Here is a 115,343-nt window from a genome sequence, read left to right on the forward strand (position 1 = left end):
AACCACACCCGTTCTAACGACGGTACTGGTAACCAGAAGATCAAAGGCGACAACTTCGGCCTGAACGCTCAGTACCACTTTGGTTCTGTGGGTGACGCTCTGCGTCCATACGTTTCCGGCGGTGTTGCTCACAAGAGCATGACCAACGTGATCGCTGACGGTCACAGCGGCCGCGACCAGTCGACTTTCCTGACTGCAGGCGCTGGTGTTAAGTACTACTTCACCGACAACCTGTTCGCCCGTGCCGGCGTTGAAGCTGACTACAAGCTGGACAACGGCAAGTGGGACTACGCTCCTACTATCGGCCTGGGTGTGAACTTCGGTGGCAGCGGCGGCAAAGTTGCTCCAGCACCGGCTCCAGTACCGGCTCCAGCTCCAGAACCAGCTCCAGAAGCTCCAGTTGCTGAAGTTGTTCGTGTTGAGCTGGACGTGAAGTTCGACTTCGACAAGTCGGTCGTTAAGCCTAACAGCTACGCTGACATCAAGAACCTCGCTGACTTCATGAAGCAGTACCCACAGACCACCACCGTTGTTGAAGGTCACACTGACTCCGTCGGTCCTGACGCTTACAACCAGAAGCTGTCTGAGCGTCGTGCAAACGCCGTTAAACAAGTTCTGGTCAACCAGTACGGCGTTGGCGCTAACCGCGTTCAATCCGTTGGTTACGGTGAGTCCCGCCCAGTTGCCGACAACGCAACTGAAGCTGGTCGCGCTATCAACCGTCGCGTAGAAGCCTCGGTTGAAGCTCAAGCTAAGTAATTAGCCTTGTAGCTTGGAAAAACCCGGCCTAGGCCGGGTTTTTCTTTGCCTGCGATTTGTCCGGCCAGAGCCTCGACTCAGGCTTGTCCGACGCAGGCTTCAAGGGCGGACGCCGTGGCCGCCACGGCACCAATCACCAGGATCGCCGGGCTCTTGAGCGCAAAGCGCTGGGCATCCCGTTCCATCCCTGCCAGATCGCTGCGACATTCCCGCTGTTCAGGCAGCGAAGCGTTTTCAATCATCGCCACCGGCGTATCGGCCGCCAGGCCGCCTTCACGCAATTGCCCGGCAATCTCCGCCAGCTTCGCCACGCCCATGTAGATCACCAAGGTCGTGCCGCTTTGCGCCAAGGCCTGCCAGTTCAGGCGGCTGTCATCCTGAGTGTGCGCGGTGACCAGGGTCACCCCCCGGGCGACGCCGCGCAGGGTCAGGGGAATCTCGCAGCGCGTGGCGCCGGCCAGCCCAGCCGTGATGCCGTTGACCAGTTCCACCTCGATGCCCCGTTCCTTCAGCCACTGGGCTTCTTCGCCGCCGCGACCAAAGATGCACGGATCGCCGCCCTTGAGGCGCACCACGCAGCGGCCCTGACGGGCATAGCGCAGCATCAGGCGATGAATGAAGGCTTGGGGCGTAGAACGGCATCCTCCTCGTTTGCCGACTGCAATGACCCGTGCCCCAGGGCAGTGCGCCAGCACGGCGTGGTTCACCAGATCATCGATCAGCACCACCTCGGCCTCGCCAAGGGCACGCACCGCCTTGAGGGTCAACAGCTCCGGATCCCCCGGCCCCGCGCCAACCAGCCAGACTTTTGCACTCATATTCATTCCTCACACAGGGAGGCTGGCAGGTTGCACTGCCGCCGCCAGCAGACGCTTGATCTCCGGCACGCAGGAGCCACATTGGCTACCGCAGCCCAATTGCTGTTGCAGTTGTTCAAGGTTCAGCCCTTCAGCGATACCGGCCCCCACCGCCCGATAGCTGACGTTCTTGCAGTTGCACAGGGTTCGTTGCCGTGTTCCGCCCAGGCCGCTGGCCTGCGGCGGGGCGCTCATCGGCGCCAGCAGCCAGCGGCGCAGTTGCTCATCGGCGCGGCCTTCGAGCCACAACTGCTGCAACCAGTGCTGGGCCAGGGTTTCCCCGGCCAGTCGGATCGCGGTGATCCGTCCTTGTTCGATACGCACGCGCTTGCCGATGGCCCGGCGCGGATCGTCGTAGGCCAGGACCGGCCCACCTTCCAGCCCCAACTGCTGGTCGATCAGCTTGAGCAATGCCGGCAGCGGCGCTTCCTGGTGGGCGGCGCGGATCACCAGGGCCGGGCGCTCGCGACCGCTCAGGCTGAAGCTGACATAGGCAAAGGCTTCGCACAGCGGACGCAGAACCTTGAAGTGGGCCTGTACCTCGCCTTCGATCAGGGCGAACAACTGCCAGGGCAGTTGCACCGGTTCCAGGCGCACGCCGCTGTGCTTGAGCTCCGGCTGTTTGGACAGGGGATCGAAGGCCGATTGAGTCACGGCGTTGACCCCGCCCTTGAGGAAGCGATCGCCCCAGTGCATGGGCAGGAACGCCTGGCCGGGGCGCACGCCGTCATCACGGGCGACGGCGACAATCACGCTGCCACGCCGGCTTTTCAGGCTCACCAGATCGCCCTCGCGCAAGCGTTGCCGGCGCAACTCGTCCGGGTGCAGGCTCAACAGCGCCTCGCTGACGTGACCAAACAGCTGCGCCGCAGTACCGGTGCGGCTCATACCGTGCCACTGGTCACGCAGCCGACCGGTGATCAGGGTCAGAGGGAAACGCGCGTCTCGCTGTTCCTTGGCGGCCACATAGGGATCGGCGATAAAGCGTGCACGGCCAGAGGCAGTGGGAAATACACCGTCGCCATACAAGCGTGGCGTGCCCTGTGTCACACCGTTGGGGAAGGGCCATTGCTGCGGGCCGAGGCGGTCGATCAGCTGGTGACTGAGGCCGGACAGATCCAAATCGCGGCCCTGCGTCAGGCCTTTGTACTCATCGAACAGTTGGGCGGCGCAAGTGAAGTCAAACAGGCTCGGCAGGCCGGGACGCAGGCGGCGCTCCAGGCGCTGGGCGAAGTCCAGGGTAATGGCCCAGTCAGGCCGCGCCTCGCCGGGCGCGGGCACCGCCTGGCGCACGTGAGAAACCCGGCGTTCCGAGTTGGTCACCGTGCCTTCTTTCTCCCCCCAACTGGCGGCGGGTAGCAGCAGGTCGGCAAAGGCCGCGGTTTCCGTGGTGGCGAAGGCTTCCTGCAGGACCACGAAAGGGCAGGCTTGTAGCGCCGCTTGCACCGTATTCTGGTCCGGCAGCGATTGTGCCGGGTTGGTGCAGGCGATCCACAGGGCCTTGATCCGGCCGCTGGGCAACTGTTCAAACAGCTCGATGGCGCTCAATCCGGCGCGGGCGGGCAACTGCTCCACGCCCCAGTAGGCGGCGACCTCTGCGCGATGCTCGGGATCGGCGGCCTCCCGGTGCCCGGGGAGCAGGTTGCTCAGGCTGCCGGTTTCGCGCCCGCCCATGGCATTGGGCTGGCCGGTGAGCGAGAAGGGGCCGGCGCCGGGGCGGCCGATCTGCCCGGTGGCCAGGTGCAGATTGATCAGCGCGCTGTTTTTTGCGCTACCGGCGCTGGACTGATTCAACCCCATGCACCACAGGGACAGAAAACTCGCCGCGTTGCCGATCCACTGCGCGCATTGCTGCAAGTGCTCGACGCTGATCCCGCACAACTGCGCCACCATCGGCGGAGTGTAGTCGCGGACCAGGGCTTTCAACTCGGCCAGGCCCTCGGTGTGTTCGCGGATGAAGTCCCGGTCGATCCAGTCTTCCCACAGCAGTAAATGGAGGATGCCGTGGAACAGGGCCACGTCGGTCCCGGGCAGGATCGCCAGGTGCAGGTCGGCCAGATCGCAGGTATCGGTGCGACGCGGGTCGATCACCAGCACTTTCATCTGCGGACGCTGGCTTTTGGCCTGTTCCAGGCGCCGGAACAGCACCGGATGGGCGTAGGCCATGTTGCTGCCGACGATCATCACGCAATCGCTCAGCTCCAGGTCCTCATAGCTGCAGGGCGGCGCATCGGCCCCCAGGCTGCGCTTGTAGCCCACCACCGCCGAAGACATGCACAGTCGCGAATTGCTGTCGATGTTGTTGGTGCCCACCAGGGCCCGGGCCAGCTTGTTGAAGGCGTAGTAGTCCTCGGTCAGCAATTGCCCGGAGATATAGAACGCCACGCTGTCCGGGCCGTGCTCGGCGATGGTTTGGGCAAATATCCCGGCGGCGTGTTCCAGGGCGCTGTCCCAGTCGCAGCGGCTGCGGGGCAGATCCTTGCCCAGGCGCAGCTCCGGGTACAGGGCGCGGGCACTGGGGTCGCCGGTCAGGTGCAGGCTGGCGCCCTTGCTGCACAACTTGCCGAAGTTGGCCGGGTGCGCCGGATCGCCACTGACCCCGAGGATCTGCTTGTCGTCATGCTCGATCAGCACGCCGCAGCCAACCCCGCAGTAGCAACAGGTCGAGGCCGTGCTCTGGCGCGGCATCACCCGGCATCCCGCAAGATCAGTTGCACCCGGCCCGCTAGCACCCGGGCCTGATGCCGGTGGGCACAACCGACGTCCGGCGCCTGGGCCTCGCCGGATTCCAGGTCGATCTGCCAGTTGTGCAAGGGGCAGGCCACGCGCCTGCCGTAGATCAGCCCCTGGGACAGCGGGCCGCCCTTGTGCGGACAGCGATCGTCCAGGGCGAAGACCTGATCGTCGCCGGTACGAAAAATCGCGATATCGCCCCGGGGCCCCTTGATGACGCGCGAACCCAGGGCGTTGATCTCTTCCAGGGCGCAGATATCCAGCCAGTTCATGCCGGCACCTCCAGGTGTTTCAGGGGGATCGATTCGTACTCTTTTTTCAGCTGCGGCTCGGCCAGGCGCTGTTGCCACGGGTCTTGCTCGAAGGACAGGGCGAACTGCAAGCGCTGGTTCAGCGCCTTGCGCCGTTCGGGGTCTTCCAGCACGGCCTTTTTCACGTGCTCCATGCCGACCCGTTGCAGGTAGTGCACGGTGCGTTCGAGGTAGAAGGCCTCTTCGCGGTACAGCTGGAGGAACGCGCCGTTGTACTCGCGCACCTCTTCGGCGGTCTTGAGCTTGACGAAAAACTGCGCCACCTCGGTCTTGATCCCGCCGTTGCCGCCGATGTACATCTCCCAGCCGGAATCGACGCCGATGATCCCGACATCCTTGATCCCGGCTTCCGAGCAGTTGCGCGGGCAGCCGGACACCGCCAGCTTGACCTTGTGCGGCGACCACATATTGAACAGGTCGTGTTCCAGCTCGATGCCCAGCTGCGTGGAGTTCTGCGTGCCGAAGCGGCAGAACTCGCTGCCGACGCAGGTCTTCACGGTGCGGATGGACTTGCCGTAGGCGTGGCCGGAGGGCATGTCCAGGTCCTTCCAGACCCCGGGCAAGTCCTCCTTGCGAATGCCCAGCAGGTCGATGCGCTGGCCACCGGTGACCTTGACCATGGGCACCTGGTACTTGTCGGCGACGTCGGCGATGCGCCGCAGTTCGGAGGGATTGGTCACCCCGCCCCACATCCGCGGCACCACCGAATAGCTACCGTCCTTCTGGATATTGGCGTGGGCCCGCTCGTTGATCAGCCGCGATTGCGGATCGTCCCGGGCCTCTCCCGGCCAGGTGGAAATCAGGTAGTAGTTCAGCGCTGGGCGGCAAGTGGCGCAGCCGTTGGCAGTGCGCCAATTGAGGTAGCTCATGGTGCCGGCGACGGTCAGCAGGTGCTGTTCGCGGATCGCCTGGCGGATCTGGCCGTGGTTCAGGTCGCTGCAGGCGCAGATGGCTGTTTCGCTTTTCGGCTTGACGTCCGCCGCTCCACCCACGGTATTGATCAGGATCTGCTCCACCAGGCCGGTGCAGGAGCCGCAGGAGCTGGCGGCCTTGGTGTGTTTCTTGACCTCGTCGACGCTGAACAGCCCGTGCTCCTGGATGGCCTTGACGATGCTGCCCTTGCACACCCCGTTGCAGCCGCAGACTTCGGCGCTGTCGGCCATGCTCATGGCCTTGTCCTGGCCCTGGTGGCCGACGTCGCCAAGAGCGTTCTCGCCGAACATCAGGCGGTCGCGAATGGCGCCGATGGCCTGCTGCTCGCGGATCTGCCGGAAGTACCAACCGCCGTCCGCGGTGTCGCCGTACAGGCAGGCGCCCACCAGCACGTCGTCCTTGATCACCAGCTTCTTGTAGACCCCGCCAATGGGGTCGGCGAGGGTGATGGTTTCGGTGCCGTCGCCGCCCATGAAATCCCCGGCGGAAAACAGATCGATGCCGGTGACCTTCAACTTGGTCGAGGTCACCGAGCCCTGGTAGCGAGCGAAGCCCAGCTGGGCCAGGTGATTGGCGCAGACCTTGGCCTGTTCGAACAGCGGCGCCACCAGGCCGTAGGCGATGCCCCGGTGACTGGCGCACTCGCCAAGGGCGTAGATGCGCGGGTCGAAGGTTTGCAGGGTGTCGTTGACCAGGATCCCGCGGTTGCAGGGCAGGCCGGCCCGTTCCGCCAGCTCGGTGTTGGGGCGGATGCCGGCAGCCATCACCACCAGGTCGGCGGGGATGATCTCGCCATTGTTGAACTGCACCGAACCGACCCGGCCGTTGCCGGCATCGATCAGCGCCTGGGTCTGCTCGCAGAGGCGGAATTTCAGGCCGCGGCTTTCCAGGGCGCTCTGCAGCAACTGGCCGCTGGTCTGGTCCAGTTGTCGCTCCAGCAGCCACTGGCCAATGTGCACCACGGTCACGTCCATGCCCCGTAGCTTGAGGCCGTTGGCGGCTTCCAGGCCCAGCAGGCCGCCGCCGATCACCACCGCGTGCTGGTGGGTCCTGGCGGCGTCGATCATGGCCTGGGTGTCGGCGATATCGCGGTAGCCGATCACACCCTGCAGGTCCTTGCCGGGGATCGGCAGGATAAAGGGGGTGGAGCCGGTGGCGATCAGCAGGCGGTCGTACTCGGCTTGGCTGCCGTCGTCGGCGATCACCCGGCGTTTGATCCGGTCGATTTCCACCACCTTGCGATTGAGTAGCAGCTTGATGTCGTGCTCCAGGTACCAGTCCAGGTCGTTGAGGACGATGTCTTCGAACGTCTGTTCGCCAGCCAGTACCGGCGACAGCAGGATGCGGTTGTAATTGGTGTGGGGCTCGGCGCCGAACACGGTGATGTCGTACAGCTCGTCGCTCAGCTTGAGCAACTCTTCCAGGGTGCGGACCCCGGCCATGCCGTTGCCGATCATCACCAGTTTGAGTTTTTTCATGGGCTTCTCCGGAGCTCAGGCAGGGTCAGTGCGGCCTGGCTCGACAAATTGCGCGCAAACAAAAAAGGCGTCCCGTCAGTGGCCTGACGAGGACGCCTTTGTCCGATCCCGTTCTCTCGGGAAGCCGGCCTTCTTCGTTGAAGGCCAGGCTTGATGTCTGTTGCCTGATCTCATGCAGCGCTTGTGCCAGGTTGTCCGGGGCGCGGTTTTATCGGGCCCTGGTGGCGTTTCTGTTCCGGCCGAGTCCGGCTGTTGCACCGAATCAAGGCGTCGTGCCCGCTTTCGGCTCTTTGCGGGCGCTGCTGGGGGCGCTGAACGGCCTGGGGGATCGCCGCAAGGGCCTGCGGACCTTTGCGCAGCCTCGCCGTGACTCGACAGCAGCTACAGGTCTGCAGGCCGAGGGTTGCATAGCCGTTGTCGCAGGCTGCGAACCGCTGCGCAGAAGGCGCCAGGGAGATTGAGAGATCTGCTGGCTTCAGCGATGCAGCAGGGCCAGCAGCAACATCAGGTTCAGCAGCAGGGCGAGCAGGGCGATGCCGCGCCAGACCTTCAGCGGCTCCCGCTCCAGCAAGGGCCGCGGGCGGGGGCTCAGGCTGCGGCGCTCACCCTGTTCCAGCGCCAGCAGCCATTCTTCCGCCGTTTCATAGCGCTGGGCCGGGTCGGCACAGACGCCGCGCTCCAGGCTTTGCTCCAGCCAGTGCGGCAGGTCCGGGCGGTAGCGGCCGGGAGGCACCGCAGCGCCGAAGCGCGGGCGCTGGAAGGCTTCGATCTCGCCATGGGGATAGTGCCCGGTCAGCAGGTAATACAGGCTCACGCCCACCGCATAGAGGTCCTGTTGCGGGCTCAGCTGGGCGCCGGTGAAGGCTTCCGGAGCGATATAGCCCGGGGTGCCAGGCAGCAGGTGCGCCGGGTCCGCCGACAAGCCCGGGCAGTAAGCCAGGCCGAAATCCAGTATCCGCAGTTCACCGTCGTCCCCCAGCAGCAGGTTGTCCGGCTTGATGTCGCGGTGCAGGATCTGCCGGCGATGCAGCAGGCCAACGGCTCGCAGCAGGCGCTCGGCCAGGGACTGCCACTGGTCCAGGGGCAGGGGGCCGTTGTGGCGAAACAGCTGTTGCAGGGTGCGCCCGGGGTACTCGCGCATCAGGTAATACAGGTGCTGGCGCGCCGTGCCGCCGTGCACTTGGGGAAAGTGCCGCCCGGCCACGCGGCGCAGCAACCACTCTTCGGACAGCAGACCCTGGCAGGCCGCCCGGTCGTTGTGCAGGGCCGCCGGCAGGGTTTTCAGCAGCCAGGCCTGTTGCTGTTCGTCACGCACGCGGTATAGCAGCGATTGCTGGCTCTGGCTGAGCAGCGCCTCGACCTGCCAGCCCTCGAACAGCTGCCCCGGTTTCAGCGGCGGTGGCAGGGGCCATTGCCGCAGGTGCAGCAGGGCATCGCCGATGCTGGGTTCCCCCAGCGCGTCGACCCGTACCAGCAGTGCGCTGGCGTTGTCCTGGCTGCCGGCCAGGTGCGCGGCGCTGACCAGGGTCGCGACCGCGCTGTCCAGGTCCGGTTGGTCGCGCAGGATGGCGGCGATGGCGCTGTCGCCGAGGGTGGCCCAGACCCCGTCGCTGAGCATCAGGAAGCTTTCGCCCTGGCGCAGTTCGCCATCGAGAAAGTCCACCACCAGGTGCTGGTCCAGGCCCAGGGCGCGCTTGAGCACATGCCGCATGCCCGGTTGTTCCCAGACATGGTCCTGGGTGATGCGTTGCAGTTGCTGCTGATGCCAGCGATAGACCCGGCAGTCGCCGACATGGGCCAGGGTGAAGTGCTGCCCCCGCAACACCAGGGCGCTGAGGGTGGTGAGCAGCGGCTGGCCGCCGCCATTGGCCTGGAGCCAGCGATTCTGCGCGCTCAGCAGGCGCTCCAGGGCTTCGGCCACGGCCCAGGTCTGCGGGGTGGCGTAGTAGTCCAGGGCCAGGGCCTGCAGGCTGGAACGCGCGGCGAGGCCGCCATCGGCACATTGGCTGACGCCATCGGCGATGGCGAACAGCAGCCCTTTGCTGGCGGCCAGCTCCGGCGCCGGGGTGACCCGGCGCAGGGCGTCCTGGTTTTCCGCTCGCGGGCCACTGGCGCTGGCCTCGGCGTGGCTCAGTTGCAGGCCCATGGCGTGCTCAGACCCGCGCTGCGGTGACGGCGGCGGCGCCCCAGGTGGTTCTCCAGCGGCGCTTGACCCCATGCAGGCCGAACCAGGCCAGGACCCCGAGGCTGGCGAACAGCCACAAGGCCAGCTGATAGCTGCCGCTGCTCTGCTTGATGGCGCCCATGCCCGCGGCCAGGGCGAAGCCGCCGATGCCCCCGGCCATGCCGATCAGCCCGGTCATGACCCCGATTTCCCGGCGAAAGCGCTGCGGCACCAGCTGGAACACCGCGCCATTGCCCGCGCCCAGGCCGAGCATGGTGCAGACGAACAAGGCCAGGGCGGCGTAGGAATTGGGCAGGTTGAAGCCGACGGCGGCGATGCACACCACGGCCACGCCGTACATCGCCAGCAAGGTACGGATGCCGCCAAAACGGTCGGCCAGGGCACCGCCCAGGGGGCGCATCAGGCTGCCGCCGAAGACGCAGGCGGCGGTGTAGTAGCCGGCGGTCACCGGGCTCAGGCCGTACTGGTCGTTGAAGTAGCCGGGCAGGGCGCTGGCCAGGCCGATGAAACCGCCGAAGGTCACGCTGTAGAAGAACATGAACCACCAACTATCGCGGTCGCCCAGGGCCTTGAAGTAGTCGCCCATGGACTTGGCGCGAGGTCGCTCTGGAGCGTTGCGCGCCAGCCAGGCGAACAGCGCCAGGGTCAGGATCAGCGGGATCAGGGCAAAGCCGAAGACATTGCTCCAGCCGAAAGCCGCCGCCAGCAGCGGGGCGATCAGGGCGGCGAACACGGTGCCGGAGTTGCCGGCCCCGGCGATGCCCATGGCCTTGCCCTGGTGTTGCGGCGGATACCATTGCGAGGCCAGGGGCAGGGCCACCGCGAAGGAGGCCCCGGCCATGCCGAGGAACACCCCCAGCAACAACGCTTGTTCATAGCTGTGGATGCCCAGTTTCCAGGCCACGAACAGGGCGCCGATGACAATCACCTGGCCGATCAGGCCGGCGGTTTTCGGTGACAGGCGGTCGGCCAACAGGCCCATGATGAAGCGCAGCAGCGCGCCGGCGAGGATGGGCGTGGCCACCATCAGGCCGCGTTGCTGGGGGCTCAGGGGCAGATCGGCGGCGATCTGCACCGCCAGGGGGCCCAGCAGGTACCAGACCATGAAACTCAGGTCGAAATACAGGAAGGCTGCAAACAGGGTCGGGGTATGGCCGGATTTCCAGAAGCTTGAATTCATCGCGCACCTCAGCTGATAGGGGTCGTTGGAGCCGTCATGAGCCTGCAGGTGGAGCGCCGTGCGGTCGCGCCACCGGCCCCGTTCAGTGGGGCCAGAACGACAAAGACGTCGGCGCCCGGCTCGCGGTGGGCGAGCAGGGCGCGCGACGTCTTTGTCGTAGGTGGGCAACCGCCGTTGGTTACCGGTGTGGATCTGGTAGCAAGAGCCGCGCCAACCCCGGTCGCAGGAGCAGGTTGTAGGAGCTGGCTTGCCAGCGAAGGCCCTCTCAAGACTGGCGCAAGGTTCAGCGGCCCATTCGCCGGCAAGCCGGCTCCTACGGGAGGAGACTCAGCCGAGGAGTTCCTGCATGGCGATGATCTGTTCCGCCACCTGGATCAGTTTCTGCTGTCTGCTCATGGCCTGGCGGCGCATCAGGGTATAGGCCTGTTCTTCGTCGCAGTCCTTCATTTTCATCAGCAGACCCTTGGCCAGTTCGATGCGCTTGCGTTCGGCCAGTTGCTGGTCCCGGGCCTGGAGCTGCGCGCGCAGGGCCTGGTCGCTTTCAAAGCGCGCCATGGCCACGTCGAGGATGGGTTGCAGGCGCTGGACCTGGATGCCTTCGACGATGTAGGCACTGACCCCGGACTTGATCGCCTGGCGCATGACCCCCGGATCGTGTTCGTCGGTGAACATCACGATGGGCCGGGGCTGGTCGCGGCTGACCAGCACCACTTGCTCCATGACGTCGCGGCTGGGTGACTCGGTATCGATCAGGACCACGTCCGGACGCAGCGTTTCGACGCGTCCGGGCAGATCGATGGTCAGGCCGGATTCGTCGATCACCTCGAAGCCGGCCTCGCTGAGTGCGGCCTTGAGCCGGCCGACTTTCTTCGCGGTGTCGTTGATCAGCAGGATACGCAGCATGGTGGCGGGCTCCGGTCAGTGCTGGGCGACAAGGCAAGGTGAGTCGTTGAGAGCGTGCAGGCGGAAGCTGCGGGCATAGGCGGCAGGCTGTGAGCCGTCCCAGACCTTGCCGTCGATCAGTTGGCTACTGCGCATGTCCTGGTTCCGGGCGGCGATGCCCAGCGCGCTGGCGGCTTCGCGGTACAGCTGCAGTTGTTGCACCTGGCGCGCGACGCCGAGGTAGTCCGGGTCCTCGCGCAGCAGGCCCCAGCGGCGGAACTGGGTCATGAACCACATGCCGTCGGACAGGTAGGGCAGGTTGACCGCGCCGTGCTGGTGAAAGCGCAGGGCGTGCGGGTCCTGCCAGCGATTGCCCAGGCCGTCGGCGTAGTCCCCCAGCAGTCGCGGTTCGATGCAGGCCAACGGGGCATTCAGGTAGTCGGCGGCGCTCAGCAGCTGGGCGGTGCTGCGGCGGTTTTCCGGACTTTGCTCGATGAAGCGGCTGGCTTCGAGGATCGCCATCACCAGGGCGCGGGCCGTGTTGGGGTATTGCTCGACGAAGGCGCGGGTGCAGCCGAGGACCTTTTCCGGGTGGTCGGGCCAGATCGCCTGGCTGGTGGCCAGGGTGAAGCCCAGGTCCTGTTGCACCGCGCTGGCGCTCCAGGGTTCACCGACGCAGAAACCGTCGATGCGCCCGGCCTGCAGGTGGGCGACCATCTGCGGCGGCGGTACCACCACGCTGTCGACGTCCAGCAATGGATGAATGCCCTGGCTGGCCAGCCAGTAGTACAGCCACATGGCGTGGGTGCCGGTGGGAAAGGTCTGGGCGAAGGTCAGGCGCGCCCGGCTTTGGTGCACGTGGCGGTCGAGTGCTTCAGGGCTGGTCACCTTGAGCGCCTGCAGTTCGCGGGACAGGTTGATGCTCTGGCCATTCTGGTTCAGGCCCATGAGCACCGCCATGTCGCAGGGGCTGGTGCCGCCGATGCCCAGGTGCACCGCGTAGATCAGGCCGTACAGGCTGTGGGCGGCATCCAGTTCACCGCTCACCAGCTTGTCCCGCAGGCTGGCCCAGGAGCTCTGGCGCTTGAGGTTCAGGGTCAGTCCGTAGGGCTGGGCAAAGCCCTGGGTGGCGGCGACCACCACCGAGGCGCAATCGGTGAGGGCCATGAAGCCCAGGTCGATGGCGGACTTTTCCGGGGCATCGCTGCCATTGACCCAGGCCAGCGGGGTGTTGGGGCGTTCAGTCATGACGGGGCACCTTGCATAAAAAAGCGTCGTACCCGCAGGCCGGGCCTAGCCCGCGCAGGTGACGACGCCGTTGTCCTTGAACCCGGACCGCCATTGGCTCGGGTTTGATGCTCAAAGGGGGTGCAAGGCATATGCCATTGCCGGGGATTTGCTTCTGCGCCTCGCCTGCAAGCCCCGGGCGCGGCTATAATCGGCGGCCAATTTCGCCGCCAACCGAGTTCATCCCGCCCATGTATACCCTGGCCCGCCAGCTGCTGTTCAAACTCTCCCCGGAAACCTCCCACGATCTGTCCCTGGACCTGATCGGTGCGGGCGGGCGTTTGGGGCTTAACGGCCTGCTGTGCAAGGCGCCGGCCCAGTTGCCGGTCAAGGTCATGGGCCTGGAGTTTGCCAACCCGGTGGGTCTGGCCGCTGGCCTGGACAAGAACGGTGCGGCCATCGACGGCTTTGCCCAGCTGGGCTTCGGTTTTGTCGAGATCGGCACCGTCACTCCGCGTCCGCAACCGGGCAACCCCAAGCCGCGCATCTTCCGCCTGCCCCAGGCCGAAGCCATCATCAATCGCATGGGCTTCAACAACCTGGGGGTCGACAACCTGCTGGCGCGGGTTGCCGCCGCGTCATACAAGGGCGTGCTGGGGATCAATATCGGCAAGAACTTCGATACTCCGGTGGAGCGGGCGGTGGACGACTACCTGATCTGCCTGGACAAGGTCTACGCCCATGCCAGCTATGTCACGGTCAACGTCAGCTCACCCAACACGCCGGGCCTGCGCAGCCTGCAATTTGGCGAGTCGCTCAAGCAGCTTTTGTCGGCCCTGAGCCAGCGCCAGCAGGAACTGGCGGTTATCCACGGCAAGCGGGTGCCGCTGGCGATCAAGATCGCTCCGGACATGAGCGACGAGGAAACCGTGGAAGTGGCCCGTGCCTTGCTGGAAACCGGCATGGATGCGGTGATCGCCACCAACACCACCCTGAGTCGCGAAGGCGTCGAAGGCCTGGAGCACGGTGACGAGGCGGGCGGTCTGTCCGGCGCGCCGGTGCGCGACAAGAGCACCCACACGGTCAAGGTGCTGGCCGCCGAACTGGCCGGCCGTTTGCCGATCATTGCCGTGGGCGGCATCACCGAGGGCAAGCACGCGGCTGAGAAAATCGCCGCGGGCGCGAGCCTGGTGCAGCTGTATTCGGGTTTCATCTACAAGGGCCCGGCGTTGATTCGCGAGTCGGTGGACGCGATCGCGGCCATGGGCTGAGAGGGGAAGGACGGCAGGCATAAAAAAGGGCTCCTCGAAGGAGCCCCTGGGCCGAAGCCCGCCGCCCGGATGGGGCGTGCGTGGTTAAGTCGTCATCTATTCAAGTTGTAGGTGTCGGAATGTGCCCTGATCAGCCGACAGCGCGAAGTTCGTTGAGTCTGTGGATGCCCGCAGTGCCTGTCATACCGTCCCAGTTGTCGCCGCGTCCTTCGCGCCAGCCGTTGATCCAGGCTTGGCGTACTGACGGTAGAGTAAATGGGCAAAGCTCACGGGACTTGCCATTAACGCCATACTGATATCCGCGTAAAAATGCTCTTTCCAACGGATCACGCTTTAGTCTTCTCATAGGGTGTTTCCCTCACTTGTTGACTGCTTTATGTCCCGTCGACCTTCTTCTGAGGTCGGGCAGAATGTCTCTGCCGTTGGTGCTCGCTGCCGGCGTGGCGAGCCTTGATGTTGGCGTCATTGCGGCGCCAACCTGTGTTGAGTTCTAACCAATAGGTCACAGCAAGTGAATGATCGTTTTGTCATAAGGACGTAACGATATTGCTGTCCAGGCCATAAGCCGAGGGTGGTTTTGTATCCTGTTTGTCAGGCAAAGCCCGCTGTGATCAGCCTCTGACTAGATGATGAGGTTAATGCTTTAGTGAGAATGTCGAACGGTTGCACTCAACTACTATTCGACGAAGGGTCGACTTATGTCATTTTGTTGCCCTGACTTTTTATCTGTCCCGGCCTCAAAGCTCTTTTGCTCAGCAAGAAGGCCTGCCTGCCGGGGTGGGACGGCACAGATTCGTGCCACACGAGCGCTCTTGAAGAAAAGCGCTTGATTGAAAACCGAGCGGGCGATGCGTTGCCCGTTCACTTATTGCCAAAGGCTCTGGTACTCCCATGTCGGATCGTTACGAACTCTTCCTCACCTGCCCCAAAGGCCTTGAAGGCCTGCTGATCGAGGAAGCCGTCGGGCTTGGCCTTGAGCAAGCGCGTGAGCACACTTCTGCCGTGCGCGGCATGGCCGACATGGAGACGGCCTATCGCCTGTGCCTGTGGTCGCGCCTGGCCAACCGGGTGCTGCTGGTGCTCAAGCGCTTCCCGATGAAGGATGCCGAGGACCTCTATCACGGCGTGCTGGATGTCGACTGGCAGGACCATATGCTGGCTGACGGCACCCTGGCGGTGGAATTCAGCGGCCATGGTTCGGGGATCGACAACACCCACTTCGGCGCCTTGAAGGTCAAGGACGCCATCGTCGACAAACTGCGCACCCCGACCGGCGAGCGTCCTTCGGTGGACAAGCTCAACCCGGACCTGCGCATCCACCTGCGCCTGGATCGTGGCGAAGCCATTCTCTCCCTGGACCTGTCCGGCCACAGCCTGCACCAGCGCGGCTACCGTCTGCAGCAAGGCGCTGCGCCACTCAAGGAAAACCTGGCGGCGGCGATCCTGATCCGTGCCGGTTGGCCACGTATTGCCGCCCAGGGCGGCGCCCTGGCCGACCCGATGTGCGGTGTCGGCACCTTCCTGGTGGAAGCGGCGATGATCGCCGCCGACATCGCGCCCAACCTCAAGCGCGAGCAGTGGGGTTTCACCGCCTGGCTTGGTCATGTGCCGGCGCTGTGGCGCAAGCTGCATGATGAAGCGCTGGCCCGGGCCCAGGCCGGCCTGGCCAAGCCGCCGCTGTGGATCCGTGGCTACGAGGCCGATCCACGCCTGATCCAGCCGGGGCGCAACAACGTCGAGCGTGCCGGCCTGAGCGATTGGATCAAGATCTATCAGGGCGAAGTCGGCACCTTCGAGCCGCGTCCGGACCAGAACCAGAAAGGCCTGGTGATCTGCAACCCGCCTTACGGCGAGCGCCTGGGTGATGAAGCCAGCCTGCTGTACCTCTACCAGAACCTCGGTGAGCGCCTGCGTCAGGCCTGTCTCAACTGGGAGGCGGCGGTGTTCACCGGTGCCCCGGACCTGGGCAAGCGCATGGGCATCCGCAGCCACAAGCAGTACTCGTTCTGGAACGGTGCCTTGCCGTGCAAGCTGCTGCTGATCAAGGTCCTGCCGGATCAGTTCGTCACCGGCGAGCGGCGTACCGCCGAGCAGCGCCAGGTGGAACGCGAGCAGGCCCAGGCCGCGGCGGACGAGGCGCCAGTGCGCCAGTTCAACAAGAATGGCAACCCGATCAAGCCGGCTCCGGCCCCGGTGGTCGAGCAGGCACGCCTGAGCGAAGGCGGACAGATGTTCGCCAACCGCCTGCAGAAGAATCTCAAGCAACTGGGCAAATGGGCCAAGCGCGAAGGCGTCGAGTGCTACCGGGTCTACGATGCCGACATGCCGGAATACTCCCTGGCCATCGATCTGTATCAGGACTGGGTGCACGTGCAGGAGTACGCGGCGCCCAAGTCGGTGGACCCGGAGAAGGCCCAGGCTCGTCTGTTCGACGCCCTGGCGGCGATTCCCCAGGCGCTGAACGTGGACAAGAGCCGGGTGGTGATCAAGCGTCGCGAGCGTCAGAGCGGCACCAAGCAGTACGAGCGCCAGAGTGCTCAGGGCCAGTTCACCGAAGTCCGCGAAGGCGGGGTCAAGCTGCTGGTGAACCTGACCGACTACCTGGATACCGGGCTGTTCCTCGATCATCGGCCCATGCGCATGCGCATTCAGCAAGAAGCCGCCGGCAAGCGCTTCCTCAATCTGTTCTGCTACACCGCCACGGCCAGCGTGCATGCGGCCAAGGGCGGGGCGCGCAGCACCACCAGTGTCGACCTGTCGAAAACCTATCTGGACTGGGCGCGACGCAATTTCTCCCTCAACGGTTTCTCCGACAAGAACCGCCTGGAGCAGGGCGACGTGATGGCCTGGCTGGAGAGTTGCCGCGACGAGTTCGACCTGATCTTCATCGACCCGCCGACCTTCTCCAATTCCAAGCGCATGGAAGGGGTGTTCGACGTGCAGCGTGACCAGGTGCAGTTGCTGGACCTGGCCATGGCGCGCCTGGCCCCGGGCGGTGTGCTGTATTTCTCCAACAACTTCCGCAAGTTCCAGCTGGATGAGAACCTCGCGACCCGCTATCAGGTCGAAGAGATCACGGCAAAAACCATCGACCCGGATTTTGCCCGTAACAGCAAGATTCACCGGGCCTGGAAAATCACCGCCCGCTGATGGCCGGATAAGTCCCCCAAGGCCCGATTTTTCGGGCATAGGGGGCTGTTTAGCGCTGGTCAAATTAATGGCTAATGGCTATAACTCTCACTTGATCCGGATGACACCCAAACTCGCTGGCGTGATGAGTTCTACTTATGCCGTTGCATGTGGTACGCCCGAAAATCCTGGGTTTCATTAGTGAAGATGTTTCGGCCTGGCTGGTGGCGGTGCTGGTGTTGCTCGCGGGCAGCATTCTCACCGGGCTCTTGGCCTGGTCCACCTACAACCTGAACCAGCAGCAGTTGCGCCAGCGCTTTCAGTTGCTGGCCAGCGAACGCTACAGCCGCATCGAAGAGCGCTTTCAAGACCAGGAGCAACGCCTGGACGGCTTGCGGCGTTTCTTCGTCAATTCCGATCATGTGACTCGCTACGACTTCGAGGGGTACGCCAAGCCTCTGCTGCGTCGGACTCAGGCCTATGCCTTTGCGCCGCTAGTCAGTCGTGCCCAGCGGGCGGATTTCGAGCAGGCGGTGCGCCGTGAGGGGCAGCCCGGATTCGCCATCGTGCAGCTCAATGCGGCGGGGCAGATGGAGCCGGCCGGTGATCAGGATGACTACGCGCCGGTGCTCTACAGCCAGACCCAGAGCCCGTTGGGCTCGCCCCTGGGGTATGACCTGCTGGCCCAGCCGCTGCGTCGGGCCACGCTGGAGCGTGCCCGGGTGCTCAATGGCCTGGCAGTTTCGCCGCCCATGCATCTGGTGGCGGTGGATCCGGCCTATGCCCGCGGGGTGCTGCTGGCGGCGCCGGTCAGGCGTGCCCAGGATGACCCTTCGCCCCAGGCCAGGCCCTATGGTTATGTGCTGGCGGTGATCAGCCTGCGGCAACTGGTGGCGGACGGCTTGCCGGCCTCGGCCAGTGACAACCTGTCGGTGCGGATTCTCGATCTGTCCAGCGAGGGCCAGCATGAGGTGCTGTATGAATCGAACAACCTGCCGGTCACCAGTCACCTGGGCGCCAGCCGTCTGCTGCGTCTGGCAGACCGGGATTATCAAGTGGAAATCCGCCCCAGCGCGGCGTTCCTGCATGCCAATCATTCTTCACTGACCAGTCTGGCGATCCTCGGCAGCTTGCTCAGCCTGCTGCTCAGCGCCTTGCTCTACGTGCTGGTGAGTCAACGGCAACGGGCCCTGGCCCTGGTCGAACAGCGCACCCGGGAGTTGCGCAGTCGCGAGCAGGAGCTGCGTGGAACCCACAGCCAGTTGCGCAGCGTGCTCAATGCCGCTACCCAGGTGGCGATCATCGCCACCGACTTGCGTGGGGTCATCAGCACCTTCAATGCTGGCGCCGAGCAGATGCTGCGTTACCGCAGCAGCGAAGCGGTGGGCCACCTGACCCTGGAAAGCCTGCACCTGCCTCAGGAGCTGGAAGCGTGGGCCCATAGCCTCAGTCAGCGCTATGGCAAGCCCATCGAGGTGTCCCGGGCGATGCTGGTGGAAGAGGGCATGGTCGGTGGTCATGAGGCCCGGGAATGGACCCTGGTGCGACGCGACGGCAGCCACCTGCAAGTGAACATGCTGGCGACCCCGGTGCTGGATGACCAGGGGCTGTGGATTGGCCATCTGGCCATCTGCATCGACATCACCGAGCGTAAGCGGGTGCATGAAGCCCTGGCCGCCAGGGACCGGTTGTTGAAAAAGCTCAGTGCCCATGTTCCCGGTGGCATCTACCAGTTCAAGCTGGACGCCGATGGCCATGCCAGCTTTACCTACGCCAGCGATGGCATTCGCGAGATCTACGAGATCGAGCCGCAGGTGCTGCAGGAGGATGCCGCAGCGGTGTTTGAGCGGATCCATCCCGAGGATGTGCAGCGGGTACGCGAGTCGATCCGGATTTCCGCCCAGCAGTTGAGTCCCTGGCGCGAGGAATACCGAGTCTGCCTGCCGCAACGCGGGCTGCGCTGGATGCGCGGGGCGGCGACCCCGGAAAGCCTGAGTGGCGGCGGGGTTCTGTGGCACGGCTATATCTCGGACATCTCCGATCTCAAGCGGGTCGAGGAGGAACTGCGGGCCTTGTCGGTCACCGACTCGTTGACCGGGATTCACAACCGGCGCTATTTCCAGGAGCAGTTGCAGAACGAAATGCAGCGCCTGGAGCGCGGCGGGGGCGAAATGGCGGTGATCATGCTGGATGTCGATCACTTCAAGCGGATCAACGACCAGTACGGTCACGGCGTCGGCGATCAGGTGCTGCGCGGGCTGTGCGAGCGCATCGGCCGGCGGCTGCGACGCACCGATGTGTTCTGCCGTCTGGGGGGCGAGGAGTTCATGGTTCTGTGCCCAGACACCAACGCCCGACAGGCGCTGGTCCTGGCCGAGGAACTGTGGCAGGGCTTGCGCAGTTCGCCGATCGCGCCGGTGGGCAGGGTCACCGCCAGTTTCGGTGTTGCCAGCTGGCGCGAGGGCGAGGGCGCGGATGGCTTGCTGTTGCGGGCCGACTCCGGGGTCTACGCCGCCAAGCAGGCCGGTCGCGACCGGGTTCAGGCCGAGTTGCCCTGAACGACGACGGCGGCGCGGGGCAGCCGCCGTCGGCCCAGGGCGTTACAGCGGCGAAGCGCTGGTGGCCAGTTTTGGTTGGCGATACAGATCCAGCAGTACCTGATCCAGCACCGAAGAGGCACCGAACGGCCGTGGATCGTTGAGGATGGCAACCACCGCCCAGGTGTTGCCGTTGTCATCGCGGCTGTAGCCGGCAATGGCGCGGACGGTGTTCAGGGTGCCGGTCTTGATGTGGGCTTCACCGGACATGGCGGTGCGCTTGAGGCGCTTGCGCATGGTGCCGTCCATGCCGGCAATCGGCATCGAGCTGATGAATTCGGCGGCGTAGGGACTCTTCCACGCGGCTTGCAGCAGGCCGGCCATTTCCCGGGCGCTGACCCGCTCGGCGCGGGACAGGCCGGAGCCGTTCTCCATCACCAGGTGCGGCGCGGTGATGCCTTTCTTCGCCAGCCACTGGCGCACCACGCGCTGGGCAGCCTTGGCGTCATCGCCATCGGCTTCATTGCGGTACTTGGCGCCCAGGCTCAGGAACAACTGCTGGGCCATGGTGTTGTTACTGTACTTGTTGATGTCGCGGATGATTTCCGCCAGGTCCGGAGAAAAGGCCCGGGCCAGTACCTTGGCGTCCTTGGGCACCACCGCCAGGCGGTCCTGGCCCTGGATGCTGCCGCCCAGTTCGCTCCAGATCGCCCGCACCGCGCCGGCGGTGTAGGTGGCGTGGTCCAGCAGCGACAGGTAGGTCTGCGAGCTGCAGCCATCGCCCAACTGACCGCCGACGGTGACGATCACGCTGCCATCGGCCTGGGTCACCGGGTTGTAGCGCACGTCACCGGTGCATTGCTTGGTGTTGACCGCCTTGACCTGATTGTCGATGCGAATCTTGGCGATCGGCGGCTCCACCGACACCAGCACCCGCCCGGAATCGTTGCGGGCGACGAAGCGCAGGGCCTTGAGGTTGACCATCAGCGCATCGGGCTTGACCAGGAACGGTTTGTTCTCGTCGTTGCCGTCGTCATTGAATTCCGGCAGTTGCGGTTGCACGAAGTAGTTGCGATCCAGCACCAGGTCGCCGGTGACTTGCTGCACGCCATTGGCCCGCAGGTCGCGCATCAGCAGCCAGAGCTTTTCCATGTTCAGCTTGGGGTCGCCGCCGCCCTTGAGGTACAGGTTGCCATTGAGGATGCCGCCACTGAGGGTGCCGTCGGTGTAGAACTCGGTCTTCCACTGGTGGGTCGGGCCGAGCATTTCCAGGGCCGCGTAGGTGGTGACCAGCTTCATGGTGGAGGCCGGGTTGACTGACACATCGGCGTTGAAAATCGTCGGGGTGCCCGGGCCGTTCAGGGGAATCATCACCAGCGACAGGGCGTTGTCCGGGAGTTTGCTGGCTTTGAGGGCTTGTTGGACCTTGGGTGTCAGGGTGGTATTGACCGGAGCCGCGGAGGCAGGGAAGGCCAGGGGGAGGAAAACACTGGCCAGCAGAAGAGGACGCAACGATTTGATCATGTGAAATGGAACCCTGCAGTCGAGGGGAAAAAAGGCGAGGGCATGCAGATAAAATCCCTCAGTGGTCATGAAAGTGTCGGCATTATGCCCCAAGGTATAGCGGCTTGTGCCGTGCCACGGGCCGCCGGGGCGGTATTTTTTTTACCAATGGCACGACCGTGTCCTCATAGAGTCAGGCAATCGCCCGCCTAAACTGGTAAAGTGCCGCCCGTTATTACTTATGAGGATTGTTCCATGGCCACTAACCGTTCCCGCCGTCTGCGCAAAAAACTCTGCGTAGATGAATTTCAGGAGCTGGGTTTTGAGCTGAACCTGGATTTCAAAGAAGATCTGGCTGACGAAGCTATTGACGCTTTCCTCGACGCATTCCTCAAAGAAGCGATGGAAGCCAACGGCCTGGGCTATGTAGGCGGCGACGACTTCGGTCTGGTTTGCCTGAGCAAGCGTGGTTCCGTGAGCGAAGAGCAACGCGCCACCGTTGAAGCCTGGCTCAAGGCACGCACCGAGCTGACCAACGTTGAAGTCAGCCCGCTGCTGGACGTCTGGTACCCGGACAACGCGATCAACCCAGTCGCGTGATGTCATGCATGAGCGGCCCGTCCGGGCCGCTCATGCGTTGCTGTCCTGCCTGGGCGGCCTGTCGAATTTTCCCTTGTGTTTCTTGCCTCTGCCACGGGCCAGCCCCGGGTTTTGTCGTGGGCGCTATTGGCCGCTGAAGCCCTTCAGGCACTGCGCCAATTCAGAATCATCAAGGTGATCACCCCGGCGACAATCCCCCAGAACGCCGAGCCAATGGAAAACAGCGTCAGCCCCGAGGCCGTGACCATGAAGGTGATCAGCGCCGCCTCGCGCTCCTTCACTTCACTCATGGCAATGCTCAAGCCGTTGATGATCGATCCGAACAGCGCCAGGGCGGCGATGGACAGCACCAGCTCCTTGGGCAGGGCCGCGAACAGCGCGGCCAGGGTCGCGCCAAAGACCCCGGCAATGCCGTAGAAAACCCCGCACCACACTGCCGCGGTGTAGCGCTTGCCGTGATCTTCATGGGCATGGGGCCCGGTGCAGATGGCGGCGCTGATGGCCGCCAGGTTGATGCCGTGGGAGCCGAATGGCGCCAGTAGCAGCGAGGCAAGGCCGGTGGCGGTGATCAGCGGCGAGGCCGGAACCTGATAGCCGTCAGCCCGCAGCACGGCGATCCCGGGCATGTTCTGCGAGGTCATGGCCACTACGAACAGTGGGATGCCGATGCTGATGGTAGCGGCCAGGGAGAAGTGCGGCGTGGTCCAGACCGGGGTCGCCACTTCCAGATGAAAGCCGCTGAAGTCCAGCAAGCCCATGGCGCCCGACAGGGCCGTGCCGATCAGCAGCGCCGCCAGTACCGCGTAGCGTGGCGACAGGCGCTTGACCACCAGGTAGGTGAAGAACATCCCCAGGACCAGACCAGTGCGATGCTGGGCGGCGACGAAGATCTCGCTGCCGATCTTGAACAGGATCCCCGCCAACAGTGCGGCCGCCAGGGAGGCGGGGATCTTTTTCACCAGGCGCTCGAAGCTGCCGGTGAGCCCGCACAGGGTCACCAGCACGGCGCAGGTGATGTAGGCGCCGATGGCTTCGCCGTAGGTGACGCCGGACAGGCTGGTGATCAGCAGGGCGGCGCCCGGTGTCGACCAGGCAATGGTGATCGGGGTGCGATATCGCAGTGACAGACCGATGCTGCAGATCGCCATACCAATGGAAATGGCCCAGATCCACGAGGAAATCTGACCGCTGGTCAGGCCGGCGGCTTGTCCGGCCTGGAACATCAGCACCAGCGAACTGGTGTAGCCGGTCATCATGGCGATGAAACCGGCCACGATGGCTGAGGGCGAAGTGTCCGCCAGGGGGCGTAATTGCGCGGGGGTGGCGTCGGACATTACTGCTATTCCTTGTTCTTGAAAGACACAAAACCCACGTCCAGCGAACATCGCTCGAATCATGCGCGAGCAATGGGCCAGTGAAGGGGTTCAGGGTTCAAGCCTAAACTTAAAAGCAACTTTGCATTGCAATACAGCCGTGACTACAAATAGCCGTACAGTCGCTGAAAGAGTGCGGGGATCCTTAACACTTTTTATTAATGATCCCCAGTGGTTGTGTACAATGTGCCCCTGTTTTAACGCGATACTTGCCAGCGACCCACCGTGGCGTATTACAGTCACGCCGAAATCGCCGCAGTCCTCCCGACCCGAGTGCCCATGAACGAACAGTTGCAACCTCTCAAGAAACAACCGCGAGCAGGCAAAGCCGGTCGCAGCGGAACCCAGGACGATATTGTCTACGCGCACATCTTTGAGGCCATCCTCGAGCAGCGCCTGGCGCCCGGCACCAAGTTGAGCGAGGAGGCGTTGGGAGAAATATTCGGAGTCAGTCGGACCATCATCCGTCGCGCCCTGTCGCGCCTGGCCCACGAAGGCGTGGTGCTGCTGCGGCCCAATCGTGGCGCGGTGGTAGCCAGCCCGAGTGTCGAGGAAGCCCGTCAGGTGTTTCTCGCCCGGCGCCTGGTGGAGCGGGCCATCACCGAGCTGGCGGTGCAGCACGCCACCGCCGAGCAACTGCTGGAGTTGCGGCAGATGGTCAACGAGGAGCGCGACAGCTTTTCCCGGGGTGATCGTGGCGCCGGCATCCGCCTGTCCGGGGAGTTCCACCTGAAGCTGGCCGAGGCGGCGAAGAATGCACCGCTGATCAGCTTCCAGCGCAGCCTGGTGTCCCAGACCTCGCTGATCATCGCCCAGTATGAAAGCGGCAACCGCTCCCATTGTTCCTACGATGAGCACACGCAACTGATCGACGCCATCGAAGCCCGGGATGGCGAGCTGGCGGTGAACCTGATGATGCATCACATGGATCACATCGACAGCAAGCTCAATCTCGACGAGGAAAGCGCCTCGGACGACTTGCACGCGGTGTTTTCGCACCTGCTGCAGACCAAGAAGCCGGGACGTCCAAGCGCCAAGCTGTAGCCTGGATCCGCTCTGAAAATCCCCCGCTGCGCGGCTCGCGCAGCGGGGGATTTTTGTTTGGCCTCGGGTTTGCCGGTGGATTCGGCAGATTGTTTTAACTTTGCACAAGTATTGTATACAGTGCCTGCTTCAATGCGCATGGCAGGCGAGCCCGTGCGCCTCTGGTCCTGCGCAAGGAGCCTGCGGCATGAGTGGCAGAACGCTACGTATTCATTCCTCCGCCATCCATTACTTCGACATGGTGCGGCGCTGCCATTCGATTCGCGAGGCGGCCCGGCGCCTGAATGTCGCGTCTTCGGCGGTGAACCGGCAGATTCTGAAGATCGAGGATGAAATCGGGGCGCCGCTGTTCGAGCGGTTGCCCGGTGGCCTGCGCCTGACCCTGGCCGGAGAGATCCTCAGTCGCCACGTCAATCTGGTGTTGCAGGATCTGGAGCGAGTGCGCCTGGAGTTCGATGCCCTGCGTGGCTTGCGCAGCGGGCACGTCGAGATCGCCACCGTGGAGGGCGCCACCGTGGACCTGCTGCCCTCGGTGCTCAAGCGCATGCGCGAGCACTATCCGCAGGTGACCATCGGCGTCACGGTGCAGGGGTCGCAATCGATACCCCTGGCCTTGATCAACAGTCGTGCCGACCTGGGCCTGGCCTTTGCCTTGCCCCGCGCACCGGAGATTCGCCAGTTGAGTGTCGGGCATTTTCGCCTCGGGGCCTTGGTCAGTCCCGACCATCCCCTGGCCGAGCGGGGCAGCGTCAACTTCGCCACCTGTGCCGAGCACGGGCTGATCCTGGCCAAGAGCGAGCTGTCGATCCATCACCTGCTGGCGCCGCTGCACAAGCGCCTGGGGCTGCTGGACAAGCCGCCGTTGCAGAGCAACTCCATGGAGCTGGCGCGGCAGATGGCCCGGCACAACATGGGCGTGGCGTTCCAGACCCGGGTCGGGGTCGAGGCCGACCTGGGCAAGGGCGAACTGGTGCACATCCCCCTGAGCGATCAGGGCGGGATCTACAGCGACCTGGGACTCTACGCCCGCAGCGGGCGCGAACTGCCCAGCGCGGTGGAGGCGTTGGCTCATCTGCTCAGCGAAGAGATCGCCATTCGCGAACGGGCCGAGCGGGCCTTTGGCCAGCCGGTGCTCTGAGTCCATGGTTACAGGTGCTGTTGCCGTTTTGGCAGCGCCCTGGTCGATATTCTGTTCTTTGGGCCCCGTGGCGCTTGTGTCGATACTGCGTGCGGTCGGCAGCCAGCGAAGCTGCCTAACGCCACACCGCCACAGGACATAATAAAAATGAAAAAGGCATTACAAGGCGCAACCCTGCTGATGACGTTGATTGGAGCAGGGGAAGCGGCCGCCCTGGAGTGGATGAACAACAGCGTCGGCTTTCGGTACGGCAAGGAGTTCACCAACCCGAACAACCCGCACTACATCAGCAAGCGTATCTACAGCTTCACCCACGCCAGCGGTTACCAATACGGCAGCAACTACCTGCACCTGGACGTGCTGCTTTCCGATAGCGACGATCCGCGCAAGGGCACCAACAAGGGCAGCAGCGAAGTCTACGGTGTCTACCGTCACCAGCTCTTTGCCTCCCGGGTCCTGGATACACCCCTGGGCACCGGCCTGATCAAGGACTACGCGCTGACCCTGGGCTTTGACGCCAGCCGCAACAACAACCTGGGATCGGCGAAGAAGCGCGCCCTGGTCTTCGGTCCGACCCTCAAGTTCAACACCGTCGGCGTGCTTGACCTGAGCTTGCTGTACTACAAGGAAAACAACCATTCGGGGATCCCCGGTGCCAAGGATCCGGACCACACCTTCGATGACACCTACCTGCTGAACCTGGCCTGGATGCGCCCCTTCGAAGTCGGCAGCCACGCGGCCAAGTTCCAGGGTTTCATCAACTACACCGGGGAAAAAGGCCACGACTACAACTACCGCGATACCGCTCCGGAAACCCTGCTGCGCAGTTCGCTGATGGTCGCCGTGCTGCCGGGCAAGAGCGTCAAGCCCAACCTCTATCTGGGCGTCGGTTACGAGTACTGGCATAACAAGTTCGGGGTAGACGGCGGACGGGGGACGCGCACCAGCGCGCCGACCCTGAACATGGAAGTGACCTTCTAGCCGACGCTGCATCGCGGTTCGGCCAGGCATGAAAAATCCCCCGTTCGCGGATTGGCGAGCGGGGGATTTTTTGTGCACGGGCTCAGCGTTGGTGGACTTGCCGACCGGCGGCGTAGGTCTGCAGCACCGTGCGGTCATCCCCCAGGGTCATCAGCACGAACAGGGTTTCGGCGATGTTGTTGGCCTGCTTCAGGCGGTAGCTGAGCAGCGGCGTGGCGTGGTAATCGAGGACCACGAAGTCGGCGTCGGTGCCAGGGTGCAGGGTGCCGATCCTGTCCTCCAGGCGCAGCGCCCGAGCGCCGCCCAGGGTTGCCAGGTACAGCGATTTGAACGGGCTCAGGCGGGCGCCTTGCAGTTGCATGACCTTGTAGGCTTCGTTGAGGGTCTGCAGCAGCGAGAAGCTGGTGCCGCCACCGACGTCGGTGCCCAGGCCGACGTTGAGCTTGTGCTTTTCCGCCATCGGCAGGTTGAACAGGCCACTGCCGAGGAAGAAGTTCGAGGTCGGGCAGAAGGCCACGGCCGAGCCGGTCTGCGCCAGGCGCGCGCATTCCTCGTCGCACAGGTGCACGCCGTGGGCGAACACCGAGCGCTCACCCAGCAACTGGTAGTGGTCGTAGACGTCGAGGTAGCCCTTGCGCTCCGGGAACAGTGCCTTGACCCATTCGATTTCCTGCAGGTTTTCACTGATGTGGGTCTGCATGTAGAGGTCGGGGTACTCGGTCAGCAACCGGCCGGCCAGGGTCAGTTGCTCCGGGGTACTGGTCGGCGCGAAGCGCGGAGTGACGGCGTAGTGCAGGCGGCCCTTGCCGTGCCAGCGCTCGATCAGTGCCTTGCTTTCCTGATAGCTGGATTCGGCGGTGTCGGTCAGGTAGTCCGGGGCGTTGCGGTCCATCATCACCTTGCCGGCGATCATCCGCAGGTCGAGTTTCTCGGCGGCTTCGAAAAACGCGTTGACCGACTGCGGGTGCACGCTGCCAAACACCAGGGCGGTGGTGGTGCCGTTGCGCAGCAGCTCCTTGATGAAAATGTCCGCCACTTCATCGGCGTGGGCCTGGTCGGCGAACTGGCTTTCGCAGGGGAAGGTGTAGGTGTTCAGCCAGTCCAGCAATTGCTCGCCGTAGGCACCGACCATGCCGGTCTGGGGCAGGTGGATGTGGGTGTCGATGAAGCCGGGAGTGATCAGGGCATCCGGGTAGTGCTCGACCTGCACCTGGGCGGGCAACGTGGCCAGCAGTTCGCTGGCGTGGCCGAGGGCACTGATCCGGCCGTCCTCGACCACCAGCAGGCCGTCTTCGAAATACTCGTAGGAGGCTTCGATGCCGACTTCGGCCGGGTCGGCGATGCTGTGCAGGATGGCGGCTCGGTAGGCTTTGCGCGTTAAAGGCATGGGGATTCTCGGTGTGTGGCGTTTCAGTTCGAGGCCTGGCTGCGGCGCGAAGCCGGCAGCAGTTTGGCAATGGGTTCGGCGCTGGCGCTGGGCTGGCCGAAATGAGCGTTATAGGTGGCGATGATCTCACCGGCGATGGAGATGGCGATTTCCACGGGCAACTTGCCTTTGACCTCACCCAGGCCCATCGGGCAACGCATGCGCTGCAGGGTGGCGGCGTCAAAACCGCGGTCGCGCAGGCGATGCTCGAACTTGACGCGTTTGGTCTTCGAGCCGATCAGGCCGAAATAGGCAAAGTCGTTGCGCTTGAGCAGGGCGGCGGTCAGCTCCAGGTCCAGTTGGTGATTATGGGTCATGACGATGCAGTAGCTGCCCGGAGGCAGGTTGTCGATTTCTTCCACCGGCTCTTCGCTGACGATCTTGTGCACGCCCGGTGGCATCTGTTCCGGGAACTCCTGTTCCCGGGAATCGATCCAGCGCACCCGGCAGGGCAGGCTGGCCAGTAGCGGCACCAGGGCGCGGCCGACGTGTCCGGCGCCGAACACGGCGATCTGCGCCTGTACCTGGCCCATGGGTTCGAAAAGCAGCACCGTGGCGCCGCCGCAGCATTGGCCGAGGCTGGCGCCGAGGCTGAAGCGCTCCAGGTGAGTGGCCTGCTTGCCGGCGGCGAGCATCTCCCGGGCGATCTGCATGGCTTTGTATTCCAGGTGGCCGCCGCCGATGGTGTCGAAGGCCCGGGTGGCGCTGACGACCATCTTCGAGCCGGCATTGCGCGGCGTCGAACCGAGCTCTTCGATGATGGTCACCAGCACGCAGGGTTCTCCCTGGGTCTGCAGGTCGGCGAGGGCGCTGATCCAGTTGTACATGTTCACCTCGACATCTTGGTGTCTGTCCGGGTCTTCGCGGGCAAGCCCGCCCCCAAGGCTGTTGCAGGAGCAGGCTTGCCCGCGAAGGCCATTACAGCGGTGCCAGTTCGGCTGGTTGCTCCGCGGCGCTGGTTGCCTGCAAGCGGCGCATCTGCTCGCAGCCCCACAACACCCGTTCCGGAGTCGCCGGCGCGTCGATCTGGGGCTGGTGACGGTAGTCGCCGAGGCTGGCCACCGCGTCCTTGATCGCGCACCAGGCGGCGATGCCGAGCATGAACGGCGGTTCGCCCACGGCCTTGGAGTGGAACACCGTGTCTTCCGGGTTCTTGCGATTTTCCACCAGCTTGACCCGCAGGTCCGCTGGCATGTCCGCCACCGCCGGGATCTTGTAGCTGGCCGGGCCGCAGGTCATCAGCTTGCCCTTGGCGTTCCACACCAACTCCTCGGTGGTCAGCCAGCCCATGCCCTGGATGTAGCCGCCTTCCACCTGGCCGATGTCGATGGCCGGGTTCAGCGAGGCGCCGACGTCATGCAGGATGTCGGTGCGCAGCATCTTGTACTCGCCGGTCAGGGTGTCGACTATCACTTCGGCACAGGCCGCGCCGAAGGCGTAGTAGTAGAACGGCCGGCCCCGGGCCTGGGCGCGATCGTAGTAGATCTTCGGAGTCTTGTAGAAGCCGGTGCTGGACAGCGACACCTGGGCGAAATAGGCCTGCTGGATCAGTTCCTCGAAGGTCAGGATATGCTCGCGGACCCGCACGTGGCCGTTGTGGAACTCCACGTCTTCCTCGCTGACCTGATACTTGCGCGCGGCGAATTCCACCAGGCGGCTCTTGATGGTCTGCGCGGCATTCTGCGCGGCCTTGCCGTTGAGGTCGGCGCCGCTGGAAGCGGCGGTGGGCGAGGTGTTGGGCACCTTGTCGGTGTTGGTGGCGGTGATCTGTACCCGCCCGATGTCCACTTGAAACACCTCGGCCACCACTTGCGCCACCTTGGTGTTCAGGCCCTGGCCCATTTCCGTGCCGCCGTGGTTCAGGTGGATGCTGCCGTCGGTGTAGACGTGGATCAGCGCGCCGGCCTGATTGAGGAAGCTGGCGGTGAAGGAGATGCCGAATTTCACCGGGGTCAGCGCCAGGCCCTTTTTCAGGATCGGGCTGTTGGCGTTGTACAGGCGGATGGCTTCGCGGCGTTCAGCGTACTGGCTGCTGGCTTCCAGTTCGGCGGTCATTTCCTCGAGCATGTTGTGCTCGACGGTCTGGTAGTAGTGGGTGACGTTGCGCTCGGTCTTGCCGTAGTAGTTGGCCTTGCGCACTGCCAGCGGGTCCAGGTGCAGGTGGCGGGCAATGGCGTCCATCACCTCTTCGATGGCGACCATGCCTTGCGGGCCGCCGAAGCCGCGGTAGGCGGTGTTCGACGCGGTGTTGGTCTTGCAGCGATGGCCGTTGATGGTGGCGTCGCCCAGGTAGTAGGCGTTGTCGGCGTGAAACATCGCCCGGTCGACAATGGACGCCGAGAGGTCCGGCGAGCAGCCGCAGTTGCCGGCCAGTTCCAGCTGGATGCCGTGCAGGCGTCCGTTGCTGTCAAAACCCACGTCGTATTCGATGTAGAAGGGATGGCGCTTGCCGGTCATCAGCATGTCTTCGACCCGCGGCAGGCGCATCTTGGTGGGCTGGCCGGTGAGGCGGGCGATCACTGCGCACAGGCAGGCAGGGCTGGCGGCCTGGGTTTCCTTGCCGCCAAAACCGCCGCCCATGCGCCGCATGTCGACCACGATCTTGTTCATCGACACGTCGAGCACTTCCGCCACCAGCTTCTGTACTTCGGTGGGGTTCTGGGTCGAGCAGTAGACGATCATGCCGCCGTCTTCGGTGGGCATCACCGAGGAAATCTGGGTTTCCAGGTAGAAGTGTTCCTGGCCGCCGATATGCAGGGTGCCCTGGATACGGTGTTCGGCGCTGGCCAGGGCGCCGGCCGAGTCGCCGCGTTGATGGGTGTGGCTGTCCAGCACGAAGTGGCGCTTGCGCAGCGCTTCGACCACATCCAGTACCGGCTCCAGGTCTTCATATTCGATGATCGCGGCCATGGCCGCCTTGCGCGCGGTTTCCAGGTCGCGGGCGGCTACCGCCAGCACCGGCTGACCGACGAACTGCACGGTATCGATGGCCAGCAGCGGGTCGCCGGGCAGCAGCGGGCCGATGTCCTTGAGGCCGGGAATGTCTTCATGGGTAATGGCGATGCGCACGCCCTCGAAGGCGTAGCAGGGGGCGGTATCGATGCTGATGACCTTGGCGTGAGCCCGGTCCGACAGCCGCGCGTAGACGTGCAACTGATTGGGGAATTCCAGGCGGTCATCGATGTACACGGCTTCACCGGACACGTGCTTGTCGGCGCTGTCGTGCTTGACGCTGCGGCCAACGCCGGTGCTCAGGTCCTGTTGAAACAGGGCGCTCAGTTCGGCTTGAGTCTGCTCGACCTTGTGATGATTAGACATAAGCGGTCACCCGGGTTTCGATGTGCGGTGTTTGCAGTTCGACGAAGTATTTGCGCAGCAGGTTCTGTGCGCTCAACAGGCGGTATTCCTTGCTCGCGCGAAAGTCCGAAAGCGGTGTGAAGTCTTGCGCCAGCGCGGCACAGGCACGTTCGACCGTGGCCTGGTTCCAGGGTGCGCCCAGCAGTGCGGCTTCACAGCTTCGGGCGCGCTTGGGAATGGCCGCCATGCCGCCGAAGGCGATGCGCACATCGCTGACCACGCCGTTGTCGATGCGCAGGTTGAAGGCGGCGCAGACCGCGGAAATATCATCGTCCAGGCGCTTGGACACCTTGTAGGCGCGGAACAGTCGCTCGGCGCTGGCCCGGGGCACGATGATCTTCTCGATGAACTCGCTTTCCTGGCGGGCGGTGACCCGGTAGTCGATGAAATAGTCTTCCAGGGCCAGGGTGCGCCGCACTTCGCCCTTGCACAGAACGATCTGCGCGCCGAGGGCAATCAGCAGCGGCGGCGAGTCGCCGATGGGCGAGGCGTTGCCGATGTTGCCGCCCAGGGTGCCCTGGTTGCGGATCTGCAGCGAAGCGAAGCGTTGCAGCAATTCGCCGAAGTCCGGGTATTCGGCGCGCAGGGCGTCGTAGCAGTCGGTGAGGGCGGTGGCGGCACCGATTTCCAGGCGATCGTCGAAGCGTTCGATGCGCTTCATCTCGGCAATGTTGCCGACGTAGATCATCACCGGCAGGGTGCGATGGAACTGGGTCACTTCCAGGGCCAGGTCGGTGCCGCCGGCCAGCAGCCGGGCTTGTGGGTAGGCGTCGTAGAGGTCGGCCAGGTCGGCCACGGTCAATGGCACCAGGCAGCGTTTGTCGCCGCTGTTGAGCTCGCCGGTGTCCTTGGGGGCGATGGCCTTGAGGCGGCTGATGGTCTCGGCCTGGCGCGCGTCGAACTGGTCGCTCTGCCCGCCGCCGCAGGCCTGCTCGGCGGCAGCGAGGATTGGCCGGTAGCCGGTGCAGCGGCACAGGTTGCCGGCCAGGGCTTCATGGGCCTGGTGGGCGTCGGGCTGGCTGCTGTTTTTTTGCAGGGCGAACAGCGACATGACGAAGCCTGGGGTGCAGAAGCCGCATTGCGAGCCATGGCAGTCGACCATGGCCTGCTGCACGCTGTGCAGTTGCCCCTGGTGCTTGAGGCCCTCGACGCTGATCAGTTGCTTGCCGTGCAGGGCGGAGACGAAGGTCAGGCATGAGTTGAGGCTGCGATAGCGAATGCTTTCGCGGCCTTGCGCATCCGTCTGCAACTCGCCCACGACCACGGTGCAGGCGCCGCAGTCGCCGCTGGCGCAGCCTTCCTTGGTGCCGGATTTGCCCAGGTGCTCGCGCAGGTAGTTGAGCACGGTGAGGTTCGGGTCCAGGGCGTGCTCGCTACGGAGTTCCTGGTTGAATAAAAACTGGATCACGGAAGGCCTCGCAGACTCTTTATTGTTGTTAAGCGAACTGAGCCGAATTTAGTCATGTCTGACTTTTCGGTCAATGATTTTCTGACTTTCAGGTCAGGAATTTTCCATGCTCAACATTCCAAGTATGAACGGCATTCGAGAAACCCCTTGATTGGCATCCTTCTGCTTGTTTCATGCCAAATTCCCCTGTCGAGGCACTCCGCGATGATGTAGCAATTGCGCTACACTTCGCCGCTTGTGCCGATTAAAGATTTTGAAGGAAAACCATGACGTTCAAGGCGCCGGACAGCCTCGCCGAGCAGATTGCTCACCACCTCGCCGAACGTATCATTCGCGGGGATCTCAAGCCTGGGGAGCGTATCCAGGAACAGAAGGTCACCTTGGCCCTCAATGTCAGCCGTGGTTCGGTCCGCGAGGCCTTGCTGATTCTCGAGCGTCGCCATCTGATCGCCATCCTGCCGCGTCGTGGCGCCCATGTGACCGAGCTCACCGAGCACAAGGTCCGCAGTCTGTGCACCCTGATGAGCGAGCTGTACATCCTGCTGGGCAATTCCGTGGCCAGCGGCTGGGTGCAGCAGAGCGACATGGCGCCGTTCCTGCAGATCCAGCAGCGTCTGGAGAGTGCCTACGAGCGTCAGGACATCCGTGCCTTCGTCGAAGACAGCTTCAGCGTGATGCGGGCGGCTTATCCCTTTGCCAACAATCCGTACCTGCAGGAAACCGTCGAGAACCTGCAGCCGGCGATGAGCCGGGCCTATTACCTGGCACTGGAGCAGCGCAAGGCCTCGATGAGCGAGTACCTGGCGCTGTTCGAGCAGTTGCTGGCTGCGGTACTGGCTCGTGATCTGCAGGAGATCCGCCAGGTGTTGACGGCCTACGCCCAGCGCAGCAGCGATCTGGTGGTGTCTGCGTTGGCGGATGCGTAAACGTGCGACTCAAGTGCATCAAGCTGGCGGGATTCAAGTCCTTCGTCGATCCGACCACGGTGAACTTCCCCAGTAACATGGCGGCGGTGGTCGGGCCCAATGGTTGCGGCAAGTCGAACATCATCGACGCCGTGCGCTGGGTGATGGGCGAGAGTTCGGCGAAGAACCTGCGCGGCGAGTCGATGACCGATGTCATCTTCAACGGTTCCACCAGCCGCAAGCCGGTGAGCCAGGCCAGCATCGAACTGGTGTTCGACAACTCCGACGGCACCCTGGTGGGGGAGTACGCGGCCTATGCCGAGATCTCCATCCGCCGCAAAGTAACCCGCGACAGCCAGAACAGTTACTTCCTCAACGGCGCCAAGTGCCGTCGTCGGGATATCACCGATATCTTCCTTGGCACCGGCCTGGGGCCACGCAGCTACTCGATCATCGAGCAGGGCATGATCTCCAAGCTGATCGAGGCCAAGCCCGAGGACCTGCGCAACTTCATCGAAGAGGCCGCAGGCATCTCCAAGTACAAGGAGCGCCGGCGCGAAACGGAAAACCGTATCCGCCGCACTCACGAGAACCTTGCCCGCCTGACCGACCTGCGCGAAGAGCTGGAGCGCCAGCTCGAACGCTTGCATCGCCAGGCCCAGGCTGCCGAGAAGTACCAGGAATACAAGGCCGAGGAGCGTCAGCTCAAGGCGCAATTGTCGGCTCTGCGCTGGCAGGCATTGAATGAACAGGTGGGCCAGCGCGAGTCGGTGATCGGCAGTCAGGAGGTCAGCTTCGAGGCGTTGGTGGCCGAGCAGCGCAACGCCGATGCCGCCATCGAACGCTTTCGCGACGGGCACCACGAATTGTCCGAACGCTTCAATCTGGTGCAGGGGCGCTTCTATTCTGTGGGCGGCGATATCGCCCGGGTCGAGCAGAGCATCCAGCATGGGCAGCAGCGTCTGCGGCAGTTGCAGGACGACCTCAAGGAGGCCGAGCGCGCGCGCCTGGAGACCGAGTCCCATCTGGGTCACGATCGCACCTTGCTGGCGACCCTGGGGGAAGAGCTGGCCATGCTCGAACCCGAGCAGGAAGTCACCGCCGCCGCGGCCGAGGAGGCTGCCGCGACCCTGGAAGAAGCCGAAGCCACCATGCATGGCTGGCAGGAGCAATGGGACGCCTTCAACCTGAGTTCCGCCGAGCCGCGACGCCAGGCAGAAGTGCAGCAGTCGCGCATCCAGCAGCTCGAAGGCAGCATGGAGCGCCTGTCCGAGCGTCAGCGGCGGCTGGCCGAGGAGCGCGAGCTGCTCTCGGCGGATCCGGAAGACGCGGCGATTCTTGAACTCAACGAACAACTGGCCGCCAGCGAAGCGACCCTGGAAGACCTGCAGGCCAGCGAAGAGTCCCAGGTCGAGCGCCTGGAACAGCTGCGTCAGCAATTGCAGCAGGCCACTCAGGCTCAGCAGCAGGCCCAGGGTGAACTGCAACGGCTCAATGGCCGGCTGGCTTCCCTGGAGGCCTTGCAGCAAGCGGCGCTCGACCCGGGCACCGGTACCGCGCAATGGTTGCGTGAACAGCAACTGGCCGAGCGTCCGCGCCTGGCCGATGGCATGCACGTGGAGCCGGGCTGGGAGCTGGCGGTGGAAACCGTGCTGGGCGCCGATCTGCAAGCGGTGTTGGTGGACGATTTTTCCGGCATCGATCTGGCCGGTTTTCAACAGGGCGATCTGCGTCTGCTGAGCCTGCAAGGGGATGTTTCGCGCATGCCGGGCAGCCTGCTGGACAAGGTTGAATCCCAGGTCGATCTGGCGCCCTGGCTGGCTCAGGTCAAGCCGGTGGACAGCCTGGAGCAGGCCCTGGCCTTGCGCGGGCAACTGAGTGCCGGGCAGAGCCTGATCAGCCGTGATGGCTACTGGGTTGGCCGGCATTTCCTGCGGGTGCGTCGCGCCAGCGAAGCGGAAAGTGGCGTATTGGCTCGGGACCAGGAAATCCAGCAACTGACCCTGGAGCGCGATGAGCGCGAAGCCAGCGTCGAGACCCTGGAAAGCCAGTTGCTCAACCTGCGGGCCCAGCAGCGTCAGCAGGAGAACGGTCGCGAACATTTGCGCCGCTTGTTGCAGGACGAAGCCCGCCAGCAGGGTGAGTTGAAAGCCAAGTTGTCCGCGGGCAAAGCCAAGGCCGAACAGCTGAACCTGCGGCGCAGCCGTCTTGATGAAGAATTGGTCGAACTGGGCGAACAGCGTGAGCTGGAGCACGAACAGGTCGGCGAGGCGCGTCTGCAGTTGCAGGAAGCCCTGGACAGCATGGCCCTGGATACCGAGCAGCGCGAGCTGCTGCTGGCCCAGCGTGACAGCCTGCGCGAGCGCCTTGATCGGGTGCGCCAGGAGGCGCGCCAGCACAAGGATCACGCTCATCAACTGGCAGTGCGCATGGGCTCCCTCAAGGCCCAGCACGATTCCACTCGTCAGGCCCTGGAGCGCCTGGAGCTGCAATCCGAGCGTCTGACCGAGAAGCGCGAGCAGCTCAGCCTCAATCTGGAGGAGGGCGAAGCGCCGCTGGAAGAGTTGCGCCTGAAGCTCGAGGAGCTGCTGGAAAAGCGCATGACCGTGGATGTCGAGCTCAAGACCGCGCAGATCGCCCTGGAGGATGCCGACCGCGAACTGCGTGATGCCGAGAAGCGCCGCAACCAGGCCGAGCAGCAATCGCAGCTGATTCGCGGCCAGCTGGAACAGCAGCGCATGGAATGGCAAGCCCTGACCGTGCGCCGCAAGACCTTGCAGGAGCAGTTACTGGCCGATGGCTACGACCTGGATGGCGTGCTGGCGACCCTGACCGCCGAAGCCAGCGAGCAGGCCGCCGAAGAGGAACTGGAGCGGATTGCCGCGCGAATCCAGCGTCTGGGCGCGATCAACCTCGCGGCTATCGATGAGTATCAGCAGCAGTCCGAGCGCAAGCGTTATCTGGACGCCCAGGACGCCGACCTGGTGGAAGCCCTGGAAACCCTGGAGAACGTGATCCGCAAGATCGACAAGGAAACCCGTAATCGCTTCAAAGATACCTTTGATCAGATCAACGGCGGTCTGCAGGCACTTTTTCCAAAGGTTTTCGGTGGCGGCAGCGCTTATTTGGAACTGACGGGCGAAGATCTACTCGATACAGGGGTAACGATCATGGCTCGTCCTCCAGGGAAGAAGAACAGCACCATTCATTTGCTCTCGGGTGGTGAAAAGGCGCTGACTGCATTGGCCCTGGTATTTGCCATCTTCAAGTTGAATCCGGCGCCGTTCTGCATGCTCGACGAAGTTGACGCCCCGCTGGATGACGCTAACGTTGGACGCTATGCAAGATTGGTTAAAGAGATGTCGCAGACAGTGCAGTTCATCTATATCACCCACAACAAGATCGCTATGGAAATGGCTGATCAGTTAATGGGCGTAACGATGCACGAACCCGGATGTTCGCGCCTGGTAGCCGTGGATGTCGAGGAGGCGATGGCGATGGTGGACGCTTGAGTCCGTGCGACTGAGGCGCTAGTTGGGGGCAAGTCGGGGAATTTTCCCTATTGCCAACCTGGCCAGCCGGCATATTGGCCGTAACCGTTGCGACAGACGGTGTAAAGTTGCCTTTGGTCGTGCTAGTTTAATGTCAATTTTTCCTATGCGTGGGCAAAACGCCATTCAGAACATAGAGTTGGCGCCACGTTTTAAAGCGGTTTGCAGATTGTAAGCCCCTTATTTTTCAGCATTTTTCATAGAGGCACGGGATTACATGGAAATCGGTCTGCGCGAGTGGCTGATCGTCATCGGCATTATTGTTATCGCCGGTATTCTTTTTGATGGCTGGCGGCGTATGCGCGGCGGCAAGGGGAAGTTGAAGTTCCGTCTTGATCGAAGTCTGTCCAACCTGCCGGATGACGAAGGCAGTGCCGAACTCCTGGGGCCGCCCCGGGTGCTGGATACTCATAAAGAGCCGCAACTGGATGAGCATGACCTGCCGTCGGTGAGCATGCCGGCCCGCGAGCCTCGGGAGAGTTCGTCTTCCAAGCGCGGCAAGCGTGGCGGCGAGCCTCACCAGGGCGACCTCAATCTGGATCTGGACCTGGACAACGGCCCAAGCTTCAGCAGCCGCGACGATGATTTCCCGGCAGACGAAGGCAACAAGGCGGCCGGTCACAGCGACAAAGAACAGCCGCAAGCCGAAGAGGTGCTGGTGATCAGCGTGATCTGCCGCGATGCCGCCGGTTTCAAGGGGCCGGCGTTGCTGCAGAACATCCTCGAAAGCGGCCTGCGCTTTGGCGAGATGGATATTTTCCATCGTCACGAAAGCATGGCCGGCAACGGCGAAGTGCTGTTCTCGATGGCCAACGCGGTCAAGCCGGGGGTGTTCGACCTGGACGATATCGACCACTTCAGCACCCCGGCAGTGAGCTTCTTCCTCGGCCTGCCAGGTCCGCGTCACCCGAAACAGGCGTTCGATGTGATGGTGGCCGCGGCGCGCAAGCTGTCTCAGGAACTCAATGGCGAGCTCAAGGATGACCAGCGCAGCGTTCTGACTGCCCAGACCATCGAGCACTACCGTCAGCGCATCGTCGAGTTCGAACGTCGCGCCCTGACCCAAAAGCGCTAAGCTTCCACAGCCGGCTCCGCAGGAGCTGGCTTGCCAGCGAAACCCGCGCCCCCCAATTTCAGATCGAGCAGCCTAGGCTGCTCTTTTGCTTTATGAGAGAACCCCATGACCGCCGCTGAAACCCGCATTCTTGAGCTGCGCGCCGAGCTGGACCAACACAACTACCGCTACCACGTACTGGACGAGCCGAGCATTCCGGACGCCGAGTACGATCGCCTGTACCACGAGCTCAAGGCCCTGGAAGCCGAGCATCCCGAGCTGGTCACCAGCGATTCTCCAACCCAGCGGGTCGGCAGTGCGGCGCTCTCGGCCTTCACCCAGGTACGCCACGAGATCCCCATGCTCAGCCTGGGCAACGCCTTCGAAGAAGTCGACATGCGCGAGTTCGATCGTCGGGTCGTCGAGGGGCTGGACCTGCCGGCGGGAGATCTGTTCGGTGCTGGCGCCGCGGTGGAGTACAGCTGCGAGCCCAAGCTCGATGGCCTGGCGGTGAGCCTGCTGTACCAGGACGGCGTGCTGGTCCGCGGCGCCACTCGTGGCGACGGCACCACGGGCGAAGACATCAGTGTCAACGTGCGTACCGTGCGCAACATTCCGCTCAAGCTGCAAGGCAGCGGTTGGCCGGCGACCCTGGAAGTGCGGGGTGAAGTCTTCATGTCCAAGGCCGGCTTCGAGCGATTGAACGAGGCGCAACTGGCTTCGGGCGGCAAGATCTTCGCCAACCCGCGCAATGCTGCGGCGGGCAGCCTGCGTCAGCTGGACTCGAAGATCACCGCCAGCCGGCCCTTGGAATTCTGCTGCTACGGTCTGGGCCAGGTCAGCGCCGACATCGCCGACACTCACATCGGCAATCTGCAGCAGCTCAAGCAGTGGGGGCTGCCCATCAGTCGCGAGTTGCGTCTGGCCAAGGGCATCGACGAGTGCCTGGATTACTACCGCGAAATCGGCGAACGCCGGAACGCACTGGCCTATGAAATCGACGGTGTGGTGTTCAAGGTCAACAGCATCGCTTCCCAGCGTGAGCTGGGCTTCCGTGCCCGTGAGCCGCGTTGGGCCATCGCCCACAAGTTTCCGGCCATGGAAGAACTGACTGAGCTGCTGGATGTGGAATTCCAGGTCGGCCGCACCGGCGCGGTCACCCCGGTAGCCCGTCTGAAACCGGTGAAAGTGGCGGGCGTTACAGTGTCCAACGCCACCTTGCACAACATGGATGAAGTGGCGCGGCTGGGGCTGATGATCGGCGACACGGTGATCATCCGTCGTGCTGGCGATGTGATTCCGCAAGTGGTGCAGGTGGTCGTCGAGCGCCGTCCGCAGGACGCCCGGCCAGTGCAGATTCCCGAAAGCTGCCCGGTCTGCGGTTCACATGTCGAGCGCACCCAATTGGTCAAGCGCAGCAAGGGGCGGGAAACCGTCAGCGAGGGCGCGGTGTATCGCTGTGTCGGTCGCCTGGCCTGCGGTGCCCAGCTCAAGCAGGCGATCATTCACTTTGTCTCCCGTCGCGCCATGGACATCGAAGGCCTGGGGGACAAGACCATCGAGCAACTGGTGGACGAACAGCTCATTGCTTCGCCCGCGGATCTCTACCAGCTCAAGTACGAACAGATCATCGACCTGGAAGGCTTCGCCGAAGTCTCCAGCAACAAGCTGCTCAAGGCCATCGAGGACAGCAAGCGTCCGGCCCTGGCACGCTTCATCTATGCCCTGGGCATTCCCGATGTCGGCGAGGAAACGGCCAAGGTCCTGGCGCGCTCCCTGGGCACTCTGGAGCGTGTCCAGCAGGCCTTGCCGCAGGTTCTGACCTACCTGCCGGATGTGGGGCTGGAGGTGGCTCACGAGATCCACAGCTTTTTCCAGGACAGCCATAACCGCCAGGTGATCGGTGCCTTGCTGGCCGCGGACCAATGCGGCCTGCAACTACAGGATCAGGGTGAACTCGGGGCCGAGTTCGCCGCCAGTACCACCCTGGGCGGCATGCTCGACAAGCTCAATATCCCCTCGGTGGGCCCAGGGGCGGCGCAGAAGCTGGCGGACAAGTTCGGCTCCCTGCAAGGCGTGATCGATGCGGACTGGCTGGACATGCGCCAGGCCCTGCCGGAGAAACAGGCCAAGGCAGTGCGCGAGTTCTTCGACAACCCGGCCAATGCCCAGTTGGCCCGGGCCATCGAAGACCAGCTCACGGCGTTTGGCATGCACTGGCTGAGTGAGAAGAAGGTGGTCGAAGGCCTGCCCTTGGCTGGCAAGACCTGGGTGCTGACCGGCTCGCTTGAACTGATGAGCCGCGATGTGGCCAAGGAAAAGCTGGAAAGCCTGGGGGCCAAGGTGGCGGGATCGGTTTCGGCGAAAACCCACTGCGTGGTAGCAGGACCCGGCGCCGGCTCCAAGCTGGCCAAGGCCAATGAGCTGGGGCTCAAGGTTCTGGACGAGGCTGCCTTTGTGGCCTTTCTCAGCGAGCACGGCGTTCCCATTCCGGCCTGATCCGTGGCCGCCGACTTGCCCGCAATGGCAAATCGGTCGGTTGGCGCCTGCCAGGCCGAGGGAACGATAGGGCAGTCAGGATGATCTAGTCCTGGCAGGCCCCACGGAGGATGCGCCATGTACCGTTTCTTCGATCAGCTCAGTTCCCGCATCGCCGCGCCCTTTGTCGGTGATCGTTCACGCAGTGGCAAGCTCTGGGCCTGTCGCTGCGGGCAGTCGCTGTTCTTTCGCAACAGCCAATGCCTGGCCTGCGCGGCCGTGCTCGGTTATGCGCCGCAATTGGGCCTCTTGTCTTCCCTGCGGCCGGGGCCTGTCGGGCAAACCTGGGTGCTCGATGCCAGTCCCGAGGCCGGCGCTTTCAAGCGCTGCGCCAATCTGGATACGGCGGCGGCCTGTAACTGGCTGCTGCCCGCGCACCTGACCGGCAGTCTGTGTATAGCTTGTCGCCTGAACCGCACCATTCCCGACTTGTCCGTCCCTGAGAACCCCGAGCGCTGGCGCAAGGTGGAAGTTGCCAAGCGCCGCTTGGTGGCGCAGCTGCTTGCCCTGGGGCTGCAACTGATTCCCAAGAGTGACGATGAAGAGCGGGGTCTGGCCTTCGATTTTATCGGTGTCGATCTTGAGGGCAGGGCGCCCATGACCGGGCACGCCGGTGGCCTGATCACCCTGGATATCAAGGAGGCCGACGATGCCCATCGCGAGCAGGTGCGCACGCAGATGCGCGAGCCCTATCGCACCCTGCTTGGGCACTTTCGTCATGAAGTGGGGCACTACTATTGGGATCGGCTGATTGCCGACAGCCCCTGGCTACAGCCGTTTCGCCGCCTGTTCGGCGACGAGCGCGGCAGTTATGCCCAAGCCCTGGAACGTCACTATCAGCAAGGCCCACCGAGCGATTGGCAACAAAGCCACATCAGCGCCTACGCCACCATGCATCCCTGGGAAGACTGGGCGGAAACCTGGGCTCATTACCTGCACATGATGGACGCGGTGGATACGGCCCTGGGTTTTGGCATGAGTGCCCGAGACGTCGATCTCGATTACCAGCCGTTTCCCCTGAGCAGTCTTTATGACCCGCAGCATCCCAGCGGTCCGGCGTTCCTGGCCTTCGTCAATGCCTGGATCGAACTGGCGGGCATGCTCAACGAACTGTCCCGCAGCATGGGGCAGGCGGATTTCTATCCCTTCATCCTGCCATCGGCGGTGATCGGCAAATTGCACTTCATCCATCTGGTGATCCAGCAGCAAGGTGGTCGCGCCGAAGAAGTGCTGTCCCTGGACGGATGATCCCTCCACGCTGTAGGAGCGAGCTTGCTCGCGAAGGCAATGAGCTGATTTACCTGATCCTGCGGAACATGCTGGCTTCAGCGGTAGCGGGCGGCTGGGTCGGGCTTGCACCCCGGAGCACATCCAAGTGCTTGAAGCTCATCGGATTTTTTAATCTGCAACGAGCGGTTGTAAGTTCGACTCAGATAGGTACAATGGCGCGGCTCGCCGACAGGCGAGTGTCGTTATGGTGACCCCATCGGTCCCCCCGCAACGATTACCCGTGAACCTGGTCAGAGCCGGAAGGCAGCAGCCACAGCGGGAACATTGTGTGCCGGGGTGTGGCTGGTGGGGTTGCCTCCAATCTTTCAAGCGATTGATTTTTAACGGTTTTTCACCCTTTACCCGCTGGTGGTACAAGGAGTGAGGCAGCCGTGTCGATTTCCCCCTCCTTCTATCTGTTGTTGTCTCGCAAAGCCGGTCTAAAGCGGCCGAATCGTCTTGCGTCTCGCGTTCCTCATGAATAGTTCGGCTGCGTAGCTGTGGTACGCCAATGCCTATTGCGGGTAAGCTCTCGCGCTTTTTCACCAGGGACGGAGTGCCGATGGCGCTGACCAGTAAAATCTGTGCATACGAGAATCGCTGGCCTGCGGCCTTCGGTGCCGAGCGAGCGCGCATCGTCCAGGGTTTCGGCGCCGAGCTGATGGATGTTCATCATGTGGGCAGCACCGCTGTTCCGGGGTTGGCGGCCAAGCCGGAAATCGATCTTTTGCTGGTGGTCATGGAGCACCGGGATGAGGCGGCGCGCAATGCCTTCATGGCGACCCTGGGCTATGTCCGGGGTAGCAATCTGTCCCCTGGGCATCACTTTTACCGCCGGGATGTCGAGGGCGTGCGCACCCATAAAGTGCATGTCTGCATCTGTGGTCATGAGCAGATCGGGCGCATGCTGGTTTTTCGCGATCTGATGCGGCAAGACAGCGATCTGCGCCAGCAATACCAGGATCTGAAGCTGGCGCTTGAAGCCGAGAATCGCGGGGGGATTGGTGAGTATCTGGCGCAGAAGGCTCCCTTCATCGATGCCGTGATGGCGCGCCAGGGCTAGATCGCGGCGCGCAACTCTCGGGGCGAGAGCCCGTAGTGCTTGCGAAAGCGCACGGCAAAGCGTGAGGCCGAGGCGTAGCCGCTGGCGGCGGCGATTTCGCCGATCGGGCGTGGTGTGGTTTGCAGCCAGTGCAGGGCCATGCCCAGCCTGACGTTTTCAAGGATGTTGCTGAAGCTGTCGTTCTCGTTCGCCAGCTGGCGGCGCAATGTCGAAGCCCCGAGGTTCAGGCGCTCGGCGACGCAGGCGACGGTCCAGTCCCGCGCCGGATTGCTCATGAGGATCTGCTGCACCCGTTCGCACAGCGGGTCGTGACGGTCCAGCAACAAAGGGCCGGCCCAGCCGCCAAGGGCCAGGGCCAGCAGCACCGCCTCGCCGTAGTGGTTGCGCAGGGCATCCGGCGCATCGCTGGCGATGCATTGCAGGAGGTGGTCCCAGGCCAGGGCCGTGTGTCGCTCCAGGGGGATGCACAGGTCTGCGCCGCTGCGTCCGGGGCGGGCGACGATCTGCGGCTGATAGCGCAGGCTGAACGCGCGCAAGGCCGGGGCGGGGAAGGTCACGACATCGGCGATGTAGTGGCCTTGCGCCCCTGGAGCGTTGCTGATGCCCACTTCGCGCCCGGCCGGCAGCAGGATCAGGTGCTGGCCGCCCACGCGCATTTCGCGATCGTCCCAGGCCATGCGTTTTTCGCCCTGACGCACCCGGCACAGGGCGCTGACGAAAATCGGTACTCGTTGCAAGGCGTGGGCCTGCCTGGCACGGATGACGCAGGCGTCGATACGGCTTTGGTGGTGCTGCAGGCCAGCCGGTGCGTTCATCGTCAGCGTCCGTAGGTAGCGGTCAGTGTGGTCTTGGCCAGGGCGTTGGCGTTGAGCATGTAGCCCACCATCGCTCCGCTGGCCTGGGCGTCGAGGGGCAGTTTATCCACCTTCAGTGCCCAGACGGTGAACTGGTAGCGATGAGGTTTGTCGCCCGTGGGCGGGCAAGCACCGCCAAAGCCGGGTTGGCCGTAATCGGTGCGTCCCTGCGCGGCTCCCGGTGGCAGCTGTTCGCCACTGGGGCTGCCGGCGCCCCTGGGCAGGCCCTGGGTGGTGCTGGGGAGGTTGAACAGGGTCCAGTGCCACCAGCCGCTGCCGGTGGGGGCGTCCGGATCGTAGACGGTGACGGCGAAGCTGCGGGTGCCCGGCGGGGCATTTTTCCAGGACAGTTGAGGAGAGGTGTTGTCGCCTTCGCAGCCGAAGCCGCGGAAGACTTCCCGCTGACTCAAAGGCTGGCCATCGCGGATGTCGTCACTGCTGACGCTGAACTCGGCGGCGTGGGCGCCAAGGCTCAGGCCTAGGGAAAGTGCGCCAAGAAGAAATCGGTTGTTCATGGTGGGCTCGTCCGGCGGGAGGGGATGAGAGGCCAGTCTATGGGCGGACGGAGCCGGGTACTGTGCCGTGGCGCTCGTGAATTGTGCCGAAACGCTCGCTGGCTGGACGAGGCGGCCGTCATGCCCCCAGATGCTCCTGCAGCAGTCGGGCAAACGCATCCCGCGCATTGTGTCGCTGTACGTCCTGATGCCAGACGAAGCGGTTGTCCACGGGGAGCAGGTCACTGAAACGTTGGATGTTCAGGGTCGCCGACTGTACATAGCGTTCCAGCACGCCTTCCGGAATCAGCGACACGCCGGCCCCGACACTGACACAGCCGATGATCGTGCCCCAACTGGCGTACCCGGTAATCGGCAGGTTCAGGCCGTGCCTGGCCAGCCAGTTTTCCAGGGCGCGGCGATAGGGGCAGCCCTGCGGCCACATGAACAGGTGCTGCCCCTGCAGATCGCTGGCGCTGTGGATCGGAGCGCTGCCGGCGCTGGAGATCAGCACCAGGGGCTCGCGGTAGAGCACCGTTTGCTTGAGCCTGGGTGGCAAGGTGTCGACGGCCACCAAGGCGCCGTCGATGCGCTGCTGTTGCAGCTGCGTAAAGAGCTGCGACCAGGTGCCGGTCACCAGTTCCACGCTCACTTTGGGGTAGCGTCGATGATATTGCGCCAGCAGCGGTGGCAGGCGCCCGCCCGCGCAGGACTCGATGGCGCCCAGGCGCAGCAGGCCGCTGGGTTCCGCCTGGTCGTCCAGCGCACGCTTGGCCTCATCGACCAGCGCCAGAATGCGTTCGCTGTAGCCGAGGAATATTTCTCCAGCAGCGCTGATCTTCAGGCCGCGCCCGACCCGGGTGAACAGCGGGGTGCCGAGTTCGCACTCCAGCTGCTTGAGGCGGTTGGTGATGTTGGAGGGCACGCAATGCAGTTGTTCGGCGGCGCGGGCGATGCTGCCGGTGCGGGCCACGGCGTTCACCATTTTCAGTTGGCTCAGCTCCATTGCTCGGCTCCATTGCTCATTTTCAGTGATGAATGGCCTCAGTATCGGTTAGTTGTGGTGAGTTGTGGAGGGCGAGAGACTGGGTTTCCTCTCTCTGTCTGGGCGCCTGTGCCGTGAAACATTCACTAGGATTCAAGCTGTTGCTGGCTACCGCTGCGGTGATTCTGTGCTGGGCCTATTCGCCGGTGGGCATTCACATTGGCCTTGAGGGCTACAGTCCCGGGCATCTGGCGTTGTTGCGTTTCCTGGTTGCCTCGCTGTTGATGGCCGCGATGGCTGTGGTGCTGAAAATATCCCTGCCGCGTTGGCGCGATTTGCCCGGGCTGCTGGTACTGGGGTTCTTTGCCATCGCCCTGCATCACGTCAGTCTCAATTATGGTCAGCAGGGCTTGAGTGCCGGTGCTTCCAGCGTGCTGGCACAGACGGCGCCGCTATTTGGCACGCTGATCGCCTTCTTCTGGCTCAGGGAGGCGGTCAGTGCCTGGCGCTGGGGGTGCGTGGTACTGGGGTTGTTTGGTGCGGTGCTGGTGGTTGTGGCCGACAAGGGGGTGGGAACGATCGAGCCTCGCGGGTTGCTGGTGTTGCTGGCGGCTTTTTCCTGGGGGCTGTACTTCGTCTTGCAGCGGCGCCTGTCCGGACGTTACGGGGTGCTGACCACCGTTTGCTACATGGTCTGGGGCGGCACCTTGCTGTTGTCGGTGTATGCACCGGGATTGGCGCGGGAGGTCGTCCAGGCGCCGTGGCGGGTGAATCTGGCGGTGCTGCTGTTGGGGCTGTTCCCCAGTGCGCTGGCGTATCTGGCCTGGGCCTATGTGTTGGCGCGGGTGGAGGTCAGTCGGGCGTCGATGGCCATGTACCTGATACCGCCAGTGGCGATGCTGCTGGCGGCAACTGTGTTGGGTGAGGTGGTGCAATCTGCCGTGCTGCTGGGGGCGACGGTGGTGCTGGGTAGCGTGATGGCGATGCAGTTGGAGGGGCGCTGGCGGCAATGGCGTCTCGGGCGACCGGGGATCCTGCCTGGGCTGAAGCGGGGTGGGCGGGTGAAGCTGGGTGATTCGTGAGGTGCAACGCCCCGTCACGCAGGGGCGTTGCGCTTGGGAATCAGCCTTTTTTCTTAAACAGCCGGCCGACAAATGCGGCCAGGGCGAGGACGCCGATGACAATGAACTTCTTGCCGGCCAGCAGCAGTACCCCCAGCTTGGCAAACAACCCGGCCTTGCTGGCCAGGCCGCCGGCTACCAGCGCGGCCAGCCCGTAGGAAGCCAGCTTGTCGGTGCTTGGGTTGTAGTCGGCGTAGCGGTTGCCGTCGGTGAAGTTGGTGAAGGCCAGCACCTTGGGGATCTCGCGCTTGATGGTGGCCAGGTCGTCCATGGAGGCGACCGCGTTGAGCTCCAGCACGCCTTCGCGACCCAGCACGCGGATGCTGTAGTTCAGGGTGTTGCTCTCGGCGCCTTCGGCCTTGAGTTCGCGGGCCCAGTACATTTTGTGGGTCTGGGCGTCGTAGCTGGGCTGCTCGGCCCAGCCCAGCAGGTGGATGGCGCCATAGCCCTGTTCCTTGCGCTGCTTGTTGTCTTGCTCGTCGGCTTCCTGCATTTGCTTGAGCAGGTCCTGATAGTCGATCTTCGCCGCGTCGTCGTCGGAGATGTGCCCATCATTCTTGTAGCTGATGATCACGCCCCAGCCTTCGGCGGACAGCGGGCTGACGGCGCTGGGCACGATCATGCCCAGGGTGGTGAAGCCGGGAGGGTTGCCCCAGCCTTCGGTGAGCAGCTTCTCGGTGTCCTTGGGGTTGAGGTAGTAAAACTCCTGGCTCAGGTCGAGGCTGGCGATATCCCCGGGCAGCTTGACCTGGCCATGGCGTGGCGAGAGCGAGGCGAGAAACTGTTCGGCGGTCTGGGGTTCGCTGTCCTTGCCTTGGCTCGGTGTGGCGGCGCAGGCAAAGAGTGGCGTGGCACAGAGGATTGCCATCGCCAGTAATAGACGCAGGTACTTCATCGTATTCCCTTACAAATTGTGACAAGTCGGCGGGGAGGATAGCGATGAGTGTCCGGGGGCTCAATGAGACGTTTCTATTTATTTCAATGCAGGAGCGAAGAGGGCGCTGGTGGCAGCGCCTCTCTCTCTGTGGAGTGGTGCCGGAGGTAGCTCAGTCGACGCTGAGATAGAGCACGCGCAGGCGGTGTCCGTCCGGATCGAGAGCGAGCAGGGTGTAGCCGAAATCCATCTGGGTGGGTGGCTGGGCGATGGTCAAGCCCAGGCTCTGCCAGTGACGGTGCAGGTCGTCCACGGCTTCGCGGCTGTCCAGGGCCCAGCCCAGTTCACCGCCACCGCCGGTTGCCTGGGCGCTGGGCTCGACCGTGTGGCGTGACCACAGGCCGAGTTTGATCCCCGAATCGAGGATGAACAGTGCGAAGGTGGGGGAGGATTCTACCGGTTGCTTGTCCAGCAGGCGGCTGTAGAACTGCGCGCTGATAGCCGGGCTGTCTACATAAAGCAGGAAGTAGGTGTTGCTGGTCATGACGACTCCAAGGGGCTGTGTGCTGTGGGGCACAAGCTTATGTGCCGGGTCTGTCAGATCCTGTCAGGAGTCGTTAATGGACGAAGAAGCCTGTTTGTCGGACTCGATAGACAGGCCTCTTTCGATTGATTTGTTGCGGGGCTCAAGGCTTGGACAAGGCCTGGTCTACCGCTGCTATCAGCTTTCCCAGATCCTTAGGGGTGGCTTTGTGAATGACACCGAACAAATAAGCCCGCTGTTCCTCTTCATCGCCCAGATCGGCGAAGAAGGCTTTCAGCTTCACTCCCAGTACTTCGGCTAGCAGAAATAGAGCTTCAACGCTGGGGGTGTAGGTGCCGGTTTCGAAGCGGCTGATGGTTTTTGGGTCAAAACCGGTTTTTTCACCTAGTTCAGCCTGAGTAAGCCCCGCTACCTTTCGATAACGCTTGATGGCTGCACCCAAACTTGAAATTTGCATCGCTCAATTCCCATTTAGAATCAAGAACTTAACGATAAATATTGGCATTAGACAACACCATGGTTCATCACCTTGCTTTGCAAAATGTGATGCATTTCGTAGAATCGGCGCTTCGGACAGGTATTTGGTGATCTAGTTTCAGCAGGCAGGTTTATGAAACAAGAAATCATTGCATTTCCCTTGTTCACCTAAACCGAGGGCTTGGCAGAGGCTCGAACGTCTCGTAAATCCCGCCAACGCTCCGTCCGCCGTCCCCACCTGACGCCTTATCTGATCCTAGTTGATCCTCGTCGAATCGACGGTCATCTGCCGCGCAAACCGCTGTACGGCTGCAATCAGGGCGAACCTTCCGATTGAGTCGTACCGCCAGGAAAGTACATCGCGAATCAGCCTGCTGCCGGCCTCCCGGTATGGTTGATCGCAGGCTGTCTATGGAGTTCTAAAGTGCGTCTCAATTTGCCGGTCAACTCTGTTGAGCAGACCTTTCCCGACCAGCAGCGGCTCATATCCGCCACCGATACCAGCAGCCATATCACCTATTGCAATGCCGAGTTCGCTGCAATGAGCGGTTTCAGCCAGGCCGAACTGATTGGCAGCAGCCACAACCTGGTGCGCCACCCGGACATGCCTGCGGCGGTGTTCGAGTCGATGTGGAGGTATCTGAAGGCCGGTCAGAGCTGGATGGGGGTGGTGAAAAACCGCTGCAAGAACGGCAATTTTTATTGGGTCAGCGCCTATGTCACGCCGATTCTAGAGGACGGGCGACTGGTGGGCTACGAGTCGGTCCGGGTCAAGCCGACCCGGGAGCAGGTCAATCGTGCCGAAGCCTTGTATGCCCGCATGCGCGCCAACAAGTCACCGGTCAGCGCTTGGCGTCGACTGGAGGCTGGAGCCCGGCCATTGCTGTTGCCGGCGGCCCTGGCCGTGGCGTGCCTGGGGGCGTTCAGCTGGTTGCCGACTTTGGCGGCCCAGGGCCTGACCGTCGCCGGTTTCATTGCCGTCGGACTGTCCGCCCAGCGCCGTTTGCGACAGCAGCTCAAGCACATCCTCAGCAGCACCCCGAATACCTTCGCCGATCCGATCTGTGCCCTGGCCTACAGCGAAGCGCTGGGGCCGGCGGGGCAATTGCAGATGATCCTGATCAGCGAGGAGGCGCGGCTGAAAACTGCCCTGACGCGCCTCAGCGATCTGGCCCGGCAGATGGCCACGGCTGCCGCCGACTCCAGCCAACTGTCCAGCCACACCGAGACGGCACTGCTGGAGCAAAGGGCCGAGACCGACATGACGGCCGCCGCCATGACCCAGATGGCCGCCTCGATTACCGAGGTTGCCGAGCACGTGCAGCACACCGCCAGCGAGGCTCACACCGCCAATCTCCTGGCTCGGGAGGGCAGCCAGGTGGCGGGCTCTTCCCGTGACGCCATCCAGTTGCTGGCCCGCACGGTCACCCAGATCAACCAGGCGGTGGGCGACCTGGCCGGGCAGACCCAGGACATCATGGTGGCGGCGAGCATGATCCAGGCGATTGCCGACCAGACCAACCTGCTGGCCCTGAACGCTGCCATCGAAGCCGCCCGAGCCGGCGAGCAGGGGCGCGGGTTCGCCGTGGTTGCCGATGAAGTGCGGGCCCTGGCGGGCAAGACCCGGCAATCGACCCAGCAGATCCAGGGCATCATCCAGAGCCTGCGGGCCGGTGCCGATGAGGCGGTGCAGATCGCCAACCTCGGTATCGAAGAGGCGGAGCAGGGGGTGCAGCAGGTATTGCAGGCGCAACAGGCCCTGCATGGCATCGGCGCCGCGGTGGAGCGCATCACCGACATGAGCCAGCAAATGGCCGCGGCCTCCCAGGAGCAATCCCATGTGGCCGAGTCGGTGTCCGAACAGATCAACCGTGTCGCCGCCACGGTACAGCGCACCGCCAGTAACGCCAGCGCCGGGGTGGTCCGCGGCACCGAGCTGGAAAACATCTCTTCCGGGCTGCGTGCCCTGGTCGAGCGGTTCAACCGCTAGCGACAGTGATCTCGACTCATGGATGAGAAATACCGCAGGGCCGTCGATGCCGCCGCCATCTTCTCCGAGACTGATCTCGGCGGCTGCATCACCTATGTCAACGACCTGTTCTGCCAGGTCTCGGGCTATAGCCGGGATGAGCTGATCGGGGCCAACCACCGGATGCTCAGCTCGGGGCTGCACCCACCGGAGTTCTTCAGTGAGCTGTGGCAGACCATTTCCCAGGGCCGGGTGTGGAAGGGCGAGATCTGTAACCGGGCCAAGGATGGCAGCCTGTACTGGGTCGACAGCACCATGGTGCCCCTGATCGACCAGCGTTCCGGCAAGGTGATGCGCTACGTGTCGATTCGCTTCGATGTCAGCGAAAAGCGCCAGTTGCTGCATTCGCTGCAATGGCGGGTCGGGCATGACGTGCTCACCGGTCTGCCCAACCGGGCCTTTCTTTCCGACTTGCTGCATCAGGCCCTGGAGTTCTCCCGCCGAGAGGACATCCCCCTGGCGGTGTGCATGCTCGACCTCGACGGCTTCAAGGCCGTCAACGATGGCTACGGCCACGCCTGCGGCGACTTGCTGCTGGTGGAAGTGGCGGCGCGGCTGCGTTCGATCATTCGCGGTGAGGATGTGGTGGCGCGCCTGGCCGGCGACGAGTTCGTGCTGATCCTGCGCTATGTGCGCGACATGTTGGAGCTGCGTGCAGCGCTGCAACGGGTGCTGGCCACCATCTCCCAGCCCTATTCGATCCAGGGCAAGGACATCAATGTCTTTGCCAGCATCGGCGTGACCCTGTTCCCCACCGATAACCACGACGCCGACACCCTGCTGCGCCATGCCGATCAGGCCATGTACGTGGCCAAGCAGAGCGGGCGCAACCGTTTCCATCTGTTCGATGTGTTGCGTGATCGTGAGGTCATGGTCACCTACCAGACCGTGGAACAGGTGCGTCAGGCGCTGAACGCCGGTGAGTTGCAGCTGTACTTCCAGCCCAAGGTCAACCTGCGCAGCGGTGCGGTGCTGGGCTTCGAGGCGATGCTGCGCTGGCAGCATCCGCAACGGGGCATGCTCGGCTCCCAGGAGTTTCTGCCGCAGGTGGAGGAAACCGATCTGATCGTCGACATCGGCGAATGGGTCATGGACCAGGTGATGATGCGCCTGCAGGACTGGCAGGCGGCGGGCCATGGCTGGTCGGTGAGCCTGAACGTCGCGGCCCGGCATTTCCAGCGCCCGGATTTTGTCGAGCGGCTCAAGGAGATGCTCGAACGCTACCCGCAGGTTTCGCCGGCGTTGCTGGAGCTGGAGATCGTCGAGTCGGCGGCCATCGAGAACATTCAGCGGGTCAGCGATTGCCTCGATGCCTGTCAGGCGCTGGGCGTGCAGTTCTCCCTGGGGCATTTCGGCACCGGGCATTCGTCCCTCAGTTACCTCAAGCGCCTGCGCACCCAGACCATCAAGATCGATCGTCTGTTTGTCCGCGACATGCTGCATGACCAGGATGATCAGGCGCTGATCCAGGCCCTGATAGGGCTGGCCCGGGCCTTTGGTCGGCAAGTGGTGGCCGAGGGCCTGGAAAGCCTGGCCCACGCCGAGCGCTTGATGGCTCTGGGCTGCGAGGTGGCTCAGGGTGACTTCATCGCCGTGCCCATGCCGGCTGACGCGGTGCTGCAGTGGGGATGCGCTTTTCAGCCACCGCAGGCATGGCGCCACGGCGAAATTCAGGGCCCGGCGGCGTCGGAGGTGCTGGCACTGGACATCGGTTCGACGTAGCGCTGGACGATGGCATCGATTTCGCCGGACATTTTCATCTGCAGCAGGGCGCGCAGGATGCGCCGGGCCGGCACTGCCGGGTCGTTACGCACGTAGCAGCTCACGGCCTGCTCCTGCAGCAGCGCGACGCGGTGCAGCGGTTTGCCGGAGGCCTGGGTCTTGTTGAACCAGTCCAGGGTCCATTGGCTGGCAATTGCGTAGTGATAGCGCCCGACCTGGAGTTTTTGCAGGACCTGCTCCTCGTTGCGCGCATCGTCACGAATCAGCCGGGCACTGTCGAACAGCGGCTGCAAGGCGGTGTAGGTGTAGCTCAGCACGGTGCCGATGTGCTGCGTCGGCAAGTCCTGGGGATTGAGCGGAGCCTGATGCGGGCGGTCGCTTACCAGCAGGTTGCGTTGCACGAACAGCGGCACGCTCCACAGATAGTCCTCGGACAGGTTCGGCAGCCAGGCCTGGGCGGCGAAGCAGCGTACATCCACCTCGCCCTGGGCCATGGCGTTCTGCACCCGCGCCCGGGCCAGGACGTGAAACTCGGGGCGGGTGCCCAGGTGGCGGGCCAGGCTGTTCATGGTGTCGTAAAGGATGCCTGAGGTGGGTTGCTCGCCTTCGATCTCGATGCTCGGCATGGCCCAGCTGTCGGCAATCACGAAGCGTAAAGGCGCCTCGGCGGCTTCCAGGCTGGCGCTCAACAGCAGCAGGGCGCTCCAGGTCAAACGCATACGGTCTCCCACGGTTAAAACGGCCGAGCCATCCTTGGCAAAATGCAGCTTAGACAGATTAGACAAGCGCGCCGGATGCAATTTCGCCCTTGCTCCGCTAGCATTACCGGCTTCCGCTTTCCAGTTGCGACGGTTTTCGATGAGTTATCAGGTTCTTGCACGTAAATGGCGTCCGCGCTCGTTCCGCGAAATGGTCGGCCAGACCCATGTGCTCAAGGCTCTGATCAATGCCTTGGACAGCCAGCGGCTGCACCACGCCTATCTGTTTACCGGCACCCGCGGGGTGGGCAAGACCACCATCGCGCGGATCATTGCCAAATGCCTGAACTGTGAAACAGGCATCACTTCCACGCCGTGCGGCACCTGCTCGGTGTGCTGCGAGATCGATGAGGGGCGTTTCGTCGACCTGATCGAGATCGACGCCGCGAGCCGGACCAAGGTCGAGGACACCCGTGAACTGCTGGACAACGTGCAGTACGCACCGAGCCGCGGGCGCTTCAAGGTCTATCTGATCGACGAAGTGCACATGCTCTCCAGTCACTCGTTCAACGCGTTGCTCAAGACCCTTGAAGAGCCGCCGCCCTACGTCAAGTTCATCCTGGCGACCACCGATCCACAGAAGCTGCCGGCGACCATCCTGTCGCGTTGCCTGCAGTTTTCCCTGAAAAACATGACCCCCGAGCGGGTGGTGGAGCACCTCAGCCATGTACTGGGTGTGGAGAACGTGCCGTTCGAGGATGATGCGCTGTGGCTGCTGGGTCGCGCCGCCGACGGCTCGATGCGCGATGCCATGAGCCTGACCGACCAGGCCATCGCCTTCGGTGAGGGCAAGGTCATGGCCGCCGATGTGCGGGCCATGCTCGGCACCCTCGATCATGGCCAGGTCTACGACGTGCTGCATGCTTTGATCAATGGCGACGCCAAGGCGCTGCTGGAAGCGGTGCGTCATCTGGCGGAGCAAGGCCCGGACTGGAACGGCGTACTCTCGGAAATTCTCAACGTGCTGCATCGGGTAGCGATCGCCCAGGCCCTGCCGGAAGGGGTCGACAACGGTCATGGCGACCGTGATCGGGTGCTGGCCCTGGCCCAGGCGCTGCCGGCCGAAGACGTGCAGTTCTATTACCAGATGGGCCTGATCGGCCGCCGCGACCTGCCCTTGGCGCCGGACCCGCGAGGGGGCTTCGAGATGGTCCTGCTGCGGATGCTGGCCTTCCGCCCGGCGGATACCGCGGATGCGCCGAGACAGCCGCTAAAGCCAGTGGGGATCAGCCAGGCCACAGTTGATTCCGCCCAAGCCGTGGCGGCACCCGCTCCTGCGGTGCCTGTGGCTGCCGTTGCTCCGATTGCCAGCGCGCCGGTCGCGGCTGCCGCGTCCATTCCAGTGCCAGTGCCAGTGCCAGTGGCCGCTCCCGTGCCTGTCGTGCCGGAGGTGACTCAAGCGCTGGTCGTTGAACCAGAGCCGGCAGTCGCTGAAGAAGTGATCGACCTGCCTTGGAATGATCCTGTAGAACCGCCGGCCGAGCAGCAGGCTGCTGTGGAGCCGCTGCTGGATGTGGTGGCCGAACAGCCCGAGCTGACGCCGATGCCGACTCCTGCGCCGGACAGCGTGGTGCCGGACGCGCCGGAGTGGGTCAGTGCGCCGGTGCCCGAGCCGAGCGTGGCCGAAGTCGATGCCGCCACACCGGGAATCGACCTGGACGACGAACCGCCCCTGGACGAGGACTACATCGAGCCGGACATGGATTCGGCCTACAGCTACCTCGACGAGCTGGCCAGTGAGCACGCCGCCGAACCGGCCCCGGAACCCGAGCCGGAGCCCGCCGCCAAGCCGGCCACCGGACTGGCCCTGGAGTGGCTGGAACTGTTTCCGAAGCTGCCGATTTCCGGCATGACCGGTAGCATCGCTGCCAACTGCACCTTGATGGCTGTGGATGGCGACAATTGGCTGCTGCACCTGGACCCGGCCCATAGCGCGCTGTTCAACGCCACTCAGCAGCGGCGCCTCAACGATGCGTTGAACCAGTACCATGGCCGCACCCTGAACTTGGCCATCGAGCTGATCAAGCCCGAGCAGGAAACCCCGGCCCAGGCGGCTTCACGACGCCGCGCCGACCGTCAGCGCGAGGCGGAGGATTCGATCCACGGCGATCCGTTCATCCAGCAGATGGTCCAGGAGTTCGGCGCCTTGGTGCGCCACGATACTATTGAACCTGTCGAGGCTCCGGCCGCGCAGGGTTGATTGCTTAAAGGGCGTCGGGCCGCGAGCCGGGCGCTGTTTCCATCCCCGTACTTTGAGGTAATTCCCATGATGAAAGGTGGCATGGCCGGCCTGATGAAGCAGGCACAGCAGATGCAGGAAAAAATGGCCAAGATGCAGGAAGAACTGGCCAACGCTGAAGTCACCGGCAAGGCCGGCGGCGACATGGTCACTGTGGTCATGACCGGTCGTCACGACATCAAGCGCGTAAGCATCGACCCGAGCCTGCTCGAAGGCGTCAGCGAAGATGACCGTGAAGTGCTGGAAGACCTGTTTGCCGCGGCGGTCAACGATGCCGTGCGCAAGATCGAGTCCAACAGCCAGGAAAAAATGTCCGGCATGACCGCCGGCATGCAACTGCCTCCAGGTATGAAGCTGCCGTTCTGATTCGCCCCGGCGCTTCGGATGGGATGCACACAAGCCAGGCTTCGAGCCTGGCTTTTTTGTGCCGTCGAACAACCCCGCTTGGAAGGAGTGAACCTCATTGTCCCTTTGGGGAGGCTGCGCCCTATACCGTCCTCGCCAATCCTTGAAGCCAGATCGCCTGCCGCTGTTGCAGTGCGTCTTGTTGGCCAAGCGGGTACGGCGACCGTCATCCGCAATTCATCAGGGCCATGGCGCCCCGGGGGCGCGAAGCCTTCATCGGTCTGTTGGAGGGGCGCAACTTCGGCAAGCTGGTGGTCAAGGTTGCGCCGGACGCGAGCATTTGACGCTATGCCGAGGCGCGGGTATAAACCGCGTCTCGTCGTTTTGTCGGACCTTTGCCCATGAGCTTCAGCCCCCTGATTTGCCAACTGATCGACGCCCTGCGCACTTTGCCAGGCGTGGGTCAGAAAACCGCCCAGCGCATGGCCTTGCAACTGCTTGAGCGTGATCGCAGCGGCGGCTTGCGTCTGGCCCAGGCCCTGAGCCAGGCCATGGAAGGGGTCGGACACTGCCGTCAATGCCGGACCCTGACCGAAGACGAACTGTGCCCGCAATGTGCCGATCCGCGCCGTGATGACACGCTGCTGTGCGTGGTGGAAGGTCCGATGGATGTCTATGCGGTGGAGCAGACCGGCTATCGCGGTCGTTACTTCGTGCTCAAGGGCCATTTGTCGCCTTTGGATGGCCTGGGCCCGGAAGCCATCGGCATTCCGCAGTTGCTGGCGCGGATCGAGGAGCAGGGCAGCTTTACCGAGGTCATCCTGGCCACCAACCCGACGGTAGAGGGCGAAGCCACGGCCCACTACATTGCCCAACTGCTGACCAACAAAGGCCTGATCACCTCGCGCATCGCCCATGGCGTGCCGCTGGGTGGCGAGCTGGAGCTGGTGGACGGCGGCACCCTGGCCCACTCCTTTGCCGGTCGCAAACCCATAGCCCTGTAGCCTTCGTTGGCCAGAGCCGGCGTATCGGCTGGCGCGGAGATACGGATCGCCTTGAAAACCAAGCAAGCGCTTGGTAAGTTCCCTCGACCCTTCAGAGGAGCTTGCCGATGTCTGCCTGCCAGGAATACTTCGATCCCAGCCACCAGTTGGTCCGCGACAGCGTGCGACGTTTCGTCGAGCGCGAAATTCTCCCCGAGATCCAGCAGTGGGAGGAGGCCGAAAGCTTTCCCCGTGAGCTGTATCTCAAGGCCGGTGCCGCCGGGATTCTCGGTATCGGCTATCCCGAAGCCCTGGGCGGCAGTCACGAAGGTGATCTGTTCGCCAAGATCGCCGCCAGCGAAGAGTTGATGCGCAGCGGCTCTGGCGGCTTGGTGGCAGGACTGGGGTCACTGGATATCGGCCTGCCGCCCATCGTCAAATGGGCCCGTCCCGAAGTGCGCGAGCGGGTTGTGCCCCAGGTGCTGTCCGGAGAGAAGATCTGCGCGCTGGCGGTGACCGAGCCCAGTGGCGGATCGGATGTGGCCAACCTGCAGACCCGCGCCGTGCGCGACGGTGATCATTATCGGGTCAGCGGCAGCAAGACCTTCATTACCAGCGGCGTGCGCGCCGATTACTACACCGTCGCGGTGCGCACCGGAGAACCCGGCTATGGCGGCATCAGCCTGCTGCTGATCGAGAAGGGCAGTCCCGGCTTCACGGTGGGCCGGCAGCTGAAAAAGATGGGCTGGTGGGCCTCGGACACCGCCGAGCTGTTCTTCGACGATTGCCGGGTGCCGGTGGGCAACCTGATCGGTGCCCAGGACATGGGCTTTGCCTGCATCATGGGCAACTTTCAGAGCGAGCGCCTGGCCCTGGCGCTGATGGCCAACATGACCGCGCAGATGGCACTGGAGGAGAGCCTGAAGTGGGCCCGGGAGCGCGAGGCGTTCGGCAAGCCCATCGCCAAGTTCCAGGTGCTCAAGCATCGTCTGGCGGAGATGGCCACGGCCCTTGAGGTGTCCCGGGAATTCACCTATCGCCAGGCAGCGCAGATGGCTGCCGGCAAAAGCGTGATCAAGGAGATTTCCATGGCCAAGAACTTCGCCACCGACACCGCCGATCGCATCACCCACGATGCGGTGCAGATACTCGGCGGCATGGGCTACATGCGTGACAGTCTGGTGGAACGCCTGTATCGGGATAACCGCATCCTCTCCATTGGCGGCGGCACCCGCGAAGTGATGAACGAAATCATCAGCAAGCAGATGGGGCTCTAGTCGCGCGCCGGAATCAGTAGCGGTTTGTCGTTCTTCTGCCAGACAAGCAGGTTGAGCAATCGGGCCGGCACCGGCAGGCAGCTGGGGGCGACTGTCGGTGTTGGCTTCAACGTTCGCTCAGAGAGAACTGGGTCAGGCAGAAAGTCGGGATGCCCATGTCTTCCAGCTTCTGCGAGCCTCCCAGTTCCGGCAGGTCGATAATGGCGGCGGCCTCGTAGATCTTCGCGCCCATGCGGCGTACCAGGTTGGCGGCGGCTATCAGGGTGCCGCCGGTGGCGATCAGGTCATCGAACATCAACACCGAGTCGCCTTCGCACAGGCTGTCGGCATGCACCTCAAGGAAGGCTTCGCCGTACTCGGTCTGGTAACCCTCGGCCAGCACATCGGCCGGCAGCTTGCCCTGTTTGCGGAACAGAATCAGTGGTTTGTTCAACTGGTAGGCGATGATCGAGCCGATCAGGAAGCCTCGGGCATCCATGGCGCCGATGTGGCTGAAGTCTGCTTCGACATAACGCTGGGCGAAACTGTCGGCCACCAGGCGCAGGGCCCGGGGAGACTGGAACAAGGGAGTGATATCACGGAAGATCACCCCGGGTTTCGGGAAGTCGACGACGGGGCGGATCAGGGATTTGATGTCAAAGGAATCGAAGGCCATCTGCAGGTGTCCTGGCGGGCAATTTGGGCCGCGCCAGTATAGCCGCGACCGAGCGGCTTGGCTCAGTCGCGAGTGCCGTGGATCAGCCTTCCACCGAGCCCCCGGCCAGGGCGCACAGCTGGATCGGATCGAGGATGTGCACTTCCTTGCCTTCGGCGGCAATCAGTTCGTTCTGCTGGAAGCGGGTGAACACCCGGGATACGGTTTCCACCGCCAGGCCCAGGTAGTTGCCGATTTCGTTGCGCGACATGCTCAGGCGGAACTGGTTGGCCGAGAAACCGCGGGCGCGGAACCGGGCCGACAGGTTGACCAGGAAGGTGGCAATGCGTTCGTCGGCGGTCTTTTTCGACAGCAGCAGCATCATTTGCTGGTCATCACGGATTTCCCGGCTCATGACGCGCATCAGTTGGCGACGCAGTTGCGGCAGTTGCAGGGCCAGTTCGTCGAGACGTTCGAAGGGGATTTCACATACCGAAGTGGTTTCCAGGGCCTGGGCCGAAACCGGATGGCTTTCAGTGTCCATGCCGGACAGCCCCACCAGCTCGCTGGGCAGGTGGAAACCGGTGATCTGCTCTTCGCCGCCGTCGCTGAGGCTGAAGGTTTTCAGGGCGCCGGAACGCACGGCATACACCGAATCGAAGCCGTCACCCTGACGGAACAGAAATTCGCCTTTTTTCAATGGGCGGCCACGTTTGACGATTTCGTCCAGCGCGTCCATGTCTTCCAAATTCAAGGAAAGTGGCAGGCACAGAGGGGCCAGGCTGCAATCCTTGCAATGGGCCTGGTTATGAGCGCGCAGTTTAACTGGCTCGGACATTCTAGAATCCTTGTGGGAAAACACACATAAGCCGTAAGGGTAACTCACGGGAGGAGGTTCCGGCCAGTCCGTGCCGTATTGACTGTGAGTCGTAAAGCAATCCTTTTGTGGGTCGATAACCTGTTAACGAAAACAACTTGGAGCGCCGCAACTATGTCCTTTGTTGGCGGTATTACTAATGGCAGCAATAACTTGCAGCTACTTTCTGAATCTTCGAAAAGCAACGAGGCCGATGAACTAAGAGGTTCGTCATTAGTTGCAGAGCCGGTGCTCGGAGAGGGCGTCAAAGTGTCGCTGTCGGGGGCCGGACTGCAGAAATCCTCCAGTGCTGCGGGCGATGACAGTGACATCGAGGAAAGCGGCCTGCCGGAAAATATTCAAAAGCTCCTCAAAATGATCAGAAAATTGCAACAACAGATTGCTGAAAAGCTGGCCCAGCTTCAGGCCGCCATGGCCGACAAGCGCCTGAGCCCGGATGAGGTCAAGGCCAGGATCGGCAGCCTGCAAACGGCCCTGGCGGCCCTCAACAGCGGATTGCTGACCGCCAACGCCTCATTGGCCAAGGCGATGAGGGATGCCGGCTTGAGCCCCGAGCAGGTGGTGAAGGCCTCTGCTTTGCTCATGAAATCCTAGATAACCCGAGAAAAACGCTGGCGATTCTGCTGCCCCAAGTAAGCATCGAAGATCATGCATACCGAACGCACCAACAGGCGTCCCGCCGGAAGTACGGTGATGGCCTCGGGGCTTAGTTGAATCAGTCCATCGTCGTCCATCTCCTGCAAGTCCGGCCATAGTTCATTGAAGTAGCCGCGAAAGTCGATATTGAAGGCTTTCTCTATATCTTCGAACTTAAGACTAAAGTTGCAGATCAGTTGTTGAATAACTTCACGGCGCAGACGGTCGTCGGCATTGCAGACCAGGCCGCGACTAGTGGCCAGTTGTGCGCCCGCCAAGGCATTTTGATAGTGCGTCAGATCGCTGCTGTTCTGGCAATAGAGATCACCGATCTGGCTGATCGCGGAAACGCCCAAGCCGATCAGGTCGCAATGGCCATGAGTGGTGTAACCCTGGAAGTTGCGCTGTAGGGTCGATTCTTCCTGGGCGATCGCCAACTCGTCATCGGGAAGGGCGAAATGGTCCATGCCGATGTAGCGATAACCGGCAGCGGTCAGCTGTTCGATGGTGCGTTGCAGCATTTCCAGTTTCTCTGCCGGGGCCGGCAGTTCACTGCCGTTGATCCGTCGTTGCGGCATGAAGCGCTCGGGCAGATGGGCGTAGTTGAACACCGAGAGCCGGTCGGGCTGCAGGTTGATGACTTCTTCCACGGTGCGGGCAAAGTGTTCCGCAGTCTGTTTGGGCAGGCCGTAGATCAGGTCGATGTTGATGGAGCGAAATTGCAGGGTGCGAGCCGCTTCGATCACCGCTCGGGTTTCCTCCAGGCTCTGCAGGCGGTTGACTGCGCGCTGCACGGCCGGGTCCAGGTCTTGCAGACCGATGCTCACCCGGTTGAAGCCCAGCTCTCGCAGCAGACCCATGGTCGACCAGTCGGCTTCGCGAGGGTCGATCTCGATACCGTAGTCGCCGGAGTCATCTTCGAGCAGGTTGAAATGCTTGCGCAGCAAGGCCATCAGCTGGCGCAACTCGTCGTGATTGAGAAAGGTCGGAGTGCCGCCGCCGAAATGCAACTGCTCGACCCGCTGGTTGGGCGCCAAGTGGCAGGCGATCAGTTGCATCTCCTGTTCCAGGCGTTGCAGGTAGGGCAGGGCACGGCTGCGATCCTTGGTGATGACCTTGTTGCAGGCGCAGTAGTAGCAGATGTTGGCGCAGAACGGGATGTGCACGTACAGCGACAGCGGGCGCTGGGCCTTGCGGCTGTCACGCAGGGCGTGCAGCAGATCGAAGGCGCCGACCTGGCTGTTGAATTGCACGGCGGTCGGGTATGAGGTGTAGCGCGGTCCCGCCAGGTCATAGCGGCGGATCAGATCTGTGTCCCAACGAATGGCGTCGAGCATGCGGGAATTCCCCCGGATAGGCTGGCAGTGTTCGCGAGTCTAGGAGGTTAGGGGCGCGGCCATCTTGACTTGTATCAAGGGTGTTCGGGAGCTGCCGGGGTAGCGCCGGCGGGGCGTGCGAGCCCGGTTGCCGGGCTCGGTCCCGGGGTCAGTGGCCCATCAGCCAGTGCTGGTGAGGACCGGGCAGGGTCCAGAGGCCGAAGAGAATGACCAGCAGGCCACCGGCCAGGCGCACGCTGCGCCGCCGCAACAGGGCCGTGACCCGCTCTGCCGCCAGGCCGGTGGCCAGCAGGACCGGCCAGGTGCCGAGGCCGAAGGCCAGCATCAACAGGGCGCTGTCGAGGGCATTGCCCTGGCTCGCCGACCACAGCAGGGTGCTGTACACCAGGCCGCAGGGCAGCCAGCCCCAGAGCGCCCCGAGGAGCAATGCGCGAGGCAGGCTGGACACCGGCAACAGACGATTGGCCACTGGCTGGATATGCCGCCACAGGCCCTTGCCCAACCCTTCGATGCGGGTCAGGCCGCTCCACCACCCGGCGAGGTACAGGCCCATGGCAATCAAAAGCAGTCCGGCCAGTATCCGCATGAACAGCGCGACCGGGCTGTTGGCCACCGCCCAGCCGGCCAGGCCCAGCAACAGGCCGGCCAGGGCATAGCTGAGGATGCGACCCAGGTTGTAGGCCAGCAACAGGCGAAACCGCCGGCTGCGCTGTTCCCGGGGGATCGCCAGGGTCAGGGCGCCCATCAGGCCGCCGCACATGCCCAGGCAGTGACCGCCGCCCAGCAGGCCGAGTATCACCGCTGAAACCAGCAGGGGCGCCAGTTCAAGCATGGGGTGGTTCCGTTTTGCGGGTGGCTTCGGTCGGGGCGTCTGGCTGGCCCTTGGCTTCGTCCACCGCGGCGGTGTGGCTTGGGTCCTGGTCGTCGAACAGGATGCTGTGGGCCGGACCGTCGAGGTCGTCGTACTGACCGCTGTCCACGGCCCAGAAGAAGATGTAGATGGCGATGGCCACGATCAGCAGAGCGGCCGGGATCATCACATAAAGAGCTGGCATCTGGACTCCAGGCCCGGCGGCTCAGGCCGGCAACGGGCGGGGTTCGGGGGTACTGGCACTGGCGGCCGGCCGCGGCATGCGGGTCAGGCGCAGGGCATTGAGCACCACGGTCAGGGAACTGATGGACATGCCGACCGCGGCCCACACCGGGGTGATCCAGCCGAGGGCGGCGAACGGCAGCATCAGGCCATTGTACAGTCCGGCCCAGAGCAGGTTCTCGATAATCACCCGACGGGTCCGGCGCGCCAGGCTGAAGGCCTGCACCAGTGCGTCCAGGCGATTGGACAGGAGCACCGCGTCGGCGCTGGTCTTGGCCAGGTCGGTGGCTGAACCCATGGCGACACTGATATCGGCGGCGGCCAGCACCGGGACGTCGTTGACGCCATCGCCAAGCATCAACACTTTGCGGCCCTGTTGATGCAGTTGTTGCAATACCTGCAGTTTGTCGTCCGGACGCAGGCCGCCCCGGGCCTCGTCGATCTGCAGCTCGGCTGCGACGCTGGCGACCATCGGCGAGCTGTCTCCGGACAGCAGCAGGGTATGCCAGCCGCGAGCCTTGCAGGCGGCCAGGAGCGCGGGGGCGTCGCTGCGCAGCCGGTCATCGAGCACCAGCCAGGCGAGAGCGCCCTGGCTATCCCCCAGCAACAGCCACTGCCCGGCTTCGTCGGGCATGCTCGGCACCGGGCAGCCGCTGAGTTCGCAGACGAACGTTGGCTGGCCGATGCGCAGGCGCTGTTCACCCACCAGGCCTTCCAGGCCCAGGCCCGGGCTGCTGGTAACGTCTTGCGCGGCTACCGGGGCCCGGCCGAAGGCCCGGGCAATCGGGTGTTCGGAGCGGTTCTCCAGGGCGGCGGCGAGACTCAGGCAGGCATCGCCGGACAAGCTCCCCAGGGGGCGGATGGTGCGCAAAGCCAGGCGCCCTTCGGTCAGGGTGCCGGTCTTGTCGAAAATCACTGTGTCGATCTGGTTCAAGCCTTCCAGCACATGGCCACGGGTCAGCAGCAGACCAAGCTTGTGCAAGGTGCCGGTGGCGGCGGTCAGGGCGGTGGGGGTGGCCAGGGACAGCGCACAAGGGCAGGTGGCGACCAGCATGGCCAGGACGATCCAGAAGGCTCGCGAAGCGTCCAGTTGCCACCACAGCAGGCCGATGGCTGCAGCTGCGATCAGCGAGAACAACAGGAACCACTGGGCTGCACGGTCGGCCACTTCGGCCAGTCGGGGCTTTTCCGCCTGGGCACGGTCCAGCAGGCGGACAATGGCGGACAGTCGGGTGTCCTGACCCAGGGCCTGAACCTCCACCGTCAGCGCGCCTTCGACGTTCAGAGTGCCGGCAGTGACGCTGTCTCCCAGGCTGCGTGGCTGTGGCAGGTACTCGCCGGTGAGCAGGGATTCGTCGATGCTCGACTGGCCATCGAGGATCTTGCCGTCGGCCGGCAGCACCGCGCCGGGGTGTACCAGCACCCGGTCGCCCAGGCGCAGTTCGGTGAGCAGGATACGTTCACTCTGACCGTCCTGGCCCAGGCGCAGGCAGGAGGCAGGCAACAGGTTGACCAACTGCGCGGTGGCTGCTGCGGTGCGTTCCCGGGCCCGACGTTCCAGGTAACGGCCGGCGAGGAGGAACAGGGCGAACATGCCTACAGCGTCGAAATACAGTTCGCCGACACCGCTGATGGCGGTCCAGATGCCCGCCAGGTAGGCCCCGCCTATGGCCAGGGATACCGAGACATCCATGGTCAGGTGACGGGTACGCAAGTCACGCATGGCGCCTTTGAAGAAGGGCGCGCAGCTGTAGAAGACGATCGGGGTGGTGAGGAACAGCGCGACCCAGCGCAGGATGGTGTGCAGTTCCGGGCTCAGGTCGATATTGAATTCCGGCCAGGTGGCCATGGTCGCCATCATGGCCTGGAACCACAGCAGTCCGGCGACCCCCAGCTGGCGCAGGGCCAGGCGGTTCTCGCTGGCCAGTTGCTCGGAGGCGCGATCCGGCTGGTAGGGGTGGGCCGCGTAGCCGATGTGGCGCAGCTCGCTGAGCACCTGGCTCAGCGGCAGTTGGCTGTCGGCCCAGCGTACATGCAGGCGGTGGTTGGACAGGTTGAGTCGGGCCTCGGCCACTGCCGGCAGGCTGCGCAGGTGTTTTTCGATCAGCCAGCCGCAAGCAGCGCAACTGATGCCTTCCATGAGCAGGGTGGTTTCCGCCAGTTCGCCCTGGTGACGGACGAAAGGCTGCTGCACGTCGGCACGGTCATACAGTGCCAGCTCGTCGACCAACTGCAAGGGCAGGGCTTCGGGGTTGGCCGAGGCTTCGCTGCGATGGCTGTAGTAGTGCTCCAGACCGCCGGCGACTATGGCCTCGGCCACTGCCTGGCAACCCGGACAGCAGAACTCCCGGGATTCGCCGAGCACGACGGCGGTGAACCGGCTGCCGGCGGGAACCGGCAGGGCGCAGTGGTAGCAGGGCAGTGGCGTGGTCATCGGCGATCTTTGTGGTCGGGGAAAAACTCATCGCCGGCCGCTCGACTCCAGTCCCGAAAGGGAGGTAGGCGGCGGACCGGCGATGGATGACGGGGGTGGATCAGTTCAGGTCTTCCGCTCCTTGCAGCGGCTCGTCACCCAGCAGCAGGTCCTTGTCGTGGCTGACCTGTTCCTCTTCGAACATGCGCCAGGTCTTGTCGCCTTCGACGCCCAGCAACTCGACGAAGCGTCGGCCTTCGACCTGATCGTTCAACTGGCCGATGTAGCGGCCGTGTTCGGTTTCGCTGCGGGCCAGGGTGATCTTGCGGTCTTTTTCCGGCTGGGTCGGCGAAATCAGGTTCAGCTCCAGGGTCTTGGGCTGGCTGTTGCCGCTCAGGCGCAGCTCCACTTCGCCGGTCAGCTCGTCCAGATGCACGCTGGCGCGCATCTTCAGGGTCTGGGCCAGCAGTTCGCGATCCAGGGAGCGGTTGATGCCCTTGCCGGCCTCGTAGTAGTTGTCATTGACCAGGTTGTCCGGGTTGTTCACGGCAATGGTCACCATGGACAGGGTCAGGGTCACCGAACAGGCGAGAATGCCAATGATGATCCAGGGCCAGAGGTGTTTGTACCAGGGGCTGGTGGCGGTAGCTGCGGGCATGATCACTTCTCTTGGCTCTTAACGGATTTGTGGGCCGATGAATCGGCTCTTGGCTTCAACGTGGACGCTGCTGTCGTCAGCATCCTCAAGGATGAACTTCACCTCGTTGGTGGTCGAGGGCAGGTGCTCAGGAGCAATCGACAGCTCCACCGGCATGCTGACGATATCGCCGGCCACCACGTGGATTTCGCGTTTGCCCTGCAGCTTCAGATCCGGCAGGCCGGCGGCGTCCAGCACATAGGTGTGATCGCGCTGGTCCTTGTTCATGATCTTCAGGCTGTAGACGTTCTCGATCCGCCCTTCGGCGTTTTCGCGGTACAGCACGCGGTCCTTGCTGACGTCGAAACCCACCAGCGAGCGCATGAAGAATGCGCTGATCAGCAGGCTGATCATGGCCAGCAGCACCAAGGCGTAGCCAATCAGGCGTGGGCGCAGTTTATGGGTTTTCTGCCCGGAGAGGTTGTGCTCGGTGGTGTAGCTGATGAGCCCGCGGGGGTAGTCCATCTTGTCCATGATGCTGTCGCAGGCGTCGATGCAGGCGGCGCAGCCGATGCATTCGATCTGCAGGCCGTCGCGGATGTCGATGCCGGTTGGGCAGACCTGGACGCACATGGTGCAGTCGATGCAGTCGCCCAGGCCCTGGGCCTTGTAGTCGGCGCCTTTCTTGCGCGGGCCACGGCTTTCGCCACGGCGCGGGTCGTAGGAGACGATCAGCGTGTCCTTGTCGAACATCACGCTCTGGAAGCGCGCGTAGGGGCACATGTAGATGCACACTTGCTCGCGCAGCCAACCGGCGTTGCCGTAGGTGGCCAGGGTGAAGAAACCGACCCAGAAATACGACCAGCCATCGGCCTGGCCGGTGAAGAAGTCGATGACCAGTTCGCGGATCGGCGAGAAGTAGCCGACGAAGGTCATGCCGGTGACGAAGCCGATCAGCAGCCAGAGGCTGTGCTTGCTCAGCTTGCGCAGGAACTTGTTGGCGCTCATGGGCGCCTTGTCCAGCTTGATGCGCTGGTTGCGGTCGCCTTCGGTGACCTTTTCGCACCACATGAAGATCCAGGTCCAGACGCTCTGTGGGCAGGTGTAGCCGCACCAGATACGTCCCGCATAGACGGTGATGAAGAACAGGCCGAAGGCGGCAATGATCAACAGGCCCGAGAGCAGAATGAAGTCCTGGGGCCAGAATGTTGCGCCGAAAATGAAGAACTTGCGCTCTGGCAGGTTCCACCAGACGGCCTGGTGGCCACCCCAGTTGAGCCACACGGTGCCGAAGTACAGGAGGAACAATCCGGCGCCGCCGAGCATGCGCAGGTTGCGGAACAGGCCAGTGAAGGCGCGGGTGTAGATTTTTTCCCTGGAGGCGTAGAGATCGACGCTGTTGGTCGCGTTTTTGGCAGGCGGGGTAACGTCTTGTACGGGAATCTGGTTGCTCATCATTGCATCCCACGGCAGTGGAAAAATGCCTCGGTCAGTACGTGCCGACCGCGGTCAAAAGGGGTGTTGCAGTGGCGCAATGATACGCCTGTAGCTCTAGCGCAAGGGTGCGACCTTTGGTCGCGTTGGGGGAAGTCAACTGATGGTGTAATGACTTGAATCAATTGACTTGTGGATTATGGACCCTTTTGCCCGTCGCGCCGTTCAATTCTTCCAGGGGGCGTGCAGGTGTACGCCGCAGGTTTTGAAGTCCGCCATATCTTAGAAACCTGGCTACCGGGTTGCCGGAAAGGGTGATCCGCCGTCGCGCATCGGTCGATGCCAGGCGCAAACAAAACGGCCCCGCCAATGTTGATTGGCGGGGCCGTCGGGTGTTGCTTTCAGGCGTCGGTCTTACTCGGCGTCGGCCTGCTTGTCACCGTGAGACAGGCTGTAGACATAAGCGGCCAGCAGGTGAACCTTGTCGTTGCCTTGCAGTTGTTCCTGCGCAGGCATCACGCCCTGGCGGCCGTAACGAATGGTCTGCTGCAGTTGCGCAAAGCTCGAACCGTAGATGAAGGCTGCCGGGTGAGTCAGGTTGGGCGCGCCCATGGCTGGGGTGCCTTTGCCTTCCGGACCGTGGCAGACCGCGCAGTTGGCGGCGAACAGCTTCTGGCCATTGACCGGATCGGCCTTGATGCCTTCCGGCAGCTTGCGACCGTCGAGGTTGGTCAGGACATAAGCGGCAACGTCGCTGACGCCTTGTTCCTTGATCACGTCCAGCCAGGCCGGCATCACCGCGTGGCGACCGCCCATGATGGTGGCCTTGATGGTTTCCGGCTCGCCGCCCCAGCGCCAGTCGGCGTCGGTCAGGTTGGGGAAGCCATAGGCGCCCTTGGCGTCGGAGCCGTGGCAGACCGAGCAGTTGGAAGCGAACAGGCGACCGCCCATTTTCAGGGCTTGCGGGTCCTTGGCGACTTCCTCGATCGGCATGGCGGCGTACTTGGCGAAGATCGGACCGAACTTGGCATCCGACTTGGCCATTTCCTTTTCCCACTCGTGCACGCCGGTCCAGCCGGACTGGCCATTGGCGAATGGGGTCTGCTTCTCGTTATCGAGGTAGTTGTAGCCCGGCAGGACGCCTTTCCAGTTGCCCAGGCCGGGGTACAGCACCAGGTAGCCCAAGGCGAAGACGATGGTGCCGACGAACAGCATGAACCACCATTTCGGCAGCGGGTTGTCGTACTCCTCGATCCCGTCGAAGGAGTGGCCGACCGTCTCGTCGGTCTGCTCGGCGCGCTGGCCCTTGCGGGTCGACAGCAGCAGCCAGGTCAGGGCGAAGATGGTACCCAGACTGAGGACTGTGACGTACAGACTCCAGAACGTAGTCATTCTTTGTTACTCCTAGAAGCTTGCTCGACGTGCTTGATGGCGTCGGGATCATCCGCGAACGGCAGCAAGGTTGCGTCTTCAAACTCGGACTTGCGCTTGGGGCTGAACACCCAGAGTGCCAAACCGATGAAGGCCACCATCACAACAAGGGTGCCCAGGCCACGAATCATCCCGATATCCATCTAGATCACCGTTTGCTTTTGATGATGGTGCCCAGGCCTTGCAGATAGGCCACCAGCGCGTCCATTTCGGTTTTGCCCTTCACAGCATCCTTGGCGCCGGCGATGTCTTCGTCGGTGTAAGGGACGCCGAGCGTGCGCAAGACTTCCATTTTCTTCGCGGTGTCTTTGCCGTCGAGCTTGTTTTCTACGAGGAACGGATAAGCCGGCATCTTCGACTCGGGGACGACGTTGCGCGGGTTGTACAGGTGCGCACGCTGCCAGTCATCGGAGTAACGACCGCCCACTCGGGCCAGGTCCGGACCGGTACGCTTGGAACCCCACAGGAACGGGTGGTCCCAGACGCTTTCACCAGCCACCGAGTAGTGGCCATAACGTTCGGTTTCGGCGCGGAACGGACGGATCATCTGCGAATGGCAGCCGACACAGCCGTTGGCGATGTACACGTCGCGGCCTTCCAGTTCCAGCGCGGTGCGCGGCTTCATGCCTTCCACCGGCTTGTTGGTGACGTCCTGGAAGAACAGCGGGACGATCTGGGTCAGGCCGCCGATGCTGACGGCGATGACCATGAAGAAGGCCAGCAGGCCAATGTTCTTCTCGACTACTTCGTGCTTCATCAGTGAGCTCCAACTACAGCGATCTGAGCGGCGGCTTCAGCTTCAGCCGGGTTCGAGGCGCGAACGGTGCGGAACACGTTGTACGCCATGATCAGCATGCCGGTGGCGAAGAACGCACCGCCCAGGGCGCGGACGATGAAGCCCGGGTGACTGGCTTGCAGCGCTTCGACGAAGGAGTAGGTGAGGGTGCCGTCGTCGTTGATTGCACGCCACATCAGGCCCTGGGTAATGCCGTTGACCCACATCGAGGCGATGTACAGCACGGTACCGATGGTAGCCAGCCAGAAGTGGGTGTTGATCAGGCCGATGCTGTGCATCTGCTGACGGCCGAAGACTTTCGGGATCAGGTGGTACAGGGCGCCGATGGAGATCATCGCTACCCAGCCCAGAGCGCCGGCGTGTACGTGGCCGATGGTCCAGTCAGTGTAGTGGGACAGCGAGTTGACGGTCTTGATCGCCATCATCGGACCTTCGAAGGTCGACATGCCGTAGAACGCCAGGGACACCACCAGGAAGCGCAGGATCGGGTCGGTGCGCAGCTTATGCCAGGCGCCCGACAGGGTCATCATGCCGTTGATCATGCCGCCCCAGCTCGGAGCCAGCAGGATGATCGACATGGCCATGCCCAGGGACTGGGCCCAGTCCGGCAGTGCGGTGTAGTGCAGGTGGTGCGGACCGGCCCAGATGTACAGGGTGATCAGCGCCCAGAAGTGCACGATGGACAGGCGATACGAGTAGATCGGACGCTCGGCCTGCTTGGGTACGAAGTAGTACATCATCCCTAGGAAACCGGTGGTCAGGAAGAAGCCCACGGCGTTGTGCCCGTACCACCACTGGATCATCGCGTCAGTCGCACCGGCGTAGGCCGAGTAGGACTTGAAGAAGCTGACCGGCAGGGAAGCGTGGTTGACGATGTGCAGCATCGCGGTCACCACAATGAAGGCACCGTAGAACCAGTTGCCGACATAGATGTGCTTGGTCTTGCGCTTGGTGATGGTGCCAAAGAACACCAGGCCGTAGGTGACCCAGACGATCGCCAGCAGGATAGCCAGGGGCCATTCCAGTTCGGCGTATTCCTTGGTGGTGGTGTAACCCAGTGGCAGGGTCACGATCGCGCCGACGATCACCGCTTGCCAACCCCAGAAGGTGAAGGCCGCGAGGCTGTCGGAAATCAGTCGCGTCTGGCAGGTTCGCTGCACGACATAGTAAGAGGTGGCAAACAATGCACATCCACCGAAGGCGAAGATCACCAGGTTGGTGTGCAGCGGGCGCAAGCGTCCAAAGGTCGTCCATGGCAGACCGAAGTTCAACTCCGGCCAGACCAGTTGCGACGCGATGAAGACACCGAGCCCCATGCCAAGGATCCCCCAGACCACCGTCATGATGGCGAACTGGCGGACTACCTTATAGTTATAAGCAGTCGGACTGATTGCTGTGCTCATTCTAAGGTTCCACGGTTTGGGTGTTTTATTAGGGATAAAAATCGGCCGCAAGTATGGAGAAAGCAGGGGGTCATTGCAACGCGCCATGACCTGGGTCAATGCGTTCCATGCCTGATTCTGCGGCCTTTCCCTATGCCGAGTAGGGACAAAAAAATGCCCTCGGACAGACTGTCGCAGTGGACAGGATTCGGGGGGTGTCAGGTTGGTTGTAACCGGGTGTGTGGAAGCTGATGGATCAGCTGACAGGCGGTAAGCGAGTCGACAGCCGGTATAAACCAGCCTTTGCGGCCTGTCATCGAGCGGAAGCTTCGAACGTCACGGATACCGTTGGCCTGTGACCAGCCCTTGCCAGTCCCCATCGGGGCAAGCTTAGACCTGAATCGGATGAGTGCAAACGAAGTGGGGAGAGAGGGTGCGACACTTGGTCGCAAAGAGGCAGGAGGGAAAGCTTCAAGCGGCAAGCTGCAAGTGAAATCTCGCAGCTTGCCGTTGATCCCTTACTTGGCGCTTTCAGCTTGTGGCTTGTTGCTGCTGTTGTGGGACAGGCTGTACACGTAGGCGGCCAGCAGTTGCACCTTGTCATTGCCGAGCAGTTCGCTCTGCGCTGGCATGTGGCCCTGGCGACCATGACGGATGGTCTGTTGCAGTTGCGCCAGGCTGGTGCCGTAGATGAAGCCGGCCGGCTGGGTCAGGTCGGGCGCGCCCATGATCTGGGTGCCCTTGCCGTTGGCGCCGTGGCAGGCTACGCAGGTGGTGCTGAACGCTTGCTGTCCGGCCACCAGGTCGGCGTCGCTGTCGGCAGGCAGGGGCAGGCCGGCCAGTTCGTGACGGACATAAGCCGCTACGTTCTTCACGCCTGCTTCCTTGAGCACGTCACCCCAGGCCGGCATGGCTGCCATGCGGCCGCCCATGATGGTGGCCTTGATGGTGTCGGCACTGCCGCCCCAGCGCCAGTTGTCGTCCGCCAGGTTGGGGAAGCCGAAGGCACCCTTGGCGTCAGAGCCGTGGCACACCGAGCAGTTGGAGGCGAACAGGCGTCCGCCCATCTTCAGTGCCTGCGGGTCCTTGGCTACCTCTTCCACGGGCATGGCTGCGAATTTGGCGAAGATCGGCCCAAATTTCACGTCGGCCTTGGCCATTTCCTTTTCCCATTCCTTGGTCTGGGTCCAGCCGTCTTCATAGCCCGGCAGGACGCCTTTCCAGTTGCCCAGGCCCGGGTAGAGGATCAGGTAGCCCACGGAAAACACCAGGGTCCCGGCGAACAGCAGGAACCACCATTGCGGCAGGGGGTTGTCGTACTCCTCGATGCCATCGAAGGCGTGGCCCATGGTCTGGTCCACGCTGCCCTTGGTTTCACCCTTGCGGGTGCCGACCAGTAGCCAGGTCAGGCCGATCAGGCTGCCGATGGTCAGTACGCAGATCCACGTACTCCAGAAGGTGGTCATGGCCGAATGCTCCTTGTTGCAGGCTCTTGAGGTTGAGCGTCATCAGTTGTGTTGCCGGCCGGTGCCGCACCCGGCATCGGGTCGTCGGCGAAGGGCAGCAGGCGTGCCTGGGCAAACTCGGGATTGCGTTTTGAGTTGAACACCCAGATCGACAGGCCGACGAAGGCGATCATCACCACCAGGGTCCCGAGCCCGCGGATCATGCCGCTATCGAGTTCAAAACCCATGGCTCACCTCTTGCTCTTGATCGCAGTGCCAAGCACTTGCAGGTAGGACACCAGGGCGTCCATCTCGGTCTTGCCCTTGAGCGTGGCAGTAGCGCCGGCGATGTCTTCGTCGGTGTACGGCACACCCAGGGTGCGCATGACCTTGAGCTTGGTTTCGGTATGGCTGCTATCCACCGGTGCGTTCACCAGCCACGGATAGGCCGGCATCTTCGACTCGGGCACGACGTTGCGCGGGTTGTACAAGTGCGCGCGGTGCCAGTCATCGGAGTAGCGGCCGCCAACCCGGGCCAGGTCCGGACCGGTACGCTTGGAACCCCACAGGAACGGATGGTCCCAGACGCTCTCACCGGCTACCGAGTAGTGGCCATAACGTTCGGTTTCGGCGCGGAACGGACGGATCATCTGCGAGTGGCACTGCACGCAGCCTTCGCGGATGTAGATGTCGCGGCCTTCCAGTTGCAGCGCGGTGTAGGGCTTCATGCCTTCCACCGGCTTGTTGGTGACGTCCTGGAAGAACAGCGGGACGATCTGGGTCAGACCGCCGATGCTCACCGCGAAGACCATCAGCAGCATCAGCAGGCCGACGTTTTTTTCAATCGTTTCGTGTTTCATGGCGGACTCCTCAGGCCATCTGCGCAGCGGCGTTGACTTCGGCTGGCACTGCGGCACGCACGGTGCGCCAGGTGTTGTAAGCCATCAGGAACATGCCGCTAAGGAAGATCGCACCACCGACCAGTCGCACGATGAAGCCTGGGTGGCTGGCCACCAGGGTTTCGACGAAGGAGTAGGTGAGGGTGCCGTCTTCGTTGACCGCGCGCCACATCAGGCCCTGGGCGATACCGTTGACCCACATCGAGGCGATGTACAGCACGGTGCCGATGGTGGCGAGCCAGAAGTGGGTGTTGATCAGGCCAGTGCTGTACATCTGCTCGCGGCCGAAGACTTTCGGGATCAGGTGGTACAGGGCGCCGATGGAGATCATCGCTACCCAGCCCAGAGCGCCGGCGTGTACGTGGCCGATGGTCCAGTCGGTGTAGTGCGAGAGAGCGTTGACGGTCTTGATCGCCATCATCGGACCTTCGAAGGTCGACATGCCGTAGAACGCCAGGGACACCACCAAGAAGCGCAGGATCGGGTCGCTGCGCAGCTTATGCCAGGCACCCGAGAGGGTCATCATGCCGTTGATCATGCCGCCCCAGCTTGGCGCCAGCAGTACCAGCGACATCACCATCCCTAAGGACTGAGCCCAGTCCGGCAGCGCGGTGTAGTGCAAGTGGTGCGGACCGGCCCAGATGTACAGGGTGATCAGTGCCCAGAAGTGCACGATGGACAAGCGGTAGGAGTACACCGGACGCTCGGCCTGCTTGGGTACGAAGTAGTACATCATCCCCAGGAAGCCCGCGGTCAGGAAGAAGCCCACGGCGTTGTGGCCGTACCACCATTGCACCATCGCATCGGTTGCACCGGCATACACCGAGTAGGACTTGGTGAAGCTGACCGGCAGTTCCAGGTTGTTGACGATGTGCAGGATGGCCACGGTGATGATGAAGGCGCCGAAGAACCAGTTGCCCACATAGATGTGCTTGGTCTTGCGCTGCATCAGGGTGCCGAAGAACACGATGGCGTAGGCCACCCAGACAATGGTGATCAGGATATCGATCGGCCATTCCAGTTCGGCGTATTCCTTGGAGCTGGTGTAGCCCAATGGCAGGCTGATGGCCGCCAGGAGGATCACCAGTTGCCAGCCCCAGAAGCAGAACGCGGCGATTTTCGGCGCGAACAACTGAGTCTGGCAGGTGCGTTGCACCGAGTAGAACGAGCTGGCAAACAGCGCGCAGCCACCAAAGGCGAAGATCACGGCGTTGGTGTGCAAAGGACGTAGACGGCCGAAGCTGGTCCACGGTAGGTCGAAGTTGAGTTCAGGCCAGACCAACTGGGCAGCGAGAAAAACCCCGAGCCCCATGCCGACGATGCCCCACACCACCGTCATAATGGCGAATTGGCGGACCACCTTGTAGTTGTAGGCGGTACTGATAGAAGTGTTCATGGTTCCCCATCCACGGTTCAGCTGAAGTGAAAGCGACTGCGCACGGCAAGGCGCGCTCACTTCGTCTGGAGTTATAGGCAGACTAAAAGCGAGGCAAGCATGAGCAATGAGCACAAGGCCAGTATTGACGGGGATCAATGGGCGCAGTGCGTGCAGGAACGCGGCTGGTTATGGGAGGTCGCCGCTGTTGCCGACCCGTTGCAGGCACCAACGCTGATCCTGGCCCACGGTGCCGGCGCGCCGATGGACAGCGGGTTCATGAACGACATCGCTGCACGCCTTGCCGGGCATGGGGTGAACGTCTTGCGCTTCGAGTTTCCCTACATGGCCCAGCGGCGCCTGGACGGCGGCAAGCGGCCGCCCAACCCGGCTCCCAAACTCCTGGAATGCTGGCGTGAGGTGCATGCTCTGGTGCGACCTTATGTCACTGGGGGCCTGGCGCTGGGTGGCAAGTCCATGGGCGGGCGCATGGCCAGCCTGCTGGCCGACGAGCTGGCGGCCGATGCCCTGGTGTGCCTGGGTTATCCCTTCTATGCGGCGGGCAAGCCGGAGAAGCCGCGGGTGGCGCACCTGGCCGAACTGGCGACGCCGAGCCTGATCGTGCAGGGCGAGCGTGACGCCCTGGGCAACCGTCAGGCGGTCGAGGCCTACTCACTGGCACCGAGTATCGAGCTGTATTGGCTGGCGGCCGCTGATCACGATCTCAAGCCGCTGAAGGCCTCCGGTTGCACCCATGAGCAGCATCTGGAGTCAGCGGCGGCCAAGGTCGCGGCGTTCCTGAAAACACTGGCCTGATCCTGTAGGAGCGAGCTTGCTCGCGAAGCGTTAACCCGGCCTTTGAATTTGTAGCGCGGTGAAGATTTTTCGCGAGCAAGCTCGCTCCTACAGTTGTTCGGCGGGTTCGCGGGCATAAAAAAACCGCAAGCCGGTGCTTGCGGTTTTTTTGTCGCCGGCCCGGGGGCTTAGCGGTTGAAGCGTTCCACCAGCGAGTACTGGGTGTGCGCGGTGCGGGTCAGGGCTTCGCTGAGCTCGGCCGAGTGCTGGGCCTGCTCCGAAGTCTGGTCCGCCAGTTGCGCGATGGTGCTGATGTTGCGGCTGATCTCTTCGGCCACCGAGCTTTGCTCTTCGGTAGCAGCAGCGATCTGGGTGGTCATGTCAGTGATATTCGCTACCGCTTCGCTGATGCCCACCAGCGCCTGGTCGGCTTCCAGCACCCGCGCCACGCCTTCTTCGGCCTGGCGATGACCGGCGTCCATGGTCTGCACTGCAGTGGCGGCGGTTTGCTGCAGCTTGGCGATCAGGGTGTGGATCTGTCCGGTGGACTCGCTGGTGCGTTGCGCCAGCTGGCGCACTTCATCGGCGACCACGGCAAAGCCGCGACCCATTTCCCCGGCGCGTGCCGCCTCGATGGCCGCGTTCAGGGCCAGCAGGTTGGTCTGGTCGGCGATGCCCTTGATCACATCGACCACGCCGCCGATCTCGTCGCTGTCCTTGGCCAGCTGGGTCACGGTCAGGCCGGTTTCGCCCACCACCACCGACAGGCGCTGGATGGCTTCGCGGGTTTCCCCGGCGATGTCCCGGCCGCGGCCGGTGAGGCGATTGGCTTCCTGGGTGGCGTCGGCGGTGCGTTGTACGTGGCTGGCCACTTCCTGGGTGGTGGCGGCCATCTGGTTGACCGCGGTGGCCACCTGCTCGGTCTCGACCCGCTGACGCTCCAGGCCGCTGGAGCTGTTGTGGGCCAGGGTGTCGGACTGGCGGGCCTGCTCGTTGAGGTGCTCGGCGGTGTCCTGCAGGCGGGTCAGACAGGTCTTCAGGCGCGCTTCCTGGCTCAGGATCGACATTTCCAGACGTGCCTGGGCGCCGCGGCTGTCGGTGTACATCTGGGCGATCAGCGGGTCGGAGGTGGTCTGCTCGGCCAGGCGCAACAGGCGCTTGAGGCCTCGTTGCTGCCAGCCCAGGCCCAGCAGGCCCAGTGGCACCGAGAGCGCCGCCGCCAGGGCAAAGCCCCAATGGGAGTTGAGCCAGGCACCGATCATGAAGCTCAGTTGGCTGACCAGAATGAACGGCAGCCAGTCCTGCAGTACCGGTAACCACTTGTCACGCTTGGGAATGGCCGACTTGCCGGTGTTGATGCGTTGGTAGAGGGCTTCGGCGCGGCGCACCTGCTCGGCGGTAGGCTTGACCCGTACCGATTCGTAGCCCACCACCTGGTTGCCTTCGAACACCGGCGTTACATAGGCGTTGACCCAGTAGTGGTCGCCGGTCTTGCAGCGGTTCTTGACGATGCCCATCCATGGCAAGCCTTGTTTCAAGGTGCCCCACATGTGCGCGAACACTGCCGCCGGCACATCGGGGTGACGGACCAGGTTGTGCGGTGCGCGAACCAGTTCTTCACGGGAGAACCCACTGATCTCGACAAAGGCGTCGTTGCAGTAGGTGATCACGCCTTTGGCGTCGGTGGTGGAAATCAACCGTTGTTGAGCCGGGAAGGTACGTTCGCGCTGAGTGACAGGCTGGTTATTACGCATGGTTTTTCAATCCGCAAGGCTTTGATGGGTTGTCGGCCGCTTCAAACGATTATTGAAATTATTTTTCAATAATCGGCGCTGGGTCTTATTGGCAGAATGTGTCGCTTGCAAAAAACGCCTGTGGGTTTCAGCAGGCGTTGGCGAGGGGCTAATCATTGACCTTCTTCCTTGGCAGTCAATACGTCTGAAGTACTGGTTTGGCTAAATGACTGGCCGCTTATCCGGCCAGCATCGGATAGGTGAACAAGCCGAAATGCAGCAGATTGAGACCGAAGTGAGTGGCAATCGCCGCGCTCAGGCCGCCAGAACGATAGGCCAGACCGTAGCCGACCCCGGCGATGCCTGCCAGTAGGGCCCATTGCCACCCCGCGCCCAGGTGTACCAGGCCGAACAGCAGGGCCGCGCACAGCAGCGCCAGATTCTCGCCGTAGGGCAGCGCCTTGAAGCGTCGGCTCAGGCCGCCCTGGATGTAGCCACGGAACAGCGCTTCCTCCACCAGGGTCACCAGCAGCAGGTTGTTGAGCACCCACAGCCAGGCCTGATCCGGCCACTTCGGGGCCCAGCTGATGATCCCCAGCAACAGAGCGCCGCCCAATGCGGCTACCGCGCACAGCGTCAGGGCCAGGACTGTCGCGTAGAGCGACAGGCGCAACGAGCGCCGGCCAACGATCCATGGGCACGCCATCAGCAGCCAGAAGCCGATCAGCGGCTTGTCCTGGTTCAGGTACATGGAAAACGGCACGGCATCATCGGTAAAACGTTGCGGGTCGATGGCCCGGCCGTTGTAGAAGCCAGGCAGCCAGTGCATGGCCAGGGCCAGGGCGAGTACCACGAACAGGCCGTGCCCCAGATACTGGCCGACCCGACTGCGTTGCTGGCGCACGGCTAGGCCGGCACACAGCAGGAGGAGGATCGAAAGGGCGGCCAGCAGCCCCAGTTGGCCATAGCTCAGGGCCAGTGCGTAGCCAATGGAAAGGAGTGCCAGATACATCCATGGCAGAGCGGTCATGTGGAATCCTTGTTGCGAAGAATGGGTATTGCAGAGACGTGGTACAGCGCCGGATCTGTAGTCGTTTTTGCGACCGGTCGGTCAGTTCCGGCGGGCGGCAAGTATAACCAGCTGAGTCTTGTTCGACAGCCCGACGAAAAACACCGCCCGCAGGCGGTGTCTGTTTTCGTGGCGGATCAGGATGCAATCAATTGCCGCAGCACGTAGTGCAGGATCCCGCCGGACTTGAAGTACTCCACTTCATTCAAGGTATCGATGCGGCACAACACCTCGATTCTTTCCTGGCTGCCATCTTCGCGGGTGATGACCAGGGGCAGGTTCATTCGCGGTGTCAGTTCCACATCGCTCAGACCGAGGATGTCCAGGGTTTCCTTGCCGGTGAGCTTCAGGCTCTTGCGGTTCTGATCCAGCTTGAACTGCAAGGGCAAGACCCCCATGCCCACCAGGTTGGAGCGGTGAATCCGTTCGAAACTTTCGGCGATCACCGCCTTGACCCCCAGCAGGTTGGTGCCCTTGGCGGCCCAGTCGCGGCTGGAGCCGGTGCCGTACTCCTGGCCGGCAATCACCACCAGCGGCGTGCCGTCGGCCTGGTAGCGCATGGCCGCGTCATAGATCGCCAGCTTCTCGCCGGTGGGGATGTACAGCGTGTTGCCACCTTCCTCGCCGCCGAGCATTTCGTTGCGGATGCGGATATTGGCGAACGTGCCGCGCATCATCACCTGGTGGTTGCCACGCCTTGAGCCGTAGGAGTTGAAGTCCCGTGGCTCCACACCCTTGTCCCGCAGGTAGCGGCCGGCTGGGCTGTCGGCCTTGATATTGCCGGCGGGGGAGATGTGGTCGGTGGTCACCGAGTCTCCCAACAGGGCCAGTATCCGCGCGCCGCTGACATCCTTGATGGACGGCAGCGGGCCGGCGATGTCCTCGAAGAACGGCGGGTGCTGGATATAGGTCGAGTCGTCCTGCCAGACGTAGGTGGCGGCCTGGGGCACTTCGATGGCTTGCCACTGGGCATCACCGGCAAACACTTCGGCGTATTCCTTGTGGAACATCCGGGTGTTGACCTGGGCCACGGCGTCGGCGATTTCCTGGCTGCTGGGCCAGATGTCCCGCAGGTATACCGGCTGGCCGTCCTTGCCGTGCCCCAGGGGGTCGCTGCTGAGGTCGATGCGCACCGTACCGGCCAGGGCATAGGCCACCACCAGCGGTGGCGAGGCCAGCCAGTTGGTTTTTACCAGAGGATGTACCCGGCCCTCGAAGTTGCGGTTGCCCGACAGCACCGAAGCCACGGTGAGATCGGCCTGCTGAATGGCTTTTTCGATCGGCTCCTGCAGCGGTCCGGAGTTGCCGATACAGGTGGTGCAGCCATAACCCACCAGGTCGAAGCCCAACTGATCCAGGTAGTGCGTCAGGCCCGCGGCCTTGTAGTAGTCAGTCACCACTTTGGAGCCGGGAGCCAGTGAACTCTTGACCCAGGGCTTGCGTTGCAGGCCCTTTTCCACGGCTTTCTTGGCCACCAGTCCGGCGGCCATCATCACGCTGGGGTTGGAGGTGTTGGTGCAGGAGGTGATGGCGGCAATCACCACCGCACCGTTTTTCAGGCGATAGGTCTGGCCTGCATCCAGGTAGTCGGCTTCGCCCACCAGATCGGCATTGCCCACCGCCACACCGCCGCCGCCCTCGCTTTCCAGGCGGCCTTCTTCCTTGCTGGCGGGTTTGAACTGCAGGTCGAGAAAGTCGCTGAAAGCCTGGGCCACGTTGGGCAGCGCCACCCGGTCCTGTGGCCGTTTCGGTCCGGCGAGGCTGGCTTCGACGCTGCCCATGTCCAGGGCCAGGCTGTCGGTGAATACCGGCTCCTTGCCCGGCAGGCGCCACAGGCCCTGGGCCTTGCTGTAAGCCTCCACCAGCTTGACCAGTTCGCTCGGGCGCCCGGACAGGCGCAGGTAATCCAGGGTGATGTCGTCCACCGGGAAGAAACCGCAAGTGGCGCCGTATTCCGGTGCCATGTTGGCGATGGTGGCGCGGTCCGCCAGGGGCAGGTCGGCCAGGCCATCGCCATAGAACTCGACGAATTTGCCCACCACCCCCTTCTTGCGCAGCATCTGGGTCACCGTCAGCACCAGGTCGGTGGCGGTGATGCCTTCCTTGAGCTTGCCGGTGAGCTTGAAGCCGATGACTTCCGGAATCAGCATCGACACCGGCTGGCCGAGCATCGCCGCTTCCGCCTCGATGCCGCCGACGCCCCAGCCCAGTACCCCGAGGCCATTGATCATGGTGGTGTGCGAGTCGGTGCCCACCAGGGTGTCGGGGAAGGCGTAGGTGCGGCCGTCCTCGTCCTTGGTCCAGACCGTGCGCCCCAGGTATTCCAGGTTGACCTGGTGGCAGATGCCGGTGCCCGGCGGTACCACGCTGAAATTGTCGAAGGCGTTCTGGCCCCAGCGCAGGAAGGCATAGCGTTCTCCGTTGCGCTGCATCTCGATGTCGACGTTCTGTTCGAAGGCGCTACTGCTGGCGAACTTGTCCACCATCACCGAGTGGTCGATCACCAGATCCACCGGCGACAGCGGATTGATCCGCTGCGGATCGCCGCCGGCCTTGGCCATGGCGGCACGCATGGCCGCCAGGTCGACCACGGCGGGCACGCCGGTAAAGTCCTGCATCAGCACCCGGGCCGGGCGGTACTGGATCTCGCGGTCGGAGCGGCGCTCCTTGAGCCAGGCGGCGAGGGCCTTGAGGTCGGCGCCGGTGACGGTCTTGTCGTCTTCCCAGCGCAGCAGGTTTTCCAGCAGGACTTTCAGCGACATGGGCAGGGCATCGATATCGCCCAGGCTTTTGGCGGCGTCCGGCAGGCTGAAATAGTGGTAGGTCTTGTCGTCGACCTTCAGGGTTTTAAGGGTTTTCAGGCTATCGAGGGATGGCATTGAATGACTCCTTGTGGCCCGCACGGCTACGGGCCTGTGATACGGACAGAGAGTTAACCTAGCTCTGTTTGCGGCTTATGGCTAATCACTGGACTGCTGGCGCAAGTCCAAGGTTCCGAACTCGGTTATGATGCGCCGGTTTTCGTGACAGGCTTTGCTACAGGACAGGTTTGCGCATCGATTCGTCGCCATTTGCCCAGGAGATTCAATGAACACCCTGTTTATCCATTGCCGGCCCGGTTTCGAGGGCGAAGTCTGCTCCGAGATCGCCGATCACGCTGCCCGCTTGAATGTCGCCGGCTACGCCAAGGCCAAACCCAGCAGCGCCTGTGCCGAGTTCATCTGCACCGAGGACGACGGCGCCCAGCGCCTGATGCAGGGCTTGCGCTTCTCGCAGCTGATCTTTCCCCGGCAGTGGGCCCGTGGCGGCTTCATCGAGTTGCCGGAAACCGACCGCATCAGCGTGATCCTGGCCTACCTGGCCCACTTTCCCCAGTGCGGCAGCCTGTGGCTGGAGGTGGTGGATACCAATGACGGCAAGGAACTGTCGAACTTCTGCAAGAAGTTCGAAGGTCCGTTGCGCAAGGCCCTGAGCGCTGCCGGCAAGCTGGTGGACGACGCCGCCAAGCCGCGCTTGCTGCTGACCTTCAAGAGCGGCCGTGAAGTTTTCGTCGGACTGGCGGATGCGGGCAACTCGGCCATGTGGCCGATGGGTATTCCACGACTGAAGTTCCCCCGGGAAGCGCCGAGCCGTTCGACCCTGAAGCTGGAAGAGGCCTGGCACCACTTCATCCCCCGTGATCAATGGGACGAGCGCCTGCACAGCGACATGACCGGGGTTGACCTGGGGGCGGCGCCGGGAGGCTGGACCTGGCAACTGGTCAATCGCGGCATGCTGGTGACCGCTGTCGACAATGGCCCGATGGCCGAAAGCCTGATGGATACCGGCCTGGTGCAGCACTTGATGGCGGACGGCTTCACCTTCAAGCCACGGCAGCCGGTGGACTGGATGGTCTGCGACATCGTCGAGAAGCCGGCACGCAACGCGGCGCTGCTTGAAACCTGGATCGGCGAGGGCCATTGCCGCGAAGCGGTGGTCAACCTGAAGCTGCCGATGAAGCAGCGTTACGCCGAAGTGAAGCGTTTGCTGGAACGCATCGAAGAAGGCTTCAAGGCCCGGGGGATTCGTGTGGCGATTGGCTGCAAGCAGCTGTATCACGACCGTGAGGAAGTGACCTGCCACCTGCGGCGCCTGGATGTGAAAAAGCCCAAGTCGGCGTAGTACCCGCAACACCACCCGCCTCCTGGCAGGAGCCGGCTTGCCGGCGAAAAAGGCCCCACACCTGTACAAGGCTGGAGGGTGCTTTCGCTGGCAAGCCAGCTCCTACAGGAGGGCGGTGGTGTGGAATGACGGCAACAGATGACCCGATGGCGCCATTGCGTGACAATGCCCGCCTGTTTCAGGAGTTAACCATGAGTCAAATCATCGATACGCCGGTCGACGGCACCCTTGACGCCACCGGCCTCAACTGCCCCGAGCCGGTGATGATGCTGCACCAGCACATCCGTGACCTGCCGGCAGGCGGGCTGTTGAAAGTGATAGCCACCGACCCGTCCACCCGCCGCGACATTCCCAAGTTCTGTGTGTTTCTCGACCACGAACTGGTGGCGCAGCAGGAAGAGGCCGGGACTTATCTCTACTGGATTCGCAAGAAGCTCGATTAACCGGCCGAACGGTTGATGCGGATCTGCTTGCGCGCGCTGCGGGTCAGGCGGATCAGCAGCATCAGCGCGGCGCAGGTCAAGCCGGCAATCAAGCCTTCCCACAGGCCGCTCGGGCCACGCGCCGGGCCGAACCAGTCGGTCAGGCCCAGGGCGTAGCCGACCGGCAAGCCGATGCCCCAATAAGCGAACAGGGTCAGGATCATGGTCACCCGGGTGTCCTGATAACCCCGTAGCGCGCCGGCGGCGGTGACCTGGATGCCGTCGGAGAACTGGAACAATGCCGAGTAGACGATGAGCATCGAAGCGACCTGGATCACCAGCGGGTCGTTGGTGTAGATCGAGGCGATGGGTTCGCGCAGCAGGTACATCAGGCTTGCCGACAGGCAGGCGTAGGCCAGTGCCGCGCCCATGCCGACCCCGGCGCTGAAGCGTGCGTCGCGCGGTTGCTGACGGCCCAGAGACTGGCCGACCCGCACGGTTACGGCCATGGCCAGGGAGTAGGGGATCATGAACATCAGGGCGCTGACGTTGAGGGCGATCTGGTGTCCGGCCACTACCGTGGCACCCAGACTGCCGATCAACAGGGCGATCACCGCGAAGATGCTCGACTCGGCGAATACCGCAATACCGATGGGCAGGCCGACGCTGAGCAGGCGACCGATCACTGCCCCTTGCGGCCAGTCGAACTGGCTGAACAGCTGGATCTTGCGATAGGCCTTCGCCCAGCCAATCCAGCCGGCCATGCCCAGCATCATGGCCCACATGACGATGGCCGTGGCCCAGCCACAGCCCACGCCACCCATGGCCGGCACGCCGAAGTGGCCATAGATGAAGATGTAGTTGATGGGGATGTTCAGGGCCAGGCCACACAGGCCGATGACCATGCTCGGCACCGTGCGTCCCAGGCCGTCGCTCAGGCAGCGCAGCACGTAGTACAGCGCCACCGCCGGCAGGCCGCTGGCGATGCCGTGCAGATAGCCCATGCAGGGCTTGATCAGTTCGGGATCGACGTTCATCAGGTGCAGGATCGGTTCGGCGCTGACCAGCATCAGTGTCGCCGAGATCCCGGCCACCACGGCCAGCCACAGGGCCTGGCGTACCACCGGGCCGATCTCGTGCAGCTTGCCGGCGCCAAAGCGCTGCGCCACCTTGGGCGTGGTGGCCAGCAGGGTGCCGGTCATCAGCAGGAACACCGGAATCCAGATCGAGTTGCCCAGGGCCACGGCCGCCAGGTCCCGCGAGCTGACCCGGCCGGCCATCACCGCGTCGACAAAGCCCATGGCAGTGGTGGCCACCTGGGCAATCATGATGGGGAGGGCCAGGACCAGCAGGTCGTGCAGTTCGCGACCAACCCGTGCAGGGCGGCTGATGGTAGTGGCGGTGGGAGTGTCGGTCACGGAATTCACGGGGCGTTGCGTCCATAGGTGGTGTTGCGCAGGACGCAGCATTCTACGCGCTGGCGCCGTGGTCAGGAAAAAATCCAGTGTTGTGGATTTGTAAGGGCGCCAGCGCTGCAAACGGGCGCTGGACTTCAAGCGGTGCTGGCTCGCTCTGGCATCTGCGCCTAAACTGCGGCTCCGCACGAGGAGCCTGCCATGTTGATTGTTGCCGACGAAAATATTCCCCTGATCGAAGAGTTCTTTGCCGGATTTGGCGAGATTCGGCGTTTTCCCGGGCGCGCCATCGATCGGGCTGCCGTGGAGCAGGCCGACGTGCTGCTGGTGCGCTCGGTGACCCAGGTCGATCGTCAACTGCTGGAAGGCACTCCGGTGCGGTTTGTCGGCACCTGCACCATTGGCACCGATCACCTGGACCTGGATTACTTCCAACAGGCCGGTATCACCTGGTCCAGTGCCCCGGGCTGCAATGCCCGGGGCGTGGTGGACTATGTGCTGGGCAGCCTGTTGACCCTGGCCGAGATCGAAGGCGCGGACCTGGCGCAACGCTGTTATGGCGTGGTGGGGGCCGGTGAAGTTGGCGGGCGCCTGATCAAGGTCCTGCGCGGCCTGGGTTGGCAGGTGCTGGTCTGTGATCCGCAACGTCAGGCGGCAGAAGGTGGCGACTATGTCAGCCTGGAGCAACTGATCGAACGATGCGACGTCATCAGCTTGCATACTCCGTTGACCCGCCACGGCGAGCATGCCACCTGGCACCTCCTGGATCGGCAACGCCTCGACCGGCTCAAGCAGGGCACCTGGCTGATCAATGCCGCCCGCGGTCCGGTGGTGGATAACCGGGCGCTGCGTGAAGTACTGCTGCAGCGTGAGGATTTGCAGGCGGTGCTGGATGTCTGGGAGGAGGAGCCGACCGTGGATCGCGAACTGGCGGACCTGTGCGTGCTGGCCACGCCGCACATCGCCGGTTACAGCCTGGACGGCAAGCAGCGTGGCACGGCACAGATCTACCAGGCCTATTGCCGCTTCCTGGGTCAGGCCGAGCAGGTCAGCCTGGCCAGCTTGCTGCCGGCGCCCTGGGTGCCGCAAGTGAGCCTCAATGCCAATGCCGACCCGGCCTGGGCCCTGGCGATGATCTGCCGGGCGGTGTACGACCCGCGCCGCGATGATGCGGATTTTCGCCGCAGCCTGGTGGACGATGTCGCCCGGCAGCGCACTGCCTTCGATGGCCTGCGCAAGCATTACCCGGAGCGCCGCGAAATTGATGGCCTGCAAGTGCGGATTCAAGGGGAGTCGCCGGTGCTGAGCCGGATCGTCCGGGCCCTGGGCGCCAATCTGGTCTGAGCCCGTTCGCAGCCTGAAGCGCGGGCATAAAAAACCCGGCCACAAGGCCGGGTCAAGAGGACGTGAGGCTATGTGTCAATCTTGCCGAGCAGGCTTGACCAGTCGCTTTTCCAGTTCGCGGCAGGCGTTCTGGATCATGTCTTCAGTAATAGGTACTTCGCGACCCTGAGCGTCGATGATGGCACACCCTAGAGACTGGTTTGGCTGGGTACGGATCACTTGAATCTTGTCATTGCTGCTGTGTTGCAAGGACATGGCCTGTCTCCTCATCAGGTTGTGTGCTTACTTTAGAATCGCCGGGTGACCAAGCTGTTACAGACCGCCACGAGGACTGACCCGGCCACTTCACTCCACCAGAAATGTCCAGGGAGTGCCAGCCACAGATTAGACCGATAATCTCTAGGCTCTAGTGTCAGCGGTCATAATCAACCTGACTCATTGTGATTTAGCAAAGTTCCTGCGAATTCATCTCGTTGCCGCCGCTGCAGCGGATCAGTCGCCGGTGCGTCAATGGATGAACTGCATGCTCTCTTCTCGTCACCGCCGGGCGCTGCATCTGGCCAGCCGCTTTATCGCTCCCTACCGTTGGCAGGCGCTGGGCGCCTTGCTGGCGTTGATTGTCACTGCCGGCATCACCCTGTCCATGGGGCAGGGCATCCGTCTGCTGGTGGACCAGGGCTTCATGACCCAGTCGCCGCATTTGCTGAATCAATCCATTGGCTTGTTTCTGCTGCTGGTCCTGGCCCTGGCGGTAGGCACCTTTGTGCGTTTCTACCTGGTGTCGTGGATCGGTGAGCGCTGTGTGGCGGACATCCGGCGCCAGGTGTTCAACCACCTGATCTACCTGCACCCCGGGTTCTACGAGAACAATCGCAGCTCGGAGATCCAGTCGCGACTGACGGCTGACACCACCTTGCTGCAGTCGGTGATCGGCTCCTCGCTGTCGTTGTTCCTGCGCAATGCGCTGATGGTGCTGGGGGGCATTGTCTTGCTGTTTGTCACCAACCCCAAGCTCACCAGTATCGTGGTGGTGGCCTTGCCGCTGGTGCTGGCGCCGATTCTGATTTTCGGTCGCCGGGTCCGCAGTCTGTCGCGCCTGAGCCAGGACCGGATCGCCGATGTTGGCAGCTACGTCTCGGAAACCCTGGGCCAGATCAAGACGGTCCAGGCCTATAACCACCAGGTCCAGGACGAACAGCGTTTCGCCGTGACGGTGGAGGAGGCCTTCGATACGGCGCGCAAGCGCATCGTCCAGCGTGCCTGGCTGATTACCCTGGTGATTGTCCTGGTCCTGGGGGCGGTGGGAGTGATGCTCTGGGTCGGTGGCATGGATGTCATTGCCGGGCGCATTTCCGGCGGTGAACTGGCGGCGTTCGTCTTCTACAGCCTGATCGTCGGCAGTGCCTTCGGCACCTTGAGTGAAGTGATTGGCGAGTTGCAGCGGGCCGCGGGGGCGGCGGAACGCATTGCCGAATTGCTGCGGGCGGACAGCAGCATCCAGCCGCCCGACAGCGGACTGGTGAGCCTGCCGGCGCGGGTGCGTGGTGATCTGCAACTGGAGGACCTGGGGTTCGCCTACCCGTCGCGGCCTGATCGCTATGCTGTCGACGGTTTGACGCTGACGGTGCGCGCCGGGGAAACCCTGGCACTGGTGGGACCTTCGGGAGCGGGCAAATCCACGCTCTATGACCTGTTGCTGCGTTTCTACGATCCACAGCGGGGGCGGATACTGCTGGACGGCGTCCCCCTGACCCAGCTCGACCCGCAGGATCTGCGCCGCTGTTTTGCCCTGGTGTCGCAGAACCCGGCGCTGTTCTACGGCAGCATCGAAGAGAACATCCGCTACGGCAAGCCTGGCGCGACCCTGGCGGAGGTTCAGGAAGCGGCGAGGATCGCCTATGCCCACGAGTTCATCGAGCAGATGCCCGATGGTTACCGAACCCATCTGGGAGATGGCGGCATGGGGCTCTCCGGCGGCCAGCGGCAACGCCTGGCCATAGCCCGGGCGCTGTTGGTGGACGCGCCGATCCTGTTGCTGGATGAGGCCACCAGCGCCCTGGATGCGCAGAGCGAGCATCTGATCCAGCAGGCTTTGCCCAGCCTGATGAAGGACCGCACCACTCTGGTGATCGCCCATCGCCTGGCCACGGTGAAGAATGCCGACCGCATTGCAGTGATGGAGCAGGGCAAGCTGGTGGCGGTGGGGACTCATCAGCAACTGATCGCCAACAGTCCGCTGTATGCGCGCCTGGCGGCCCTGCAATTCAGCGATGGCCCGCCGGTCTCTGTGTAGGAGCCGGCTTGCCGGCGAAAGTGCCCATCAGCCTGGCGCCGAGTGCTGAGGCTTCGTCGCTGGCAAGCCAGCTGCTGCGGTAGGCGAGGGCCCAATAAAAAGCCCGCATCGCTGCGGGCTCGTGGAGTGCCTGGTTTCACTGGTCGTCGAAGTAGCGCTCATGCCAGTCCACCAGCGGCTGCGGTGAGTTGAGCTTCTGGCCATAGATCACCGAGTACGACAGCACGTTCTGTACGTACTGGCGGGTTTCGTCGAAGGGGATGCTTTCCACCCACACATCGAAACTCAGGTGATCGGCGCCCTTGAGCCATTGGCGCACCCGTCCGGGACCGGCGTTGTAGGCCGCCGAGGCCAGCACCCGGTTGCCGTTGAACTGGCTGTGCACCTGGCTCAGGTAGGCGGCGCCCAGTTGGATGTTCTTGTCCGGGTCGAGCACCTGCTGGGGCGAGGCCAGGGGGATGCTGAACTTGCGCGCGGTTTCCTTGGCGGTGCCGGGCATCAGTTGCATCAGGCCGCTGGCGCCGACGTGGGAGCGGGCGTCGTCCATGAAGGCGCTTTCCTGGCGGGTGATGGCGAACACCCAGCTGGAATGCAGGCCGCGGACCTTGGCTTCGCGCACCAGGGTGTCGCGGTGGGCCATTGGGAAACGGATGTCCAGGTCATCCCAGTATTGGGCCTGGCTGATGGTGCGGATGGCCGGGAAGTACCATTTCAGGTCGTAGGCCAGTCTGGCCTGGGCCACCATCTCGTCGCGGTTGAAGTGCCGACTGACGTGGTACCACTCGCGGCGTCCGTCGACGATCTGGCCTCGGGCATGAAACTCCAGGGCGCGGCGCACGCCCGGGGTATTGCGGACTTTGTTGATGATCGCCTGGCTCAGCATCAGCGGTTGGTTGTTCAGCTGATAGGGAGCCTTGGCGTGATCGGCGGCAAGGAAACCATAGAAGTCCCGCTCCCGGGCCAGCCCCTTGAACAGCACCTGGGCCTGAGGGTTTTGCGGTTGGGCCAGTTCCAGGCTGCGAGCCTGCCAGTAGCGCCAGCGGTTGGTGGTGGCCAGGTCCTGAGGCAGCTTGCGGGTCAACTGATAGGCATCCTCCCAGCGTGCCAGGCGCAACAGCAGGCGCAGGCGCCATTCGGACACGGTGTTGTCGCGCAGCTCCGGGTCGTACTTGGTCATCACGTCCAGGGCGCGGCTGTCGAAGCGCCGGGCCAGGGTCAGGCCGATTTCACGGGCAATCGCCACTTTTTCGTCACGGGAGAAGTGCATGCTGCTGGCATAGCCGTCCAGCAGGGCCATGGCCTTGTCCGGGTCCTGGCGTGCCAGCCGGCGCAGGCCCAGGCCGACCACATCGGACATGGCCTCATCGGCCGGCTGGAAGCGCGAGGGCTGGCTCAGCAGTTCGGGTTTTTGCGCCACATCGACCAGCAGGCGACCCTGCGGCGCAAGTGTGGTCATGCTCTTCACCAGGCTGTTGGCCAGTGGATAGTTGCGCGCCTCGGCGGCCAGTTTGGCCCGTTGCCAGCGTTTTTGTTCGGTCAGTTGGCCTTCGGCGGCCCATTGCGCGAACAAGGCGTCACAAGCGGCCGGTTGGGATTTGCCGGTCAGCCAGAGCTTTTCGGTGGCGGCGTAGCCTTCTGCCTTGAGATTGTGGCCCAGCTGGTACTGGCCGTTGAGGCAGTCCAGCTCGGTGAAATTCAGTTTCGGGTCGTAGTACTTGGTGAAGGTCGCCCAATCGCCGCGTTCGGCCAGCCAGCGCAACCAGCGCAGTTTCATCCAGTTGGCCTGGGGCAGGTCGCCATGTTCGGCGAGGAACTTCTCGATCTCGGCGTTGCTGGCGGATTTCAGCCGGGCGGTCAGCTCGTCATAGGCCAGGTAGGGTTCCAGCGGGTAGTCGCGCAGCGCATCGGCATAACGGAAGTAGGGACCGGAATCACCCTTGGCCAGGGCGCGCTTGGCTTCATCGTAATACTGGCGTTGTAGAGTCAGGTCTGCCGCCTGGGCGGATTGGACGGCTGCGGCGGTGAGAAGCAGGCAAGATAAAACACTGAAAAGGCGACTGCGCATGAGACATCCGGGCAGAGAAATCATGACAAGTGCCGACAAGGCCAACACTGATTGCTCACTAGCTTAGCCTTTTGCCAGCAACCGGTGAAAGCTTTGCCGAACCCTCGGCATCAGTTGGCAACAAAAGTGTCTCGGCGGTGGCCGGCGGCGAAATAGCCGGCCTTCTGCGGGCGCAAGTCAGGTAGAATGCGCGCCCGGTTTTTGGAGAAGAACATGACCCTGCTCAAATTCAGCGATGTGTCCCTTGCTTTCGGCGCCATGCCGTTGTTGGACAAGGTGTCCTGGCAGATCGCCCGTGGTGAGCGGGTGTGCATCATCGGCCGTAACGGTACTGGCAAATCCAGCATGATGAAGCTGGTCAAGGGCGATCAGAAGCCCGACGACGGCTCCGTATGGCGCACACCCGGTCTGAAGATCGGCGAGTTGCCCCAGGAATTGCCGGTGGCCGACGAGCGGACCGTGTTCGACGTGGTTGCCCAGGGCCTGGACGGTGTCGGCGAGCTGCTGGCCCAGTACCACCACCTGAGCCAGAACATCGTCACCGACGCCGATCTGGAAAAACTGATGCACGTCCAGCACGACCTCGAAGCCCGTGACGGCTGGCGCCTGCAGCAATTGGTGGATAGCACCCTGAGCCGTTTGCAGTTGCCGGCCGACAAGACCCTCGCCGAGTTGTCCGGTGGCTGGCGTCGTCGCGTGCTGCTGGCCCAGGCCCTGGTGTCCGAGCCGGACCTGCTGCTGCTCGACGAGCCGACCAACCACCTGGACATCGGCGCCATTGCCTGGCTGGAAGAGGCGCTGAAGGATTTCCAGGGCGCCGTCCTCTTTATTACCCACGACCGTTCCTTCCTGCAGAACCTGGCCACTCGCATCCTCGAACTGGATCGTGGCGGCCTGATCGACTGGAACGGCGACTACGCCAGCTTCCTGGTGCACAAGGAAGCCATGCTGGCTGCGGAAGAAACCGCCAACGCGCTGTTCGACAAGCGCCTGGCCCAGGAGGAAGTGTGGATTCGCCAGGGCATCAAGGCCCGGCGTACCCGTAACGAAGGCCGCGTGCGTGCGCTCAAGGCGCTGCGCGTGGAGCGCAGTGAGCGCCGCGAGCGTACCGGCAAGGCCAATATCCAGCTGGAAACCGCAGACAAATCCGGCAAGCAGGTGATGGTGCTGGAGAACGTCAGCTTCGCTCACCCGGATGGTCCGTTCCTGGTCAAGGACTTCTCCATGGTCCTACAGCGCGGCGACCGAATCGGTCTTCTGGGCGCCAACGGCACCGGCAAGACCACCTTGCTCAAGCTGATGCTTGGTGGCCTGGTGCCCAGCAGCGGCAAGGTGGAAGAGGGGACGCGGATCGACGTGGCCTACTTCGACCAGTTGCGCCACCAGTTGGACCTGGAAAAGACCGTGATCGACAACGTTGCCGAAGGTCGTGACTTCATCGAGATCGATGGCCAGAGCCGTCACGTGCTGAGCTATCTCGGTGATTTCCTGTTCAGTCCGCAACGTGCTCGTACGCCAGTCAAGGCCCTGTCCGGTGGTGAGCGTGCCCGTCTGTTGCTGGCCAAGTTGTTCAGCAAGCCGGCCAACCTGCTGGTGCTCGACGAGCCAACCAACGACCTGGATGTGGAAACCCTCGAACTGCTGGAGGAGGTGCTGCTGACCTTCCAGGGCACGGTGCTGATGGTCAGCCACGACCGGGCCTTCCTCGATAACGTGGTGACCAGCACTCTGGTCTTTGAAGGCGAGGGCAAGGTTCGCGAGTACGTGGGCGGTTATCAGGATTGGCTGCGTCAGGGCGGTTCGCCACGGTTGCTGGGCGTGACCGAGAACAAGTCCGGCAAGGCCGAGCTGAATTCTGCCGTGGTTGCGCCGGTGCAAGCTGCGGCGCCGGCCCCTGCTCAGGAGGCTCCTGCGGCGAAGAAGAAGCTCAGCTACAAGCTGCAGCGCGAGCTTGAGGCGTTGCCGGGGCAGATCGAAGCGATGGAGCAGCAGATTGCCGGGGTCGAGGCGGAAATGGCCGATGCCGGTTTCTATCAGCGCCCGGTGGCGGAAACCGCTGCGGTCATCGCCCGGTTGGAGCAGTTGAATGCCGAGCTGGAGCAGATGGTCGAGCGCTGGGCCGAGCTGGATGCCTGAATGATCGCTGAGTAACAAAAAAGCCCGACTTCAGAGTCGGGCTTTTTGTCGAGGCTGCAGGCGTGTCGGCGGTGGTATTCAGCGCTTGGCCAGGTGCACTGCCAGCACGTCACAAGGCGCGCCGTGGAGAACGTCATTGGCGGTGGAGCCCAGCAGCAGCGCCAGGCCGTGGCGGCCATGGCTGCCGACCACGATCAGGTCGCATGCCTGTTCCTTGGCCAGATGGTGAATCTCCTGGCGCGGCTGTCCATAAGTCAGGTGGCTGTATTCCTTGGTCAGCTCCGGGTACTTGTGGATCAGCCGGTCCAGGCGCTCCCTGGCCTGGTCGAACTGCTGCTGCTGCAGCTGCGAGAGGTCCATGGGCACATCGCCGCCGAAGGCCATGGCCATGGGTTCGACGATATGCACCAGGGACAGCTTGGCACCACTGCTCACCGACAGCTCGCGAGCGCGGTGGATAACAGGATCGCACTCTTCGGTTAGATCTACGGCGACCAGAATATGGTGGTAGGACATGAGGTGCTCCTCCTGAGGATTGCAATAGCTTCAAGTATGGCTGCTTTCAAGCGGGTTGGTTTCGCCCAGGCCCCGCTCATCAAAAAATCGAGAGTACTGATATGACGGTCTGGATAGTGGTGTCAATCCTTGCGGTGGTTCTGAGTCCGCTGGCGTGGTTGCGTCCCTCGCGTCGCCAGAGCGGCCTGATCGCCTTGCGCATGGAGGCGCGGCGCATGGGCCTGGCCATGCAGCTGGCGCCTCAGGAGTGGCCGCACTGGCTGGGGCAGGAGCCCCCCAATCCGTGCCCGCAGTACCACCGCCCGCGGCGCAGCGCGCAATCGGCCTGCTGGAGTTACTGGCAGACAGCCCCCGGTTGCTGGGTCAATCAATGGCGTGAGCCTTGTGTCGACGAGCTGTTGCTCCAGCACCTGCAAGCGTTGCCTTCCGGAGTGTTCAAGGTTGAAGCGGACAAGCAACTGATTGCCCTGTACTGGAACGAGCGTGGCGAGGTCAGTGTGCTGGAGAGCATCGCCTCGGTGCTCAAGGCCTTGGCCTGAGGCCTTCGAGGAGCGCGTCCAGTGCTGGGCGCCGGGCAATAAAAAGCCCGACTCAACATCGGGCGGGATGGCCAGGCAGGCCGGTAATCGAGTTGGAGCCACCTTCGGGTGGCTTTTTGCTGTCTGGGCAGTGGCTTTATTCGATAAATGTTTTCTGGTCATTTCTTCAGATATATCCCCAGCTTAGTCGCACTTGCTCCTGGAGGTCGGGGGATTTAGGGAGATTTTTCTAAATATTGATCCTATGAATGGCCTTGAATGCGGGGCCGTGTTGAAGGTCCGGGGAACGATGAAGTGACCGCAAAGTCGCGTTTCAAACAGTGTTTTGTACGATTGACAATTGTCGGATTTTCCCTGAATGTGGCGTACCCAAATCAAACGGGCGTATGAAATGAGCGTTTGCATCGCAGGCAGCTCTGTACAGAATCCCGACTATCGCGTTGGCGGGTGTGCCTGGCGGAATGGCGTTAGCATCGACGGTGACGTTAGTGCCAAGCCAGAAGTCAGCGTCCGACGTGTACTGTTCAGCTTCCATATCGTGGAGATCAGTTGATGATTTACGAAGGTAAAGCCATCACGGTTAAGGCTCTTGAAAGTGGCATCGTCGAATTGAATTTCGACCTCAAGGGTGAGTCCGTCAACAAGTTCAACCGTCTAACCCTGAACGAACTGCGTCAGGCTGTTGACACCATCAAGGCAGATGCTTCGATCAAAGGCGTGATCGTCAGCAGTGGCAAGGACGTATTCATCGTCGGCGCCGACATCACCGAGTTTGTCGATAACTTCAAGCTGCCGGATGCCGAGCTGGTGGCTGGCAACCTCGAAGCCAACAAGATCTTCAGCGATTTCGAAGACCTCAACGTGCCAACCGTTGCCGCGATCAATGGCATCGCCCTGGGCGGCGGCCTGGAAATGTGCCTGGCAGCGGATTACCGCGTCATGGCCGCCAGCGCCAAGATCGGCCTGCCGGAAGTCAAGCTGGGTATCTACCCGGGCTTCGGCGGCACTGTGCGCCTGCCGCGCCTGATCGGTGCCGACAACGCCATCGAGTGGATCGCCGCCGGCAAGGAAAACCGTGCCGAAGACGCGCTGAAAGTCGGTGCCGTTGACGCTGTGGTTGCCCCCGAGAAACTCAAGGATGCCGCTCTGGCCCTGGTCAAGCGCGCCATTTCCGGCGAGTTCGACTACAAGGCCAAGCGTCAGCCGAAGCTGGAAAAACTCAAGCTCAACGCCATTGAACAGATGATGGCGTTCGAAACCGCCAAGGGTTTCGTGGCTGGCCAGGCCGGCCCGAACTACCCGGCACCGGTCGAAGCGATCAAGACCATCCAGAAAGCGGCCAACTTCGGTCGCGACAAAGCCCTGGAAGTGGAAGCTGCCGGTTTCGTCAAGCTGGCCAAGACTTCGGCCGCACAAAGCCTGATCGGCTTGTTCCTGAACGATCAGGAACTGAAGAGAAAGGCCAAGGCCTACGACGAGATCGCCAAGGACGTGAAGCAGGCCGCCGTACTCGGCGCCGGCATCATGGGTGGCGGTATCGCCTACCAATCGGCGTCCAAAGGCACGCCGATCCTGATGAAGGACATCAACGAGCACGGTATCGAGCAGGGGCTGGCGGAAGCCGCGAAACTGCTGGTAGGCCGCGTTGATAAAGGTCGCATGACCGCCGCGAAGATGGCTGAAGTGCTCAACGGCATTCGTCCGACCCTGTCCTACGGTGATTTCGGCAACGTCGACCTGGTGGTCGAAGCCGTGGTCGAGAACCCCAAGGTCAAGCAGATCGTGCTGGCCGAAGTGGAAGCTCAGGTCAAGGAAGACACCATCTTGGCGTCCAACACTTCGACCATCTCCATCAGCCTGCTGGCCAAGGCCCTCAAGCGTCCGGAAAACTTCGTCGGCATGCACTTCTTCAACCCGGTACACATGATGCCGCTGGTGGAAGTGATCCGTGGCGAGAAGTCCAGCGAGCTGGCCGTTGCCACCACCGTTGCCTACGCCAAGAAAATGGGCAAGAACCCGATCGTGGTCAACGACTGCCCGGGCTTCTTGGTCAACCGCGTGCTGTTCCCGTATTTCGGCGGCTTCGCCAAGCTGGTCAGCGCCGGTGTGGACTTCGTGCGTATCGACAAGATCATGGAAAAGTTCGGCTGGCCGATGGGCCCGGCGTACCTGATGGACGTGGTCGGCATCGACACCGGCCACCACGGTCGTGACGTCATGGCCGAAGGTTTCCCGGATCGCATGAAGGACGACCGTCGTTCGGCGGTGGACGTGCTTTACGAGGCCAAGCGCCTGGGCCAGAAGAACGGCAAGGGCTTCTACGCCTACGAAACCGACAAGAAGGGCAAGCAGAAGAAGGTCGCCGATCCATCGGTGCTGGAAGTGCTCAAGCCGATCGTCTACGAGCAGCGTGAAGTCACCGACGAAGACATCATCAACTGGATGATGGTCCCGCTGTGCCTGGAAACCGTTCGTTGCCTAGAAGACGGCATCGTCGAAACCGCTGCCGAAGCTGACATGGGCCTGGTCTACGGTATTGGTTTCCCTCCATTCCGTGGCGGTGCGCTGCGCTACATCGATTCCATCGGTGTTGCCGAGTTCGTTGCCCTGGCCGATCAGTACGCCGATCTGGGCGCGCTGTACCACCCCACCGCGAAGCTGCGTGAAATGGCCAAGAACGGCCAGAGCTTCTTCGGTTAAGCGCCCACACTAGAGCGAGAGTGAACATATGAGCTTGAATCCTAGAGACGTCGTGATTGTCGACTTCGGTCGTACTCCGATGGGCCGCTCCAAGGGCGGCATGCACCGCAACACCCGCGCCGAAGACATGTCGGCGCACCTGATCAGCAAACTGCTGGAGCGCAACACCAAGGTCGACCCGGCGGAAGTCGAGGACGTGATCTGGGGCTGCGTCAACCAGACCCTGGAACAAGGCTGGAACATCGCGCGCATGGCGTCGCTGATGACCCAGATCCCCCACACTTCGGCCGGCCAGACCGTCAGCCGTCTGTGCGGTTCGTCCATGAGTGCGCTGCACACCGCAGCGCAGGCGATCATGACCGGCAACGGTGACGTATTCGTCGTGGGCGGCGTCGAGCACATGGGCCACGTGAGCATGATGCACGGTGTCGATCCGAACCCGCACATGTCCCTGTACGCGGCGAAAGCCTCGGGCATGATGGGCCTGACTGCCGAAATGCTGGGCAAGATGCATGGCATCACCCGCGAACAGCAGGACGCCTTTGGCTTGCGTTCCCATCAGCTCGCCCACAAGGCGACCGTGGAAGGCAAGTTCAAGGATGAAATCATCCCGATGCAGGGCTATGACGAGAACGGTTTCCTGAAACTGTTCGACTACGACGAAACCATTCGTCCCGAAACCACCCTGGAAAGCCTGGCGGCCTTGAAGCCGGCGTTCAACCCCAAGGGCGGCACCGTGACGGCCGGTACTTCGTCGCAGATCACCGACGGTGCCTCGTGCATGATCGTGATGTCGGCCCAGCGGGCCCAGGACTTGGGCATTCAGCCGATGGCGGTGATCCGTTCCATGGCCGTGGCGGGTGTGGATCCGGCGATCATGGGCTATGGTCCAGTACCGGCCACGCAGAAAGCCCTGAAGCGCGCTGGCCTGGGCATCAACGACATCGACTTCTTCGAGCTCAACGAAGCTTTCGCCGCACAGGCCCTGCCAGTGCTGAAAGATCTGAAAGTGCTCGACAAGATGAACGAGAAGGTTAACCTGCACGGCGGCGCGATCGCCCTGGGTCATCCGTTCGGTTGCTCCGGCGCGCGTATCTCCGGGACCCTGCTCAACGTCATGAAGCAGAATGGCGGCACCTTCGGTGTGTCCACCATGTGCATTGGCCTTGGCCAGGGCATCTCGACCGTCTTCGAACGCGTTTAAGCGTTGGGTGGATGGAAGCCGGGGCCCTGTGCCCCGGTTTTTGTTTTTCTGCGGGTTTATTTGTTTTTATTTTGCAAAGAATTGCACGAGGGCCAGAGCATGCAGTTACAACCCGGGCTCTATCAGCATTACAAGGGGCCGCAGTATCGCGTTTTCAGCGTGGCGCGGCACTCGGAAACGGAAGAAGAAGTGGTGTTCTATCAAGCCCTGTATGGGGATTACGGTTTTTGGGTGCGACCCTTGAGCATGTTCCTGGAGTCGGTCGAAGTTGACGGCGAGCAGGTCCCACGCTTTGCTTTGGTGCAGGCCGAACCCAGTCTTTTTTCACCGGCATAAGTGCCGGTCGCGCAGCACCCTGCGCTTGACCTCACCTTGTTGCCACTATATATAGCGGGGCCGCGTCAGGCGCCAACCGCCTTTCTCTTCTCGAATTCAGGAATTTTCCGATCCATGGGCAAATCGCTGGTCATTGTGGAATCCCCGGCTAAGGCCAAGACCATCAACAAGTACTTGGGCAACCAATACGTGGTGAAGTCGAGTATCGGCCATATCCGAGACCTGCCCACCAGCGGTTCGGCCAGTGCCGCCAAGGAACCTGCCGCCAAGCGTGGCAAGGCCGCTGCGGGCGAAGCCCCGGCCCTGTCGCCGAAGGAAAAAGCGCGCAAGCAGCTGGTGTCGCGCATGGGCGTGGACCCCGAGCACGGCTGGAAAGCCAAGTACGAAATCCTTCCTGGCAAGGAAAAGGTCATCGAAGAGCTGCGCCGCCTTGCCAAGGATGCCGACACCATCTATCTCGCAACGGACTTGGACCGCGAAGGGGAAGCCATCGCCTGGCACCTGCGGGAAGCCATCGGCGGTGATGACAGCCGCTACAAGCGCGTGGTGTTCAACGAAATCACCAAGAAGGCCATCCAGGAAGCCTTCTCCCAGCCGGGCGAGCTGGACATTCATCGGGTCAACGCTCAGCAGGCCCGGCGCTTTCTTGACCGTGTGGTGGGCTACATGGTTTCGCCGCTGCTGTGGGCGAAGATTGCCCGAGGCCTGTCCGCCGGTCGTGTGCAGTCGGTAGCCGTGAAGCTGGTGGTGGAGCGCGAGCGTGAGATTCGCGCCTTCATTCCGGAAGAGTACTGGGAAGTTCACGCCGACCTGGGCACCGCCAAGGGCTCGAAGGTGCGCTTTGAGGTGGCTCGCGAGAACGGTGAAGCCTTCAAGCCGCTCAACGAAACCCAGGCCATGGCTGCTCTGGAGAAGCTCAAGGCCTCGGCCTACAGCGTCGCCAAGCGTGAAGACAAGCCCACCAGCAGCAAGCCGTCGGCGCCGTTCATCACTTCCACCCTGCAGCAGGCCGCGAGCAACCGCCTGGGCTTCGGGGTGAAGAAGACCATGATGATGGCCCAGCGTCTGTATGAAGCCGGCTACATCACCTACATGCGTACCGACTCCACCAACCTCTCGGCTGATGCCGTGGCGATGGCGCGGACCTATATCGAAGACGAGTTCGGCAACAAGTACCTGCCGGCCTCGCCCAACGTCTACAGCAGCAAGGAAGGGGCCCAGGAGGCGCACGAAGCGATTCGTCCGTCCGACGTCAACACCCATCCGAGCAAGCTGTCGGGCATGGAACGTGATGCCGAGCGGCTCTACGAGCTGATCTGGCGCCAGTTCGTCGCCTGCCAGATGTTGCCGGCGCAATACCTCTCCACCACCGTCAGTGTTGCCGCTGGCGACTTCGAGCTGCGTGCCAAGGGCCGTATCCTCAAGTTCGACGGTTACACCCGGGTGATGCCGCAAATGGCCAAGCCGGGCGACGACGATGTACTGCCGGAAATGGCCCAGGGCGAAGTACTGAAGCTGATCAAGCTCGATCCGAGCCAGCACTTCACCAAGCCGCCAGCGCGTTACTCCGAAGCCAGCCTGGTGAAGGAAATGGAAAAACGCGGCATCGGTCGTCCTTCGACCTATGCGGCGATCATTTCGACCATTCAGGACCGTGGCTACGTCACCCTGCACAACCGTCGGTTCTATTCGGAAAAGATGGGTGACATCGTCACCGAGCGTCTCTCTGAAAGTTTCTCCAACCTGATGGACTACGGCTTCACCGCCGGCATGGAAGAGAACCTCGATGACGTGGCCCAGGGCGAGCGCGACTGGAAGAACGTCCTTGACGAGTTCTACGGCGACTTCAAGAAGAAACTCGAAGTGGCCGAGGGCGCCGAAAGCGGTATGCGCGCCAACCAGCCGGTAATGACCGATATTCCCTGCCAGACCTGTGGCCGGCCGATGCAGATTCGTACCGCGTCCACCGGTGTGTTCCTCGGTTGCTCGGGCTACAGCCTGCCGCCCAAGGAGCGTTGCAAGGCCACCGTCAACCTGGTGCCGGGTGACGAGATTGCCGCCGACGACGAGGGTGAATCGGAATCCCTGGTTTTGCGTGGCAAGCACCGTTGCCCGATCTGCAGCACGGCGATGGATGCTTACCTGCTGGATGAAAAGCGCAAGCTGCACATCTGCGGCAACAACCCGGATTGCGCCGGCTACGAGATCGAAGAGGGCAGCTACCGGATCAAGGGCTATGAAGGCCCGAGCCTGGAATGCGACAAGTGCGGCAGCGAGATGCAGCTCAAGACCGGTCGTTTCGGCAAGTTCTTCGGTTGCACCAACGCCACTTGCAAGAACACCCGCAAGCTGCTGAAAAGCGGTGATGCGGCGCCGCCGAAGATGGATCCGGTGAAGATGCCTGAGCTGAAATGCGAGAAGGTCAACGATACCTACATCCTGCGCGACGGTGCTTCGGGGTTGTTCCTGGCTGCCAGCCAGTTCCCGAAAAACCGTGAAACCCGAGCGCCGTTGGTGCTGGAGTTGATTCCGCACAAGGACGAAATTGATCCGAAGTACCACTTCCTCTGCGAAGCACCGAAGAAGGATCCCGAGGGACGCCCTGCGGTGGTGCGCTATAGCCGCAAGACCAAGGAGCAGTACGTGCAGACCGAGGTTGATGGCAAGCCTACCGGCTGGCGCGCGTTCTACGACGGTGGCACCTGGAAGGTCGAAGACAAGCGCTAAGCGCAGTTTGTGTCGAGGGGCTTGCCCCTCGATGCAGTGTCGTACAGGGCCGCATGATTCCGTTGGGAGTCATGCGGCCTTTCTTTTGCCTTGCGGTGCGCGGGAGTGTTCCTTGAAACTGTACCGTCCGCATCCGGTTCTCTTCTTGTAGTGGAGGCTGCCTACATGGCCCACGAGCTCTATACCCGTACCAATCAGAAAATCTACTTTGCCGGCCTGGCGCTCGAAGCCCTGGCTCGGGTTGAAGAGGGGCGGGCGATGAATGCCCAGGCGCTGCTCCAGGCGGGGCGCGAGTCGGTGCTGTTCCATCTCTACGGTGCCTTGTTGGGGTTGTGTCATGAGATCGCCGGGTTCTACCGGCTGCCACAGGCCGGTGCTGCCCGGGTCGAGCAGATCCTGAATCGTGAGGTGCTGCAAAGCATTGCCATTCCCGAACTGGCGGAATTGCTGGAGCTGGCGCAGAGCCCACAGACCTGGCTGGCGCAACTCTTGTGCGCTTACAACGAACTGTTTCAACCGCCGAGAGCGCCGCACAAGCCCAAGGGTGACGTGACCCAGCCGCTGATTGTGGCGGTCAATCTGGACGAGCAAGAGCCGGAGCCGGAACTGAGTCGGGAAGAACTGGAGAGCTGGCGGCAGAATCTCAAGGCCCTGGCCATTCGTTTTCGAGATGGCTTGAACGAGTGTTGAGCCTGAGCGTCGCTTGATGGGCGGCGCGTTCAATTGATCAAGGAAGATGGATGTTGTTCTTCTTGCGTGACCAGGCGCTGGTGCGCCTGCTGAGCGATTGCCAGCGGCGAGTCATTAATGCTCAGTCCAGGGCGGACCTGCTTGAGGTGCTCGATCGGCTGGAGGTATTCCCTGGCGGCCTGGAGTTCGATCATGTGCAGTCAATAACGCTTCTGGTGCTGGCGTTTGCTTCGCTCGCGACGGCGTTGCTGATGGATGGCATGGGCGGGATGTTCTGGGTGTTTGTGGCTCTGTGTTTCTTCAGCTATCGGGTCAACAAAGGTATCTCTGGGGTATCGACCGATCTGGCGGCGAGCATTGCCCGCAAGTGCATGATGCTTGGCAACGGCTTGAGCGAATTCGACAGTAGCGCCGACTGGCGCCTGAAGAGACTGGACAATGAGTTCACCGATTACCGGCGGGGCAGCGAGCGTGAGCGGCGCCGTATCCTGGACTCGCTCCAGGGGGTGTATCGAGGAGAGCGACATTCGCTGGCATTCGAGTATCACCAGTTGCGATATGTGATCTCCAGTTGCGAGCGCGGGGCCGGTGGGGATCTCAAGACGGTTTACACGAACTACCAGCGCTACAGTCTGGTGGTGGATTTTCCCTGGGTGAGAGAGATTGCGCTTCGATCCAGTCCCTTGGAAATACAGCTGTCGGGACAGCCCTTCAAGACCGATCGCGAGGATTTCAATCAGGCCTTTGTGCTGCGCGGCAATGACCCAGCCTCTTGTGAACACTTCGCCACGCCTGCAACGCTGGATCTGCTGCTAGAGCTTTCGCGTCAGCTTCATGGGGCCAATCTGGAGTTCTCTGGCCAGGGACGGCTCTGCCTGAGCTTCAACAACGAAGACATCATGGCCCATGCCGATCCGGGGCCGCTGAGTGAGCTGGCGGTCTTTCGTGAGCGGATCGAGGCGGGCATCGAGTTGCCGAAGCTGTATCCGCTGTTGGGGTTGATAGAGCAGCTGGCCCGGCTGCACGACGGTCATGCTGCTCCTGCTGTCGCTCCACAGGCGCCTGAATCCCTCGAATTGATCAAGGAAGCGTGATGCAGTTTTTCAAGCATGATGCCGAGCTGGTGCGGTTGTTGGCTACTTGCGAAGCCGAGGTGGCGCGGGCCAGGACCAACGACGACCTGTTGCAGGTCATCGGCAGGCTCCAATCCTTCAAGGGTGGATTGAAGTTCGATCATGCCCAGCCCCTGGTGCTGGTGATGCTGGCGATTGTTTCAGCGATCCCGGCCATGGCAGGCGTGGTGGTGATGTGGTTCATCGCGGCGTGCTTCGGCGTTGCCAGTCTGATCATCTGGATGAGTCGTAAAGCCACTTTCGATGAGATGCCTAAGAGAATCGCTCGTAAATGTTCATTCCTCAGCAATGGCCTTTGGGATCCGGGTGGAACGGCCGAAGAGCGTTTCACCCAACTGAGCGGTGAGTTCGAGGACTATGAGCGCGGTAACGATAGCCGGCGCATCGTGGACTCCGCCGGGGGAACCTACCAGGGCTCGCGGCATCAGTTGCCCTTTGTCTTTCACCACTTGCGTTATGTGAACTCCCACTACAAATCCAAATCCGATGGCGAAAGTGAGCGGGTTTACGAGAGCTTCGATCGTTTCAGTCTGGTGGTGGATTTTCCTTGGGTCACTGGTGTGATGGTGTGCAGTGATCTGCCGAAGAAAAAGCGTACAAAACCCAAAGTCTTCGAGACCACCTCTGATGACTTCAACAGAAACTTTATTTTCACCGGTGATGACCTGGCCTGTGCCAAGTTTGCGACCCCCACCACCCTGGCTTTTCTGCTCAGGCTTTGCCGGCAGTTGAAGAAGGTGAACCTGGAATTTTCCAGCGAGGGGCGTCTGTGCCTGAGTTTCGACGACGCCGAGGTCATGGCCTACAAGGATCCGGGAACCTTCGAGGACTTATCGGGCTTCTACGCCAATATCAAACGTGGACTGGAGTTGCCTGGCCTGTTTCCGGTGCTGGCCCTGGTGCATGAACTGGCGGAGTTGCATGACAACAATTTCGACCTTCCGATGAAGGTCGCTGATGAAATGGAGCAATAGGGTATGGAGTTGTTGTTGGTCATTGCGATTGCCTTGGGCGTTTTGGCTTATGTGCACTACAACAAGATTGTCAGTGCATACAACCGCGCCCAACGAGCCTGGTCGGACGTGCTGACCTACCAGCGGCAGCGAATCAAGGTGCTGGATCTGCTGGAGCCGCAAGTGGCGGGTTTTCAGGCTTATGAGAGCCAACTGCTGGAAAAGATCGTTGGCTTGCGTAGCGCCATTGACAGCTTGCCATCTGCCGCCGATGGCGATGCCCTGAAGTCGGTCGACGAGGGGGGCAAAGCCCTGTTGGGGGGCTTGAACCTGGCGTTTGAGGCCTATCCGGACCTCAAGTCCGTCACGCTGTTGAGCAACCTGATGCGTGAGGTTGCAGAGCAGGAAGGCAATATCGGCGGAGCCATTACCCTGTTCAACCTGAATGTGGAGCATTTCAACAACTCCATTCAGATGTTTCCCGGTTCCTTGGTTAATCGGTTGAGCTTGAACAAGTCGTTGATCACACCATTTTCCGACAGCCAGGCTTCGGCGGGTTTTGAATACAAGCCGAATTTCTGAGGTGGGCTGGCATGGAGTTTCGAGAGCTGGAGCGCCGCATTTCTTGAGCGGGGCAGGGGCTTACGCCTGTTGAGGGGGTACTACGTCTGGTGCAAGATCCTGAGCGAGGCGGGGGCGATGACTGATATAATCCCCGCCTTTCGTGGAGACCAGACCTTTATGCCAACGTCCTTTCTAGAAATTGTCGAGTTGCCAGACGGCCGTATTGAGCTGCGCAGAGCTGAGGACGAGGGTTCTCTGGTTACTTTGGATTTCTCCGAGGATGCCAAAGCCTTTTTGCAAGGTCAGCATGTTGAGGTGGCTAAGGCCATGTTGAGCGTCGGTGTGCAGATGGCCGGACGCCTGGTAGAGGGTGAAATCGACAAGGAAGACGGTCCGCGGGTTCTTCACTAAGCCCGTTTATCGGTTTTCTTCCGGTTGTTCGTCATATTTATCTCGGCTTCTCAATCCTGGAGAAGCCTCGTGCTTTTCAAGCGCATTGTGTAGTGGCTTCCCGGTGTTTATCCCAGGCGAATATTCAGGCTTTGCGCATCTCCCGTGCGCGCGGCGCCGATCAGCTGTTGCCGTGCGCTGGCACTCAGTGGATTCAGCCAGCTGACCACCGTGTGACTACGCCCCAGGCGCAGGGCTTCGCACGCCAGTTGCTGTGGGCTTTGAGAGCCGCGGGGGTGAAGCAGCAGGATGCGTTCGCGATTCAGGCCGGCATCCCGCAGCCAGCTTTGGGTCAGGCTTGAGGGCGGGGCGATCAGGGTCAGCCATCGTGCGTCCTGCTCCTGGCTCAACTCTCTGAGAATGGGGGCCAGGAGGTTCAGGCAGTTCCCGGCGGCGCCGCGTAACGACAGTTCGCTGAAAGCCTCTGGATCTTTATTCCAGGGCGACTCGACCACTTCTTTGAGTGCAGGCGCCAAGGGCTGGGCCAGGAACGCTTCAAACAGCGGCAGTTGGGCTTGCTGTGGTGTATGGGGGAACTGCATGGAGCCTCCTTTAGCGGCGAATGACGCCGACACTCAAGCCTTCGATCACCAGTTCCTGATCTTTCAGGTTGACTTCGATAGGGGCGAAATCAGGGTTTTCGGCAATCAGCCAGACTTTGCTGCCTTCGCGCTTGAAGCGCTTGACCGTGACTTCATCGCCGATGCGTGCCACCACCACCTGGCCGTTGCGGGCCTCGCGGGTGGTATGCACTGCCAGCAGGTCGCCGTCGAAGATGCCGATGTCCTTCATGCTCATGCCGTTGACCCGAAGCAAATAGTCGGCACGAGGATGGAAGAAGGTCGGGTTGATGTTGCAGGACTCTTCAATGTGCTGCTGGGCCAGGATGGGGGCGCCAGCGGCAACGCGGCCGATGATGGGCAGCGAGTCGTCGGTCTTGGCCTCGAAGCCAGGGATGCGGATGCCGCGAGAGGCCCCTGGGGTCATCTCGATGGCGCCTTTGCGGGCCAGGGCCTTGAGGTGTTCTTCGGCGGCGTTGGGCGACTTGAAACCCAGCTCCTGGGCGATCTCGGCGCGTGTTGGCGGATAGCCGTTGTCTTCAAGGCAGCGTTTGATAAAAGCCAGAATCTCAGCTTGGCGTGGCGTCAGTTTTAGCATGTCGATCGCTCTGTCTTTTTATACAGTGACTGGGATTATATACAGTGAACGTTGCTTGGCAATCCTCCATTTGCCGTGGTCGGCCGGGTGGTTGTCATTCCGGGGTAGCCATCCACTGCTCAAGGCTGGCTACAGACCGCGGCAGGTATGATTAAATAGCGCCCCGGACGGCCTTCGCAGAGGCTGGCAGGCTTGACATTGATAAGCCTGAAACGTATGTTTCAAACAAGTGTTTGTCAGGCGGAGTAGCCATGGCCCAGTCGGAAACCGTTGAACGCATTCTCGATGCTGCCGAGCAGTTGTTCGCGGAAAAAGGTTTTGCCGAAACCTCGTTGCGGCTGATTACCAGCAAGGCCGGGGTCAACCTGGCAGCGGTCAACTATCATTTCGGTTCCAAAAAGGCCCTGATCCAGGCGGTGTTCTCGCGCTTCCTCGGGCCTTTCTGCATCAGTCTCGATCGTGAGCTGGAGCGGCGTCAGGCCAGGCCCGACAGCAAGCCGAGCCTGGAAGAACTACTGGAAATCCTTGTCGAGCAGGCGCTGGTGGTGCAGCCACGCAGTGGCAACGACCTGTCAATCTTCATGCGCCTGCTGGGGCTTGCCTTCAGCCAGAGTCAGGGGCATTTGCGGCGTTATCTGGAAGACATGTACGGCAAGGTGTTCCGCCGCTACATGCTGTTGGTCAATGAGGCGGCGCCACGTATTCCGCCCATTGAGCTGTTCTGGCGCGTGCATTTCATGCTCGGTGCAGCGGCGTTCAGCATGTCCGGAATCAAGGCGTTGCGGGCCATTGCCGAAACCGATTTCGGGGTCAACACCTCCATTGAGCAAGTGATGCGACTGATGGTGCCGTTCCTCGCCGCCGGCATGCGTGCCGAAACCGGGGTCACCGATGAAGTCATGGCCAGCGCCCAGCTCAAGCCGCGCAGCAAATCAGCCCCGGCAGTCGCCAAGGCTTGACCTCACGGGTGGGCGTGACAGCTTGCATCCGCTAAGCTAGCCGCCCATGCCGACTCTGTTTTTTTACCCCTGTGCCTTCCCCTTATCGATGTTGATTGGCCTGCTTGCGTCCGTCGCGGATGAGGCTTGGTCCTGCGTCATGCGGGAGCCATCGTGATGGCGTGCGCATTCGTATCTAAGGAAATGTTATGACCGCTGGCCTGCAAGGCTCCTTGATGGTGGACGTCGCCGGTACCTGGCTGACGGCTGAAGATCGCCAACTCCTGCGTCAGCCGCAGGTGGGCGGGCTGATCATTTTTGCGCGGAATATCGAGCACCCACGCCAGGTGCGCGAGCTGAGCGCGGCGATCCGGGCGATCCGCCCGGACCTGCTGCTGGCGGTGGATCAGGAAGGTGGCCGGGTGCAGCGATTGCGTCAGGGCTTTGTCCGTCTGCCGGCGATGCGCGCCCTGGCCGACAACCCGAATGCCGAGTACCTGGCCGAGCAGTGCGGCTGGATCATGGCCACTGAGGTCCTGGCGGTGGGGCTGGACCTGAGCTTTGCCCCGGTCCTGGATCTCGATCACCAGCGCAGTGCGGTGGTGGGCAGCCGGGCTTTCGAGGGCGATCCGCAGCGCGCGGCACTGTTGGCCGGTGCCTTTATCCGCGGCATGAACAGCGCCGGGATGGCGGCCACCGGCAAGCATTTCCCCGGACATGGCTGGGCCGAGGCCGACTCCCATGTGGCGATTCCCAATGACGAGCGCAGCCTGGACGAGATCCGCGCCAAGGACCTGTTGCCGTTCGCCCGCTTGAGCAAGCAGTTGGCGGCAGTGATGCCGGCCCATGTCATCTATCCGCAGGTCGACCCGCAGCCAGCCGGTTTCTCCCGACGCTGGCTGCAGGACATTCTGCGTGGCGAGTTGCAGTTCGACGGGGTCATCTTCAGTGACGACCTGTCCATGGCCGGCGCCCATGTCGTCGGCGATGCGGCAAGCCGGATCGAGGCGGCCCTGGCGGCCGGTTGTGACATGGGGCTGGTGTGCAACGATCGCGCCGCAGCCGAGTTGGCCCTGAGCGCCGCCCAGCGCTTGAAGGTGCAGCCGTCGCCACGTCTTGCCCGAATGCGCGGTCAGGCGTTCGCCCATCTGGAATACAAGCAGGACCCGCGCTGGCTCGCTGCTCTTGAGGCTCTAAAGGCCGCGCAGTTGATCGATTGAGGTGGTTCGGCGCGGCACCGCGAATCGCCCGGTGCCCGCAGATTGACCGGTCTCAGCGGCCGGTTTTCTTATCCGGCAAGGGGGCGAACAGGGCTTCGATGTCTTCGCTCTGCAGCTTCCAGTCGCCGGCCTTGCGCCCGTCCAGCACGCCTGCCGCCAGGTCCGATTTCTCCTGTTGCAGGTGCTGGATCTTCTCTTCCACAGTGCCGCGGGCGATCAGCTTGTAGACGAATACCGGCTTTTCCTGGCCAATACGGTAGGCGCGGTCGGTGGCCTGGCTCTCGGTCGCCGGGTTCCACCACGGATCGTAGTGGATCACGGTGTCGGCCTCGGTCAGATTCAGGCCTACGCCGCCGGCCTTGAGGCTGATCAGGAAGATCTGCAGCTTGCCGCTCTGGAAATCCCGTACCGGCGTGCGCCGATCCCGGGTCTGGCCGGTGAGCAGGGCATAGGCAACGTTGCGTCGTTTCAGCTCGGCCTCGATCAGGCTCAGCATCGAGGTGAACTGGGAAAACAGCAGAATGCGACGGCCTTCCTCAAACAGCTCCTCAAGCATCTCCATCAGGCTGTCCAGCTTGCCCGAGGAGCTGCCGCGCGTCGGGGGCGAGTCATTGACCAGGCGCAGGTCGCAGCACACCTGGCGCAGTTTGAGCAGGGCTTCAAGGATGATGATCTGGCTGCGGGCCACGCCCTTGCGGGTGATTTCGTCGCGGACTTTCTTGTCCATGGCCAGGCGCATGGTTTCGTAGACGTCCCGTTGCGCCTCGTTGAGTTCGACCCAGTGGATGATCTCGGTCTTGGGCGGCAGCTCAGTGGCCACTTGCTCCTTGGTGCGGCGCAGCAGAAAGGGTTTGATCCGGCCGTTGAGGTGTTGCAGGCGCACTTCGCTGGCGTGCTTTTCGATCGGCACCCGGTAGTCACGGTTGAAGCTCTTGGCATCGCCAAGCCAGCCCGGCAACAGGAAGTGGAACAGTGACCAGAGCTCCCCCAGATGGTTTTCCAAAGGCGTGCCGGACAGGCACAGGCGCTGTCGGGCGTTGAGTTCGCGTGCGGCCTGGGCGGCCTTGCTCGACGGGTTCTTGATGTACTGCGCCTCATCGAGAATCAGCACATGCAAGGGTTGCGCGGCCAGCAGTTCGACATCCTTGGGCAGCAGCGCGTAGGTGGTCAGCAGCAGGTCGTAGTCGGCCAGTTGCGCGAAGTGTTTCTTGCGCCCCGCGCCATACAGCGCCAGAACCTTGAGCTGCGGGGTAAAGTGCGCCGCCTCGTCCAGCCAGTTGGGAATCAGGCTGGTGGGCATCACCACCATGCACGGCCGGTCCAGGCGCCCGGCATTCTTCTCGCTGAGGATGTGCGCCAGGGTCTGCAGGGTCTTGCCCAGGCCCATGTCATCGGCCAGGATGCCGCCCACTTCCAGCTGGCGCAGGGACTGCATCCAGCTCAGGCCCTCCAGCTGGTAGGGGCGCAGGGTGGCATTCAGGCCTTGCGGCGCTGGCGCCGAGTAGTCGCGGATGTCCCGCAGGCGTTGGGCGAAGGTGCGAATGTGTTCGCCGCCTTCCCACAGCAGCGGCAGGTCCTGCAGCGGGTTGAGGCGGGTAGCGTCGGCGCTGCTCAGACGCAGGGTGGTTTCGCCGGGCTCCTGCAGGTAGAACTCCCCCAGAGTGGCCAGCACCGGTTTCAGGCGCCCATAGGGCAGGGCCACTTGCAGCGGGCCGTGCGGGGAGTTGGGGCGGTGGGGAATGTTCACCAGGATCAGTTCGTCGTCGCGGCGCTTGGCCAGGCGTTCCGGGTTGAGGATCTCGGTGTGGGAGCGCATCAGGTTGAGCAGGATCGGTAGCAGGCTCAGGCGCTCGCCGTTGACGATGATCCCCAGTTCCAGATCGAACCAGTCGCGGCCCGGAGCCTCGTCGACGCTGGCATACCAATCGTCCACCGCGGTCAGGTCGAAGCCGAAGCCTTCATCTATCTGCAGCTCCCACCCCAGGCTACGCAGTTTGGGCAGCTCATTGAGGGTGAAGGTCAGCCAGGCGCTGTCATTGACCATCTCGAACAGTTCGCCGGCGCTTTCCGGCAGGGCCTTGCTCTGCCGGGTGGCGATCTTGAAACCCAGGTTGCGCAACTGTTCGCGCCAGCCTTGTTCCAGTTCTGGCTGGCGCTTGATGCGCAAGCTCTGATGTTCCTGGCGGATGATCACATCGGCATTCTTCTGGCCGCTGACGTACTCGCCCTTGTAGTTGAACGACAGCGCGGCGCGGTGCTGGATGTAGCGCTGCATCTTGCCGTTGCGCGGCTCGAAGGCGCTGAACTCGATGCTGGCCAGCCACAGGCGCGGCACGGGGCGCACATCCTCCAGCAGCACCTGGGGCAGGGCGGCAGGGCGGCGACTGTCGAGCACGGCAGAGAGTTTCTCCAGCAGTTCGGCGTCCTTGGCCGCCGCCGGGAAGGCCAGGGTTTCTTCCACTTGCAGCAGGACTGCGACCACATGTTTGCAGTTGCTGCGTACCGGACAGCTGCAATGGGTGTCGATCAGCAACAGGCTGCCCTTGCTCGACTCGCGCAGGTTGATGCTCTGCCGGTAGACATTGCCATTGGAGCCTTCGCAACTGGCGGTGATAGCGCTGTCTGCGGCGCTGACGATGCGCACGCGTTTTTCCAGGGCATAACGCCGGCCGCGTTCCAGGGTTTGTTCCTTGAAGCGGTTGACCCAGGACGGGGCCAGGGGTTTGGTCAGGGGCGGGTTCATAGGGACTTCGATCAGTCCGGTATTTCAGTTGGAGCGGGGCGCGGCGCCGGTGCGGTGAGCGAGGTGATCTTGATCAGCAGGGCCAGATGGCCGTTGTCCAGGTAGTTGAGCTGACCGTTCTTGGTGTGGCTTTGCTGTTTCAGGCGTTCGCTGCGGGTGACCAGGCCATTGCTGTCGATCTGATTGATCCAGAAGTCCGCGTCGACATCGGTGAAGCGCCCGAGCTTGAGGTTCAGGGTGCCTTCGATGGGGAACTGGCCGAACTGTTCCGGCCCGTCGCTGAGGGCCACCTTGACCGGGGTTTCCCCCAGGGTCTGCTGCCAGGCCTTGTGCAGCAGCATGCTGTAGTTGCCGCTGGCGTTGAGCTTCTCGACGATTGCACCCAGAGAGGGGGTGCGCTGGCTGTCCGGGCTCAGGTGTTGAGCGCCGGCGGCCCAGTCTTCCGGGGCGGCACGGCTGAGGATCTGCGGCTCGGCATTCTGCCGGACGAGGATCATTTCCACCTGGTACAGGTCGTCGGCAAACGCCATGGGCGCGACCAGGGTCAGGAGCAGGGTCAGGGAGCGGAACAGGCGCATGGGGCGTCCTTCAAGCAGTTTTCGGGGTGAGGCGTTCAAACAGTGCCTCCAATGTATTAAAGCGCTCTTCCGGGCGCTCCATCGGCACCATGAACTTGAACAGGGTTGCGCCTTCGAATTTGTAGCGTTTGGGCTGGCCCTGGATCAGTTTGATCAGTGCCAGCGGGTCCACCGGAGTGTCCGCGGCGAACTCGATACGACCGCCTTGCGGGCCGCCATCGACCTTCTTGATCCCCAGGGTTTCGGCCTGGAGTTTGAGCAGGGTCAGGCGGATCAGGTTCTTGGTCGGCTCGGGCAGCAGGCCGAAGCGGTCGATCATTTCCACCTGCAGGTCCTTCAGGCCGTCTTCGTCGGTGGCCGAGGCGATGCGCTTGTAGAGAATCAGGCGTGCATGCACATCCGGCAGGTAGTCCTCGGGAATCAATGCCGGCAGGCGCAGGTTGATTTCCGGGCCGCCACCCAGGGGCTGGTCGAGGTTCGGCTGTTCGCCCTTGCGGATGGCTTTCACCGCGCGCTCGAGCATCTCCATATAAAGGGTGAAGCCTACCGCCTGGATCTGCCCGCTCTGGCCATCGCCCAGCAATTCGCCGGCGCCACGGATCTCCAGGTCGTTGGTGGCCAGGACGAAACCGGCCCCGAGATCCTGGGTGTTGGCGATGGCTTCCAGGCGCTTCTCCGCGTCCGGGGTGATCTGCTGGCGCGGAGGTGTCAGCAGGTAGGCATAGGCCTGGTGGTGACTACGGCCGACCCGACCGCGCAACTGGTGCAACTGGGCCAGGCCGAACTTGTCGGCGCGCTCGATGATGATGGTGTTGGCGCTGGGCACGTCGATACCGGTCTCGATGATGGTCGAGGCGATCAGCACGTTGAAGCGCTTGTGGTAGAAGTCGCTCATCACCTGTTCGAGTTCGCGTTCGCGCATCTGCCCGTGGCCGATGCCGATCCGGGCCTCGGGCACCAGTTCGGCCAGCTCGGCGGCGCATTTCTCGATGGTCTTCACGTCGTTGTGCAGGTAGTACACCTGGCCGCCACGCAGCAGTTCGCGCAGCAGGGCCTCTTTGACCGTGCTCTTGTTCTGCTCCATGACGAAGGTCCGCACCGACAGGCGGCGGGCCGGTGGGGTAGCGATGATCGACAGGTCGCGCATGCCCGAGACGGCCATGTTCAGGGTCCGCGGGATCGGCGTGGCGGTCAGGGTGAGGATGTCGACTTCGCTGCGCAGGGCCTTGAGCTGTTCTTTCTGGCGCACGCCGAAACGGTGTTCTTCGTCGATGATCACCAGCCCCAGGTTCTTGATCTTCACATCGTCCTGCAACAGCTTGTGGGTGCCGATGACGATGTCGATCTTGCCTTCGGCCAGGTCCGCCACCGCGGCGTTCACTTCCTTGGCCGACTTGAAGCGGCTCATCACTTCCACGGTTACCGGCCAGTCGGCGAAACGGTCGCGGAAGCTGTTGTAGTGCTGTTGGGCGAGCAGGGTGGTGGGCACCAGGATCGCCACTTGCTTGCCGCCGTGGACCGCAATGAAAGCGGCGCGCATGGCCACTTCGGTCTTGCCGAAGCCGACGTCGCCGCACACCAGGCGGTCCATCGGTTTGCCCGAGAGCATGTCCTCGCGCACCGCTTCGATGGTGCTCTGCTGGTCCGGGGTTTCCTCGAAGGGGAAGCCGGCGCTGAAGGTGGCGTAGTCGGCCTTCGGATCGGCGAAGGCGTAACCTTCGCGGGCGGCGCGGCGGGCGTAGATGTCCAGCAGCTCGGCGGCCACGTCGCGGACTTGTTCGGCGGCCTTGCGCTTGGCTTTCTGCCAGGCTTCCGAGCCCAGGCGGTGCAACGGCGCCAGGGCGTCGTCGCTGCCGGTGTAGCGGGCGATCAGGTGCAGGTTGGCCACGGGCACGTAGAGCTTGGCGCCCTCGGCGTATTCCAGGGTCAGGAACTCGGCGGCCTGGTTGTCGATCTCCAGGGTCGCCAGACCCAGGTAGCGGCCGACACCGTGATCGATGTGCACCACCGGCGCGCCTTCGCGCAGCTCGGTGAGGTTCTTGATCACCGCATCGTTGTTGGCGTCGGCACGTTTTTCCCGGCGCCGGCGCTGCATCACGCGTTGGCCGAACAGTGGGCTTTCGGCTACCAGGGCCAGGGCCGGATCATCCAGCACCAGGCCTTCGTCCAGGGGCGCGATGGTGATCGCCAGGCGTTCCTTGCTGGCGACGAAGTCCGGCCAGCTGTCGACGGTCTTGGGGCGTAGCTTGAGGCGTTCCAGCAACTCCAGCAGCACTTCCCGGCGCCCGGCGGATTCAGCGGTGAACAGCACTCGGCCGGGGAATTCGTCGAGGAAGCCCGAGAGCGCCGCCAGTGGCTGGTTGGCCTTGGCCTCGATGGCCAGGTTGGGCAGTTCGTGGGCCGGGAAGCGTTCGCGACCGACGCCGGTTTCGATGTCCTGCTGGCTGGCCACCACCCGTGGCCAGTTTTTCAGGCGGGCGAAGCAGTCTTCCACCGGCAGGAACAGTTCGGCCGGTGGCAGGAGCGGACGCGAAGGGTCGACGCGGCGCTCTTCGTAACGGTTGCGGACATCGTTCCAGAAGTTTTCCGCGGCCTGTTCGATGCCCGGCAGGGAGAACACCTGGGTGTCCTGGGGCAGGTAGTCGAACAGGGTCGACGTCTCTTCGAAGAACAGCGGCAGGTAGTACTCGATACCGGCAGGGGTAATCCCGCTGCTCAGGTCCTGGAAGATCGGGCAGCGGCGGAAGTCCACGTCGAAGCGTTCGCGAAAGCGCGCCTTGAAACGGGTCACCGCTTCTTTCTGCAGGGGGAATTCCTTGGCCGGCAGCAGGCGCACCGAGTCGACCTTGTCGATGGAGCGCTGATTCTCCGGGTCGAAGGTACGCAGGGTCTCGATTTCGTCGTCGAACAGATCGATGCGGTACGGCAGCTTGCTGCCCATGGGGAACAGGTCGATCAGCGCACCGCGCACGGTGAACTCGCCGTGCTCGTAGACCGTGTCGACGTAGCGGTAGCCGCTGGCCTCCAGGCGCGTGCGCATCTGCTCCACATCGAGCTTCTGGCCGACATCCAGCACCAGGCTGCTGCCCAGCAGGAACTGGGTCGGCGCCAGGCGATGCAGGGCGGTGGTGATCGGCACCACCAGCACTCCGTGTTCCAGCTCCGGAAGCCGGTAGAGGCTGGCGATGCGCTGGGAAATGATGTCCTGGTGCGGCGAGAACAGGTCGTAGGGCAGGGTTTCCCAATCGGGAAAATGCAGCACCGGCAGGTCCGGGGCGAAGAAGCCCAGCTCCTGTTCCAGCCGGTCGGCGCTTTGGCTGTCGGCGGTCAGCAGGAGGGTAAAGCGCTTGGCAGCGCTGGCGGCTTCGGCGATGGCCAGGCTCAGGGCGGCACCGGGCAGGTTGCCCCAATGCTGTTTACCGGCGGCGGCAGGGAGTAGCGGTAGACGCAGGACGGGCACGGACGGTCAAGCTCCAAGCGTTGCGACGAAAGTCGGTAATTGTAACGGCCCCGGGTGGCCACTGTCAGTGGCTGATGCGTCTATTACGCCGCTCAGGGCAAATGTAGTGGCTATGACAACAAAATGTGCTTTTTGGACGCAAATGTGGTGCCGGATCCGGCCGGTGTTACGGAGGGTTACAGACAGGCAGGTAAGCTGTCCAAAAAATTGACGCCGCTGGAAGCCGCGGTTTTACTGGCCTCCAGCACAGTGGTGTTTTTTTGCAAGGGCTTTTTGTTACGTTCCGCACGACAGGCGCGCATTGCTACGGCAAGAGCGGGGCGGCATAATGTAGCCCCTTTTTTCTGCCCCTACATGTGGAAGGTTCCCGTGACTCAGAAGCCCGACCAGTGTCTTGGTGAATGGATCGACCGTGAAGCACTCGCAGAAGCGATGATTCCGCTTATCGGTCAGCTCTACCGCAATAACAATGTGGTGAGCTCGATCTATGGCCGCAGCCTGATCAACCAGTCTGTCATCGCGATTCTCAAGGCTCATCGCTTTGCTCGCCATCGCTCCTCCGACGACAGCGAACTCTCCGTCCACGAAACATTCCCACTGCTCAAGGCCATGAGCGAGCTCAAGCTCGGCGCGGCTTCGGTAGACCTGGGCAAGTTGGCGTTCAAATTCCGCAACGAAGGCAATGGCCGCAGCGCCGAGCAGTTCGTACGTGAAGAAATGGCTGACGTGGTTGGCCAGCAAAACGCTTCGGCCCGCAAAGGCACCGACGTTGTCCTGTACGGCTTCGGTCGTATCGGCCGTCTGCTGGCGCGCATCCTGATCGAGAAAACCGGTGGCGGCGACGGCCTGCGTCTGCGCGCCATCGTGGTGCGCAAAGGCGCCGAAAACGACCTGACCAAGCGCGCCAGCCTGCTGCGTCGCGATTCGGTGCACGGTTCGTTCAACGGCACCATCACCATCGATGAAGAAAACAACACCATCACCGCCAACGGCAACCTGATCCAGGTGATCTACGCGAAGAACCCGACCGAGGTGGACTACACCCAGTACGGGATCAAGAACGCGCTGCTGGTGGACAACACCGGTGTATGGCGTGACGCCGACGGCTTGGGCCAGCACCTGGCCTGCCCGGGTATCGACCGCGTGGTTCTGACCGCTCCTGGCAAAGGCAAGCTGAAGAACATCGTTCACGGTATCAACCACAACGAAATCACCGCTGAAGACAAGATCGTCTCCGCTGCTTCCTGCACCACCAACGCCATCGTGCCGGTGCTCAAGGCTGTGAATGACAAGTTCGGCATCATCAACGGTCACGTCGAAACCGTTCACTCGTACACCAACGACCAGAACCTGATCGACAACTTCCACAAGGGTGATCGTCGTGGCCGTAGCGCCGCGCTGAACATGGTGATCACCGAAACCGGTGCCGCCACTGCTGCTGCCAAGGCCCTGCCTGAGCTGGCCGGCAAGCTGACTGGTAACGCGATTCGCGTTCCAACACCAAACGTGTCGATGGCCATTCTCAACCTGAACCTCGAGAAAGCCGCCACCCGTGAAGAGATGAACGAGTACCTGCGCTACATGGCGCTGCACTCGGATCTGCACAAGCAGATCGACTTCGTCAACTCGCAGGAAGTGGTGTCCACCGACTTCGTTGGTTCGCGTCACGCCGGTGTGGTCGATGCCGAAGCCACCATCGTTCAGGACAACCGCGTTGTTCTGTACGTCTGGTACGACAACGAGTTCGGCTACAGCTGCCAGGTCGTGCGCGTGATGGAGGACATGGCCGGGGTCAACCCGCCAGCGTTCCCACGCTAAGCGACAGCTGAAATGAAAACGCCCCGACTTGTCGGGGCGTTTTTGTTTGTGGCTTGCGCCAGCAAGCTAAGCCGGCGCAATCCCGTAGGCGCTGGCTTGCCAGCGAAGTTTTTGTCTCAGGCGCCGCGCGCGGTTGCCGCTTGTGCGGTACGCAGTGCGTGGCGGTTGCCACGGAACAGCACCAGGGTGGCAATCAGCCCCAGTACCGCCGCGCCACTGAGCCAGATGCCCGGTGCCGCCTGGTTGCCCAGGACGTGGATCAGGTAGGTGCAGGCCGCCGGAGTGAAGCCGCCGAAGGTCGCGGTCGCCAGGCTATAGGCCAGGGAGAAGCCAGTGGTGCGCACTTCCACCGGCATGATCTCGGTCAGGGCCACCACCATGGCGCCGTTGTACGAGCCAT

The 115,343-nt window shown here is 62.8% G+C and carries 92 protein-coding genes, 1 other RNA gene and 2 pseudogenes (2 of these 95 running past the window's edge); 44 read left to right on the plus strand and 51 right to left on the minus strand.

Features of this window, described 5'->3' with window-relative positions; all coding sequences use genetic code 11:
• On the plus strand, positions 1-759 hold the 3' portion of the coding sequence (locus DNK59_RS09450; protein ID WP_092316698.1) for an OmpA family protein. 222 nt of this gene lie to the left of the window's left edge; only the last 759 of its 981 coding nucleotides appear in the window; its start codon lies beyond the left edge, outside the window; the stop codon is at positions 757-759.
• Between the two features lie 77 nt (positions 760-836).
• On the opposite strand, the gene cobA is transcribed toward DNK59_RS09450, so the two are convergent.
• From cobA to DNK59_RS09490, 8 genes are all read right to left on the minus strand, one after another.
• Positions 837-1,577: a uroporphyrinogen-III C-methyltransferase gene (cobA, locus tag DNK59_RS09455; protein WP_092316696.1), complete on the minus strand. Its 741-nt coding sequence runs from the start codon at positions 1,575-1,577 to the stop codon at positions 837-839.
• A gap of 9 nt (positions 1,578-1,586) precedes the next feature.
• Positions 1,587-4,304 carry a nitrate reductase gene (locus DNK59_RS09460; protein WP_110723033.1) on the minus strand — a complete coding sequence of 906 codons (2,718 nt, stop codon included), beginning with the start codon at positions 4,302-4,304 and terminating at the stop codon, positions 1,587-1,589.
• The gene (nirD, locus tag DNK59_RS09465) at positions 4,304-4,621 is read right to left on the minus strand and encodes a nitrite reductase small subunit NirD (RefSeq protein ID WP_092316692.1); all 318 of its coding nucleotides are present in this window, start codon (positions 4,619-4,621) and stop codon (positions 4,304-4,306) included. The genes DNK59_RS09460 and nirD overlap by 1 nt, the downstream gene beginning before the upstream one ends.
• Entirely contained in the window at positions 4,618-7,071 is a 2,454-nt protein-coding gene (gene nirB, locus DNK59_RS09470; RefSeq protein ID WP_110723034.1) for a nitrite reductase large subunit NirB, read from the minus strand. The genes nirD and nirB overlap by 4 nt, the downstream gene beginning before the upstream one ends.
• A 475-nt stretch (positions 7,072-7,546) precedes the next feature.
• Positions 7,547-9,217, minus strand: coding sequence for a bifunctional protein-serine/threonine kinase/phosphatase (locus DNK59_RS09475; RefSeq protein WP_110723035.1), 1,671 nt, complete (start codon positions 9,215-9,217; stop codon positions 7,547-7,549).
• Between the two features lie 7 nt (positions 9,218-9,224).
• Entirely contained in the window at positions 9,225-10,436 is a 1,212-nt protein-coding gene (locus DNK59_RS09480; RefSeq protein WP_110723036.1) for a NarK/NasA family nitrate transporter, read from the minus strand.
• Between the two features lie 327 nt (positions 10,437-10,763).
• The gene (locus DNK59_RS09485) at positions 10,764-11,339 is read right to left on the minus strand and encodes an ANTAR domain-containing response regulator (protein ID WP_110723037.1); all 576 of its coding nucleotides are present in this window, start codon (positions 11,337-11,339) and stop codon (positions 10,764-10,766) included.
• Between the two features lie 15 nt (positions 11,340-11,354).
• Complete coding sequence (locus tag DNK59_RS09490; RefSeq protein ID WP_110723038.1) at positions 11,355-12,566, minus strand: CmpA/NrtA family ABC transporter substrate-binding protein; 1,212 nt, start codon at positions 12,564-12,566, stop codon at positions 11,355-11,357.
• Positions 12,567-12,796: 230 nt separating this feature from the next.
• On the opposite strand from DNK59_RS09490, the gene DNK59_RS09495 reads away from it, so the two are divergent.
• Entirely contained in the window at positions 12,797-13,816 is a 1,020-nt protein-coding gene (locus DNK59_RS09495; RefSeq protein WP_092316680.1) for a quinone-dependent dihydroorotate dehydrogenase, read from the plus strand.
• Positions 13,817-13,946: 130 nt separating this feature from the next.
• On the opposite strand, the gene rmf is transcribed toward DNK59_RS09495, so the two are convergent.
• Positions 13,947-14,162: a ribosome modulation factor gene (gene rmf, locus DNK59_RS09500; RefSeq protein WP_016965693.1), complete on the minus strand. Its 216-nt coding sequence runs from the start codon at positions 14,160-14,162 to the stop codon at positions 13,947-13,949.
• A gap of 545 nt (positions 14,163-14,707) precedes the next feature.
• Between rmf and rlmKL the strand changes: the two genes are divergently transcribed.
• Together rlmKL and DNK59_RS09515 are read left to right on the plus strand one after the other, a co-directional pair.
• The gene (gene rlmKL, locus DNK59_RS09510; RefSeq protein WP_110723039.1) at positions 14,708-16,966 is read left to right on the plus strand and encodes a bifunctional 23S rRNA (guanine(2069)-N(7))-methyltransferase RlmK/23S rRNA (guanine(2445)-N(2))-methyltransferase RlmL; all 2,259 of its coding nucleotides are present in this window, start codon (positions 14,708-14,710) and stop codon (positions 16,964-16,966) included.
• Positions 16,967-17,103: 137 nt separating this feature from the next.
• Positions 17,104-19,503, plus strand: coding sequence for a diguanylate cyclase (locus DNK59_RS09515; protein ID WP_110723040.1), 2,400 nt, complete (start codon positions 17,104-17,106; stop codon positions 19,501-19,503).
• Positions 19,504-19,545: 42 nt separating this feature from the next.
• Here the strand turns inward: DNK59_RS09515 and dacB are convergent, their stop codons facing one another.
• A complete protein-coding gene (gene dacB / locus DNK59_RS09520; protein WP_060838302.1) occupies positions 19,546-21,006 on the minus strand; it encodes a D-alanyl-D-alanine carboxypeptidase/D-alanyl-D-alanine-endopeptidase in 1,461 nt (486 codons plus the stop codon).
• 234 nt (positions 21,007-21,240) lie between these two features.
• Between dacB and DNK59_RS09525 the strand changes: the two genes are divergently transcribed.
• A complete protein-coding gene (locus DNK59_RS09525) occupies positions 21,241-21,585 on the plus strand; it encodes a YggL family protein (protein ID WP_047284881.1) in 345 nt (114 codons plus the stop codon).
• 143 nt (positions 21,586-21,728) lie between these two features.
• Here DNK59_RS09525 and DNK59_RS09530 read toward each other — a convergent pair whose 3' ends face one another.
• Positions 21,729-22,919 carry a benzoate/H(+) symporter BenE family transporter gene (locus tag DNK59_RS09530; protein WP_110723041.1) on the minus strand — a complete coding sequence of 397 codons (1,191 nt, stop codon included), beginning with the start codon at positions 22,917-22,919 and terminating at the stop codon, positions 21,729-21,731.
• A gap of 318 nt (positions 22,920-23,237) precedes the next feature.
• On the opposite strand from DNK59_RS09530, the gene DNK59_RS09535 reads away from it, so the two are divergent.
• From DNK59_RS09535 to DNK59_RS09545, 3 genes are all read left to right on the plus strand, one after another.
• On the plus strand, positions 23,238-24,002 hold the full coding sequence (locus DNK59_RS09535; protein WP_011060203.1) for a GntR family transcriptional regulator: 765 nt from the start codon (positions 23,238-23,240) through the stop codon (positions 24,000-24,002).
• 187 nt (positions 24,003-24,189) lie between these two features.
• Complete coding sequence (locus DNK59_RS09540; RefSeq protein WP_110723042.1) at positions 24,190-25,140, plus strand: LysR family transcriptional regulator; 951 nt, start codon at positions 24,190-24,192, stop codon at positions 25,138-25,140.
• A gap of 147 nt (positions 25,141-25,287) precedes the next feature.
• Entirely contained in the window at positions 25,288-26,121 is an 834-nt protein-coding gene (locus tag DNK59_RS09545) for a nucleoside-binding protein (RefSeq protein WP_110723043.1), read from the plus strand.
• Positions 26,122-26,203: 82 nt separating this feature from the next.
• Here the strand turns inward: DNK59_RS09545 and guaD are convergent, their stop codons facing one another.
• From guaD to xdhA, 4 genes are all read right to left on the minus strand, one after another.
• Positions 26,204-27,508, minus strand: a complete 1,305-nt coding sequence (gene guaD, locus DNK59_RS09550) for a guanine deaminase (protein ID WP_110723044.1) — start codon at positions 27,506-27,508, stop codon at positions 26,204-26,206.
• 23 nt (positions 27,509-27,531) lie between these two features.
• Entirely contained in the window at positions 27,532-28,374 is an 843-nt protein-coding gene (gene xdhC, locus DNK59_RS09555; RefSeq protein ID WP_110723045.1) for a xanthine dehydrogenase accessory protein XdhC, read from the minus strand.
• Positions 28,375-28,465: 91 nt separating this feature from the next.
• Complete coding sequence (gene xdhB, locus DNK59_RS09560; RefSeq protein ID WP_110723046.1) at positions 28,466-30,865, minus strand: xanthine dehydrogenase molybdopterin binding subunit; 2,400 nt, start codon at positions 30,863-30,865, stop codon at positions 28,466-28,468.
• A complete protein-coding gene (gene xdhA / locus DNK59_RS09565; RefSeq protein ID WP_110723047.1) occupies positions 30,858-32,312 on the minus strand; it encodes a xanthine dehydrogenase small subunit in 1,455 nt (484 codons plus the stop codon). The genes xdhB and xdhA overlap by 8 nt, the downstream gene beginning before the upstream one ends.
• 266 nt (positions 32,313-32,578) lie before the next feature.
• On the opposite strand from xdhA, the gene DNK59_RS09570 reads away from it, so the two are divergent.
• The 7 genes from DNK59_RS09570 to DNK59_RS09600 all read left to right on the plus strand — a co-directional run bounded on the left by DNK59_RS09570 (position 32,579) and on the right by DNK59_RS09600 (position 42,692).
• A complete protein-coding gene (locus tag DNK59_RS09570) occupies positions 32,579-33,238 on the plus strand; it encodes a GntR family transcriptional regulator (protein ID WP_016968380.1) in 660 nt (219 codons plus the stop codon).
• 2 nt (positions 33,239-33,240) lie between these two features.
• Entirely contained in the window at positions 33,241-36,729 is a 3,489-nt protein-coding gene (gene smc, locus DNK59_RS09575; RefSeq protein ID WP_110723048.1) for a chromosome segregation protein SMC, read from the plus strand.
• A 256-nt stretch (positions 36,730-36,985) separates the two neighbouring features.
• Positions 36,986-37,843 (plus strand): cell division protein ZipA, encoded by an 858-nt coding sequence (zipA, locus tag DNK59_RS09580; RefSeq protein ID WP_110723049.1) that lies wholly within the window; start codon positions 36,986-36,988, stop codon positions 37,841-37,843.
• 105 nt (positions 37,844-37,948) lie between these two features.
• Positions 37,949-40,321 (plus strand): NAD-dependent DNA ligase LigA, encoded by a 2,373-nt coding sequence (gene ligA, locus DNK59_RS09585; protein WP_110723050.1) that lies wholly within the window; start codon positions 37,949-37,951, stop codon positions 40,319-40,321.
• A gap of 117 nt (positions 40,322-40,438) precedes the next feature.
• Positions 40,439-41,608: a putative zinc-binding metallopeptidase gene (locus tag DNK59_RS09590; RefSeq protein WP_110723051.1), complete on the plus strand. Its 1,170-nt coding sequence runs from the start codon at positions 40,439-40,441 to the stop codon at positions 41,606-41,608.
• A 236-nt stretch (positions 41,609-41,844) separates the two neighbouring features.
• An RNA gene (gene ffs, locus DNK59_RS09595) (signal recognition particle sRNA small type) lies at positions 41,845-41,941 on the plus strand.
• 250 nt (positions 41,942-42,191) lie between these two features.
• Positions 42,192-42,692, plus strand: a complete 501-nt coding sequence (locus DNK59_RS09600) for a GrpB family protein (RefSeq protein ID WP_110723052.1) — start codon at positions 42,192-42,194, stop codon at positions 42,690-42,692.
• On the opposite strand, the gene DNK59_RS09605 is transcribed toward DNK59_RS09600, so the two are convergent.
• The 3 genes from DNK59_RS09605 to DNK59_RS09615 form a co-directional block, all read right to left on the minus strand.
• Complete coding sequence (locus DNK59_RS09605) at positions 42,689-43,507, minus strand: helix-turn-helix transcriptional regulator (protein ID WP_110723053.1); 819 nt, start codon at positions 43,505-43,507, stop codon at positions 42,689-42,691. The two genes, DNK59_RS09600 and DNK59_RS09605, sit on opposite strands and share 4 nt — an antisense overlap.
• A gap of 2 nt (positions 43,508-43,509) precedes the next feature.
• On the minus strand, positions 43,510-44,061 hold the full coding sequence (locus DNK59_RS09610) for a kinase inhibitor (RefSeq protein ID WP_092316646.1): 552 nt from the start codon (positions 44,059-44,061) through the stop codon (positions 43,510-43,512).
• 118 nt (positions 44,062-44,179) lie between these two features.
• The gene (locus tag DNK59_RS09615; RefSeq protein ID WP_110723054.1) at positions 44,180-45,046 is read right to left on the minus strand and encodes a LysR family transcriptional regulator; all 867 of its coding nucleotides are present in this window, start codon (positions 45,044-45,046) and stop codon (positions 44,180-44,182) included.
• A 113-nt stretch (positions 45,047-45,159) separates the two neighbouring features.
• On the opposite strand from DNK59_RS09615, the gene DNK59_RS09620 reads away from it, so the two are divergent.
• Entirely contained in the window at positions 45,160-46,107 is a 948-nt protein-coding gene (locus tag DNK59_RS09620) for a DMT family transporter (protein WP_256596323.1), read from the plus strand.
• Positions 46,108-46,147: 40 nt separating this feature from the next.
• Here the strand turns inward: DNK59_RS09620 and DNK59_RS09625 are convergent, their stop codons facing one another.
• The 3 genes from DNK59_RS09625 to DNK59_RS09635 all read right to left on the minus strand — a co-directional run bounded on the left by DNK59_RS09625 (position 46,148) and on the right by DNK59_RS09635 (position 48,021).
• Positions 46,148-47,041: a DUF2167 domain-containing protein gene (locus DNK59_RS09625; RefSeq protein ID WP_092316640.1), complete on the minus strand. Its 894-nt coding sequence runs from the start codon at positions 47,039-47,041 to the stop codon at positions 46,148-46,150.
• 151 nt (positions 47,042-47,192) lie between these two features.
• Positions 47,193-47,564: a VOC family protein gene (locus DNK59_RS09630; protein WP_060842959.1), complete on the minus strand. Its 372-nt coding sequence runs from the start codon at positions 47,562-47,564 to the stop codon at positions 47,193-47,195.
• Between the two features lie 142 nt (positions 47,565-47,706).
• Positions 47,707-48,021, minus strand: coding sequence for a helix-turn-helix domain-containing protein (locus DNK59_RS09635; RefSeq protein WP_011060220.1), 315 nt, complete (start codon positions 48,019-48,021; stop codon positions 47,707-47,709).
• A gap of 444 nt (positions 48,022-48,465) precedes the next feature.
• Here DNK59_RS09635 and DNK59_RS32475 point away from each other — a divergent pair.
• From DNK59_RS32475 to DNK59_RS09645, 3 genes and pseudogenes are all read left to right on the plus strand, one after another.
• Positions 48,466-48,747 (plus strand): annotated as a pseudogene (locus tag DNK59_RS32475) (PAS domain-containing protein); the annotation flags it as partial.
• 198 nt (positions 48,748-48,945) lie between these two features.
• Positions 48,946-50,031: a methyl-accepting chemotaxis protein gene (locus DNK59_RS09640; RefSeq protein ID WP_371920273.1), complete on the plus strand. Its 1,086-nt coding sequence runs from the start codon at positions 48,946-48,948 to the stop codon at positions 50,029-50,031.
• A gap of 18 nt (positions 50,032-50,049) precedes the next feature.
• Positions 50,050-51,792: a bifunctional diguanylate cyclase/phosphodiesterase gene (locus DNK59_RS09645; RefSeq protein ID WP_110723057.1), complete on the plus strand. Its 1,743-nt coding sequence runs from the start codon at positions 50,050-50,052 to the stop codon at positions 51,790-51,792.
• Here the strand turns inward: DNK59_RS09645 and DNK59_RS09650 are convergent.
• Positions 51,741-52,511, minus strand: a complete 771-nt coding sequence (locus DNK59_RS09650; protein ID WP_110723058.1) for an ABC transporter substrate-binding protein — start codon at positions 52,509-52,511, stop codon at positions 51,741-51,743. The two genes, DNK59_RS09645 and DNK59_RS09650, sit on opposite strands and share 52 nt — an antisense overlap.
• Before the next feature lie 139 nt (positions 52,512-52,650).
• Here DNK59_RS09650 and dnaX point away from each other — a divergent pair, with 139 nt between their 5' ends.
• From dnaX to DNK59_RS09675, 5 genes and pseudogenes are all read left to right on the plus strand, one after another.
• Positions 52,651-54,750, plus strand: a complete 2,100-nt coding sequence (dnaX, locus tag DNK59_RS09655) for a DNA polymerase III subunit gamma/tau (RefSeq protein ID WP_110723059.1) — start codon at positions 52,651-52,653, stop codon at positions 54,748-54,750.
• Positions 54,751-54,816: 66 nt separating this feature from the next.
• Positions 54,817-55,155, plus strand: coding sequence for a YbaB/EbfC family nucleoid-associated protein (locus DNK59_RS09660; protein WP_015634779.1), 339 nt, complete (start codon positions 54,817-54,819; stop codon positions 55,153-55,155).
• A 148-nt stretch (positions 55,156-55,303) separates the two neighbouring features.
• A pseudogene (locus DNK59_RS09665) lies at positions 55,304-55,478 on the plus strand (NADP-dependent oxidoreductase); the annotation flags it as partial.
• A gap of 57 nt (positions 55,479-55,535) precedes the next feature.
• Entirely contained in the window at positions 55,536-56,138 is a 603-nt protein-coding gene (recR, locus tag DNK59_RS09670) for a recombination mediator RecR (RefSeq protein ID WP_110723060.1), read from the plus strand.
• Between the two features lie 107 nt (positions 56,139-56,245).
• A complete protein-coding gene (locus DNK59_RS09675; RefSeq protein ID WP_110723061.1) occupies positions 56,246-57,394 on the plus strand; it encodes an acyl-CoA dehydrogenase family protein in 1,149 nt (382 codons plus the stop codon).
• Between the two features lie 106 nt (positions 57,395-57,500).
• Here the strand turns inward: DNK59_RS09675 and DNK59_RS09680 are convergent, their stop codons facing one another.
• Together DNK59_RS09680 and fnr are read right to left on the minus strand one after the other, a co-directional pair.
• Complete coding sequence (locus tag DNK59_RS09680; RefSeq protein ID WP_092316628.1) at positions 57,501-58,049, minus strand: adenine phosphoribosyltransferase; 549 nt, start codon at positions 58,047-58,049, stop codon at positions 57,501-57,503.
• A gap of 82 nt (positions 58,050-58,131) precedes the next feature.
• Entirely contained in the window at positions 58,132-58,866 is a 735-nt protein-coding gene (gene fnr, locus DNK59_RS09685; protein WP_092316626.1) for a fumarate/nitrate reduction transcriptional regulator Fnr, read from the minus strand.
• 153 nt (positions 58,867-59,019) lie between these two features.
• Between fnr and DNK59_RS09690 the strand changes: the two genes are divergently transcribed.
• On the plus strand, positions 59,020-59,499 hold the full coding sequence (locus tag DNK59_RS09690; protein WP_110723062.1) for a hypothetical protein: 480 nt from the start codon (positions 59,020-59,022) through the stop codon (positions 59,497-59,499).
• On the opposite strand, the gene hemN is transcribed toward DNK59_RS09690, so the two are convergent.
• From hemN to ccoN (DNK59_RS09760), 14 genes are all read right to left on the minus strand, one after another.
• A complete protein-coding gene (hemN, locus tag DNK59_RS09695; protein WP_110723063.1) occupies positions 59,496-60,878 on the minus strand; it encodes an oxygen-independent coproporphyrinogen III oxidase in 1,383 nt (460 codons plus the stop codon). The two genes, DNK59_RS09690 and hemN, sit on opposite strands and share 4 nt — an antisense overlap.
• 148 nt (positions 60,879-61,026) lie before the next feature.
• Entirely contained in the window at positions 61,027-61,710 is a 684-nt protein-coding gene (locus tag DNK59_RS09700; RefSeq protein ID WP_092316620.1) for a sulfite exporter TauE/SafE family protein, read from the minus strand.
• The gene (gene ccoS / locus DNK59_RS09705) at positions 61,703-61,933 is read right to left on the minus strand and encodes a cbb3-type cytochrome oxidase assembly protein CcoS (protein ID WP_060838332.1); all 231 of its coding nucleotides are present in this window, start codon (positions 61,931-61,933) and stop codon (positions 61,703-61,705) included. Before ccoS ends, DNK59_RS09700 begins: the two co-directional genes overlap by 8 nt.
• Before the next feature lie 21 nt (positions 61,934-61,954).
• Complete coding sequence (locus DNK59_RS09710) at positions 61,955-64,405, minus strand: heavy metal translocating P-type ATPase (protein WP_110723064.1); 2,451 nt, start codon at positions 64,403-64,405, stop codon at positions 61,955-61,957.
• Between the two features lie 100 nt (positions 64,406-64,505).
• Complete coding sequence (locus tag DNK59_RS09715) at positions 64,506-65,042, minus strand: FixH family protein (protein WP_110723065.1); 537 nt, start codon at positions 65,040-65,042, stop codon at positions 64,506-64,508.
• Positions 65,043-65,060: 18 nt separating this feature from the next.
• On the minus strand, positions 65,061-66,476 hold the full coding sequence (gene ccoG / locus DNK59_RS09720; protein ID WP_092316614.1) for a cytochrome c oxidase accessory protein CcoG: 1,416 nt from the start codon (positions 66,474-66,476) through the stop codon (positions 65,061-65,063).
• Between the two features lie 393 nt (positions 66,477-66,869).
• Positions 66,870-67,847: a cytochrome-c oxidase, cbb3-type subunit III gene (ccoP, locus tag DNK59_RS09725; RefSeq protein WP_016966607.1), complete on the minus strand. Its 978-nt coding sequence runs from the start codon at positions 67,845-67,847 to the stop codon at positions 66,870-66,872.
• Positions 67,844-68,029 carry a CcoQ/FixQ family Cbb3-type cytochrome c oxidase assembly chaperone gene (locus DNK59_RS09730; RefSeq protein ID WP_011060239.1) on the minus strand — a complete coding sequence of 62 codons (186 nt, stop codon included), beginning with the start codon at positions 68,027-68,029 and terminating at the stop codon, positions 67,844-67,846. The genes ccoP (DNK59_RS09725) and DNK59_RS09730 overlap by 4 nt, the downstream gene beginning before the upstream one ends.
• 5 nt (positions 68,030-68,034) lie before the next feature.
• Positions 68,035-68,643, minus strand: coding sequence for a cytochrome-c oxidase, cbb3-type subunit II (gene ccoO, locus DNK59_RS09735; protein WP_011060240.1), 609 nt, complete (start codon positions 68,641-68,643; stop codon positions 68,035-68,037).
• Positions 68,643-70,085, minus strand: a complete 1,443-nt coding sequence (gene ccoN / locus DNK59_RS09740; protein ID WP_011060241.1) for a cytochrome-c oxidase, cbb3-type subunit I — start codon at positions 70,083-70,085, stop codon at positions 68,643-68,645. Before ccoN (DNK59_RS09740) ends, ccoO (DNK59_RS09735) begins: the two co-directional genes overlap by 1 nt.
• A gap of 497 nt (positions 70,086-70,582) precedes the next feature.
• Positions 70,583-71,530 carry a cytochrome-c oxidase, cbb3-type subunit III gene (ccoP, locus tag DNK59_RS09745; protein WP_110723066.1) on the minus strand — a complete coding sequence of 316 codons (948 nt, stop codon included), beginning with the start codon at positions 71,528-71,530 and terminating at the stop codon, positions 70,583-70,585.
• Positions 71,527-71,757, minus strand: a complete 231-nt coding sequence (locus tag DNK59_RS09750; protein WP_016967269.1) for a cbb3-type cytochrome c oxidase subunit 3 — start codon at positions 71,755-71,757, stop codon at positions 71,527-71,529. The genes ccoP (DNK59_RS09745) and DNK59_RS09750 overlap by 4 nt, the downstream gene beginning before the upstream one ends.
• A 3-nt stretch (positions 71,758-71,760) precedes the next feature.
• Positions 71,761-72,369 carry a cytochrome-c oxidase, cbb3-type subunit II gene (ccoO, locus tag DNK59_RS09755; protein ID WP_016967270.1) on the minus strand — a complete coding sequence of 203 codons (609 nt, stop codon included), beginning with the start codon at positions 72,367-72,369 and terminating at the stop codon, positions 71,761-71,763.
• 10 nt (positions 72,370-72,379) lie between these two features.
• The gene (gene ccoN, locus DNK59_RS09760) at positions 72,380-73,804 is read right to left on the minus strand and encodes a cytochrome-c oxidase, cbb3-type subunit I (protein ID WP_092316610.1); all 1,425 of its coding nucleotides are present in this window, start codon (positions 73,802-73,804) and stop codon (positions 72,380-72,382) included.
• A gap of 99 nt (positions 73,805-73,903) precedes the next feature.
• On the opposite strand from ccoN (DNK59_RS09760), the gene DNK59_RS09765 reads away from it, so the two are divergent.
• A complete protein-coding gene (locus DNK59_RS09765; RefSeq protein WP_110723067.1) occupies positions 73,904-74,599 on the plus strand; it encodes an alpha/beta family hydrolase in 696 nt (231 codons plus the stop codon).
• Between the two features lie 167 nt (positions 74,600-74,766).
• Here the strand turns inward: DNK59_RS09765 and DNK59_RS09770 are convergent, their stop codons facing one another.
• From DNK59_RS09770 to acnA, 3 genes are all read right to left on the minus strand, one after another.
• Positions 74,767-76,332 carry a PAS domain-containing methyl-accepting chemotaxis protein gene (locus tag DNK59_RS09770; RefSeq protein ID WP_092316606.1) on the minus strand — a complete coding sequence of 522 codons (1,566 nt, stop codon included), beginning with the start codon at positions 76,330-76,332 and terminating at the stop codon, positions 74,767-74,769.
• A 217-nt stretch (positions 76,333-76,549) separates the two neighbouring features.
• On the minus strand, positions 76,550-77,341 hold the full coding sequence (locus DNK59_RS09775; protein ID WP_110723068.1) for a CPBP family intramembrane glutamic endopeptidase: 792 nt from the start codon (positions 77,339-77,341) through the stop codon (positions 76,550-76,552).
• A gap of 176 nt (positions 77,342-77,517) precedes the next feature.
• Positions 77,518-80,259 carry an aconitate hydratase AcnA gene (gene acnA / locus DNK59_RS09780; RefSeq protein WP_110723069.1) on the minus strand — a complete coding sequence of 914 codons (2,742 nt, stop codon included), beginning with the start codon at positions 80,257-80,259 and terminating at the stop codon, positions 77,518-77,520.
• A gap of 208 nt (positions 80,260-80,467) precedes the next feature.
• Here acnA and rlmM point away from each other — a divergent pair, with 208 nt between their 5' ends.
• Both rlmM and tusA read left to right on the plus strand, forming a co-directional pair.
• Positions 80,468-81,541: a 23S rRNA (cytidine(2498)-2'-O)-methyltransferase RlmM gene (gene rlmM, locus DNK59_RS09785; RefSeq protein ID WP_110723070.1), complete on the plus strand. Its 1,074-nt coding sequence runs from the start codon at positions 80,468-80,470 to the stop codon at positions 81,539-81,541.
• Positions 81,542-81,732: 191 nt separating this feature from the next.
• Positions 81,733-81,984 (plus strand): sulfurtransferase TusA, encoded by a 252-nt coding sequence (gene tusA / locus DNK59_RS09790; RefSeq protein ID WP_047302965.1) that lies wholly within the window; start codon positions 81,733-81,735, stop codon positions 81,982-81,984.
• Here tusA and DNK59_RS09795 read toward each other — a convergent pair.
• Positions 81,981-83,390, minus strand: coding sequence for an MATE family efflux transporter (locus DNK59_RS09795; RefSeq protein ID WP_110723071.1), 1,410 nt, complete (start codon positions 83,388-83,390; stop codon positions 81,981-81,983). The two genes, tusA and DNK59_RS09795, sit on opposite strands and share 4 nt — an antisense overlap.
• A 189-nt stretch (positions 83,391-83,579) precedes the next feature.
• Between DNK59_RS09795 and pdxB the strand changes: the two genes are divergently transcribed.
• Complete coding sequence (gene pdxB, locus DNK59_RS09800) at positions 83,580-84,722, plus strand: 4-phosphoerythronate dehydrogenase PdxB (RefSeq protein WP_110723072.1); 1,143 nt, start codon at positions 83,580-83,582, stop codon at positions 84,720-84,722.
• 75 nt (positions 84,723-84,797) lie between these two features.
• Here pdxB and DNK59_RS09805 read toward each other — a convergent pair whose 3' ends face one another.
• Positions 84,798-84,977 (minus strand): PA1571 family protein, encoded by a 180-nt coding sequence (locus DNK59_RS09805; protein ID WP_011060254.1) that lies wholly within the window; start codon positions 84,975-84,977, stop codon positions 84,798-84,800.
• Positions 84,978-85,236: 259 nt separating this feature from the next.
• Between DNK59_RS09805 and DNK59_RS09810 the strand changes: the two genes are divergently transcribed.
• Positions 85,237-87,015, plus strand: coding sequence for an ABC transporter transmembrane domain-containing protein (locus DNK59_RS09810; RefSeq protein WP_177431228.1), 1,779 nt, complete (start codon positions 85,237-85,239; stop codon positions 87,013-87,015).
• Between the two features lie 136 nt (positions 87,016-87,151).
• On the opposite strand, the gene DNK59_RS09815 is transcribed toward DNK59_RS09810, so the two are convergent.
• The gene (locus DNK59_RS09815; RefSeq protein WP_110723074.1) at positions 87,152-89,080 is read right to left on the minus strand and encodes a transglycosylase SLT domain-containing protein; all 1,929 of its coding nucleotides are present in this window, start codon (positions 89,078-89,080) and stop codon (positions 87,152-87,154) included.
• 213 nt (positions 89,081-89,293) lie between these two features.
• Here DNK59_RS09815 and DNK59_RS09820 point away from each other — a divergent pair, with 213 nt between their 5' ends.
• Positions 89,294-91,216, plus strand: a complete 1,923-nt coding sequence (locus DNK59_RS09820; protein ID WP_092316590.1) for an ATP-binding cassette domain-containing protein — start codon at positions 89,294-89,296, stop codon at positions 91,214-91,216.
• A gap of 78 nt (positions 91,217-91,294) precedes the next feature.
• Here the strand turns inward: DNK59_RS09820 and DNK59_RS09825 are convergent, their stop codons facing one another.
• Positions 91,295-91,732 carry a universal stress protein gene (locus DNK59_RS09825; protein ID WP_092316588.1) on the minus strand — a complete coding sequence of 146 codons (438 nt, stop codon included), beginning with the start codon at positions 91,730-91,732 and terminating at the stop codon, positions 91,295-91,297.
• A 101-nt stretch (positions 91,733-91,833) separates the two neighbouring features.
• Between DNK59_RS09825 and DNK59_RS09830 the strand changes: the two genes are divergently transcribed.
• From DNK59_RS09830 to DNK59_RS09880, 10 genes are all read left to right on the plus strand, one after another.
• A complete protein-coding gene (locus DNK59_RS09830; protein ID WP_092316586.1) occupies positions 91,834-92,271 on the plus strand; it encodes a hypothetical protein in 438 nt (145 codons plus the stop codon).
• Positions 92,272-92,823: 552 nt separating this feature from the next.
• Positions 92,824-94,971, plus strand: a complete 2,148-nt coding sequence (gene fadB / locus DNK59_RS09840) for a fatty acid oxidation complex subunit alpha FadB (protein WP_092316582.1) — start codon at positions 92,824-92,826, stop codon at positions 94,969-94,971.
• Between the two features lie 28 nt (positions 94,972-94,999).
• Entirely contained in the window at positions 95,000-96,175 is a 1,176-nt protein-coding gene (fadA, locus tag DNK59_RS09845) for an acetyl-CoA C-acyltransferase FadA (RefSeq protein ID WP_016964860.1), read from the plus strand.
• A gap of 99 nt (positions 96,176-96,274) precedes the next feature.
• Positions 96,275-96,511, plus strand: a complete 237-nt coding sequence (locus tag DNK59_RS09850) for a DUF1653 domain-containing protein (protein ID WP_019093731.1) — start codon at positions 96,275-96,277, stop codon at positions 96,509-96,511.
• Between the two features lie 114 nt (positions 96,512-96,625).
• Positions 96,626-99,238: a type I DNA topoisomerase gene (topA, locus tag DNK59_RS09855; RefSeq protein WP_092316580.1), complete on the plus strand. Its 2,613-nt coding sequence runs from the start codon at positions 96,626-96,628 to the stop codon at positions 99,236-99,238.
• 165 nt (positions 99,239-99,403) lie between these two features.
• Positions 99,404-99,928: a DUF6586 family protein gene (locus DNK59_RS09860; RefSeq protein WP_092316578.1), complete on the plus strand. Its 525-nt coding sequence runs from the start codon at positions 99,404-99,406 to the stop codon at positions 99,926-99,928.
• Between the two features lie 50 nt (positions 99,929-99,978).
• On the plus strand, positions 99,979-101,022 hold the full coding sequence (locus DNK59_RS09865; RefSeq protein WP_110723075.1) for a hypothetical protein: 1,044 nt from the start codon (positions 99,979-99,981) through the stop codon (positions 101,020-101,022).
• Complete coding sequence (locus tag DNK59_RS09870) at positions 101,022-102,035, plus strand: hypothetical protein (protein WP_110723076.1); 1,014 nt, start codon at positions 101,022-101,024, stop codon at positions 102,033-102,035. The genes DNK59_RS09865 and DNK59_RS09870 overlap by 1 nt, the downstream gene beginning before the upstream one ends.
• A 3-nt stretch (positions 102,036-102,038) precedes the next feature.
• Positions 102,039-102,596: a LemA family protein gene (locus DNK59_RS09875; protein ID WP_110723077.1), complete on the plus strand. Its 558-nt coding sequence runs from the start codon at positions 102,039-102,041 to the stop codon at positions 102,594-102,596.
• Between the two features lie 159 nt (positions 102,597-102,755).
• Positions 102,756-102,989, plus strand: a complete 234-nt coding sequence (locus DNK59_RS09880) for a hypothetical protein (protein WP_011060267.1) — start codon at positions 102,756-102,758, stop codon at positions 102,987-102,989.
• A 107-nt stretch (positions 102,990-103,096) separates the two neighbouring features.
• On the opposite strand, the gene sulA is transcribed toward DNK59_RS09880, so the two are convergent.
• Positions 103,097-103,570 carry an SOS-induced cell division inhibitor SulA gene (sulA, locus tag DNK59_RS09885; protein ID WP_092316569.1) on the minus strand — a complete coding sequence of 158 codons (474 nt, stop codon included), beginning with the start codon at positions 103,568-103,570 and terminating at the stop codon, positions 103,097-103,099.
• A gap of 10 nt (positions 103,571-103,580) precedes the next feature.
• Positions 103,581-104,186, minus strand: a complete 606-nt coding sequence (lexA, locus tag DNK59_RS09890) for a transcriptional repressor LexA (RefSeq protein WP_092316567.1) — start codon at positions 104,184-104,186, stop codon at positions 103,581-103,583.
• Between the two features lie 251 nt (positions 104,187-104,437).
• On the opposite strand from lexA, the gene DNK59_RS09895 reads away from it, so the two are divergent.
• Together DNK59_RS09895 and nagZ are read left to right on the plus strand one after the other, a co-directional pair.
• Complete coding sequence (locus DNK59_RS09895) at positions 104,438-105,145, plus strand: TetR/AcrR family transcriptional regulator (protein WP_092316565.1); 708 nt, start codon at positions 104,438-104,440, stop codon at positions 105,143-105,145.
• 200 nt (positions 105,146-105,345) lie between these two features.
• Complete coding sequence (gene nagZ, locus DNK59_RS09900; protein ID WP_177431229.1) at positions 105,346-106,344, plus strand: beta-N-acetylhexosaminidase; 999 nt, start codon at positions 105,346-105,348, stop codon at positions 106,342-106,344.
• A 52-nt stretch (positions 106,345-106,396) separates the two neighbouring features.
• On the opposite strand, the gene DNK59_RS09905 is transcribed toward nagZ, so the two are convergent.
• The 3 genes from DNK59_RS09905 to mfd are packed head-to-tail and all read right to left on the minus strand — an operon-like array spanning position 106,397 to position 113,125.
• Positions 106,397-109,087 carry a DEAD/DEAH box helicase gene (locus DNK59_RS09905; protein ID WP_110723079.1) on the minus strand — a complete coding sequence of 897 codons (2,691 nt, stop codon included), beginning with the start codon at positions 109,085-109,087 and terminating at the stop codon, positions 106,397-106,399.
• Positions 109,088-109,098: 11 nt separating this feature from the next.
• A complete protein-coding gene (locus DNK59_RS09910) occupies positions 109,099-109,665 on the minus strand; it encodes a CsiV family protein (protein ID WP_110723080.1) in 567 nt (188 codons plus the stop codon).
• 10 nt (positions 109,666-109,675) lie between these two features.
• Positions 109,676-113,125 (minus strand): transcription-repair coupling factor, encoded by a 3,450-nt coding sequence (gene mfd, locus DNK59_RS09915; protein WP_110723081.1) that lies wholly within the window; start codon positions 113,123-113,125, stop codon positions 109,676-109,678.
• Between the two features lie 354 nt (positions 113,126-113,479).
• Between mfd and DNK59_RS09920 the strand changes: the two genes are divergently transcribed.
• Positions 113,480-114,943, plus strand: coding sequence for a glyceraldehyde-3-phosphate dehydrogenase (locus tag DNK59_RS09920; protein ID WP_016967095.1), 1,464 nt, complete (start codon positions 113,480-113,482; stop codon positions 114,941-114,943).
• A 116-nt stretch (positions 114,944-115,059) separates the two neighbouring features.
• Here the strand turns inward: DNK59_RS09920 and DNK59_RS09925 are convergent, their stop codons facing one another.
• Positions 115,060-115,343, minus strand: the final stretch of a protein-coding gene (locus tag DNK59_RS09925; protein WP_092316555.1) for an MFS transporter. Its footprint extends 1,015 nt past the window's final position; 284 of the gene's 1,299 nt are visible here — the last part of the coding sequence; its start codon lies beyond the right edge, outside the window; the stop codon is at positions 115,060-115,062.

This window comes from Pseudomonas sp. TKO26 (assembly GCF_003225665.1).
Lineage (GTDB): Bacteria > Pseudomonadota > Gammaproteobacteria > Pseudomonadales > Pseudomonadaceae > Aquipseudomonas > Aquipseudomonas saponiphila.

Excerpts from the sequence above, each read along its gene's own strand:
- cobA (WP_092316696.1), bottom strand. The coding sequence starts at position 1,577 with ATGAGTGCAAAAGTCTGGCTGGTTGGCGCGGGGCCGGGGGATCCGGAG.
- DNK59_RS09460 (WP_110723033.1), bottom strand. The coding sequence starts at position 4,304 with ATGCCGCGCCAGAGCACGGCCTCGACCTGTTGCTACTGCGGGGTTGGC.
- nirD (WP_092316692.1), bottom strand. The coding sequence starts at position 4,621 with ATGAACTGGCTGGATATCTGCGCCCTGGAAGAGATCAACGCCCTGGGT.
- nirB (WP_110723034.1), bottom strand. The coding sequence starts at position 7,071 with ATGAAAAAACTCAAACTGGTGATGATCGGCAACGGCATGGCCGGGGTC.
- DNK59_RS09475 (WP_110723035.1), bottom strand. The coding sequence starts at position 9,217 with ATGGGCCTGCAACTGAGCCACGCCGAGGCCAGCGCCAGTGGCCCGCGA.
- DNK59_RS09480 (WP_110723036.1), bottom strand. The coding sequence starts at position 10,436 with ATGAATTCAAGCTTCTGGAAATCCGGCCATACCCCGACCCTGTTTGCA.
- DNK59_RS09485 (WP_110723037.1), bottom strand. The coding sequence starts at position 11,339 with ATGCTGCGTATCCTGCTGATCAACGACACCGCGAAGAAAGTCGGCCGG.
- DNK59_RS09490 (WP_110723038.1), bottom strand. The coding sequence starts at position 12,566 with ATGACTGAACGCCCCAACACCCCGCTGGCCTGGGTCAATGGCAGCGAT.
- DNK59_RS09495 (WP_092316680.1), top strand. The coding sequence starts at position 12,797 with ATGTATACCCTGGCCCGCCAGCTGCTGTTCAAACTCTCCCCGGAAACC.
- rmf (WP_016965693.1), bottom strand. The coding sequence starts at position 14,162 with ATGAGAAGACTAAAGCGTGATCCGTTGGAAAGAGCATTTTTACGCGGA.
- rlmKL (WP_110723039.1), top strand. The coding sequence starts at position 14,708 with ATGTCGGATCGTTACGAACTCTTCCTCACCTGCCCCAAAGGCCTTGAA.
- DNK59_RS09515 (WP_110723040.1), top strand. The coding sequence starts at position 17,104 with ATGCCGTTGCATGTGGTACGCCCGAAAATCCTGGGTTTCATTAGTGAA.
- dacB (WP_060838302.1), bottom strand. The coding sequence starts at position 21,006 with ATGATCAAATCGTTGCGTCCTCTTCTGCTGGCCAGTGTTTTCCTCCCC.
- DNK59_RS09525 (WP_047284881.1), top strand. The coding sequence starts at position 21,241 with ATGGCCACTAACCGTTCCCGCCGTCTGCGCAAAAAACTCTGCGTAGAT.
- DNK59_RS09530 (WP_110723041.1), bottom strand. The coding sequence starts at position 22,919 with ATGTCCGACGCCACCCCCGCGCAATTACGCCCCCTGGCGGACACTTCG.
- DNK59_RS09535 (WP_011060203.1), top strand. The coding sequence starts at position 23,238 with ATGAACGAACAGTTGCAACCTCTCAAGAAACAACCGCGAGCAGGCAAA.
- DNK59_RS09540 (WP_110723042.1), top strand. The coding sequence starts at position 24,190 with ATGAGTGGCAGAACGCTACGTATTCATTCCTCCGCCATCCATTACTTC.
- DNK59_RS09545 (WP_110723043.1), top strand. The coding sequence starts at position 25,288 with ATGAAAAAGGCATTACAAGGCGCAACCCTGCTGATGACGTTGATTGGA.
- guaD (WP_110723044.1), bottom strand. The coding sequence starts at position 27,508 with ATGCCTTTAACGCGCAAAGCCTACCGAGCCGCCATCCTGCACAGCATC.
- xdhC (WP_110723045.1), bottom strand. The coding sequence starts at position 28,374 with ATGTACAACTGGATCAGCGCCCTCGCCGACCTGCAGACCCAGGGAGAA.
- xdhB (WP_110723046.1), bottom strand. The coding sequence starts at position 30,865 with ATGTCTAATCATCACAAGGTCGAGCAGACTCAAGCCGAACTGAGCGCC.
- DNK59_RS09570 (WP_016968380.1), top strand. The coding sequence starts at position 32,579 with ATGACGTTCAAGGCGCCGGACAGCCTCGCCGAGCAGATTGCTCACCAC.
- zipA (WP_110723049.1), top strand. The coding sequence starts at position 36,986 with ATGGAAATCGGTCTGCGCGAGTGGCTGATCGTCATCGGCATTATTGTT.
- ligA (WP_110723050.1), top strand. The coding sequence starts at position 37,949 with ATGACCGCCGCTGAAACCCGCATTCTTGAGCTGCGCGCCGAGCTGGAC.
- DNK59_RS09590 (WP_110723051.1), top strand. The coding sequence starts at position 40,439 with ATGTACCGTTTCTTCGATCAGCTCAGTTCCCGCATCGCCGCGCCCTTT.
- DNK59_RS09600 (WP_110723052.1), top strand. The coding sequence starts at position 42,192 with ATGGCGCTGACCAGTAAAATCTGTGCATACGAGAATCGCTGGCCTGCG.
- DNK59_RS09605 (WP_110723053.1), bottom strand. The coding sequence starts at position 43,507 with ATGAACGCACCGGCTGGCCTGCAGCACCACCAAAGCCGTATCGACGCC.
- DNK59_RS09610 (WP_092316646.1), bottom strand. The coding sequence starts at position 44,061 with ATGAACAACCGATTTCTTCTTGGCGCACTTTCCCTAGGCCTGAGCCTT.
- DNK59_RS09615 (WP_110723054.1), bottom strand. The coding sequence starts at position 45,046 with ATGGAGCTGAGCCAACTGAAAATGGTGAACGCCGTGGCCCGCACCGGC.
- DNK59_RS09625 (WP_092316640.1), bottom strand. The coding sequence starts at position 47,041 with ATGAAGTACCTGCGTCTATTACTGGCGATGGCAATCCTCTGTGCCACG.
- DNK59_RS09630 (WP_060842959.1), bottom strand. The coding sequence starts at position 47,564 with ATGACCAGCAACACCTACTTCCTGCTTTATGTAGACAGCCCGGCTATC.
- DNK59_RS09635 (WP_011060220.1), bottom strand. The coding sequence starts at position 48,021 with ATGCAAATTTCAAGTTTGGGTGCAGCCATCAAGCGTTATCGAAAGGTA.
- DNK59_RS09645 (WP_110723057.1), top strand. The coding sequence starts at position 50,050 with ATGGATGAGAAATACCGCAGGGCCGTCGATGCCGCCGCCATCTTCTCC.
- DNK59_RS09650 (WP_110723058.1), bottom strand. The coding sequence starts at position 52,511 with ATGCGTTTGACCTGGAGCGCCCTGCTGCTGTTGAGCGCCAGCCTGGAA.
- dnaX (WP_110723059.1), top strand. The coding sequence starts at position 52,651 with ATGAGTTATCAGGTTCTTGCACGTAAATGGCGTCCGCGCTCGTTCCGC.
- DNK59_RS09660 (WP_015634779.1), top strand. The coding sequence starts at position 54,817 with ATGATGAAAGGTGGCATGGCCGGCCTGATGAAGCAGGCACAGCAGATG.
- recR (WP_110723060.1), top strand. The coding sequence starts at position 55,536 with ATGAGCTTCAGCCCCCTGATTTGCCAACTGATCGACGCCCTGCGCACT.
- DNK59_RS09675 (WP_110723061.1), top strand. The coding sequence starts at position 56,246 with ATGTCTGCCTGCCAGGAATACTTCGATCCCAGCCACCAGTTGGTCCGC.
- DNK59_RS09680 (WP_092316628.1), bottom strand. The coding sequence starts at position 58,049 with ATGGCCTTCGATTCCTTTGACATCAAATCCCTGATCCGCCCCGTCGTC.
- fnr (WP_092316626.1), bottom strand. The coding sequence starts at position 58,866 with ATGTCCGAGCCAGTTAAACTGCGCGCTCATAACCAGGCCCATTGCAAG.
- DNK59_RS09690 (WP_110723062.1), top strand. The coding sequence starts at position 59,020 with ATGTCCTTTGTTGGCGGTATTACTAATGGCAGCAATAACTTGCAGCTA.
- hemN (WP_110723063.1), bottom strand. The coding sequence starts at position 60,878 with ATGCTCGACGCCATTCGTTGGGACACAGATCTGATCCGCCGCTATGAC.
- DNK59_RS09700 (WP_092316620.1), bottom strand. The coding sequence starts at position 61,710 with ATGCTTGAACTGGCGCCCCTGCTGGTTTCAGCGGTGATACTCGGCCTG.
- ccoS (WP_060838332.1), bottom strand. The coding sequence starts at position 61,933 with ATGCCAGCTCTTTATGTGATGATCCCGGCCGCTCTGCTGATCGTGGCC.
- DNK59_RS09710 (WP_110723064.1), bottom strand. The coding sequence starts at position 64,405 with ATGACCACGCCACTGCCCTGCTACCACTGCGCCCTGCCGGTTCCCGCC.
- DNK59_RS09715 (WP_110723065.1), bottom strand. The coding sequence starts at position 65,042 with ATGCCCGCAGCTACCGCCACCAGCCCCTGGTACAAACACCTCTGGCCC.
- ccoG (WP_092316614.1), bottom strand. The coding sequence starts at position 66,476 with ATGAGCAACCAGATTCCCGTACAAGACGTTACCCCGCCTGCCAAAAAC.
- ccoP (WP_016966607.1), bottom strand. The coding sequence starts at position 67,847 with ATGACTACGTTCTGGAGTCTGTACGTCACAGTCCTCAGTCTGGGTACC.
- DNK59_RS09730 (WP_011060239.1), bottom strand. The coding sequence starts at position 68,029 with ATGGATATCGGGATGATTCGTGGCCTGGGCACCCTTGTTGTGATGGTG.
- ccoO (WP_011060240.1), bottom strand. The coding sequence starts at position 68,643 with ATGAAGCACGAAGTAGTCGAGAAGAACATTGGCCTGCTGGCCTTCTTC.
- ccoN (WP_011060241.1), bottom strand. The coding sequence starts at position 70,085 with ATGAGCACAGCAATCAGTCCGACTGCTTATAACTATAAGGTAGTCCGC.
- ccoP (WP_110723066.1), bottom strand. The coding sequence starts at position 71,530 with ATGACCACCTTCTGGAGTACGTGGATCTGCGTACTGACCATCGGCAGC.
- DNK59_RS09750 (WP_016967269.1), bottom strand. The coding sequence starts at position 71,757 with ATGGGTTTTGAACTCGATAGCGGCATGATCCGCGGGCTCGGGACCCTG.
- ccoO (WP_016967270.1), bottom strand. The coding sequence starts at position 72,369 with ATGAAACACGAAACGATTGAAAAAAACGTCGGCCTGCTGATGCTGCTG.
- ccoN (WP_092316610.1), bottom strand. The coding sequence starts at position 73,804 with ATGAACACTTCTATCAGTACCGCCTACAACTACAAGGTGGTCCGCCAA.
- DNK59_RS09765 (WP_110723067.1), top strand. The coding sequence starts at position 73,904 with ATGAGCAATGAGCACAAGGCCAGTATTGACGGGGATCAATGGGCGCAG.
- DNK59_RS09770 (WP_092316606.1), bottom strand. The coding sequence starts at position 76,332 with ATGCGTAATAACCAGCCTGTCACTCAGCGCGAACGTACCTTCCCGGCT.
- DNK59_RS09775 (WP_110723068.1), bottom strand. The coding sequence starts at position 77,341 with ATGACCGCTCTGCCATGGATGTATCTGGCACTCCTTTCCATTGGCTAC.
- acnA (WP_110723069.1), bottom strand. The coding sequence starts at position 80,259 with ATGCCATCCCTCGATAGCCTGAAAACCCTTAAAACCCTGAAGGTCGAC.
- rlmM (WP_110723070.1), top strand. The coding sequence starts at position 80,468 with ATGAACACCCTGTTTATCCATTGCCGGCCCGGTTTCGAGGGCGAAGTC.
- tusA (WP_047302965.1), top strand. The coding sequence starts at position 81,733 with ATGAGTCAAATCATCGATACGCCGGTCGACGGCACCCTTGACGCCACC.
- pdxB (WP_110723072.1), top strand. The coding sequence starts at position 83,580 with ATGTTGATTGTTGCCGACGAAAATATTCCCCTGATCGAAGAGTTCTTT.
- DNK59_RS09805 (WP_011060254.1), bottom strand. The coding sequence starts at position 84,977 with ATGTCCTTGCAACACAGCAGCAATGACAAGATTCAAGTGATCCGTACC.
- DNK59_RS09810 (WP_177431228.1), top strand. The coding sequence starts at position 85,237 with ATGAACTGCATGCTCTCTTCTCGTCACCGCCGGGCGCTGCATCTGGCC.
- DNK59_RS09815 (WP_110723074.1), bottom strand. The coding sequence starts at position 89,080 with ATGCGCAGTCGCCTTTTCAGTGTTTTATCTTGCCTGCTTCTCACCGCC.
- DNK59_RS09820 (WP_092316590.1), top strand. The coding sequence starts at position 89,294 with ATGACCCTGCTCAAATTCAGCGATGTGTCCCTTGCTTTCGGCGCCATG.
- DNK59_RS09825 (WP_092316588.1), bottom strand. The coding sequence starts at position 91,732 with ATGTCCTACCACCATATTCTGGTCGCCGTAGATCTAACCGAAGAGTGC.
- DNK59_RS09830 (WP_092316586.1), top strand. The coding sequence starts at position 91,834 with ATGACGGTCTGGATAGTGGTGTCAATCCTTGCGGTGGTTCTGAGTCCG.
- fadB (WP_092316582.1), top strand. The coding sequence starts at position 92,824 with ATGATTTACGAAGGTAAAGCCATCACGGTTAAGGCTCTTGAAAGTGGC.
- fadA (WP_016964860.1), top strand. The coding sequence starts at position 95,000 with ATGAGCTTGAATCCTAGAGACGTCGTGATTGTCGACTTCGGTCGTACT.
- DNK59_RS09850 (WP_019093731.1), top strand. The coding sequence starts at position 96,275 with ATGCAGTTACAACCCGGGCTCTATCAGCATTACAAGGGGCCGCAGTAT.
- topA (WP_092316580.1), top strand. The coding sequence starts at position 96,626 with ATGGGCAAATCGCTGGTCATTGTGGAATCCCCGGCTAAGGCCAAGACC.
- DNK59_RS09860 (WP_092316578.1), top strand. The coding sequence starts at position 99,404 with ATGGCCCACGAGCTCTATACCCGTACCAATCAGAAAATCTACTTTGCC.
- DNK59_RS09865 (WP_110723075.1), top strand. The coding sequence starts at position 99,979 with ATGTTGTTCTTCTTGCGTGACCAGGCGCTGGTGCGCCTGCTGAGCGAT.
- DNK59_RS09870 (WP_110723076.1), top strand. The coding sequence starts at position 101,022 with ATGCAGTTTTTCAAGCATGATGCCGAGCTGGTGCGGTTGTTGGCTACT.
- DNK59_RS09875 (WP_110723077.1), top strand. The coding sequence starts at position 102,039 with ATGGAGTTGTTGTTGGTCATTGCGATTGCCTTGGGCGTTTTGGCTTAT.
- DNK59_RS09880 (WP_011060267.1), top strand. The coding sequence starts at position 102,756 with ATGCCAACGTCCTTTCTAGAAATTGTCGAGTTGCCAGACGGCCGTATT.
- sulA (WP_092316569.1), bottom strand. The coding sequence starts at position 103,570 with ATGCAGTTCCCCCATACACCACAGCAAGCCCAACTGCCGCTGTTTGAA.
- lexA (WP_092316567.1), bottom strand. The coding sequence starts at position 104,186 with ATGCTAAAACTGACGCCACGCCAAGCTGAGATTCTGGCTTTTATCAAA.
- DNK59_RS09895 (WP_092316565.1), top strand. The coding sequence starts at position 104,438 with ATGGCCCAGTCGGAAACCGTTGAACGCATTCTCGATGCTGCCGAGCAG.
- DNK59_RS09905 (WP_110723079.1), bottom strand. The coding sequence starts at position 109,087 with ATGAACCCGCCCCTGACCAAACCCCTGGCCCCGTCCTGGGTCAACCGC.
- DNK59_RS09910 (WP_110723080.1), bottom strand. The coding sequence starts at position 109,665 with ATGCGCCTGTTCCGCTCCCTGACCCTGCTCCTGACCCTGGTCGCGCCC.
- DNK59_RS09920 (WP_016967095.1), top strand. The coding sequence starts at position 113,480 with ATGTGGAAGGTTCCCGTGACTCAGAAGCCCGACCAGTGTCTTGGTGAA.